This window comes from Neisseria dentiae (assembly GCF_024580525.1).
Lineage (GTDB): Bacteria > Pseudomonadota > Gammaproteobacteria > Burkholderiales > Neisseriaceae > Neisseria > Neisseria dentiae_A.
Genome location: NZ_JANIKQ010000001.1, coordinates 225,823 through 337,157, shown reverse-complemented (window position 1 = coordinate 337,157; position 111,335 = coordinate 225,823). Strand labels below are relative to the sequence as shown.

Below are 111,335 nucleotides of genomic sequence, written 5' to 3'. Positions count from 1 at the left end.
AAAACCAGCAGCGGCCAATGCGCCAGCAACACCCCCGCCATCTGCGGTGTAAAATACAAGCCGAGCGAAGTGCCGATAACGGCCAGCCCCGCTTTGCGGCAGAAAGCGGGCGCTTTCACCGGCACGTTGTTCAGGCTTAACACGGCGGTGGCCAGCAGCGAACCGAGCAGCCACGGAATCGGCAGTTTCAGCGCTTCGGCCGCCAACGCACCCGCCAAGGCGGCGGCGAAGCCGGGCAGGTAGCGCAAAACGGTGTTCATGGTCGGGCATTTCCGGTAGGGTGCAAATTTATTTGGTAATGATACGGAATATAATAAAGGCCGTCTGAAAAGTTTTCAGACGGCCTTTATATCGTCAGGCGGCTTTGCGGCGGCGCAGCCAGCGGTAAACCGGCAACAGCACCATAAAGCCCGACAGTACCCACAACGACAAGGTGATCGGGCCGTGGAACAGAATGCCTATGTCGCCCTGTGAAATTGACAGCGCGCGGCGCAGGCTGGATTCCATCAGCTCGCCCAGCACATAACCCAGAATCAGGGCGGAAAGCGGGAAATTCAGCTTACGCAGCATATAGCCCAAAATACCCAAACCGATCATCAGCACCAAATCGAAGGTCGTGCTGTGAATCGCATACACGCCCACGAAGCTCACCGCTGCAATGGCCGGAATCAGAATATAGTTGGGAATATTCAACAGCTTGGCGAAAAAACCCACCAGCGGGATATTCAGCGCCAGCAGAATGATGTTGCCGATAAACAGCGAGGCAATCAAACCCCACACGATATCGGGCTGTTCACTGAAAAGCTGCGGGCCGGGGGTGATGTTGTAGAGCGTTAACGCGCCCATCATCACCGCCGTGGTGCCCGATCCAGGTACGCCCAGCGTGAGCATGGGAATAAACGAACCACAGGCCGAAGCATTGTTGGCCGCTTCGGGAGCAGCGATACCGCGCAGGTCGCCCTCGCCGAACGTGCCGTTTTTGCCGGCGATTTTTTTCTCGTTGGTGTACGACATCGCGCTGGCAATCGTTGCACCCGCACCGGGCAACACGCCGATAAAGAAACCGGCCACGCCGCTGCGGATAATCGCACCCATGCTGAACATCAGCTCTTTCAGATTAAAGAGCGCACGTTTGCCCTGCGTCAGCGCTTTTTGGCCGCTTTCGGTATGCTCCAGCATAATCAGGATTTCGCTGATGCTGAAAAAGCCGATTACGATGGTGGTGAACTGAATGCCGTCTGAAAGGTTGACCGAATCGAAGGTGAAACGGTAAACGCCGGTAACCGCGTCCATGCCCACCATCGCCAATCCCAAGCCGATTAAGGCCGAAACGGCGGTTTTAACCGGCTGGTCGCCCACCAGGCCGCTCAAACAGGTGATGGCGAACACCATCAGCACGAAGTATTCGGCGGGGCCGAATGCAATCGCCCAATGCGCCAGCAGCGGTGCGAACAAAACCACACCCACGGTGGCGATGGTGCTGCCGATAAACGAGCTGGCGGCAGAGAGCGAAAGCGCAATGCCCGCCTTGCCCTGTTTGGCCAGCGGATAGCCGTCAAGCGTGGACATAATCGCCGCCGCATCGCCCGGCACGTTGATCAGAATCGCCGAAATGCGCCCGCCGTATTCGCAGCCCAAATACACCGCAGCCAAAAGAATCAGCGCCGACTCGGGCGGCAAACCCAGCGCAAAGGCGAACGGCAGCAGCAGCGCTACGCCGTTAATCGGCCCCAGGCCCGGCAGCATGCCGACGATGGTACCGATAAACGCGCCGATCAGCGCCAGCAGCAGGTTTTGCGGCAGCAGCGCCACCTCAAAGCCCGACATCAAATATTGCAAAGTTTCCATTTATATCCGCCTTTCAACCGAAAAAGCCCAAGGGCAGCGGCACATCGAAGGCCAGATCGAACAGCGCGTAAAACAGCGCACCCAAAACGATGCCCGACACCGCGCAGGGCAGCGTGCGCCCGCCGAACAGTTTTCCGACGCCGAACGACATCAGCGCAGTGGCGAGCGGAAAGCCCAGCACTTCGAACAACACGGCATAAGCGCCCAGAAACACGATGCATAGGCCGACTTTTTTCAAAATGGCGGGAGTGTAGCCCAAATTGATGTATTCGCCGCGCGGCCGCACCACCAAAAACAGGCAGCACAAGGCCAAGAGCGAGAGAATGAGCACCGGATAGGGACGTGGCCCCAGCGGGTCGTAAGACACCGGCGCGGTATAGCCGAAGGCCAGATAGAGTAATCCGAGCGTTGCCAAAAGCAGCGCGGCGGAAAACAAACGTTCGATTTTCATGAAGGTAAACTCCGTTTGAAGACAGAAAATTATTTTGTGCGGCAATGGTTTTTCAGACGGCCTTCAGCAAAAAAACAGGCCGTCTGAAAAAAACGGCAACCGGAGAAGCAATAAGTTTCCGATTGCCGTTTTGCGTTACTTGGTCAGCTCGAACTCTTTAGACAACGCGCGCATTTCTTCGGTGGATTTTTCAACATACTGTTTCAGCTCGTCGCCCGTCAGCTCGAACGGCAACAGGTCGCGCTGGCTGCGCAGCTCGGCGAATTTCGGGTCTTTCAGCATAGCGTCGAAATGGGTTTTCCACCAGTTGTAGGATTCGTCGCTCACTTTCGGGCCCATGTAGTAGCCGCGGATAACCGGCCATTGTACGTCGAAGCCCTGTTCTTTGGCGGTGGGGATGTCTTTGAGCTTGCCTTGCAGGCGCTCGGGCGAGAACACCGCCAAAACGCGGATTTTGCCGGCTTCGATGTGCGGACCCATCTCGGCGATACCCGCGCTGACCACGTTGATGTGGTTGCCCAACACGGCGGTTACCGCTTCGCCGCCGCCTTCAAGCGCAACGTAGGTCATGTCTTTGGGGTTGACGCCGGCGGCTTTGGCCACCATCGCCGTTTGCAGCCAGTCTTGGCCGCCCACGCTGCCGCCCGCACCGAAGCTCACCGATTTCGGGTCTTTTTTCAGCGCGTCAACCAAGTCTTGCAGGTTTTTCAGCGGCGAATCGGCGTTTACGGCCACCATGCCGTAATCAGTGCCCACCGCAGCCAGCCAGCGCACGTCTTTTTCGGTGTATTGGCCGAACTTGCCCTGCGCCAGATTCAGCAGCGAACCGGTGGAAAACGCCACGATGGCATCGTTGTTGGCCGGGTCGTTCGCCACGATTTTGTTATAGGCAACCGCACCCACGCCGCCGGGCATATAGGTTACGCGCATCGGTTTGTCGAGCTGGCCGGTGTCTTTCAAACCGCTTTGCGCGAGTTTGCAGGTTAAATCGAAGCCGCCGCCGGGTTTGGCGGGCGCGATACATTCGGGCTTGCCCGGCGCGCCGGCTTCGGCGCCGTCTTTCTTACAGGCACCCAGCGTGAAAGCTGCGGCAACGGCCAAAGCCAATACGGCATATTTTTTGTGGTTCATGGCAAATTTCTCCGGTTGATATGTGTTAAAAGCTGCCGCGGCAGCTTCAGAGAGGTTGTGGCGCAAAAATTAAATGACTCTTTGCGCTTTGTCAACATTGTTCAATAATTGTGAATAAAATTATGCCGAATGGTAATATTTGTTAACAGCTTATCGAATAACGGCTCAAAAAACGGTTGCGGTATGATTTAAAAAGCGATAAATAGTCGGTGAACATCATTATGTTCAGACGGCTTCAAGCCGTCTGAAAAAACATACGACGGAGCCTGAGCGATGACGGTTTTCACCTTGCAGCCCCAACATTTCTTCAACCCCGCCGCCCGCAGCTGGGCGGAGAGCGAACAACGTTTGATTGATGCCGGCGTGAAAGCGGGAGGCGGCATTGCCTGGGTGGGGTGCGGGGCAGACGGCATCGTGGTGCCGCGCAGTTACCGCAGCAAAGCGGGCTTTAACGAAGCCTGCGCAACCCTGCTTTCAGACGGCCTGCCCGTGCATGTGCGGCTTACCGGCGGCGGCGTGGTGCCGCAGTCGGCCGACGTGGTCAACCTGCAACTGGCCTATCCTGCCGTTGCGGCGCAGCCCTTGCAGGTTTCCGAGCGGCATTATCTGATGCTGTGCGCCTTGCTGCAAAAGCTGTTTGCCGTTTTCGGCATCGACACCGGTTACCAAACCGTTTCCGGTTCGTTTTGCGACGGCCGTTTCAATCTGGCGCACAACGGCCGCAAAATCGCCGGCACCGCCCAATGCTGGCAGCGCCTGCCGGGCGTGCCCGATGCCTACACCGTACTTTCTTCGGCCGTGATTCTGGCGGATAATCCACACGGCTTGACCGAACGCGCCAACTTGCTGGAAACCGCACTCGGCAGCGGTGTGCGCTATCTGCCCGAAAAAACCACCGCCGTGGGCGTGTTGAGCGGGGCGGGCGCCGGAGACGTTTGTGCTGAATTGGTGCGGTTGCTGGAAGCGGAAACGTTCGGCGAAGGCTTCTTTTGATTGAAATATAGTGATTGAAATATTACTCAAGGCCGTCTGAAAGGTTTCGGACGGTCTGCGGAAAACACCATGCAAACCCTGATCCAATCTGCCGTGCAAGACCTTAAATTCCAAAAACAGCAGGCCGTTGAGGCCTATTGTGCCAAGCGGCGTGCGCCGGTGTTTTTTGAGCACTACACCAAAGCCATCGAGCGCGCGCTGGCGGTGTTGTGGCTGGAGCTTTTCCCCGCCAGCCCGCTGTGCCTGCTGGCCACCGGCGGGTTCGGGCGCGGCGAAATGTATCCTTATTCCGATGTCGACCTGGCCATCGTGTCGCCCGAACCGCTCACGGAGCAGCAGGAAAAAGCCGAAATCTTCGTGCAGGCGCTGTGGGATATGCAGCTCTCGCCGGCCGTGAAAATCGGCAGCGTAGAAGAGCTGTGCGAGAGCGTGCGCGAAGACATCACCGGCGACACCGCTTTTCTCGAAGCCCGTTTTCTGTTCGGCAGCCATGTTTTGGCCGAACAGCTTTTGCAGCGTATGGGGTTGCAGCGCGACACCGCGGCCTTTATCGAAGCCAAAATGGTGGAAATGCAGCAGCGCCACGCCAAATCGCAAGGTTCGGGCGCGGTGCTCGAACCCAACATCAAAACCTGCCCCGGCGGCCTGCGCGACATCCACACCATGCTGTGGCTGGCGCGGGCGCAAGGGTTGGATGCGCCTTTAAGCACCCTGATTTCGCAAGGCGTGGTTACCCGGCCCGAAGCTGTGATGCTGCTCAACAGCCACAAAAAACTGGCCGCCATCCGCATCGACCTGCACTTGGCGGCAGGACGCAGCGAAGACAGGCTGATTTTCGACCTGCAAACGCAGGTGGCCGAAAACATGGGCTGGCGCGACGATGCCCACCGCATCAAAAGCGAAAAACTGATGCGGGTGTTTTACCGAGCCAGCAAAACCGTGATGCAGCTCAACGGCATTCTGCTGCCCATGTTGCGCGGGCGCGTGTATTCGCAGGCCAACCGCATCGTCCACCGCATCGACGACGACTACTACCAAGTGGGCAACCAGCTGGCGGTGTACGACAAAAAACTGTTTTTCCGCCGCCCCGAGCACTTGTGGAAAGCGGTGGAGATTTTGCAAACGCGCAACGACATCATCACGCTTGCCCCGAAAACCCTGCGCAACTGGTGGGCGGCTTCGCGCAAAATCAACCGCGCGTTTTACGCCGATCCCGAAAACCGCCGCCGTTTCGTCGGTTTTTTCAAGCACGGCGGAGGGTTAACCCATGTGATGCGCTTTCTCAACCTCTACGGCGCGCTCGAACGCTATCTGCCTGCTTGGGATAAAATCGTCGGCCTGCTTCAGCACGACCTGTTCCACATCTACCCCGTGGACGACCATATTTTAACCGTGCTGCACAATATGCGCCGCCTGGCGATGGATTCGCGCAGCCACGAGCTGCCGTTTGCCTCGGCACTGATGCACGCATTCGAGAAACAACATATTCTTTATCTGGCCGCACTGTTTCACGACATTGCAAAAGGACGCGGCGGCGACCATTCGATAGAAGGCATTGCCGACGCCCGCCGTTTTGCCGCCGACCATTTTCTCAGCGAAGAAGAAAGCGACCTCTTGGCCTGGCTGGTGGAAGACCACCTGCTGATGTCGGCGGTGGCGCAGAAAGAAGACATTCAAGACCCAGACGTGATCAACAACTTCTGCGGGCGCGTGAAAACACAGGAGCGGTTAAACGCACTTTACCTGCTCACCGTTGCCGACATCCGCGGCACCAATCCCAAACTGTGGAACAGCTGGCGTGCCGGCTTATTGGAAAACCTCTTTCACGCCGCCGCCCGCCGTTTTGCCGGCGAAAGCGGCAGCCGCCACGTGATTACCAGCCGCCGCCAGCAGGGCGCGGCCGACCAGCTCACCCGTGCCGGTACGCCCGAAAAACAGCAGCAGAAACTCTGGCAGGCACTCGGCTCGGCCTATTTCGTGCGCCACGAATTGCGCGAAATCCTCTGGCATACCGCCAACCTCGTCCACCAAACCGAACAGCCGCAGGTGCGCAGCCGCATTCTGCCCGAGAGCGACACCTTGCAGGTGATGGTGTTCATGCCCAACCAACCGCGCCTGTTCGCCCGCCTGTGCCGCATTTTCAGCCACCACGGCCTTGATATTCTCGCCGCGCGCGCCTTCGTTACCGAACACGGCTATATTCTCGACACCTTTATCGTGCAGATACCGCCCAAGTATGCCGCCGCCGATTATCCTAATGTGCAAAGCGCGCTCGAAGCCGAAATCAACAATTTCATCCACGGCTACGACACCACCGCCGAGCACACCGCCTGCGGTATCCGCAGCCGCCGCAGCCGCCACCTGCCCATCGCCCCGGGCGTGCATCTGGCCGCCGAGCAGGATTACCCGGGCTGGTACACGCTCGAAATCGTGGCCGTCAACCGCCCCTATCTGCTGGCCGACGTTGCCGAAGTGTTGTCCGACCAGGATATCAGCCTGCGTTACGCCAAAATCGCCACCCTCGACGAACGCGTGGAAGACAGCTTCGTGCTGTTTAGCCCGCATCTGGAAAACCCGAAAAACCAGCTTGCCTTGAAACAGGCGCTGCTGGCGCAATTATCGGTTTAACGGCCAATAGACGCAGATGTCTGAAATAAACAGAGGCTGAGACCTTTGCGAAACTCTTTTAGGCACCTTAAAACACTTACGTCATGCTCGGGCTTGACCCGAGCATCTTTTTGTTTTAGAAGAAAAAGAGATACTCGGGTTGAGCACGGGTATGACGAAATATAATACATTCAGGATTAAAACGGCTTTTTTGCAAAGGCTTCAGGCCGTCTGAAAACTTTCAGACGGCCTGAAGTCTGATATAGTGAATGAACACAAAAAGATACAAGGTGCGCTGACACCGTAGGAGACTTTTGCAAAACCCCCATCTGCGGCGCATTTCTTCATTGTGCGTTTATGCCCTTTAGGGTACTGCTCGCTCGCTTAGCCTATCTGTTTGATATGTCTGCACTCGCTGCGCTGCTACGCCTTGAACTGCATCCACATCTGGGGGCAAAGGTCTCCGTAGATTTTTGTGTTCATTCACTCACTATAAAAAAAGGAACCCTGCCATGAACCTGCCTTATCAAGCCATGCTCGAACAAGCCACCGATTCGGTTATCTACGCCGACCAAACGGGTATTATCCGTTTCTGGAACCGCGCCTCTGAAATGCTGTTCGGTTTCAGCGCCGAAGAAGCCGTCGGCCAAAGCCTCGATATTATTATTCCCGAATATCTGCGCGAACCGCATTGGCGGGGATTTTACGCCGCCATCGAAACGGGCAGAACCAAACACGGCGGCAAGCCCGCGCGCACCAAGGCGTTAAACAAAGCCGGCGGATATATTTATGCCGAAGTGGGCTTTTGTGTGGTGGTTGATGAAGAAACAGGGCGGAAAGGAGCATTGTCAATCGCCCGTGCGGCAGCACCGAAAGGATAAACTGAGATTAAAGATGCCATGCCCGAAGCAAACAGAGGCCGTCTGAAAACTTTCAGACGGCCTCTGTTTGTCTGTTAACAGCAACCCCAAAACCAAACTAGCCCACGCGGTAAAACGCCAGGCTGCCGAGCAGGTTGGGCAGGATGTTGATGCGCCTGCCCGCGGTCATCACCGTGCGCTCGAGCACGCGGATATGGTTTTTGGCGCACAGGCGGTCGAAATCCTGCAAGGTGCACCAGTGGATATTGGGCGTGTTATACCATTGGTAAGGCATACGCTCGCTCACCGGCATATGGCCCAACAGGCCGATTTGCAGGCGGTTTTTCCAGTAGCCGAAATTGGGGAACGATACGATGGCCTGTTTGGCCACACGGGTGAGGTCTTGCAGGATGGTTTCGGTGTTCTGCATGGCCTGTATGGTTTGGCTTAACACGATGATGTCGAAGCTGTCGGCATCGAAATCCTGCAAGCCTTGTTCCAAATCGGCCTGTATCACGTTGATGCCGCGTTCAATCGAGGCGAGCACGCCTTCGGTGTCGATTTCCACGCCGTAGCCGCTGCAATTTTTTTCCCGAATCAGGGCGGAAAGCAGCTCGCCTTTGCCGCAGCCTAAATCCAACACGCGGCTGCCGGCGGGAATCCAATCGTAAATCAGTTGTAAGTCGTCGCGCAGTTCAGTCACGGCGGCACTCCTCGGCTACGTTGTTCATATAGGCGCGCACGGCGCGGATATAGGGTTCGTCAGTCATCAGAAAGGCATCGTGGCCGTGGTGGGATTCCACTTCGATATACTGCACGCTTTTTCCGGCTTTCACCAAATGCTTTACCAATGCGCGCGAGCGGGCGGGGGCGAAACGCCAGTCGGTGCTGAAGCTTGCTACGAAAAATTTGGCCTGCACGGTTTTGAGGGTGGCCACCAAATCGTTGCCGAACTCGGAGGCAGGGGCGAAATAATCCAACGCTTTGGTCATGCGCAGGTAGGTGTTGGCATCGAAGCGCTCGGCGAATTTGTCACCCTGATAGCGTAGATAGGATTCGACTTCAAATTCAACGTCGTAGCTGTATTGGTAGCCGTCGGCGTGCATATTGCGGCCGAATTTTCTGCCCAAGCCCTGTTCGGCAAGATAGGTGATGTGCCCCATCATGCGGGCGATACGCAGGCCGCGGCGGGGCACGGTTTGATGGCGGCGGTAGTGGCCGTCGTGGAAATCGGGGTCTGTGATGATGGCTTGGCGGGCCACATCGTTAAAGGCGATGTTTTGCGCGGAAAGGCGGGTGGCCGAGGCAATCACGAGGGCGTGGCGCACGCGGTCGGGGAAGTCTATCGTCCATTGCAGGGCCTGCATTCCGCCCAAGCTGCCGCCGACAACGGCCGCCCACTGCCTGATGCCGAAATGGTCGGCCAAAAGGGCTTGGCTCTGTACCCAGTCTTTCACCGTTACCACGGGAAAATCGGCGCCGTATTCTCCGCCGGTTTCGGGATTAATGCTCAAAGGGCCGGTGCTGCCGTGGCAGCCGCCGAGGTTGTTCAGCCCCACCACGAAAAAACGGTCGGTGTCGATGGGTTTGCCGGGGCCGACCATGTTGTCCCACCAGCCGGGGTGTTTGTCGTCGGGCGAGTGGCGGCCGGCAACGTGGTGGTTGCCCGAAAGGGCATGGCAGACCAATACGGCGTTGGATTTGCTTGCGTTGAGCGTGCCGTAGGTTTCGACCATCAGATCGAAGCGCGGCAGGGTTTGGCCGTTTTGCAGGGCGAGCGGCGTTTCAAACGCGATTTTCTGCGGGGTTACAATCCAAACGTCGGCTTTGTCGGTCATGGTGGGCAGGCGCAAATTCGGGAAAACGGCTATTATATAGCGGAAAAACTTATTTCTGCCACAAGGCAGCAAGCCGCAGACAGTACAAATAGTACGGAACCGATTCTGTTGCCGCTTTAGCGGCTTACAAAATCGTTCTCTTTGAGCTAAGGCGCAGCAACGCCGTGGCAGAAATAAAGTTTTTTCCGCTATAGCGGTTTGGTTTTGATTTGTGTGCGCATACGGCTGCGGCGGATATGCCGCTGTTTTTGTGTGTACGCTTTGCAAAGGCCGTCTGAAATCCGAATCTTTCAGACGGCCTCTTCGGTGAGCTTGGAAAACGGAATATTATGATAGGCCGCATTTTACGCATTGCGTTTCTGATTGCGCTGATTGCTTTGGTGGTGCACCGTCTGTTTAACCGCAGGCAGAAACGCGCCCTGCACGAAATCGTGCAAATCAGCGCGTGGGTGTTTTTGGCGGTGGCGCTGGCGGTGCTGGGGTGGTATGTGCTGGGTGCATGGTGAGGCTGTTTTGAATTTTACAATTGGGCAGGCCGTCTGAAATGTTTCAGACGGCCTGTTTGCTTTTGTCCGAATCCGCCGTGCCGGATTTTAGGATTGTTTGTGTTCGGCCTTTCCGCCTTTGGCTGCATCCGCAACGATTTGCACGGGGAAAAACAAGTGCAGGGGGTTGGCTTTAATCTGCAACCAAGTGCTTTTTAAAAGCGCAGGCACGCTGTCGATATGGGTGCCGCGGGCGCGCAGGGCAACGGTGAGGGCGAGGGCGAAGCTCACCAGCAGGTTGACCAGGCCGATGAGCAGCACGCCGGCGAGGGTAATCATAAAGGCGGTGAAGCCGAGATTGCCGCTTACGGCGGCATAGCCGATGTTGGCCGACGAAAACGCCACATGGCGGATATCGAGCGGCAGGTCGAGCAGGTGGCCGACGTAGCCGGTCATGCCCAGCAGCATACCGAAAATGAAATTACCCATCATCGAGCCGTAGTTGCGGTGGATATAGTCGCCGAAACGCTGGCGCGCACGCAGCGGCACGGTTTTTCTGAGCAGCGGGTTAACGGTGAGGCGGCGGCGCAGGTCGAGATAGTCGGCGCGGTTGTCGAAAAAGCCCGCGATAATGCCCGAGCAAAACAGCCACACGCCGGCAATGGCGGCATACCACAGGGTCGGCTCGGTGAACGGGCGCACCGATTTGAGTTGGTAGGCAACGTTGTCGGCGCTCAAAATCGGCGTGCCGGTGTTGGCGGCGAACGCCACCGAAATCAGTGCGGCCAGCAGCACGGCCACGCTGACGTTGCCGAACACGGCCACGCTTTGCGAGCGCACCACGTCTATCAGCAGCGAAGCGAGTTTCACATCGACGGCGCGGCCCTTTTCGTTGTGTTCCACCTGTTCGGCAAAGCTGGCGGCGGTCATGGCGGGCTGTTTGGTGGCAACGGTCAGACCCAACAGTTGGATCATCATAAACCCTAAGCCATAGTTCAGGCCGCTGAGCAGCGATGTGGTGAATTCGCTGAAGCCCATGCCGCCGATGTGGATTTTGTTCAGCGCCATCAATGCGATCAGCACGCCGCCGCCTGCCGCCGAACGCAGCATGGCGAAATATTCGCTGCGGTTGCGGGTGATGTAGTGCCCGCCGCGGTTGCTTTTGTTTTCGGTGATGCTTTTGGCCAGCATTTTCACGCTGCTGTGCCACAGTTGGTCGGTGCTGCGCTGTTCGACGGCGGCGGTGGTCATCGAGTCGAGCAGAACGGCGGTGTGGTATTCGGGGCGGCGGCCGGTTTGGATATTGAGCAGCAGCTCGAGCCGTTCTACGGTTTGCGCCAGCCGTTCGATCAGGTGGGCCACTTTCACCGAAGAGCCGGAACCTGCGCCCGTACCGCGGCGGCGCAGGCGTTCTATCTGGCTGCGGCATTGGTCGAGCATCACTTCGATATGGGCGGTGTCGTAGGGTGCGGTTTCGGTTTGGTAGTGTTCGGCCAGCTTGGCGGTTTCGCGCTGGAGGGCGATAAAGGCGGAGTTGATGTCGAGCAGGCGCGGTTCGATGCGGATCAAATCCTGATCGAGCGCCTCGGCGGCCACCCACACGGAAAGCATTTCCAAAGCGTGCAGGCGCGCTTGCGTGAGCTGGCGCGAGGCCGTCTGAACGGCGGCGGTGTCGGCGTGGTTTCTGATCAGGCAGTAGAGTTTCAGCCATTGTTTGGCCGACACGGCCGCGAGCCATCTGCCGTCGTTTTTCGAGTGGAAGAGATAAAGAAAAATATCGCGCAGGTTGTTCAAATCTTTATAAGAAGGGCTGAAGCGCTCGTAAAGGCGCATACCCATCTCGCGCGCGAAACCGCTGCGCGAAAAAATACCCAAGCCCACCAGTGCGGGATAGATGCGCACTTGCGCGAGCCAGGTGTAAAAGCGTTTGGCAAACTGGCGGCACAGGGTTTCGTTTTCGCTGAAAATCTCAATCAGCGCGTCAACGCGTTCCGAAGCGTGTTTGGCGCCGCCCTTGCGCAGAAAACCGGTTAGGGCGTTGAGTACGGCTACAAAATCGGGGGTGTCGGCGTGTTTGCCCAATAGCGCGTAAAGCGTGGGTTTGATGCTGTTTTTCTTCATCTCGTTGAGGCTGGTATTTTATTTCTAGGGAGTGTAGTCAGAAGGCTTGTGAAGCGGATTTTAACCAAAAATACCGCCGCAAAGCCTTATGGCTACACTTCCTAGCATTAAAGCTTGGGCTATTTTAATAAAATTACAACCGTTGCGGGGAAAAGATTGTTAACAAGTTATGCCGTGCCGCCGAAATGTTGCCGGGCTTCGGCTAAGGCCGTCTGAAGCATATTGCCGCCGCTGCCGTAGGGATCGATCACTTTGTTTATCGGAGTTTTGCGCAGCCAGGTAAGCTGGCGTTTGGCAAGCTGGCGGGTGGCGGCGGTGCCTTTTTCAATAAACTCCTGATAGCCGCAGGCGCCCGCCAGATAATCCCACGCCTGGCGGTAGCCTACGCAGCGCATGGAAGGCATATCGGCGGTGAGCGCGGGGTATTCGGTTTGCAGCCTTTCGACTTCTTTTAAAAAGCCTTGTTCGAGCATGGTTGCGAAACGCTTGCCGATTTGCGCATGAAGCAGGGCACGGTTTTCGGGAATCAGCGCCACGGTGTGCAAATCGAGCGGCGGGGTGTGCGCTTGCTGCTCGGCGAAATGGCGGCTCAAGGGTTTGCCGGTGAGGATAAACACTTCGAGCGCGCGCTCGATGCGCTGGCTGTCGGCGGGTTCCAAACGCGCGGCGGTGGCAGGGTCGGCTGCTTGCAGGCGGCGGTAGAGGTGTGCCAAACCGTGTGCGGCTTTTTCGGCCTGCAAGGCGGCGCGCACGGCGGGATCGGCTTCGGGCAGCGCGTTCAAGCCTTCGGTGAGGGCGTGGAAATACATCATGGTGCCGCCCACAATCAGCGGCAGTTTGCCGCGTGCGCCGATTTCGTGCGCCAGCCGCACGCAGTCGCGCACGAAGTCGGCGGCGCTGTAGGCTTCGAGCGGCGAAATGATGTCGATTAAGTGATGCGGCACGGCGGCGCGTTCGGCGGCGGTGGGCTTGGCGGTGCCGATGTCCATGCCGCGGTAAACCAGCGCAGAATCGAGGCTGATGATTTCCACGGGCAGGTGTTCGGCGATTTGCAGGGCGAGGCCGGTTTTGCCGCCGGCGGTGGGGCCGAGCAGGGCGAAGGCTTTGGGGGCGGTCATCGGTGCGGGACGGCGTGCGGAAAAGGGAACGATTATAACAAAAGGCCGTCTGAAAAATTGAAAGTTTTCAGACGGCCTTTTGTTATACTTCACAACCATCAGAAACCCATTGAAACGAACGGAGCTTAAAAATGCAAAGACTGGACTACCCCACCAAAGGCGCAAAGGTGTTTAACGAAATGTTGAAAGTGGAAGCCGCGCTGGGCGATTTGTCGATTGATGTCCTGATGAAGGAAATCATCAAAATTCGCGCGTCGCAGCTGAACGGCTGCTCGTTTTGTTTGGATATGCACGTGAAAACCGCCCGCAAACACGGCGAGCGAGAAATGCGCCTGCACCATGTTGCCGTTTGGCGCGAAAGCAATCTATTTTCCGACAAAGAACGGATGGCGCTGGAGCTAACCGAGGCGTTAACCAAACTCAGCCCCGAAGGTTTGAGCGACGAACTCTACCGCCGCGCGCTGACCGTGTTGAGCGAGCAGGAGCTGTGCGACATTGTGTTTTCCATCGCCCAAATCAACGCCTGGAACCGCTTGGGCGTGGCTTTCCACACCGAAATCGGCTCGATGGACAAAGTCATGGGCTTGGATAAGCTGGAACTGTAAACCCCGGAAGCAAGCGGTTCTCGAAAAACTTAGGCCGTACCTCTGCAAATAGGGTTTGCAGAGATACGGCCTTATTGCTACGGCTGTTGCTGTATGTTACACGCCTAGCTTAGCGGCGGATTTCTACATAAGAGGTTTCGTGCAGCTCTTTGAGCAGGTTAACGGTAGCCTGCTCGGCTTTTTGGCGGGCGATATACTGGCGCATGGCTTCGCGCTGGCGCTCTTCAGGCGTGCCTGCTTCGCGCACGTCGTTCAGTTTGATGATGTGCCAGCCGAATTGGCTTCGCACGGGGCGGCTTACTTGGCCGGGTTTCAGGTTGTGCACGGCGTTTTCAAATTCGGGCACCATTTGGCCGTCTGAAAACCAACCCAAATCGCCGCCGTTGGCTGCGCTGCCGTCTTGCGAATATTGGCGGGCGAGTGCGGAAAAGTCGGTGCCGCTGCGCGCTTGGTTGTAGATTTTGCGGATGCCGCTCTCAGCGGCTTTGGTGGCATTGGCGTTTTCGGCTTTCAGCAGAATGTGCTGGGCGCGGTATTGGCGCAGCGGTTCGCCTTGCGGCAAGGGTGTGCCTTGCTGTTTGGCGTGGGCGATCATGCTGTCCACTTCGGCGTCGCTCACGCGGCTTTGCTGCATCACGGCCTGCTGGCGTACTTTTTGGGTGATGATGCTGTCGGCAATGCTGCGGCGCATGGCGGCTTTGCTCACGCCGCTTTTGGCGGCTTGGGCGTAGAGGCCGTCGACGGTGGTTTTGCGGGATTGGGCGATGTCGCTTAAGGCGGCATCGATTTCGGCATCGCCGGCGGTGATGTTGCGGCGTTTGCCGGCCTGCACGATCAGCGATTGGTTGATCAGCTGCTGCAACACTTGGGTGCGCAGTTCGTCTTCGTTAACGTTTTTGCCCAAGCGGCTGCGGGCTTCGGCCATGCCTTGGCGCACGTCGCGCTGGGTAATCACTTCGTTGCCGGCAATGGCGGCGATGCCGTCCACCTGTTTGACTTCGGCGGCTTGTGCGGTTTGCAGCGCCAAACCGAGGGCGGCAGCTAGCATCAGGGGTTTGAAATTCATTGGTTTACCTCGTTGGTTTTGCTGTAGCCGGGAACGGCCAAGCGCAGTTTTTCAAAGGGGTTGTTGCCGATATTGCTCAAGTCTTTCAGTTGCAGGTTGAAGAATACGGCGTTTTTGGTGCTGTTGAGGCCGGTTATGTAGCGTTGGCCGACGATGCTGGCGCCCCAGCAGCCGCAACCGCTTTTGTATTCGATGCCGGCGAGCATTTCAATCGGTTTTCTGCCTTGCAGCTCGTAGTTGTATCGGGCGATGGCGTAAAGGTTTTTGGCAATCGGCCATTGGGCGGCCAAGTCGATTTGGCGGGTTTTGTCGTAGAAATATACGCCGTCGTCTTGCAGGTAGATTTTTTCGTTGCGGCCGTATTTGTAGCGAGCACTCAACACTTTGCCGGGTTCGGGGTTGTAGAGCAGGGCGGTTGAATAGCTTTCGGCGCGGCTTTCGTTTTGGTTGTAGTGGATATCGACATCCATGCGGATGCTGTCGGTGATTTTGCCGTTGGCAAACGCTACCCAGTCGGAACGGTTGCGCGGGTAGCGGCCGATGCTGCCGTCGAGCTGCACGTTATCGTTTTTCAGGTAAAACTTCTGGCCGATACCGGCGCGGAACAGTTCTGCGCCGTTGCGGGGATTGAGGAAGCGGGTTTGTACGGCGGTGGAAATGCTGTTGGCCGAATTAACGCGGTCGTTGCCCGAATAGAGGTTTTCTCGGAAAAGCTGGTCGTAGCTGAAGCTGTTTCTAGAGGTGTCGAAATTGGGCAGGTCGTTTTGCGATTTGGTGGGAATATAGTTGTAAAACAGGCGCGGTTCCAGCGTTTGGATATAGTCGCTGCCTAAAAACGAGGTTTTGCGCTCGAAGGTCATGCCGCTGTCGACGTTGAAAACCGGCAGGGTAAGGCTGGCGGTGCGGGAGGGGGTGCTGCCGAATTCTTCCAAATCGTAATAGGCCGAGTGCACGCCGATTTTCGGGCGGATATAGCCCCATGAGTTGTGGAAATCCCATTTTATGCTGGGTTTGATAATCACGCGTTTGCCCGATTGTTTGCTGTCGTGGTCGAAGCGCGTGAACTGGCCGGACAAATCTACCTGTGCGTTGCCGATGTTTTTGCTCCAAGTGCCTTGCAGACGCGGCATGATGGCGTAGGGTTCGTCTTTATAGCCGTAGATGTTGGCCAGTGTTTGGTATTTCTGCACGGTGAAGTGGCCGTTGAGCGCGCCGCCCCACAGGGTGTCGTTGTAGTTCAGCCAAACTTGGCGGTTGAGGTTGACGTTGGCGGCGATGTCGTCTTGGCCGTAGAAGTCGCGGTAGTAGTCGTTGTCGGAAACGCGGTTATAGTCGATGCCGCCGCTGAGCTTCGAAGTGAATTGCTGGTTGTGGTTGAACTTGAACTGGTAGCGGTTGTTGTGTTCGCTTTTGCGGTCGTCGGGCATCCAAGTGCCTTCAACCTGGCCGGCGTATTTCGGTTGCAGGTAGCGGAACTGGCCGCCGATGCGCGCGCCGCGGCTGCCGATAACGCCGGGGGTGATGGTAGCGTCGTAATTGGGCGCGAGGTTCATATAATAGGGCAAATCCAGCTCGAGGCCGTCTGAACCGAGGCCGACGGTGGGCACCAAAAGACCGCTTTTGCGGTTGCTGTTAAGCGGAAAATCAGCCCACGGCGTGTAGAGAACCGGTACGCCGCCGAACACCAGCGAAGCGCCTTTGGCCACGCCGATGCCGGTGTTTTGGTTGGCTTCTATGCTTTTGGCTTTGATATACCAGCTTGCGTCGCCCGGTTCGCAGGTGTTGAATTTGGTGTTGATTAATTTGTAGCGGCCGTCGCCCTGCATTTCGGCCGATTCGCTCACGCTTTGCAGACGGCGGCCGTTTTGCTCGCTTTCCAAACGGGTGTTGTGTGCGGTGCCGGTGCGCTCGGTCAGATTATATTGCACGTTTTCGCCGGTAACGGTGGTGCCGTTTTGGTAGAGCACGAAAGTATTGCCGGCGGTAACGGTTTCGGCGGTTTGGTCGTAATCCACCCATTGCGCGTTTAATATCTGGTCGTTGCGCTCGATAATCACATCGCCTTCGGCACGCACTTTTACGTTGGTTTGGCCTTCTACCAAATCGGCGGTTACGCGGGTGTAGTCGGCGGGCAGCGGCTCGCCGCCGCTGCGTTTGATCTCGGGTATGGCGTGTGCCGCCGCTGCGTTTTTCAGTTTTTCGGGGGTGCAGTTCAGGCAGGTGTTGCCCAGCGACAAGCCGTCGGCGGCCTGTGCCGAAGCCGCCGCGCCGAAGCCTACGCTCAGGGCGACCACCACCGGTTTTAATGAAAATAAACGAGCCAAAGTCTCACCTTAAATCGGTTTTGCCAGTTAGAATAGCGGCTATTCTAACCCGAAAAATCAAAAAAACCATCATGCAACGACAAACCGAACTGAAAAACTGGCTTGAAACGGTTTACCCGAACCGGATTTTTGAATTGAGTTTTGCCGCCGCCGATGCGGATTTCCGACGTTATTTCCGTGCCGCTTTTTCAGACGGCGGCACGGTTGTCTGCATGGATGCGCCGCCCGATAAAATGAGCGTGGCACCTTATCTGAAAGTGCAAAAATTATTTGACATGATAAACGTGCCGCAGGTTCTGCATGTCGACGAAAAACTCGGCTTTATGGTGTTAAACGATTTGGGCAACACCACTTTTTTAACCGCCATGCAGCAGGCGCGCAACGAAACGGCCGATAAAGCGCTGCTGCTCGAAGCCATCGACGAATTGGTGGTTTTGCAGAAAAACAGCCGCCCCGGCCTGCTGCCCGAATACGACCGCGAAGTGATGCTGCGCGAAATCAACCTGTTCCCCGAATGGTTTGTGGCCAAAGAGTTGGGCAAAACCCTGAATTTCAAGCAGCGCGAATGGTGGAACCAAACCGTTGAAGCGCTGCTGCCGCCCCTTTTGGCACAGCCGCAGGTGTATGTGCACCGCGACTATATCGTCCGCAACCTGATGCTGGCCGAAGGACGCCCGGGCGTGCTGGATTTTCAAGACGCGCTCTACGGCCCGATTGCCTACGATTTGGTGTCGCTGCTGCGCGATGCCTTTATCGAGTGGGAGGAAGAGTTCGTGTTGGATTTGGTGATCCGCTATTGGGAAAAGGCGCGCGCCGCCGGCCTGCCCGTGCCGGAGCAGTTCGACGAGTTTTACCGTTGGTTCGAATGGATGGGTGTGCAGCGCCATCTGAAAGTGGCAGGCATTTTCGCGCGCCTTTACTACCGCGACGGCAAAGACAAATACCGCCCCGAAATCCCGCGCTTTTTAAATTACCTGCGCCGCGCTTCGCGCCGCTATCACGATTTGGCGCCGCTGTATGCGCTGCTGGTGGATTTGGTGGGCGACGAAGAGTTGGAAACGGGCTTTACCTTCTGATTGCCTGAAAATTGTTTTCAGACGGCCTTTACGAATGTAAACGGGCCGTCTGAAATTTTTGTTTAAAATGAAAGCAGTATCACGAAAACTTATGTAAATCTGCACCAGATTGCAACAGCGCAGCGTAAAAAACACCCCGCCGCTTGCCGCCGCCGCCGTTTGCCCCTATTCTGCATACACCGGCGTATGTATCGCGCCATTATCCAAAGGAAACACTTTCATGAACAAAACCAAATTCTTTGCCTTGTCTGCCGTTGCCGCGCTTGCCCTTAGCGCCAATGCTTATGCGGCCAAAGAAATCAAAGTAGCTTCTAACAACACACCTTACACTCAAGACAACGTGCAGAAACTCGCCGCCACCGCCGTGAGCATGGGGGTGAAAGAGCCGGTTAACCTGAATCTGGCCGGCGGCAGCCTCACCGTTTCCGGCAGCAGCGCCACCAAGTGCGTATTCAAGGTGGGCAACGGCGACAGCCCGAAAATCCAAGGCGTAAACTGCAAATAACGGCTTGCGGCTTTCGCACCGTTTGTTTTCAGAATCCGGCCGCAGCGTGTTTAAGCGCTGCGGTTTTCCGTTTTCAGACGGCCTTAATCTTGATAAGATGCCCGCATTTTCCAAACCGTATTTATAAAGAGACGCGCGATGTGGCGTTATATTTTCCAACGCTTGCTGCTGCTGGTACCCACGCTGTTGGGCATTTTGGCGGTAACGTTTGCCGTTATCCAATTCGTGCCCGGCGGGCCGGTGGAGCAGATGGTGCAGCAGCTCACCCAAACCGGTGCGGGTGGCGAAACGGCTGCGGCGGGCGGCATGCTCAAAAGCGGCGGCCGCCTGAGTGCGGAGGATATGGCCGCACTCAACGCCCTATACGGTTTCGACAAACCGCCGCTCACGCGCTTTATCGAAATGGTCGGCCGCTTCGTGCGCTTTGATTTGGGCGAAAGCTTTTTCCACCATCAAACCGTGTTCGAGCTGGTGAAAGAAAAAATGCCGGTGTCGATGAGCCTGGGTTTGTGGACGTTTTTTCTCACTTATTTCATCTGTATTCCCTTAGGCATTGCCAAAGCCGTGCGCGACGGTTCGCGGTTCGACGTTGTGTCGGGCGCGGTGGTGTTGGTCGGCTATACCGTGCCGCCGTTCGTGCTGGGTTTGGTGCTGCTGGTGTTTTTCGGCGGCGGCAGCTTTTTCGCTTGGTTTCCGCAGGGCGGCTTGGTGGGCGACGATTGGGAAACGCTCGGCACGGCGGCCAAAGTCAAAGACTATCTCTGGCACATGGCGCTGCCGGTTACCGCTTCGGTGGCGGGCAATCTGGCGGTGATGACGGTGCTCACCAAAAACGTGTTTCTCGAAGAAATCCGCCGCCAATATGTTTACACCGCCCGCGCCAAAGGCCTGCCCGAGCGGCAGATTTTGTGGAAACACGTTTTCCGCAACGCCATGATCCCGCTGGTTACCGGTTTTCCCGCCGCCTTTATCGGCGCGTTTTTCACCGGCAGCCTGCTGATAGAAACCCTGTTTTCGCTCGACGGCTTGGGGCTGCTTTCTTACGAAGCGGTGATGAAGCGCGATTATCCGGTGGTGATGGGCACGCTGTATGTGTTTACCCTGATGGGGCTGCTGGCGAAACTGCTGTCGGATATTTCGTATTCCTGGGTTGACCCGCGCATCCATTTCGGCGGGCAGAAATAAACCGCAGGCCGTCTGAAACGCTTTCAGACGGCCTATCGCAACCATACCAACACACCATGCAGAAAATATTCTCTTCCCAAGCCTGGCAGGCATTCAAACAGCACAAGCGCGGCTGGCTGGCGTTGCGCCTGCTCTCGGTGCTGTTTGCCGTGGCGCTGCTGGCGCCCGTGTGGAGCAACGATAAGCCCTTATGGGTGAAATACGACGGCCGCTATTATTTTCCGCTAGCCAACACTTATAACGAAACCGAGTTTGGCGGCGATTTCGACACACCCGCCGATTATTTCGACCCGCTGGTGCGCCGCAACATCACCACCGGCGGCAATTATGCCGTGTATCTGCCCAACCCTTATGCCGCCAATACCTTAAACGAATTCGACACGCAGCCCGATCCGGCCGGGCCGTCTGAAAGGCATTGGCTCGGCACCGACGACCGCGGCCGCGACGTGCTGGCACGGCTGGTGTACGGCTTTCGCGATTCGCTGTTGTTTGCGCTGGCGCTCACCGCCGTAACCACCCTGATCGGCGTGGCGGCGGGCGCGGTGCAGGGCTATTTCGGCGGGCGGGTCGATTTGCTGATGCAGCGCTTTCTCGAAATCTGGGGCGGCCTGCCCGAGCTTTACCTGCTGATTATTTTGTCGTCGTTTTTCAACCCCGGCCTGCTGGTGCTGCTGGTGATTCTGTCGCTGTTCGGCTGGATGGGGCTTTCGGATTACGTGCGCGCCGAGTTTCTGAAAAACCGCCAGGCCGATTATGTGTTGGCTGCCAAAAGCATGGGCGTTTCCAACGGCCGCATTATGTGGCGGCACATTCTGCCCAACAGCCTCACGCCCGTGTTGGCGTTTCTGCCGTTCCGCATTTCCGGCGCGGTGCTGGCGCTCACCAGTTTGGACTTTTTAGGCTTGGGCGTGCCCGCTTCGCAAGCCAGCCTGGGCGAACTCTTGGCGCAGGGCAAAGACAACCTCGACGCCTGGTGGATAGGTTTATCCGCCGTGGGCGCATTAACGGTGATGCTGCTGCTGTTGGTGATGATAGGCGAGGGGCTGCGCCATGCGTTTGATGTGCGGGCGAGAAGTTAAGGCTGTTTGGGATAATTTGCGGATTGATTTGTTATGGATGAAAAACAAGAAAAAACAGGAAGCGATACACCCGAAATCAAATGGTATCAGGGGCTGATAGGCTTAATTGCATTTATTTTTATTTTGCTGATGGTTGCCCCCATTTTAGTTCTTTACTACGATAATTTTGGCAGTAGAGAATTAAGCGAATCCCCCGAGCAATGGGGGCAGTTTGGAGACTATATTGGCGGCGTGCTAAATCCGATATTCGGCTTTGCTACTTTTATTGCATTGCTATATACGATTAAGTTGCAAACAGAAGAGTTGAAGGCAACAAGGGAGGAGTTGGCCAGAAGTGCTAAAGCCCAAGAAAACTCCGAACAGGCATTGGCTGAGCAATCTAAAATATTTCAAATTCAACAATTTGAATCAACTTTTTTTTCAATGTTGGATTTGTTAAATAAGCTATCTACTCATGTAACTAATGCAATACCATTTAAGTTATCTTTTCCCGATAGACAACCTTGCATCGATGGTGATACTGATCGTTTTCAGAGTTATAAAGATTCCATGTATGATGAATTGTTTGGTATTTATGTTTTTTATGGTGATAAAGTTAACCTACATCCAGATTTTTTAGGTGAGCTAGTTAGATCGAAAGAGTATATAAATGAATATTTTTCAGAGTTTAAACAATTTTCTCTTCTTTTATATCAAATCTTAAAATTTATTCGCAGTTTATCGGCGGAAGAAGCGCAGGAATGTTCGGAAACGGAAAAAAGATATAGCAATATTGCCAGGGCTTCGATAGATTTAAGGATATTGCAAATTTTGGCAGTTTATATTATCTGTCAAGATATGGAGTCATACAGGCCGTATCAGGATTTATTTGAAAGGTATGCTTTTTTGGAGCATATGCCGTTTAAACTAGCCGGAAAAAAAGAATATCGCAGCAACCTGTTATTGTGCCGCGTTTTTTATGGAGATAGCGCATTTGGGGACAGTGATTATGTGAAAAAATTACCGGAGTTTGGTTAATCTATTGAAAGATGATGAGTAAGGAGCAACCATGTCGCAAGCATTATTGGAAAGCGTGAAATTCGACGCCAACGGTTTGGTGTGCGCCATCGCGCAAGACGCGCAAACCCTGCGCGTGCTGATGGTGGCGTGGATGAACGCCGAAGCCCTGCAAAAAACCGCCGAAACGGGTTTTGCCCATTATTACAGCCGTTCGCGTAAAAAACAGTGGATGAAAGGCGAAGAATCGGGGCATACACAAAAAGTTCACGAACTTAGGTTAGACTGCGACGGCGATGCGGTGGTGATGCTGATCGAACAGGCGGGCGGCATCGCCTGCCACACCGGCCGCGAAAGCTGCTTCTACCGCGTGTGGCGAAACGGCGCATGGCAAACGGCGGATGCGGTGCTGAAAAGCGAAACGGAAATTTACGGCAAACCGCATGGTTAAGGCCGTCTGAAAAGTTAATATTTTCCTGAAATGGAAGCGAGAAATGACCGAACAAGTGCTGATTGAAATCCAAAACGTGATTGATTCCCGCAAGGGGCAAAACCCCGAAACGTCTTATGTTGCCCAACTTCTGCACAAAGGCGGCGACAAAATCCTGAAAAAAGTGATCGAAGAGGCGGGCGAAGTGCTGATGGCCTCGAAAGACGGCGGGGGTGAGCATTTGGTGTATGAAGTGGCCGATTTGTGGTTTCACACGCAGGTGCTGCTGGCGCACCACGGCCTGCGGGTGGAGGATGTGGTTAACGAGCTGGCGCGCCGGCAGGGTTTGTCGGGGCTGGCGGAGAAAGCCGCGCGGAAGGAAGGTTAACGCCCGGAGCAGTTTGAAAACGGCTTCGGTTTAAAAATAGCTTCGCGTGTTGAAACTGTATTACAATCCGTATTCTTGTGAGATGCAGGCCGTCTGAAAGTCTGTTTTCAGACGGCCTGTAATTCTTTCAAAAATAATTGGAGTATCTCTGATGACAGACTGTATTTTCTGCAAAATCGCCGCCAAAGAAATTCCCTCATCGGTGGTGTATGAAGACGGCGAAATGCTGTGCTTCAAAGACATCAACCCCGCCGCGCCCGTGCATTTGCTGCTGATTCCGAAAGTGCATTTCGATTCGCTGGCGCACGCGCAGCCGGAGCATGAGGCTCTGTTGGGCAGAATGATGATGAAAGTGCCGCAAATCGCCGAAGCGGCGGGCTTGACCAACGGTTTCAAAACCCAAGTCAACACCGGCAAAGGCGGCGGGCAGGAAGTGTTCCACCTGCATATCCATATTTTGGGGCGGCCGGCATAAAGTGCGTCAGGCCGTCTGAAACATTATTGAAGCAATTGAAATTAAAGGATTAACAATGGGCAGCTTTTCTATTTGGCACTGGGTGATTGTGCTGGTGATCGTGGTTTTGGTGTTCGGCACCAAAAAACTGCGCAATGTCGGCAAAGATTTGGGCGGCGCGGTGCACGATTTCAAACAGGGCCTGAACGAGGGCAACGAAGCCGGCCAAGCCAAAAAAGACGATGTGATCGAGCATCAAAAAGACGACAACAAATCGGCCTAAACCATGTTTGATTTCGGCTTTAGCGAGCTTTTGCTGATCGGCGCGGTGGCGTTGGTGGTGCTCGGCCCCGAGCGGCTGCCCAAAGCCGCGCGTATGGCGGGCAACCTGGTCGGCCGCGTGCAGCGCATGGTCGGCAGCGTGAAGCAGGAGTTGAGCGCGCAGGTGGAAATGGAAGAGCTGCGTAAAGCCAAGCAGGAATTCGAATCGGCCGCCGAAAACCTCCGCACCGAAATCGGCAGCGTGGGCGAAAGCGCGCAAAGCAGCCTGAACGAGATTTCGAGCGGCCTCAAACCGTGGGAGCGCGTGCCCGAGCAGCGCACGCCCGCCGATTTCGGCGTGGACGAACACGGCAGGCCGCTGGCCGGTGCGGGTTTGCCCGAAGCGGGGCGGGAAGCGGCTTGGGCATCTTATTTGGCGCCGTCTGAAAACCCTGTATCTGTCGGCGGCGGTTTTCAGACGGCCTCTCTGCATAAACAGGCGATGCGGCGCAAACGCGATATGCGCCCGCGCCACCGCCCCAAACCGCAGTTGCGCGTGCGCAAGAAGTGAGTGAACGGTGTCTGAAATCGAACAACCCTCCCAACCGCTGGTTGAGCATCTGATCGAACTGCGCCGCCGCCTGATGTGGATTGCCGCAGTGATGCTGCTGTGCTTTTTCGGCCTGATGCCGTTTGCGCAGAAGCTCTATACCTTTGTGGCGCAGCCGCTGATGGCCACGCTGCCGGCCAACACCAGCATGATTGCCACCGATGTGATTGCGCCGTTTTTCGTGCCGGTAAAAGTAACGCTGATGGCGGCGTTTCTGCTGACGCTGCCGCATACGCTTTATCAGGTGTGGGCGTTTGTGGCGCCCGCGCTTTACCAAAACGAAAAACGGTTGGTGATGCCGCTGGTGTTTTCCAGCGTGGTGCTGTTTTTCGGCGGCATGGCGTTCGCTTATTTTCTGGTGTTTCCGGTGGTGTTTAAATTTCTGGCGGGCGTAACGCCGTTGGGCGTGAACATGGCCACCGATATCGACAAATACCTTTCTTTTGTGTTGGGGATGTTTGTGGCGTTCGGCACCACGTTTGAAGTGCCAGTGGTGGTGGTTTTGCTCAACCGCATGGGCGTGGTGTCGGTTGCACAATTGAAAGCCGCCCGCCCGTATGTGATTGTGGGGGCGTTTGTGGTGGCCGCCGTGATTACGCCGCCCGACGTGATTTCGCAGGTGCTGCTGGCGGTGCCGCTGATTTTGCTTTATGAGGCGGGGTTGTGGTTCTGCCGCTTTGTGAAACCCGTGCCGTTGCGGCAGGAAGCGGAAAGCGCCGCCGACTGATGTGTTTCAGGCCGTCTGAAAAGTTTTCAGGCGGTTTGGTTTATTGTGTTTTGTTTATGACATAGGGCTAAAAAATATGGGGTTTTTGAGCAGATGGGAATTTTTCTGCCTGAAAACTAACTAACCCGATTAGGCCGCCTGAAAATAAGCTCGAATTTTTCAGACGGCCCGACCGGAACGCCGAATGATGTTGGAAACTAAAATAATGGATGCACAACAACCCGCCGCCGGCAAAAGCCGGCCTCATAAATTGGCCGTTGGCAGCCTGCTGGCGCTGATTTTTATCAGCCTCGCCTGGGAATTGTGGCTGGCGCCGCTGCGGCCAGGCGGCTCTTGGCTGGCGGTGAAGACGCTGCCTTTGTGCCTGCCGCTGGCCGGTATTCTCAAGGGCAGGGTTTATACTTTTCAATACAGCAGCCTGCTGGTTTTGCCGTATTTTGCCGAAGCTGTGGTGCGTCTGTTTGATGCTTCGGCGGCGAGCCGCGCCTGCGCGGGGGCGGCATTGTTGTGTTCGGCGGCGTTTTTCGTTGCCTGTTTGGCTTATGTGAAACAACAGCGTAAGGCGGTTGGGAATGTTTAGAGAGATTTCGTTTTCAGACGGCCGCGAAACGGTGTGGACCATGCGTTTGTGGCCGTTGTGGTTTTGCTTTATTTGGATTTGCGTGGCACCGTTTGTGTCGCTTTACCGTGTGGGGCCGCTGTCGAGCTTTTATCTTGAAGCCGGTTCGCTGGCCGGCGCGGTGATGCTGCTGCTGTTAACGGCGTTGTCGGGCCGTTTAAATGTGAAAGTGCCGGCGGCGGGCGTGTATTTTCTGGCGTTGGCTGCGTTTTGGTGGTTGCAGGCGCGGGTGATGGGGTTGCTTTACCCGGGCATGAACGACATGGTAACGGCATCGTTTGTGATTCTGGCGCTGGCGGCATGGGCCTGCCGGGGCTGGGTGGCCGGCTTCGGCCAGGAACGGGTGGTGTCGGTGTTGGCGTGGGTTTTGTTCGGCGGCGCGCTGGTGCAGGCGGCGGTGGTGCTGTTGCAGTTTACCGGCTGGGCGTCGGCGGAAATGTTCCACGGCATAGTGGCCTACCGGGGCGTGCGCGAAATCAGCGGCCAGCTCGGGCAGCGCAACCATTTGGGGCATTATCTGATGTGGGGCACGTTGGCAGCGTCGTATTTGTGGGCGCAGCGCAGAATGCCCGGCTGGCTGGGTTTTCTGGCGGTATTGGTGCTCACCTCCGCTTTGGGTTTGGTGAACTCGCGCACGATTTTCACTTATGTGCTGGGCGTGGGGCTGCTGCTGCCGTTTTGGCGGATATTGGCGGGGCGCGAAGCCAACCGCATTGTGTCGGTGATGTTGTTCACGCTGGTGATGACGGTGGCGGTGCAGTTCGGCATCAGCCCGCTGCTCGATTTGTTTTCGGGCGTGCAATACGACACGGCGCTGGAACGTGTTGAAGGCAGCAGTTTCGGCGGTTCCGCCCGCGAGGTGGAGTGGCGCAAGGCTTGGGCGGTGTTTTTGTCGGCACCGTTGTGGGGGCGCGGTTGGGGCAGTTATGCGCTGCAAGGTTTTTTGGCACATGCCGAAACGGGGCAGTTTACGCCCAATCATCTGAACGTGCTGTTTACCCATTCGCATAACCTGTTTTTCCAATTGCTGGCCGAAACGGGGCTGGCCGGAACGCTGGCCGTGGCGCTCGGGTTTGCGGCGGTTGTGTGGCGTATGGTAAAGCGGCCTGCAAACGCCGCTTCGCTGCTGTTGCTGGCGATGATGACCGTATCGCTTTGCCACAGTATGCTGGAATACCCGCTCTGGTATATTTATTTCCTCACCCCGTTCGCCTTAATGATGAGCTTGTCGCCCGCGCGCGAAAGCGATGTTTCAGACGGCCTGCAATCGGTTAAAAGACACAATATCGGCGGGGCGGTGCTGGCAGTGTTTTTGTTGGTGGGCATCGTCCGCCTGGGCTTTGTTTACACCGATCTGACGGCCTTTGACCGCCAGCCCAAAGGCGAAACCGTGGAACAGGCGGCAGAAAAAATCAGCGGTCTGAACCGGATTGCCGAAACCGAACCCATGTTGCGTTATTACGCCCAACTGTCGCTGACCCGCCGCGCCAACCCGGCCGACGAAGTATTGCAGCCGTGGGCGGAGGAAGCCGCATCCGAAGCCCTGCTGTTCCGCCCGTATTCCAATGCCTATCAGGCTGGGTTCTACAGCTACCGTATGGGCAAAGAGGCTGAAGCGCGCGAATGGCTGCGCAAAGTTTATCTTTATTATCCGTTTATGATGCCGTATTATGCAGAAAAGATGCGCAGCAACGGCCTCCTGATGCCGCTGGAAGCGCAGATTAAAGCAGTATGTAAAGATTTTAATGAAAAATATCCTAAAGAAAAACAATGTGATATTTAATAATTTACTGCTCTGTAAACAGGCCGTCTGAAATGTAAAGGCCGTCGGCAGCATTGCAAAAAAGCGCAAAAGCATAGAAACACACGCTATCAACAAAGACGATTTGCATGTTAAGATTCGCAGCATATCCAACGGCCGCCCGAGCAGGCGGCTGCCACAGCAATCATATAAAGGACAGACCATGAGTCGCGTATTATTGGTAGATGATGATGCTTTGTTAACCGAGCTGTTAACCGAATACCTAACGGCCGAAGGTTTGAGCGTACACAGCGTGCCCGATGGCGAAGCCGGCGTGCAGGAAATTTTATCCGGCCAATACGATGTTGTCGTGTTGGACTCGATGATGCCGAAAATGAACGGCTTGGACGTATTGAAAAACGTGCGCAACCAAAGCACCGTTCCCGTGATTATGTTAACTGCCAAGGGCGACGATATCGACCGTATCATCGGTTTGGAAATGGGCGCCGACGATTATGTGCCCAAGCCCTGCACCCCGCGCGAACTGTTGGCACGCATCAACGCCATTTTGCGCCGCGCACAGCAATCGGGCGAGCAAACCAGCAGCCCCAACAGCATTTCGGTGAGTGATGTCGTGCTGTATCCGGCCAAGCGGCAGGCAACAATCAAAGACACACCGCTGGAGCTGACCAGCACCGAATTCAACCTGCTCGAAGTGCTGATGCGCCATGCCGGCCAAGTGGTGAGCAAAGAAACCCTGTCGGTTGAAGCGCTCGACCGCAAATTGGCCAAGTTCGACCGCAGTATCGACGTGCATATTTCCAGCATCCGCCACAAATTGGGCGATGCCTCCCTAATTCAAACCGTGCGCGGCTTGGGTTACCTGTTTGTGAAAAACTGATGAAAAGATAAACAGCTAAATGAAACTGTTTCAACGCATATTCGCCACGTTTTGCGCAGTCATAATCTGCGCCATATTCGTGGCGAGTTTCTCTTTCTTACTGGTTCAGAACACCATAGCCGAAAACCATTTCCAACAGCGGCGCACCATCGAAACTACCTTGATGAGCAGCATCGTTTCTGCATTCAAAGCACGCGGAGAGCAAGGGGCGCGTGAAATTTTAGATGAGTGGAAAGGTAATTCTGTTGTACAAAATATATTCATAGTCATCGGTGATGAAAAGAAAGATATTCTGAATCGTCAAGTAGAAGGAAAAATAATTGAAGAGGCACGAGCATTCGCTACTGAGTACCCTAATTCAGGATTGGCGCGCATCGAGTTTGACCGTTGGGGCGAAGAATATCTGTTTTTTATCCGCAACTGGGACAACCAGCAAATCCAGCGCCTGCCCAGCCCGCTGTTCATACCCGGCCTGCATCTGAAACCGATTTGGCACGAATTTATCATTCTTTCGTTTATCATTTTGGTAGGTTTGCTGTTGGCCTATATTCTCACCAACAACATCATCAAGCCCATCCGTGTGTTGGGGTTCGGCATGAACCGCTTGGCTGCGGGCGATTTGGAAACCCGTATTGCCCAGCAGATGGACGACCGCGACGACGAGCTTTCGCAACTTGCCGGCCAGTTCGACAAAATGGCGGCTCAATTGCAGAAACTGGTTGCCAAAGAACGCCATTTGCTGCACCACGTTTCCCATGAAATGCGCTCGCCGCTGGCGCGTATGCAGGCGATTGTCGGCCTGATTCAGTCGCAGCCGCAAAAGCAGGAGCAGTATTTGAAGCGCTTGGAGGGCGAGCTGACCCGTATGGATACGCTGGTGGGCGAGCTGCTGACGCTTTCGCGTTTGGAAACATCGAATATGTCTTTAGAAAAAGACAATCTGGCACTGGTGCCGTTTTTCACGCAATTGGTGGAAGACAGTCAGGCCGTTGCAGAACAAAACGGCCAAAAAGTATTGCTTGAAATCGAAAAAGTGCCGGAAACCGCGCAGTTGCATGCCAACGAGGGGTTTCTCTACCGCGCTTTCGACAACGTTATCCGCAATGCCATGGCCTACAGCCCCGAAGGCAGCACGATTAAGGTGTTTCTACACCAAGATGCCAAAAACTGGTTGGTGGATGTTACCGATAACGGCCCGGGCGTAGATGAAATGCAGCTACCGCATATTTTTACTGCGTTTTACCGTGCCGACAGCAGTGCACACAAACCGGGCACCGGTTTGGGCTTGGCGATTACCCAGCACGTTATCCATCAGCACTGCGGTAAAATCATAGCCGAAAACATACGCCCCAACGGTTTGCGAATGCGTTTTATCTTGCCGAAGCAGGGTAAGTAAACACCGTTGGAATCCACACATAAAAGGCCGTCTGAAAATATTTCAGACGGCCTTTTACGCAATATTATGCCGGAAGTGCTGCATTATGCCGATTGTTGTTCCGTGTAATTTTTATGTAATTTTATTATTTTTTAAAATCAATATGTTGCATTTTAGTATCAAATTTCTTTTTTGGCTTGATAAATTTTGCTTATGCTTTTTTTATTTAATTTTAATAAATTAATGATTTTTATATACATTATTCATTTAAAAATCAATAGATTAATTTTAAAAACAAAAGATTTGTAAAGAAGTGTATTGCAATAGGTTTAATCTATGCTATTCTGCACCTGAAACTACATGGTGCAACAGTTTGTGGTTTGTTTCAAATAGCTGATATTTCCGGAAAATTTAAGTATTTCCCGTCATATCAGCCCTTTATCTAAGAAGAAATCTGAAAAAGCAAGGAGGAAACAATCATGTCTACCGATAAACATGATGCCGTCGGTTACTGGAAAGCGAACGTCCGCATTATTATGACCTGCCTGATTGTGTGGGCTATATGTTCTTACGGGTTTGCCATTATATTGCGTCCCGCATTGGCAGGCATTCAAATAGGTGGTTCGGATTTGGGCTTCTGGTTCGGCCAGCAGGGTTCTATTCTGACCTTCATCGCCATTATTTTCTTTTATTCGTGGAGAATGAATAAGCTTGACGAAGAATACGGCGTACACGAGGAGTGAGACCATGAGCCAATTTGTGATTAACCTGATTTTCGTTGGCGCGTCTTTTGCGTTGTATTTCGGTATTGCGATTTGGGCGCGCGCCGGTTCGACCAAAGAGTTCTACGTTGCCGGCGGCGGCGTGCATCCTGTGTTGAACGGCATGGCAACCGCGGCAGACTGGATGAGTGCCGCTTCGTTTATTTCGATGGCGGGCTTGCTGGCGATGACCGGTTATGGCGCCTCGGCTTATCTGATGGGCTGGACGGGCGGCTATGTGCTGCTCGCCTTGCTGCTGGCTCCGTATCTGCGTAAATTCGGCAAATTTACCGTGCCCGATTTTATCGGTGACCGCTTCTACAGCCGCACCGCCCGTTTGGTGGCAGTTGCATGTCTGCTGATCGCTTCGACCACTTACGTTATCGGTCAGATGACCGGTGCCGGCGTAGCGTTTTCCCGCTTCTTAGAAGTAAGCAACACGACAGGCCTTTTGATTGCCGCCGTGGTGGTGCTGTTTTACGCGGTGTTGGGCGGCATGAAGGGGATTACTTATACGCAGGTTGCGCAATATGTGGTGTTAATCGTTGCCTATACCATTCCTGCGGTATTCATCTCTTTCAATTTAACCGGTAATCCTATTCCGCCGTTGGGTTTGTTCGGCACGGATACTGCTTCAGGTATGCCGTTGCTGCAAAAGCTCGATTTGCTGGTAACCGATTTGGGCTTTGCGGCCTATACCGCAGATGTGCCCAATAAATTGAATATGTTCCTGTTCACTTTGTCGCTGATGATCGGTACCGCCGGTTTGCCGCACGTGATTATCCGTTTCTTTACCGTGCCGAAAGTGTCCGATGCGCGTTCATCTGCTGGCTGGGCGTTGGTGTTTATCGCGTTGCTTTATACCACCGCTCCCGCAGTAGGCTCCATGGCACGCATTAATTTGATCAACACCGTTTATCCGAGCGGCGTGAAAGAGCAGCCCTTGAGCTACGAAGCCCGCCCCGAATGGATGAAAAACTGGGAAGCCACCGGTTTGCTGAAGTTTGAGGATAAAAACAGCGACGGCCATATCCAATACTACAACGACAAATCCGCAACTTTTGAAGCCACAGCTTCAGAGCGCGGCTGGCAAGGTAACGAGCTGACCGTGAACAACGACATTCTGGTATTGGCCAACCCTGAAATCGCCAATCTGCCGGGTTGGGTTGTCGGTCTGATTGCAGCGGGCGGTTTGGCAGCTGCACTTTCCACCGCAGCAGGCTTGCTGTTGGCAATTTCTTCAGCCGTGTCGCACGACTTGATTAAGAAAACCCTGAAACCCGATATTTCGGAAAAAGGCGAACTGATGGCAGCCCGCGTATCCATGACGTTGGCGATTGTGGTGGCAACTTGGTTGGGCATCAACCCGCCCGGATTTGCCGCACAAGTGGTGGCGCTGGCATTCGGTATTGCAGCCGCCTCCATCTTCCCCGCCTTGATGATGGGTATTTTCTCGAAACGCATCAACAGTACGGGTGCAACCGCCGGCATGCTGGTAGGCTTGATTTCCACCTGCGTATATATCTTCTTGTATATGGGCTGGTTCTTTATCCCCGGCACCAATAACTTTGAAAACGTGGAAGCCAATTGGTTGTTCGGTATTTCACCCTTGTCGTTTGGTGCGGTAGGTGCGATTCTCAACTTTGTCGTGGCGTTTGTGGTTTCTTCCGCAGGCAAAGCGCCGCCGCAAGACGTACAGGATTTGGTGGAAAGCGTTCGCTATCCGCGCGGTGCCGGACAGGCCATCGACCACTAAATCTCGCTTTATCGGGCTTCTTTCGGGAAGCCCGAATTTTTCCCTAACACAGTAGTGATTCATTAGTAGATTTGCACATTTGCGATACAAGGCGCAAGCCGCTTTGTTCTGATTGAAATGTAATCGACTATGGCGGAAAAACTTATTTCTGCCGCAAGGCGGCAAGCCGCAGACAGTACAGTCGTACGGAACCGATTCTGTTGCCGCTTTAGCGGCTTACAAAATCGTTCTCTTTGAGCGAAGGCGCAGCAACACCGTGGCAGAAATAAAGTTTTTTCGCTATATAATATCGAAACCTTGCCAAACGGGGCTGCCGCACAGACCCTAAAATTAAAAATATCAGGCGGAATTTCCGCCGAATTAGAGAGCACATCATGATTTGGGAACTAATCGCCACAGTTTTTGCAGGTTTGGGTGCCGCCGGCATCGTATTGGGCCTGCGTGTCTTTTTTAGAAAAATGCCGAAATGGCTGGTGCCAGCAGGCGCAGGCTTGGGTATGCTGCTGTTTCAGATATACAGCGAATACACATGGTACGGCCACACGCGCTCATTGCTGCCGCAAGGCACGGTTGTGGTGGCCGAAATAGGAGAAACCGCTCCCTATAAACCCTGGAGCTACTACAAACCGCAAATATTGCGCTTTGTGGCGGTGGATACCGGTAAACTGCTGGCGGTTAACGGCGATAAAAACATCATACAGGCCAACCTGTATTTTTTCGAACGGCGTATGAGCGCCCACACCTGGCCCGTGCTGGTTGACTGCCAAAAACGCCTACAGGCCAATATTCGCGAAACCCGTAACGGCATACCCGAGCCGGGCGAGTGGGGTAAAACGGAATATACTGAAAAAATTGCCCAAGCCGTATGCGGGCAAGCACTTATAAGCAGCGGCCAAATGTCTTGATGCAGGCCGTCTGAAAGCATTTTGATGGTTATCTGTGAATATGTTATTTACAGATATTTGAAGAAATAAAACAAAAATATCAATGCTGTTGTGGAAATTATTTTTCATACGGCCTCGTTGTGTTAATCAAATATTTTTACTAAGGGGTATTAAAGATGAAACATATCTTGATTGACTTTGAAAACGTTCAACCTGAGCCTATGCAATTGAATGGGTTGGATGATGAAAACTGCCATATCTGGTTGTTTTTGGGCAAGTTGCAACAAAAAGCATTGTCGGTAGAACTGTGTGAAGCCTTGTGCCGTTTCGGTAAAAACGTTCATTTTGTGCGTGTGGCTAAAACGGGAAAAAATGCGTTGGATTTCTACCTTGCTTATTATTTGGGCAAAATTACAGAGCAAGACAAAAATGCGTTGGTGTGTATTTTGTCGCGCGATGGTGGTTTCGATGTGTTGGTTGAACACTTGAAAACCGGATATCTTTGCCGTGGTATTGTGAGGTTGGGCAGTTTGGAGGAAGCACTTAGGCCGGAAGAAATGCTGCTTGCCTCCCCTTTTTTACAAAACGATGGGGTAACTAGTTGTACTATTGCAGCAGAAATCTTACCGCATCAAGATATTAAGCTTATAGGGGAGTGCCAAAAGAAAGTTGCACAGGCATTAATGAAAAAAGATGTTTTCCGTCCCCACAGTAGGGGCAATTTGATTTCGGCAATCCATAAATTTATCTTATGTGAAGAGCTTGGAAGTTTGGATTTGAAAGAAAAGCATAAGATAGCGGAAGAAATTGTTGCCAAGCTGGAACAAAAGGATTCATTAAACCTGAAAGTAACGGCTTGTTAAGCTATCATTTTGTAAATCATGAAGAATTATTGGAAATTCTAACTCAGCAGGTTAAAGCCTCTAAAGCAAAAACCGTAACGGCCCTACAAAATGTAATAAGAGCGAAGGCAGCGGGTTGTTATTATGATTTGGCAGATAATGATATAGACACCTTGATTACTTATTTGAAGAAAAAGCAGATATTGAAGCAGGCGGGCGATAAAATCGAATATGCACCGTTTACTGTCCCTGCTGGGAAGCCGGCACAACCTATTATCGTTAATAATCAGGAAGACGTAAAAATCATACAGGCGGCTAATCAGTTTTTTACAAAATGTGCCCAAAACAAGCCTACAAGTAAAAAAGCATTGGTAAATTCGTTTAAAGCCACATTAAAACTACAAGATCAGCAAATTGAAACACTGATTCAGGTTTTGACTGCACAGAAAAAATTTACCATCGGCGAGACCGGGAAAATCACTTATCAATAAATATTCAACAAGGCCGTCTGAATGCCCAAACTCCATCAAATCATCGAACGCCACTGGCAGCAGCCCAATCCGGTTTTGAGCGTGCTGCTGTGGCCTTTGTCGCGCCTGTTTCAGACGGCCTCGGGCATACGCAGACGGTTGTATCTGGCGGGCCGTCTGAAAAGCGAAAAACTGCCTGTGCCTGTGGCGGTGGTGGGTAACATCCACGCAGGCGGGGCGGGTAAAACGCCGGTGGTGTCGGCGCTGGTAAAAGGTTTGCAGGCACGCGGCATCCAAGCGGGCATTATCAGCCGCGGCTACGGGCGCACGGGCAGCGGCGTTTATGTGTTGCAGCCCGGCAGCACGGCGGCGGAGGCGGGCGACGAACCTTTGCTGCTTTACCGCCAAACCGGCGCACCCGTTGCGGTGGGCAGCAGCCGGGCGGAAGCGGGCAGGGCGTTGCTGGCGGCGCACCCCGACATCAAGCTGATTATTACCGATGACGGCCTGCAACATTATGCTTTGCGGCGCGATTTGGAAATCGTGGTGTTTCCCGCCGCCGATGCGGGCCGGCGCAGTTTGGATTTATTGCCCAACGGCGGCCTGCGCGAGCCTTTGGGCCGCCTGCAAACGGCGGATGCGGTGGTGTTGAGCGGCGGCACGGGCGGGGAAGATACGGCGCACCTGCATGAAAACATATTTTACAGCCGCTTGCAGGCAGGAAAAATCTACCGCTTCAACCGCCCGGGCGAATATTTGGATACAGGCCGTCTGAAACATCTGCGTGTGGCGGCGGTGGCGGGCATTGCCAAGCCCGAACGCTTTTTCAACACCCTGCGCGGCTTGGGTGTCGTATTGGCCGAAATGCGGGCGCTGCCCGACCATGCAGCTTTGTCTGCCGCCGATCTGCCGCAGGCGGATGTGGTGCTGGTTACCGAAAAAGATGCGGTGAAACTTTCAGACGGCCCGTGGGAAAACGTGTGGGTGCTGCCTGTTTGTGCGATAATCGATCCCGATTTGGCGGCTTTTGTTGCAGGCCGTCTGAAGATTTGAACTGGAAAAAAAGGATGATAAATATGAAAACCCGATTGATGTGTGCGGCGGTATTGTGCGTGGCCGCAGGTTTGGCCCAAGCCGCGCCTGCCAGCAAGGCTTCGGTAGAAAAACTGTTCGACGTGCAGAACTTCGACAAAATGATGGACGACACCGCCAAGGCCATGCCGGCCGCCGCCGCTGCGTCGGTGCAGCAGTCTATGCCCGATGTTCCGGCAGATAAACGCCAAAAAGTGCAAAGCATCATCAACCGTTATATGAGCGACTATATGCGCGAAGTAGGCGAGAAAAGCACCCGTGCCGAAATCCGCCGTGTGGCGGTGGAAGGCGTGCAGAAAGTTTACACGCAGGAAGAAGTGGACGCGATGATTGCGTTTTACGGCTCACCCGTAGGCCGCTCGATCACCGCCAAAATGCCGCAATACCTCGAAGCGACCATGAACCCGATGATGAACGTGATGCAGTCGAAAATGCAGGCGTTCCAGCAGAAAAACGGCGTGAAAATGCAGCGCGAAATCAATCAGGCTATTTGCGGCAAAAACACCTGCAACTAACAGGAAAGCCAACCCCGATATGGAAAAGAAATTTCTAGATATCCTCGTATGCCCCGTATGCAAAGGCAGCCTGGAATACAAACAAGACAAGCAGGAATTGTGGTGCCGCCAGAGCAAACTTGCTTATCCGATTAAAGACGGCATCCCCTTTATGCTCGAAAACGAAGCCCGCGAGCTAACCGAAGAAGAGCTGCACGCATGAGCGCGTTTACCGTTTTGATTCCCGCGCGGCTGTCGTCGTCGCGCCTGCCCGAAAAAGCGTTGGCCGACATCCACGGCAAACCTATGGTGGTGCGTGTGGCGGAGCAGGCGGCCAAAAGCGCCGCCGAACGCGTGATTGTGGCCACCGACCACGCCGACATTGCCGCCGCCTGCCAAGCGCACGGCATCGCCAGCGTGATGACCGCGGCCACCCACGAAAGCGGTACCACCCGTTTGGCCGAAGCCGCCGCCAAGCTCGGCCTGCCGCCGGATACCGTGGTGGTCAACGTGCAGGGCGACGAACCGCTGATTAACCCGCAATTAATCGACCGCACCGCCGCGTTGTTGGTGAAAAACCAAGTGCCGATGGCCACCGCCGCGCATCCCATTCGCGATTTGGCCGAATTTCTCAACCCGAACTGTGTGAAAGTGGTGTTGAACGCCGCAGGCAACGCGTTATATTTCAGCCGCGCGCCGATTCCCTATCCGCGCGATGCGATAGCCGCTTCCCCGCAAGCCCTGCCCGCGGGTTTTTCCCCTTTGCGCCATATCGGCATTTATGCCTACCGCGCCGGCTTTTTGCAGCAATACGCCGGCCTGTCCGCGTCGCCGCACGAAACCGACGAATCGCTGGAGCAGTTGCGCGTGTTGTGGCACGGCCATCCGATTGCGGTGGAAATCACCGAAACCGCGCCCGCCGCAGGGGTGGATACCGCCGAAGACTTGGCACGCGTGCGCTCGGTGTTTCAAGAATATGCCTGATAACGCGGGTTCGGTAGGGCAGGTAATGACAAGCAACGGGTAAGGCCGTCTGAAAAGGGTAACCTTTGCAAAATTCACTTAGGCGGAATTTTTGCAAGTTATTTCGACACCTTGAAACACTCAACGTCATGCTCGGGCTTGACCCGGGCATCTTTTGTTTTCCAGTCAATACCGGCGAGGCGGGATACTCGGGTCAAGCCGGGTTTGACGAAGTTCGGCATTTCAGACGGCCTCGACAACTGGCCGGCGGCTAAGGCCGTCTGAAACACCCGGCAGCTGTTATTGCCCGTTTACACAGGATGAGACCTTTGCAAAACCCCCATCTGCGGCGCATTTCTGCGTTGTGCGCTGCTCGCTCGCTTGCCTAACTCCATGTTATGTCTGCGCTCGCTGCGCTGCTACGCCTTGAACTGCATCCACATCTGGGGGTTTTGCAAAGGTCTCAGAATGGTACGGCAGACGTTCAAGATGGATAACGGCAGATAAACTTCGGGTAACTGTTTGGATTTTATTTACAATATGGATTTAAGCCTGTGGCACTATCTGGCTGTTGCTGCGTTGGGTATCGTGGCCAGCATCATCAATATTTTGGCGGGCGGCGGTTCCAACCTGATTCTGCCTTTGCTGATGGCGTTCGGTTTGCCGCCCGACATCGCCAACGGCAGCAACCGCGTCGGCATATTTTTCCAATCGTTGGCCGGTATCCGCGGCTTCAGAAAAGCGGGTGCGCTGCCCACCCATGATTTGCGTGGGATTTTGCTGCCGATGGTTGCGGGCGGGCTGGCCGGCTCGGTGTTGGCTTCGGTGCTGCCCAATGAAATTTTGAAGCCGGCGCTGCTGGCCTGCATTCTCGGCGTGGCAACTTTAACCTTTCTCAAACCGCAATTGTTGCTGCCGCCCCAAAACGCGCAAGAGAAAAAAGTGACCGAAACGCGCGGAGCGTCGGCGTTGCTGTTTGCAGTCGGCATCTACGGCGGCTTCGTGCAGGCCAGCACCGCGTTTTTGCTGCTGCCTGTTTTGGCCGGCTTGCTGCACTACAACCTGTTGCGAGCCAATGCGTTGAAACTGGTGTGTACGCTGGCGTTTACCGTGGTGGCACTGGCCGTGTTCATCGCCAGAGGGCAGATTTGGTGGGACGTCGGCCTGGTGCTGGCGGCAGGCAATGCCGCCGGCTCGATGATAGGCGTGAAAATTGCGCTGAAACTTTCGCCCGACATCTTGCGCAAGATTCTGTTTGCGATGACGGTGGTGGCCGTGGCGGCGGCTTTTTTGAAATAGCCCTTTGGACAGCCCGGCTTCTTTCGGCAAATAACACTTGAAACCTATAGTGAATCCACACATTTTCAGTACAAGGCAGCAAGCCGCAGACAGTACAGATAGTACGGCAAGGCGCAGCAACGCTGTAATGGAAATTCAGTGGATTCACTATATCCGGCACAAACGGCCGTCTGAAAAATAATGCTTATGAACCCAATCCTCGAAATCGACAACCTGAATGCATTTTTCCCCTGCCGCCAAGTGCTGCACGGCATCAATCTGGCGGTTCACGAAGGGCGCAAGCTGGCGCTGGTGGGAGAAAGCGGCAGCGGTAAAACCGTGCTGGCGCAAGGTATCATGCGGCTGAATCCCGCTGTGTCGTTAACAGGCCGTCTGAATTTCAACGGCGAAAACCTGCTCGATAAAACCCCGCGCCAATTGCAGAAATTGCGCGGCAAAGAAATCGGTATGGTATTCCAAGAACCGATGACGGCGCTCAACCCGGTGATGCGCGTGGGCAAACAGATTGCCGAAGTGCTGTCGCTGCATCTGGGCTTGAACGCCAAACAGGCATGGGCGCGGGCGGTGGAGCTGCTGGCCGAAACGGGCATACAGCATCCCGAAGAAAAAGCCTTTGCCTACCCGTTTCAGCTTTCGGGCGGGCAGCGGCAGCGGGCAATGATTGCGATGGCGGTGGCGGCCGAGCCTAAGCTTTTAATTGCCGACGAGCCGACCACCGCGCTCGATGTGGCGGTGCAGGCGCAGATTCTCGATTTGCTCTCGCGTTTGCAGGCCGCCCATAACATGACTTTGGTTTACATCAGCCACGATTTGAACCTGGTGCGTCGCTTTGCCGACGATGTGGCGGTGATGCGCCACGGGCGGATTGTCGAACAGGGGGCGGCGGCGGAAGTGTTTGCCAACCCGCAGCACGAATACACCAAAATGCTGCTTAACGCAGGCGCGGTGCGGCAGGTTCAAACGCTGCCGGCCGGCGCGCCGACGGTGTTGGAAGCCGAAAACATCAGCGTGGCCGTTCCCGAGCGCGCGGGCTGGTTTAAAAATCAGCAGAAAACCTTGCTTTCGCCGGTGTCGTTCGATTTGAAAGCGGGCGAAACGCTGGGCGTGATCGGCGAGAGCGGCAGCGGCAAAACCACGCTGGCCAAAGCAGTGATGCATCTGATGGAAAGAGAGGGCCGTCTGAAAATCAACGGCGAAACGTGGAACAACCAATCGCGCAAAGCCGTGCAGATGGTGTTTCAAGACCCGTTCGGCGCGTTCAACCCGCGCATGAACGTGTTTGAAATCGTTTCGGAAGCCTTAGGTGTGCATGCGCCCGATGTGGACAACGCCGAAATGCGCCGCCGTGTGGTGGAAGTGTTGCAGCAGGTGGGTCTGCCCGACGATATTCTCGAACGCTACCCGCACGCGTTTTCCGGCGGGCAGCGGCAGCGGCTGGCGATTGCGCGCGCCATCATCGTGCGGCCGCAGGTGCTGGTGCTCGACGAGCCGACCAGCGCACTCGATGTGCAGTGGCAGCAGCAGATTCTTGAATTATTGGCCGGTTTGCAGCAGCGGCACGGTTTGAGCCTGATAATCATCAGCCACGATCTGGCTGTGATACGCGCCCTGTCGCACCGCGTGATGGTGCTCAAAGACGGGCAGGTGGTGGAGCAGGGCGTGCTGGAAGAAGTGTTTGCCAAACCCGATGCCGACTATACACAAAAACTATTGGCACACGCAGGCTCTTGAAATTTTGCCGTCCAGGCCATATGCTACACCACGTTAATTAACCGAATGAACCTTCATTCACCGTCAAAAGGAACACACTATGAGCAGCAACTTAATCGTACACGCTACCGATGCGAGCTTCGAGCAAGACGTATTGAAATCCGACGTGCCCGTATTGCTGGATTTTTGGGCACCGTGGTGCGGCCCCTGTAAAATGATTGCACCGATTCTCGACGAAGTGGCCGCCGAATTCGAAGGCCGTCTGAAAGTGGTGAAAATCAACATCGATGAAAACGAGCAAACCCCGTCGCAATTCGGCGTGCGCGGCATCCCCACGCTGATGGTGTTTAAAAACGGCCAAAACGTCGCCACCAAAGTGGGTGCGCTGGCCAAAGGCCAACTGGTTGCGTTTGTGAATGCCTCGATTTAAAGCGGTTTAAACGTTTTAAATTTGTTTTTGATAAAAGGCCGTCTGAAAATTTTCAGACGGCCTTTGTTATATAGCCGATCAACTTAAGAAAAGCATACACGTCATACTCGGGTTAAAACACTTGTGTCATGCTCGGGCTTGACCCGAGCATCTGTTTGTTTTAGAAGAAAAAGAGATACTCGGGTCAAGCCTGAGTATGACGAAATATCATACATTTAGGATTAAAACGGCTTTTTTTGCAAAGGTCTCAGGCCGCCTGAAATGTTTAAATCCCGTCATTCCCGTGTAGGCGGGAATCCAGACGCTTGGCATTCAAATATTTGTTTAATCAATACTTCAATACTTCCATCTGGATTCCCGCCTACACGGGAATGACGGAATCAGGTTTTTCAGGTGGTGTTGAATTTTGCAAAGGTCTCAAATTTTTCAAGAAAGTGAGATGCTCGGGCTAAGTCCGAGTATAACGGCCATTGGTTTTTTCAGACGGCCGATTGCCGGCAGCCTATACGGTTTATATAATACCTTCATTTATTATTTTATATGAAACTACTATGCCGAAACCGTGGCTGCCTTTATGGGTGGCGGGCGTTGCCGCTTCGTTCGCCCTGCCTGCCGTACCGTCGTGGACGGTATTGGCAGCGGTATGGCTGTGCCTGCTGGTACTGGCTTGGCGGTTTCGGGCGGCGGCGTGGCTGCTGCTGTGCTTGAGCGGCGCTTTATACGGCATCTGGCGTACACAGTCGGCGCTTGATAAGCAATGGCCGCTGTTTCAAACAGCCTCGGTGCCTTTAACAATCGAAGTGACGGATTTGCCGCAGCGCGACGACAAGCGTGTGCGCTTTACCGCAAAAGCGGCAGACGGCGGCGGGCGGCATTACCGCTTGCAGTTGTCCGACTACCAGTTGCGCGACTGGCCGGCGGGCAGCCGCTGGCGCGTGCAGGCGCGGGTGCGGCCGCCGGTGGGCGAGGTAAACCGCATCGGCTTCAACCGCGAAGCGTGGGCGTTGGCGGGCGGCATCGGCGGCGTGGGCACGCTCGGCAAAGAGCGGCAGGCGTTGGCCGGCGGCGGGCCGCCGTTGCTGCTGCGGTGGCGGGAACATATCAGCCGCCGCTGGCAGAATACCGATACGCACGGTCGGGATTTTTCAGACGGCCTCGGTCTGATGCGGGCGTTGAGCATAGGCGAGCAGTCGGCTTTGAGCGGACAAGCGTGGCAGTCGTTCCGGCCGCTGGGTTTGCATCATTTGGTGAGCATTTCCGGCCTGCATGTGAGCATGGTGGCGGTGTTGGCGGGCTGGCTGGTGAAACACGGGCTGCGCGTGTTGCCGTTCGTGCCGAAAACACCGCGTCTTTGGATGCTGGCGGCGGGTTTGTCGGCGGCGGTGTTTTATGCGGGTTTGGCGGGGTTTTCGGTGCCGACCCAGCGCAGCGTGCTGATGCTGCTGGCGCTGGCGTGGGCATGGTGGCGGGGCAGCGGCGCGTCGGTTTGGGCGGGGTGGTGGCAGGCGTTGGCGTTGGTGTTGCTGTTCGACCCGGCTGCGGTTTTGGGCGCGGGGTTTTGGCTGTCGTTCGGTTTGGTGGGTGCATTGTTGTGGGTTTCGGCAGGCCGTCTGAACGAGCGCGGCCTGAGGGTGGCGGTGCGCGCGCAATGGGCGGTAACGGTGGTGTCGGTGGTGGCGTTGGGCAGTCTGTTCGCTTCACTGCCGCTGTTGAGTCCGTTGGTAAATGTGGCGGCGATTCCGTGGTTTTCGTGGGTGCTGGTGCCGCTGGCGCTGGCCGCTTCGCTGCTGCCGTTTGCCCCTTTGCAGTGGCTGGCGGCTGCGGCGGGCGAATATACGCTGCGGCTGGTGCAATGGGTGGCGCAAAGCGCTCCCGAATATGCCGTGGCGGCCGCCCCGCCGCTGTTGTTGCCGCTGGCGGCGGTGGCGGCGCTAATCGTGTTGCTGCCGCGCGGTTCGGGCTGGAAGCCGTTGGCATGGCTGGTGTTGGCGGGTTTTGTGTTTTACCGCCCGAATGTGCCGCAACAAGGCCGTCTGAACGTTACCGTGTGGGATACGGGGCAGGGTTTGTCGGTGTGGATGCAAACCCGCAACCATAATCTGCTGTTTGATACCGGCACCGAAACGGCGGCGGCCGCGCAAATTCTGCCCAATTTGAATGCCGCGGGCGTACGCCGTTTGGATACGCTGGTGTTGTCGCACCACGATGCCGACCACGACGGCGGTTTCGCGGCTCTGGCGCAGGCCGGGCGGCCGCGCGAAATTCTGGCGGGGCAGCCGCAGTTTTACCCGCAGGCAGCGTTTTGCGAAGAAAAACAATGGCAGTGGGACGGTGTGTATTTCGAGCTGTTGAGGCCGTCTGAAAACGAAACGGCGCAGGATAACGACCGAAGCTGCGTTCTGCGCGCGGTGGCGGGCGGGCAGGCTTTGCTGATAACGGGTGATTTGGGGCGGCGCGGCGAGCTGGCGCTGGTGGAAAAATACGGTGCGGGTTTATACAGCCAAGTGCTGGTGCTGGGGCATCACGGCAGCGATTCTTCGTCGGCAGGCGCGTTTCTCAACGCCGTGTCGCCGCAATACGCCGTTGCTTCCAGCGGCTTTGCCAATGCCTACCGACACCCCGCCGCGGCCGTGCAAAACCGAGTGAAAGCACACGGCGCGGCATTGCTGAGAACGGATTTGTCGGGCGCGCTGGTGTTTGAATTGGGCGGTGGGGAAGATGTGTTTCGAGGCCGTCTGAAAACAAGCAAGCCTTATTGGCAGAAGAAGCCGTTTGAGTGAACGTGTTACGCTGCAAAACGGCCCGGGGTGCACGGCCGTGCTTTACGGCTGGTCAACTGTTTCGGCTTTTTCCAATTTTGTTGAAAACATGCTGCCTTCGCCCACGCTGCTGCTGATGTTCAGCACGGCATGGTGGTTGGCGAGGGCATGTTTGGCGATGGCGAGGCCGAGGCCGGTGCCGCCGTTTTTGCGGTTGCGGCCGGCATCGGCGCGGTAGAAGCGTTCGGTCAAGTGGGGCAGGTGTTCGGGCGCGATGCCGGGGCCGGTGTCGCGCACGGAAAATTCGGCGTTGCTGCCGTTGTCGTGCAGCGAAACGGTGATGCTGCCGCCTTCGGGGGTGTAGCGTACGGCATTGGCCACCAGGTTGCCCAAGGCGCTGTGCAGTTCGGTTTCGGTGCCGTGAATGAAAATGTTTTCGGCTATATGGCTTTGGAACTGGTGGCGGCCGTCTGAAAGGGCGCGGCCTTCGGCGCAGATTTGTTCGGCCAGCTCCGACAGGCTGAAGGTTTGTTTGTGTGTTTCGCCGCCGCCGCTGTTTTCGAGGCGGGCGAGGGTGAGCAGGTCGGTAATCAGGTTGAGCATACGGCCGCTTTCCTGCTGCATCAGGCCGATAAATTCGGCACGCTCGCCGGGCGGCAGGTCGGGTAGGTCGGCGAGGGTTTCGAGAAAGCCGCTGATAACGGTGAGCGGGGTGCGCAGTTCGTGCGATACGTTGGCGATAAAGGCCGAACGGGTTTCGTTAAGTTGTTCGGCGGCGCTGATGTCTTGCGTAACCAAGAGTTCGAGGCGGGTTTCGAAGGTGGTGCGGGTGAGCATCACGCTGCGGGGTTTGAGGCCGCCTGAAAGGCGGATTTTCAGTGTGGGCGGGGCATTGTCGAGCGGTTGTTGCAGAAAGCTGTGGAATTCGGGTGTGCGTATCAGGTTTTTTAAGATGCCGTTTTGGTCTTTTTCAAAATCCAAATCCAGATGGACGGCGGCTAAGCGGTTCATCCACTCGATGCGGCCTTCCTGATCGAGAATAATCACGCCGTCGGGCATGGCGTCGATAACGCGGTTGAAGCGTTGCAGCGAGCGGCCGAGCTGCTGTTTGCGTTTTTTGCGGCTTTTGGCCTGCAACAGCAGGGTGTTGAAGATGTCGTCCCAAATGCCGTAGCCGCGCGGCACCAGCCGCAGCTTGGGGTTGGCGAGCCAGCGTATCAGGCGCACCAAATGGAACCAGTGCAGCAGCAGGTAGGCAAACAGCAGCAGGCTCCACACGCCGCCGACGGCGGCAAACCCGCCCAAAAAATAGGCGGGTACGGCTGAGGCCAGCAGTAGGGCGGAAAAGCTCAGCAGGTGGCGGCGTATCAGGTTCATGGCGTTTCGCCGCTTTCGGTGTAGAAGCGGTAACCGAGGCCGCGCACGGTTTGTATGCAGTTTCCTGCGCCGCCTTCTTCGAGTGCGCGGCGCAGGCGGCTGATGTGCACATCAACGGTGCGCTCTTCGACAAACACATGGTCGCCCCACACTAAATCGAGCAGTTGGCGGCGGTTGTAGGCGCGGTTGGGGTGGGTGATGAAAAAGTGCAGCAGTTTGAATTCGCTGGGGCCGAGTGCAACGGGCGTGCCGTTGGCGCTGGCGGTTTGTTCGGCGGGGTTGACCGTTAAGCCGCCCGCTTCGATGGTTTGTTCGGTTTTCTGCGGGGCGCGGCGGCGCAGCAGGGCGTTGACGCGGGCAATCAGTTCGCGTGGTGAAAACGGTTTGGTAACGTAGTCGTCGGCGCCGAGATTCAGGCCTTGCTCTTTGTCGGACTCGGTGCCGCGGGCGGTGAGCAGGATAATCGGCAAATCGCGCGTGCGGGTGTTTTGGCGCAGTTGTTTGATCAGTTGCAGGCCGGATGCGCCAGGCAGCATCCAGTCGACCAGCACCACGTCGGGCAGTTCGGCGGCCAAAAGGGGCAGGGCTTTTTCTACGCTGGGCACCACCGTTACTTGAAAGCCTGCCTGCTCCAGCACGAAACCGATCAGCCTGCCGATGGCTTCTTCGTCTTCTACTGCCAGAATATTCACTTGGGGCATGATGCTTCTCCTCGTTTTACTTGGTCGGGCGGCCGTCTGAAAGCCGCAATCAGCCGAATTTGCCGGTGATGTAGTCTTCGGTTTCTTTGCGGGCGGGTTTGGTGAATATCTGTTTGGTGTCGCCCACTTCTATCATTTCGCCCAAATACATATAGGCGGTGAAGTCCGACACCCGTGCCGCCTGCTGCATATTGTGGGTAACGATGGCGATGGTGTAGTCGTTTTTCAGCTCGCCGACCAGCTCTTCGATGTGGGCGGTGGAAATCGGGTCGAGCGCGGAAGTGGGTTCGTCGAGCAGCAGCACTTCGGGTTTGCAGGCCACGGCGCGGGCGATGCACAGGCGCTGCTGCTGCCCGCCCGAAAGCGAGTTGCCGCTTTGTTTGAGTTTGTCTTTCACTTCGTTCCACAGGGCGGCTTTCTTCAGCGCCCATTCTACGCGGTCGTCCAATTCGCTGCGGCTTAATTTTTCATACAGCTTCACGCCGAAGGTTACGTTGTCGTAGATGCTCATGGGAAACGGCGTGGGTTTTTGAAACACCATGCCCACTTTCGCGCGCAGCAGGTTCAAATCGGTTTCTTTGCCCAAGATGCTGCGGCCGTCGAGCAGCAGTTCGCCCTCGGCGTGCATATCGGGGTATAAATCATACATTCGGTTGAAGGTGCGCAACAAGGTGGATTTGCCGCAGCCGGAAGGGCCGATAAAGGCGGTGACCCGGTTGGCGGGGATATCGATATTGATGTTTTTCAGGGCATGGAAGCTGCCGTAGCGGAAGTTGAAATTGCGCACGGTGATTTTGGCCTGCATGGTGGAATCCTTACTTATTAATCTTTAAAAACTTGTGTTTGCTTTTTCAGACGGCCTTGATGCCGGTTGCCGATAGAGGCCGTCTGAAAAGCCGGTTTAATGCTTGCGGGCGCTCAATATTCTGGCGCCGATATTGGCGGCCAGCACGGTTAAGGCGATTAACAGGGCGGCGGCCCAAGCCAGCTCGTGCCAGTCTTGGTAGGGCGACATGGCAAACTGGTAAATCACGTTGGGCAGGTTGGCCATGGGCTGGCTCATGTCGGTGCTGAAAAACTGGTTGTTGAGCGCGGTAAACAGCAGCGGCGCGGTTTCGCCGGCAATCCGCGCGAAAGCCAGCAACACGCCGGTTAATACGCCGGCTTTGGCCGCGCGCAGCGTAACCATGCCCACGAGCTTCCATTTCGGCGTGCCCAGCGCATAAGCGGCTTCGCGCAGGCTGTCTGGCACCAGCCGCAGCATGTTTTCGGTGGTGCGCACCACCACGGGTATCACCAGCAGCGACAAGGCAACCGAACCGGCCCAGCCCGAAAAACGGCCCTGCGGCACCACAATCAGGCCGTACACAAACAAACCGATTACGATAGAAGGCGCAGAGAGCAGAATATCGTTCATAAAACGGGTGGCTGCCGCCAGTTTGCTGCGCCGGCCGAATTCGGCCAGAAAAATGCCGCACAAAATCCCCACCGGCGTGCCGATGAACAGGCCGCTTAAGGTAATCAGCAGGCTGCCCCAGATGGCGTTGCGCAGGCCGCCTGCCATGCCCGGCGGCGGCGTATCGAGTTGGAAAATGCCGGTGCCCAAGCCGTTGAAGCCTTCGTAGAACAGCGTGTAGAAAATCCAACCCAGCCAAAACAGGCCGAACGCCATAGTGAGCCAGGCCATGGTTAGATTGAAGCGGTTGAGCAGCCTGCGGCGGCGGTAAACGGGGTTGTTGGCGGATTTTTCCATAACCATGCTCCTAGTGTTTGCTGCCTTCGTTGCGCTGCATATGCAGCAGCATCAGTTTGGAAATACACAGCACCACAAAGGTGATCACAAACAGAATCAAACCCAGATAGAGCAGTGAAGAGAGATGCAGCGGATCAACCGCCTCGGCAAATTCGTTGGCCAGCGCGGAAGTAATCGACACGCCCGAGTTATACAGGCTGCTGCTGATATTGAAGGTGTTGCCGATAACGAAAGTTACCGCCATCGTTTCGCCCAGCGCGCGCCCCAAACCCAAGATAATGCCGCCGACCACACCGGTTTTGGTGTAGGGCAGCACCACGTGGCGCACCACTTCCCATTTGGTGCTGCCCAGGCCGTAAGCCGATTCTTTCAGCATGGTGGGCGTGATTTCAAACACGTCGCGCATCACCGAAGCGATAAACGGGATAATCATAATCGCCAGAATCAGCCCGGCCGCAAACAGGCCGATGCCCATGGGCGCTCCCTGAAACAGCGCGCCCACCACCGGCAGCCTGCCGACGGTTTCGATAAAAAACGGTTGGATATGTTCGGAAAACACGGGGGCGAACACAAACAAGCCCCACATGCCGTAGATAATCGAAGGAATGCCCGCCAGCAGTTCCACGCAGATGCCCAGCGGGCGGCGCAGCCAGGCGGGGCAGAGTTCGGTGAGGAAAACGGCGATGCCGAAGCTGACCGGAACCGCAATCAAGAGCGCAATCGCCGAAGTAACCAGCGTGCCGTACACCGGCGCCAACGCACCGTAGCGCCCCTGAACCGCATCCCATTCCGACGAGGTGAAAAAACCGAAGCCGAATTCGCGCATACTCGGCAGCGCACCGACAACCAGCGAAATCAGAATGCCGCCCAAACTCGCCAGAACCAGCAGGGCGAAAAAGCGGGTGGTGCCCACAAACAGCGTGTCGAGCAGGTGTTGGCGTTTCAGTTTTTGGTGAAGCCCGTCCATAACGCGTTTTCATAGGAAGTTAACGAATGAAAGGCAGTATAGCGGTGTAATGTTTCAGCAATATTACAATACAGGCCGTCTGAAAGTTTCAGACGGCCTGCGGCTTGTGCAAAACTGTTTCAACGTCCGGTAACACTTTTCCCGTTACTCCCGCCTGCTCGGCGGTAGTGCAGCGGACTTGCGAAGCTAATGACGGGATTTAAGCATTTCAGACGGCCTTAACCGCAGGCCGCTTCGCCCACAAACATACGGCGGTTGTGAAAGGCGGCCAGCGTGCCGCGGTGGCCGATGCTCACGATAATGCTCTCGGGCAGGCGTTCGCGGATTAAGGTATAGAGCGCGGCTTCGGTCGGTTCGTCGAGCGCGGCGGTGGCTTCGTCGAGCAGCACCATTTTCGGCTTCGTGAGCAGAATGCGCACAAACGCCACACGCTGCAATTCGCCCGGCGAGAGCCGGTTTTGCCAATCGTCGGGCTTGTCGAGCTTGTCGGCGAGGTGGCCGAGACAGCAGGCCTGCATGGCGGCCACCAGTTCGGGGTGGTGCGGATCGATATCGGGGTAGCACACGGCTTGGCGCAGGCTGCCTTGCGGTGTGTAGGGGCGTTGCGGCACAAACAGAATATCGCGGTGTGCGGGGCGGCCGATGGTGCCGCTGCTGCCGAACGGCCACAAGCCCGCCAGCGTGCGCAGCAGCGAGGTTTTGCCGCAGCCGCTGGGGCCTTGTATCAAGAGTGCGTCGCCGCTTTTAACATTCACGTTCAAGTTGTTCAGCAGCACGCCGCCGTTGTGGCGGTAGAGCGTTACGTTTTCGAGCGAGAGGCCGTCTGAAACCTCGTTAACCTGCGGCGTGCCGGTTTGTTTGATTTGGTTGGCGCTGGTGAGAAAACCGCTCAAACGCTCCAAACGGGCGCGGTAGGCGGTAAATTCTTCGTAGAAATTGCGGAAAAACGATAAAGCGCGTTGCAGGCGGTTGAATGCCTGCACGGTTTGGTGCATATCGCCGATTTTGATTTGCCCGGCAAAAAAGCGCGGGGCTTGCAGCATCAGCGGCAAAAGCTGCACGCCCTGCGTGAGCAGGTCGTTGAAACCGTTCAAGGTAACGCTTTGGCGGGCGATTTTCCAGCGGTTGCGGATAATGGCGGCAAAACGTTCGCCAAGCTGCTGCCGTTCGCGCCATTCGCCGTTGTAAAACGCCACGCTCTCGGCGTGGTCGCGCACGCGGATCAGCGAATAGCGGTAGTCGCCGTTGAGTTTTTCGTTGTCGTAGTTATAGCGGATCAGCGGTTTGCCTATCCACATTGCCGCCACGGTGGAAAGCAGCACGAACACAAACACGAAAAACACCATGCCGCGCGGAATTTCAAAGCCGAGCAGGCTCAAAATGCCCGACAGCCCCCATAAAACGATGGTGAATTCAATCGCCGAAATCACCGAATTGAGCATGCCGCGGATAAATTCGATGGTGGAAGCGATAAATTCCTGCGCATCCTGCTGGATACGCTGGTCGATATTGTCGGGCGCGTGGCGGCGCATTTGCAGGCGGTAATAGTTTTTATCGGCCAGCCAGCGTTCGGTGAGCACGGCGTTTAATTTTTCCGACCACTTAATCGCCAGCGCCTGATCGAGAAAATCGTTCACGATGCCGTTGAACGTGCGCATCAGCACCACGCCCGCGTTAATCAGGGCGAAAAACCAAAACGCCTGCGCTTTCGCATCTTGCAGGGCGCTGTATAAGCCGTTGTAGAAAAAGGTGTTTAAAACGTTCAGGCGGATTTCGGTGAGCAGCAGCAGCACCATCAGCGTAACCGTCAGCGCGGTTTTGGCACCGCTTTTTTTATCGATACAGGGGCGCAGGATATACCAAAACTGTTTGCCGAAGCGGGTTTTGCCCGCCAGAAAAACAATCAGCACCAAAGCGGCCATCACGCCGCCGAGGGTTTGCAGCAGCCACATCGGGCTGTCGTTGAGTTCGATTTGCCATTTTTCCATATTGATTGAAGCGCACCGTGAAAGGCCGTCTGAAACGTTTTCAGACGGCCTTTATATAGCCGGCAAACATTTTCCGCCGCAAGGTAATGCCGTGGCGGGAAAGTGGGCGGCCATAAGGTTTGAAAAGATAAACAATGTAAATATAAATGAGAATATTTGTGAAGCAAAAACAACGGATTGAAAAATTTTACAAAGCCGTTTTTTTAATATTCCGATAACTTCGAATTATAATACGCCGAAATGATGCAAGTGAAGATAATTCTCAAAATTGATTTATCTGTTGTTTAATTTTATTTAACCCGACAGAGTATGCGTATGAAAAAACAAACACATAAAATCGCCTTGCTGCCTTTACTGGTTTTGCAGGCATGGGCTTATGCCGATACAACCGCCGCGACCGCTGCGCCGGCGGCAGCCGAAAATGCCGAAATCGAAACCGTGGTGGTAAAGGGCAGGGCGGCGAAATCCTATTCCATCGCCAGCGACGGCGACCTGCGCGACCGCGTGAACTTGGGCCTGCTCGGCAAAGCCAACGCTTTTACCGCGCCGATTACCGTGGTGAACTACGATGAAAAAGCCCTCAACAACACCGAAGCGCGCACTTTGGTGGATGCCGTCGCCAAAAACGATGCTTCCACATGGCAGTTCGGCGGCGAGAGCAACACGCTTACCGGCCTGTATTTCCGCGGTTATCAATTGGATGCCCGCCAATTCAGCGTAAACGGCCTGGCCGGTATGTACGGCACGCAGGGCACGTCCAGCGTGCAGGTGGCTTCGGCGCAGTTGATTAAAGGCGCGTCCACCGCCGTAAACGGCATGGACCCCGAAGGTGCGGTATCCGGCGCGGTAAATATCGAAACCAAAAAAGCCGCCGACGAAGGCAACCGCAAAATCGGTTTGGGCTGGTTCAGCGACAGCCGTGCACAAGGCACATTCGATTTGGGCCAACGTTTCGGCAGCGACAAGCAGTTCGGCGTGCGCGCGAACGGCAAGCTGCGCCACGGCGACACCCCGCGCGACGGCTTTAGCGAAGACAACAAAGAATTCGCGCTCAATGCCGATTACCGTGGCGAAAAACTGCGCGTGGCGTTCGATTCCATTTATTCCAAACGCAAAGTTAACGGTGGCCGCGCCCGTATTCAAGATATCCAAAACGCCAACGGCCGCCTGTTTGACGCGCCCGACGGCAAAACCAATCTGTTACCAAGCTGGAACTGGCAGAATACCGTCGGCCAAACCAATATGCTGACGTTTGAATATGACCTTGACGCACCGGTGCAAATCACCGGCGGCATCGGTTACAACAAAGCGCGTTATTACGGCACACTGATTTCGCCGACCGCCTGCGCAAGCGCGACGGCAACAAGTGCGCAGAGCGGAAACAATTGCGACGGTACGCAATACACCACCGGCCGCGCCCGTATGACCGACCAATATTTCCGCACCCTGAGCATGAATCTGGCAGCGCGCGGCGAATTTGAAACCGGGCCGGTGAGCCACAACTGGAGTGCGGCATTCGACCGCATCATCCGCAACCGCACCACGCTGCAAAGCGCGCAAAGTGCAGCCAACAGCAGCCGCGTGATTACGCCTTACGGCGCAACCAGTATTGAAGAGCAGTTGGCGGCATACAGCCCCACTATCCCGACAGCGATGAGCACCAGCTTGGATACCGGCACCAAGGTTAACAGCTTTGCTTTATCCGACACCTTGGGCTTTGCCGGCAACAAATACCGCCTGACTTTGGGCGGCCGCTATCAAATGGTTGACCAAGAAGACAAAATAGAAGGGCGAAGTGTTGATGCCGCACGCTTCAGCCCCATGGCCATGGCCGCTTGGGTGCCTTCGCCTGATTTAGTGGTTTACGGCAACTATATGGAAGATTTGGAGCCTTCCGAACTACGCATAGATGATGACGGCAACGCAACCATGGCCGACCCGCGCGTCAGCCGCCAGTTTGAAATCGGCGTGCGCAAAAACTGGGGTGATTTCGTTACCACGCTGAATGCTTTCCAAATCACCCGCCCGGGTTATTGGCGCGGCACCACCACCACCGGCACGGATTTTGCCGCCTTGAGCGCCGCAGGCTTGGCTTACAGCGGCAAAGAGCAGGGTAAAGAGCGCAACCGCGGTATCGAATTCAACACTTATGCCAACCTGTTAAACCAAACCCTGCGCCCGAGCTTCGGCATTATGTATCTGCAATCGCGCGTGAAAGATTACCCGAATGCTGCCGATAATCTGGTGAGCGGCGTGCAGGTGGCTAATCCGCGCGTAATCGCCAAAGCAGGCATCGAATGGGATACGCCGTTTGTTAAGGGCTTGACTTTGAGCAGCAATGTCCAATATTTCGGCAAATCCTATCAGCGTACCGATAAGGCTTACGCGTTCCCGTCGTACACCCTGGTGGATGTGGGCGCACGCTACAAAACCAAACTGGGCGGCAAAAACGCTTTAACGGTTAGTGGTGCGGTGGAAAACCTGTTCAACAAAAACTACTGGCAGGTTCAGCGCGGCCAATACGACCGCAGCTTCGCCGGTAGGCATGCCGCGAACTTATTGGCTGAAAGCCGAGCTGGAGTTTTAATTTAACCGGCATTAACCGACAGGCCGTCTGAAATCTTTTCAGACGGCCTGTAACTTTTGCAAAGCTATCTTAAGGCCGTCTGAAACGCGTATAGTGAATTAACTTAATAATCAGGACACATGTCATGCTCGGGTCAAGCCCGAGCATGACGGCAGTTTGGATATTTCAGACGGCCTGAGGTTTTGCAAAAGCTTCGGCCGATTCGTGCCAAAGTCGGGTAAAATGCGGCTTTTTTATTCCAACAATCTCAACAATCTCTTTATTTTCCGGAGTCTTTTATGGCAGCAGAAGGTGCGGGCGAACTGATTAAAATGGTTGCCCTGCTCGGCTCGGCGGTGGTGGCCGTGCCTTTGTTCAAACGCTTGGGGCTGGCTCGGTGCTCGGTTATCTGGCGGCGGGTTTGGTTATCGGCCCGTTCGGCCTGAAACTGTTCGACGACCCGCAGGCGATTATCCATATTGCCGAATTGGGCGTGGTGATGTTCCTGTTCATCATCGGCCTCGAAATGAACCCCTTGCATCTGTGGGCCTTGCGCCGCCAGATTTTCGGTTTGGGCAGTTTGCAGGTGGTGCTGGCGGCCTTCATGCTCACGCTGGTGGGCATTTTCGGTTTCGACGCGCCCTGGCAGGTGGCGTTCGTTTGCGCTTCGGGTTTCGTGCTCACTTCTACGGCGATTGTGATGCAGGTATTGGGCGAGCGTAACGAGCTGGCCAGCCGAGGCGGGCAACGCATGGTGTCAATTCTGCTGTTTGAAGATTTGCTGATTGTGCCGCTGCTGGCGATTGTGTCTTTCCTTGCGCCGCATGATCCGGCGTATGCCGCCGAAACCGGCTCGGTGTGGCTGAAGCTGGGCACGGCGGCATTATCGGTGGTGGTGCTGGTGGCGGCCGGTTTGTGGCTGCTGAACCCGCTGTTCCGCGTGTTGGCCAAATCCAAGGCGCGCGAAGTGATGACGGCGGCGGCGCTGCTGGTGGTGCTGGGCGCGGCCTTACTGATGGAAGAGGGCGGCCTGTCGATGGCGATGGGGGCGTTTGTGGCCGGTGTGCTGCTGTCGGAATCCAGCTTCCGCCATCAGCTCGAAGCGGACATCGAGCCTTTCCGCGGCCTGCTGCTCGGCCTGTTTTTCCTCGGCGTGGGCATGGCGTTGGATTTAAATGTGGTGGCGCAAAACTGGCAGATTATCGTGTCGGGTGTGCTGGCCCTGATGGCGGCCAAGGCGGCGGTGATTTACTTTGTGGCGCGGGCAGCGAAAAGCAGCCGCGCCGAAGCGGCGGAGCGTGCGGTGATGATGGCGCAGGGCGGTGAATTTGCCTTTGTGCTGTTTTCGGCCGCGTTTTCGCAGAAAGTGATTGATGCCACCGTGAATGCCAATATGACGGCGATTGTGGTGCTGTCGATGGCGCTGACGCCGCTGTTTCTGATTCTGCACGGCAAATACCTCGCCCCGCGCCTGAAGCAGAAAGGTGCGGAACGCGAAGACGACGAAATCCACGAGCAAAAAGCGGTGATTGTGATCGGCATGGGGCGTTTCGGCCAGATTACCACCGATATCCTGCGCATGTGCGGCTACCCGCTGACCATTATCGACAAAGACCCGGTGATGGTGGACGGCATGAACAAATACGGCATCAAAACCTATTTCGGCGACGCCTCGCGGCCGGAATTGCTGTTCACCGCCGGCATCGAAAAGGCGCAGTTGCTGGTGGTGGCGATAGACGATAAAGAACAGGCGCTGCACATCGTCGCATTCGCCCGCAAGGTCAACCCCGATCTCAAAATCATCGCCCGCGCCTACGACCGCATCCACACCTTCAAACTCCACCGGACGGGTGCGGATGCCGCCGTGCGCGAAACCTTTGATTCCGCCGTGCGCACCGGCCGCACCGCGCTCGAAGTGTTGGGCATGGAAAAAGGCAAGGCCGACGAAATCAGCCGTTTCTATTTCCACCGCGACCGCGCCCGCGTAGCCAGAATGGCGCCGCTCTACAATCCCGAAGACGCAATCTTCCAAAACGAGGAAATGCTCAACGTGGCCAAGCAGGAAGACGCCGAAACCGCCGCCATGATGCAGGCGCTGATGCGCGGCGAAGTGGTGGAATGGCCTGATGAAAGCGAAGCGGCATGGCCGTCTGAAAACGCGGCCGGCGAAAAAGCCGCTTTATTGAAATAACAACGGCTTGAGGCTTTTGCAAAGCATTGGGGCCGTCTGAAAGCTATTTCCCGTTATTCCCGCCTGTGCGGCGGAGCGTATCGGACTTGCAAAGCCAATGGCGAAAGCCGGGCATTTCAGACGGCCTAAACGACTTACAAAGATTATAAGGAATATCGATGAACACCGAAAAACTCACCGCAAAAACCAAAGACGTCGGCGGCATCCCCGTCGCCCGCCTGTTGCCGCAAGGCAGCCGCCGCACCATTGGCGCGTGGTGTTTTCTCGACCACGCAGGCCCCGCCGCATTTGCGGCGGATGCAGACGGCCTTCAGGTTGGCGCCCACCCGCACACCAATCTGCAAACCTTCACTTGGATGTTGGCAGGCGAAGTGTGGCACCAGGACAGTTTGGGTTTCCGCCAACTGATCCGCCCCAAGCAGGTCAACCTGATGACCGCCGGCACCGGCAGCGCGCGCGGCATCGCCCACACCGAGCAAACACCCGCCGGCATCAAGGAGCTGCACGCGGTGCAACTGTGGATTGCGCTGCCGATGAACCAAGAAATCGAACCCGGCTTCCAACACTATCCCGAGCTGCCCGAATGGCAGGAAAACGGCATGCGCCATGTGTTGACCACCGGCAGCTTCGGCGGCCATACCGCGCCCACCGCCCAACACAGCCCACTCGTCGGCGTGGACATGCAGTTCGACCAATCCGCACGCATCAGCATTCCCGCACAAGCCGGCTGGGAATACGGCGTATTGGTGATTGCCGGCAGCATCAGCGTGGGCGGGCAGACCTTTGCGGCCGACGAGCTGGCCTTTATCGAAGCCGGCGGTGCCGAATCGTTTACGCTCGAGGGCGAAGCCGGCAGCCACATCATGCTCTTGGGCGGCGAGCCGCTGCCGCACCCCACCGTGATTTGGTGGAACTTCGTTGCCGACAGCCGCGAAGCCCTGCAACAGGCCGTGGCCGACTGGAACGGCGGCAGCAGCCGTTTCGGCGCGGAAATCGACTTGGGCGGCACCAAGCTGAAACGTTTGGTCGCACCGGAAGTGCCGCAAGGTTTGCGTTAAACAAAGCGGACGAAATTTTTGCAAGCCGTTCAGGCAGTCTGAAACATCCGATTATCGTCATTAGCTTCGCAAGTCCGCTGTGCTACCCCGTCTGCGCGGGGATGGCGAGACACAAACTTTTTCAGCACATGGTGAAACCAAGTGAGATAAATATATAGGGGGGTGTGAGATAAATGGGATTTTTGGGGATGAAGTTGGATTTGGTGGGATGGGAGATTTGAAACGATGTTGCACAGGGTGTAACAAAATGAACGGGCTGATTTGGCCCGTTTTTTATATGCCTTTGCTCAGGGATTTTAAGGCGATGTCGAGGAGTGCGCGCTCGGCGCCGGGTTGAAGTTGGCCTGCGCCGCTGATGGGAAGGTATGGGCGGGCGGGGATGGTTACTTTTTTGCCTCTGCCCGCTTGACCGCCGAGGTGGTGGACGGCGGCGTATTTTTTGTTGCTGCCGATGCGGGCAAAGTCGTTGCCGGTTTGGGTGCTGATGCTGGCGGCAAGTTGGCCGGAGAGTTGCAGGGTTTTGCCGCTGTCTGCGTCGGCGCGCCGGCTGCGCAGCCATTTTTTGCCGCCCCAGCTCTCGCTTTCGAAGTTGTCTTCTGTGAGGGAAACCATTTCGGTGGCGATGGCGCGCATCATGGGGCGGGTGTTGGTGGCGTTTTTCAGCAGTTGGCTGAGGCCATGCTGTAATTGTTTATCGTCTAGGCTGATTTCCAGCATTTTTTTCTACCGTAATTATCCAATTTCCTAAGGCTTTTCCTTTATGGGCAACCTTTGTAAGACTAAATACCGCCCTGTTTGAGCCACTTTCGGCCACAAAACCTGCCAATAAAATCGCGAGACTTGAAGCCTGTATGCTTTCCCGTTCGGTTTTTAAGTTGACGGCAATGCTGCGTACTAGTTTCCCTAAGTCCTCATCTGACCAATCAAGATAAGAGGCTGCTTGTTTTTCATCTTCTGTCAAAATCAATTCTGCCATATTTATCCTTTCAGCAAATCCAATACCCATGACAAGGCTGTTTTGCTGGCCGCCAGCCCTTTTTTAAAGCGGTTGTCGGCCATCATGTCTTTTAATGCGGTGCGGGCGATATCGGGGTGTACGGCTTGGGCTTTATCGGCGGCAACCCGTGCCATGCGGTTAAGCATGGCTTGCCCTTGGTTGGCGTTGAAGCCGACATTGGGGGCGACGAAGGTGCCGTTGATGCGGATACCTGTGCGTTGGCCGTAGCGTGCCTCGCCGGTGTACTCATTGGTGCCGATATCGACGGTAACGGTTTCAAGCGGCGGGCTGGGCTGCACTTTGGCCGCGCCGCGCGATTCGGAAAGCGGCTTGACGCGGCAGCGGCAGCGGTAGTCGAGCGGCGGATAGAGGGTGTTCCACACGGGATCGGTGGCGGCGTACACCTTGCCATGAAGCAAGCGGTGGCTTGCGCGGGTTCGGCTGTCGTTGATGGCGACGTACTCCCAATATGGGTGGGTGTCGATGCTCTCCATCATCTCGGCGTAGCGGCCGGCCATGTAGGCCGACTGCATATTGGTAAGATAGATGGTTTTGAGGCGGTGCGGGCTGCCGAGCTGTACGTTTTGGGCGTCGCCGGTATCGGGGTTGGCTACGTCTTTGCGCCCCCACCAGCCTTTTGCTTGAAGTATGGGGGTCAGTTCTCGGCTGAATTCCTCCAGCGTTTGGCCGTTTTCAAGCGCTTTGAGTGCCGCACTATATATATCGTCCAACACATCCATTTTGGCGGTTTTGGTGAAGCCGCGCGCGATAAATCGGCGCGGCTTCAACATGGGTAGATTGGGTCGAAGACCCGACAAAACCTTCAAGAAAGTAATAATGTTGGGTTTCCAACCCAACCTTGTATCTTCCCGCCCATGTGGATAAAGCGCATTATCCACACACCCGGCAGGGCAGGATATTGTACCCAACCTGAGTGCCCCGACACTGCAACGCAGATAAACCTGCCCTGCCATTCATCATCACAATCTGAACAGTAACCGAGTGCGCGGCTAAACCGCTGACACTGCATAAACAAGGAAAGATATATGATGGAGCTTAAATATTTTATCGGCATCGATGTTTCCAAAGCCAAACTCGATGCAGCTTGGCTCAAAGATGTCCAAGCATACCGCTACCGCAGTAAAGTGCTGGGCAATAACCCCAAAGGCTGCTTACAACTGTTCGACTGGATCCGTAAAAACATCACCACCGATTTGGCCGAAATCGGCAGTGCGCCGGACGAAGTGGTTTTGTCCATCCGCCAAATCCAAACCGCCATCAGCGACAGCATGGCCGAATTGCAGCGGGATATTGATGAGCACATCGACCGCCATCCTGATTTAAAACACGATATCGAGCTGCTGAAAACCATTCCCGGCGTGGGTGATGCGGTTGCGCCGCGTATGGCTCTGCTCTACCGCAGCCGCCCGTTTCGAAGCGCTGCGCAAATGGCCGCCTTTCCGGGGCTGGTTCCGAAGGAGCGCACATCAGGCCAATACAGAGGCAAGGTACGGCTGAGCAAACAGGGTAACAGCAAATTCCGGGCATTGCTGTATATGCCGGCGGTAGTAGCAAAAGGTTGCAATCCCGACATTAGAGCCTGCTGCGAGCGCCTGCCGGCAAGAGGCAAGAGCAAAATGCAGGCCATTGGTGCCGTAATGCGCCGTTTGGTTCATATTTGTTTTGGTGTACTGAAGCATCAAACGGTTTATCAAGCCCGAACGGTCAATTTTTAATGGCTTGTGCTTGACTGGGAAGACAGTATCTACCCATACTGATTGAGCACCGCCAAACAAACGGCATACTTTCGGGTATGCCGTTTTTCTTTCGGGTTTGTTTTCAGACGGCCTGCGACCTTTGCAAAGGTCTCAAACTATAAATCAGATCAACCGTTTTCCAGCCAGTCGGCCAGCAGGCCGGTATCGATATCCCAGGCCCAGATGCCGTTGCCGCTGCCGTCGAGGCCGCGCAAAAAGAGGTAGCGCACGGCGATTTTCGGCACGGGTTGTTGCCGCGAACGGAAATAGCGGGCGGTGGCGACGGCGTAAATCAGGGCTTGCAGGTAATAGTGGTGGTGCGCCACCGCTTCGTTCATGGCCGCTTGGTGGTAATCGGCGGCGGTTTGCCCGAGATGGTTGGATTTGTAGTCAATTAAGGTAACGAGGCCGTCTGAATGCAGGCACACCATGTCGATAAAGCCGTTTAAAAAACCTTTTACATCGTTGAAATCCAACAGTTGCGCGGCGGTGGCGCATTCGGCGGGCAGGCCGTTATCGGGGCGGGCGAACCATTGCTGCAAATGCTTGAGCGAGAAATCGTGCATATACAGCGTGAATGCCATTTCGGCGCGGCGGCGTTTGGTGGGGGTGTCGGCGAGCGTGCCGCCGCCCAAGGGCGCGAGGCGGGTGTGCTCGAGCATGGTTTCGACGGCCTGCTGCCAGTGCGGCTCGAAGCCGTAGCGTTCGAGGGTGGTGCGCACGAGTTCGCTTTGGCCGGAGGCGGGCGCGGAAAAGTCGAACTGTTCCAAAATTTCGTGCAGACACACGCCGGCATCGGCACCGCGCGGGAAGGTGTGAATATCGTGCAGAACGGGGCTTTCAGACGGCCTGATTGCAGGTGTGTTGTCGGTTTCGGCGGCGTCGATTGCAGGTTGCAGCTCTTCGCGGGAGTGTTCTTCCGCGTTGCTGTGGCGGGTTTGGCGGCTCAAGCCGGTGAAGCTGGTGTGGCTCACGGTTTCAAAGCGGCGCTCGGGCAGAGTTTGGGCCTGATAGCGGCCGTCTGAAACCGTTGGCATCCGGTAACTTGCTGCCGGCGGTGCGCTTTCTATGAAAACAAAGTCGGTGTTTGGCGGGGCGTTTTCGATAAAACGCTGCCAGTTGTGTTGCAGCAGGGCGGCTTTTTCGGTTTTGTAGGCGGCTTCGGCTTCGATACGGCTGGTGTCGGCACCGCCTTCGAGCAGGTAGGCCAGCGGGTTGCGGGGTGTGTCGCCGCAATGGGCGGCATATACGGTTAGGCGTTCTTCGGCGCGGGTGAGGGCCACATAGAGCAGGCGCAGGTTTTCGCTGAGTGTTTCGTCGGCCAGGCGGTTTTCGTCGGCTTCGTCCGGCTGGTGCGGCGCGAGCAGCTCGGCCTGACCGTTGCGGTGGAGAATCTGCCAGTGGTTGTTTCCAGGTTTTTTGGCGTCCCACGCAAACGGGCAGAACACCACGGGATACTGCAAGCCTTTGGCGGCGTGCATGGTAACGATTTTCACCAGGTTTTCGTCGCTTTCCAGCCGCAGCAGGTTGCTGTCGGGGTGGCTGCGGCCATCTTCCGAGGCCGTCTGAATCTGTGCCAGCAGCCATTGGTGCAGCGCGGCGGGGCTGAGGCTTTGTTCGCTTTCTTCGGCCAGCCGCTCGATAATCTGGTGGTAGTTGGTGAGGCTGCGCTCGTTGCCTTGCGCCAGCAGCCGCGCTTCGATGCCGTGGCGTGCGGCAAACTGCTGCATAGCGGTGTAGATGCCGTATTGCTGCCAGGTTTCGGCGGCGGTTTGCGCCGATGCAATCCATTCGAGCAGGCTGCTTTCGTTGCGGTTGAGGGCGTAGAGTTCGGCGGCGGTTTGGCGGAACAGCACGCCGCCGAGCACGAAGCGCAGCGGCCCGGTGTCGTGCGGTTGCAGCCAGAAGCCGAGCAGGGCGGCGAGGGCGGCGGCTTCTTCGGTGGCGAACACCGATTCGCGGCTTAACAGCACGCTTTGGATGCCGCGCTTTTTCAATTCGGCGGCCACCATCTGCCCTTCGCGGTGGGTGCGCACCAACACGGCAATCTGCCCCGCTTGCAGCGGTTTTCCGGCTTCATCGGGGTGTTTTTGGTAGTTCAGACGGCCTGAAGCGGCTTGGTTGAGCAGGTCGGCGGTTTCGTCGGCGCAGTATGCGGCGGCGCGGTGGCGCAGCATGTCTTTGTTATCGCCCTCGTCGGGGCGGTTGAGCCAGCGCACCTGTATGGCGCTGCCGCCGCCGTTCAGACGGCAGGTTTCGCGTGCGGCATCAACATCGGCATAGCCGATATGTTCGAGCACGAACGGGCGGTTTTTTTGCTTGAAAAGGGCGTTGATGCCGCGTATCAGGCTGCCGTGGCTGCGGTGGTTGACCGCGAGCGTGTAGTGTTTGCCGGCATCGCGCGCGGCTTGCAGGTAGGCGTGGATGTCGGCGCCGCGGAAGCTGTAGATGGCCTGTTTGGGGTCGCCCACCAGAAACAGCGGGCGGTTTTGTTCGGCAAACAGGCGGTTGAAAACGGCGTATTGCAGCGGGTCGGTGTCTTGGAATTCGTCTATCAGCGCGGCCTGCCAGTTGGCTGCGGCGGTTTGCGCCAGCGTGGCGGCGTGCGCGCCGGTGGTGAGGGCGTTGTAAACGTCGAGCAGCAAATCGTCGAACACGCGTTCGCGGCGGTTTTTTTTGCGCTCGGCCAGCGCGGCGGCGAGATGGTCGAGCAGGTCGAAATAGAGGGCGGCAAGGGCGTCTTGTTCGGCTTGGGCGACGCTTGCCAGTTTGCGGCCGAACTCGGCCAGTTTGTTGAATTCGACTTGGGTTTCGGCATCCACCGTTTTGCCTTTTTTGAGTTTGCCGGGCAGTACATCGGCGGAAAGGTTTTCCAGACGTTTGAAAAAATCTTTGCCGTCTTTCGGCACGTCGGGCAGGCGGTTGTTTTCTGCGGCCTGTTGCAGGGTGGCGAAGAGTTCTTGATAGGAATTTTTTCTGAAATAGGTGCCGTTTAAAACGGTTGCGGACAGCGCCCAAAACTTTTCTTCCAAAGCGGGCAGGGCGGTGCGGATTTCTTGCCAGATTTGTTCCAATTCGGCATAGCTTGCGGCCAAATCGCCCGCAGGCCGTCTGAAAACCAAATAGGGGCGGGCGGTAAAGTTTTTAACGGCTGCCAAGGCGGTTTGCGGGGTTTGGCGGTGTTTGAACACCAGTTGCGCCAATAAAGGGTCGGGCGCTACTTTGGTGCGCCAGAAATCTTGCGCGGGCACAAGCAGGCGCTCGCGGGTGTCGTCGGTGAGTTCCACGTCGAACGGTACTTGGCACAGAAAGGCATAATCGCGCAGCAGCCGCTGGCAGAAGCCGTGTATGGTGTAAATCGCGGCGTTGTCGAACCGGCCGACGGCGGCCTTCAGGCGCACAATCAGCCGCTCGCGGCTTTCTTGCCGCAGGGCTTGTTGCAGCAGCGGCAGGATAAAGTTGTCGCCGGAGTGGCGGCTGCGGCAGTGGTTTTGCAGGCCGTCTGAAGTGCCGCCGTGTTCCAATGCCGATAAGGCGTCGTCCAAACGCGCGCGCAGGCGGGTTTTCAACTCGGCGGTGGCGGCTTTGGTGAAGGTAACCACCAGCACGCTTTCCACCGGCATTTTTTCGAGCACGATCAGGCGGGTGAAGAGGGCGGCGATGTTGTAGGTTTTGCCCGTGCCGGCCGAGGCTTCAATCAGGTTGGTGCCTTCGATGGTGATGGCGAGGGGGTCGAACGGCTGTGCGTGCATGGCGGCTTGGAAAATAGGTTGGAAGTAGGGCGGTTTTGATTATTCAGACGGCCTGAAGCATTTGCAAATTCCTGCCGGTGTTTGCAGAGCCGGTGCCGTATGCGGGCATGGGCGCACACAGACGGTTTTGGGTTGCGCCCTCTGTTTATTCTTTGGTTTTATTCTTTGATGATGCCGCGCGCTTTGAGCAGGGCGGTTTTGAAGTCTTCTTCGTAATCTTTCTGCACGCCCGGAATCGGGTCGTGTTTGCCGCGGCCGCTCATTTTCAGGTGGTAGATAATCACTTCGTCGGTCAGCTCGGCAAGCGGTTTGTCGAAGCCCGCTTCGTCGGCGATTTTCTGCAAAACCTGCGGCAGGTTCAGCTCGGGGTCTTTCGACCAATAAGGTTGCAGCAGCTCGAGCAGTTCGCGTAAACGGTGGCTTCTCATGGCGGTTCCTTTTTGTGGCGGTATGTAAATTAAGCGGATAGTGTAAGGGTTTTTGCGGCGCGGCACAAAGGTATCAGGCCGTCTGAACAATTGTTTTCAGACGGCCTGAAGTTTGCAGGGTGCAGGCTTTTATAGTAACCGGCTTAAGAAAAAGTACAACCGTCATACTCGGGCTTGACCCGAGTATCTTTATTTTCTTTGAACTCGGAGATACTCGGGTCAAGCCCGAGTATGACGGAGCGGTTGCTAAACAAGTGGTTTAACTCTGGCGGCGGGCGTGCAAAAACGCCTGCAATTTGGGTTCGTCTAAAAACCAATGGCAGATTTCGGTGCCGCCGTGCAGCAAAACGGGCACCAGCTCGTTGTATTTTTCTTCCAACTGCGGGTCGCTGTCCACGTCGATGATTTCCAAATCAAATCCGTATTCGGCTTGGTAGGGCAGCAGGGCGTCGCGCATTTTGTGGCACAGGCTGCAATATTCGCGGAACATCAGCGTTAACGCCAAACGGTTTTCAGACGGCATGGCCGCCACCTTCTTTCTTTTTGCGCGGCTTGCGGCGGCGTTTGCGTTTTTCTCCGCTTTCGCTGCCGCTTTCTTGCTCCTGCTTGGCGCTCATCAGCAGGCGGGTTTCGTCGTCGGCGTGTTGGAAGGCCGTCCACCATTGCGCCAGCTCGGAATCGGCGCTGCCCGTTTCGGCGCGCAGCAGCAGAAAATCGTAGGCGGCGCGGAAGCGCGGCTGGGCAATCAGGCGGTGCGGCCGTGCGCCGCGGCGGTTGGCAAACTGCGGTTGGAGCTGCCAGATTTCGCGCATGGTGGCGGAAAACCGCTGCGGCACGCCCCAGCCTTTTTCGATGTCGCGCAGCTCGTTAACGGCCTGCGTGAGTGCGGGTGTCGGTTTGAGACCTGCGGCGAGGTTGCGCTGCCAATAATTTTCGAGTTGCGGCCACATCACGGCGGCCAGCACGAAACCCACCGACACCGATTTATCGGCGCGCAAACGCTCGTCGGTGTTGCGCAGGGCCAGCGTAACGATGTTCTGCCCGCCTTTGCCCGCCTGTTGCAGGGCGGTGAGAATCGGGTGGATGTCGGCGGCAACGCCCAAGCGTTCCAACTGCGCCAGGCATTGCAGGGCGTGGCCGGAAAACAGCAGCTTCATGATTTCGTCGAACAGGCGCGCCACCGGCTCCTGTTTCAGACGGCCTGCATACTCCGCCACCGGCGCGGCGGTTTCCTGCTCCACTTCAAAACCGAGTTTGGCCGACAGGCGCACGGCACGCAACACGCGCACGGGATCTTCCTGATAGCGTGCGGCCGGGTCGCCGATCATCACCAGCTTGCGGGCGCGGATGTCGGCCACGCCGTGGTGGAAATCGGTAATCTGCTGGCGTATCGGGTCGTAATACAGCGCGTTGCAGGTGAAGTCGCGGCGCATGGCGTCTTCTTCCATGCTGCCGTAGGTGTTGTCTTTCATGATGCGGCCGTGCTCGTTGTGCTGCACCTTGCCGCCGCCGCGGAATGTGGTTACTTCGATGGTTTCCGGCCCCACCATCACATGCACGATCTGAAAGCGCCGGCCGATGATGCGGCTGCGGCGGAATATTTTGCGCACCTGTTCGGGCGTGGCATCGGTGGCCACGTCGAAATCTTTCGGCTCGATGCCCAGCAACAGGTCGCGCACCGCCCCGCCCACCACATAGGCTTCAAACCCTTCGTTGTGCAGACGGCGCACCACCTTTTCGGCGGCAAAGCTGAGCATATCGGCGCTGATGCGGTGTTCGGCGAACGGAACCACTTCTTTGTGCGCACGCGCTCCGCCCGATTTGCCGGGCAGCACCTTGTGCAGCCATTTTTTCAACATATTGTTCCAACCATAAAACAAGGCCGTCTGAAACGCCTGAAACCTTTGCAGAAAACCCTGCGTACAAACCTTTCTGCAAAGGTTTCAGACGGCCTGCGTTACTCAATCAGCGGGGTTGTTTGCCAAACCCGCCGCGCTTTGTAAAACGGCGCATTATACCCCATCGCCACACGCCGCGCACAAAGCGCCCCGCATCACACCGCACGCGCCGTTTTTTCGGCTATAATCCCGCGTATTCCGCAACATAACGTGAGACCTTTGCAAAATCCCCAGATGTGGATGCAGTTCAAGGCGTAGCAGCGCAGCGAGCGCAGACATAACATGGAGTTAGGCAAGCGAGCGAGCAGCGCACAACGCAGAAATGCGCCGCAGATGGGGGTTTTGCAAAGGTCTCAACGTGTAAAACCAAAGAGAACACACCATGTATCACTACAAATCCGAAGCCACCCGTTTTCTTGACGACTACATCGAAAAACACCCCGAAGAAGCCGAGCAGCGCCTGAAAAACCGCGCCCTTCTGTGGGATGTCGAACTCAACCCCGAAGAGCAGGCAGGCTACGAAGCGGCCAAACTGCCGAAAAAGCCCTACGCCTACCAGCCCGACTGATATTTTTCAGACGGCCTTTGCAGCCATGGCAACCCACAAACACAATATCGCCCCGCAGCTTGCCGGCTATCTGAACAGCATCGGCGAACCCGAACCGCCCGTTTTGGCCGCCCTGCGCCGGCGCACCGCAGAACACCGCTTGGGCAGAATGGCCATCGCCCCCGAGCAGGCAGCCTTGCTCACTTGGCTGGCGCGGCTGATCCGTGCCGAACACTATCTCGAAGTGGGCGTGTTTACCGGTTACAGCAGCACCGCCATGGCTTTGGCCCTGCCGCCCGAAGGCACCGTTACCGCCTGCGACATCAACGTTACCTTTACCGACATCGCCCGCGAAACCTGGCAGGCCGCAGGCGTGGCGCACAAAATCACCCTGCACTTGCAACCCGCGCTGCTCACGCTCGACGATCTGATTGCAGAAGGGCGCAGCGGCACTTACGACATCGCCCTGATTGATGCCGACAAACCGCCCACCCCGCAATATTTCGAGCGCTGCCTGCAACTGGTGCGCAGCGGCGGCATCATCGCCATCGACAACGTATTGCTCGGTGGGCGCGTGCTGCAACCCGTTACCGCCGACAGCCCGCCCGCCCACGCCGTTTTGCAGGCATTCAACCGAAACCTGCCGCACGATAACCGCATCATTCCCATCACTCTGCCCGTGGGCGACGGCCTCACCCTGCTGTTGAAAAAATAACCGCGAGGACATCATGAACCCCAAATTCCCCGCCCTGCTGCTTTCTTCCGTTTTACTGCTGAACGCCTGCGCCAATACGGGCGCTTCGCCGTCTTCCGCAACGCAAGGCAATCCGGCCGATACGCGCATTCCCTATCCCGAACCCGACACACAGGCGCAAATCGATAATTTGGGCATTCAGATGGCCCGTTTGGAAAAACAGATAGAAAGCCTGCAAACCCGCGTGCGCCAATTGGAGCGCCGCGCACCGGCCGTCCGCACGCCGGCCCGCACCGGCAGCGGCACGGCCGTGCCCGCCGAACCTGCCCGCACCGTTGCCAGCGACTACGATAACGCCCTCAAACACTACCACAGCGGCAATTACGCCGCCGCCATCGCCCTGCTGCGCGGCGCCGACAGCGGCGGCAACGGCAGCGACGATGCCCGCCAGCGTATGTATCTGCTGTTGCAAAGTCATCAGCGTATGGGCAACTGCGAGTCGGTTATCAATATCGGCAACCGCTTCGCCAACCGCTTCCGCAACAGCGCCCAGGCATCAGAGGCCCTGTTCAGCGTGGGTTCGTGCCAATACCGTATGCAGCAGCAGGACATCGCCCGCGACACCTGGCGCAAACTGATTCAAATCTATCCCGACAGCCCGGCCGCCAAACGTGCGTACGGCGAATTGAAAAAACGCTGATTAACCAAATAGTAAAATTTAAAGGAACCAACATGGCTCAAGTAGGCATCATTATGGGCAGCAACAGCGACTGGCCGGTTATGGAGCATGCCGCACAGTTTTTAAAAGAGTTCGGCGTTGAATACGAAGCGCGCGTCGTTTCCGCACACCGTACCCCCGATTTAATGTTCGAATACGCCGAAACCGCGCGCGCGCGCGGCATCAAAGCCATCATTGCGGGTGCGGGCGGAGCCGCCCATCTGCCCGGCATGGTGGCCGCCAAAACCACCGTGCCGGTGTTGGGCGTGCCCGTGCCGAGCAAATACCTGCGCGGAGAGGATTCGCTGCTGTCTATCGTACAGATGCCCAAGGGCATTCCCGTGGCCACGTTCGCCATCGGCGAAGCCGGTGCGGCCAACGCCGCGTTGTTTGCCGTTGCCCTGCTGGCCAACGAAAGCCCCGAATTGGCCGAAAAACTCGAAGCCTTCCGCCGCAAACAAGAGGCCGCCGTGTTGGCGATGGAGCTGCCCGCAGCGCAATAAATGCCGTAGCTTTTGCAAAACTGCCTTCAGGCCATCTGAAAACTTAATGCGGATACACGGTTTCCGGTAGCACCGGCCCGTCATTGCCGGGCTTGACCCGTCAATCCGGCACCGGATACTTCTGAAATATTCACCTTTCGCCTGAATGCAAATGCCGGACTATCGGGTCAAGCCCGATAATGACGAAATCAAACATTTCAGACGGCTTTAATGAGTTTTGCAAAGATCTCAGGCCGTCTGAAAACCTTTTCCGGCACAGGCCGCCCATTGGGTTTAACAGGATACCGCCATGTTCGCCAATTTTTCCGCCATCGTTGCAGGCGCCGCATTCGGTGCGTTGCTGCGCTACGCGTTCGGCCTGTGGTTTGCCGGCACGGCTTCGTGGTTTGCGTTCGGTACACTGGCGGCAAACTGGGTGGGCGCTTATTTAATCGGCCTGATTGCCGCTTTGCTGGACTGTTTCCCTGCGCTCAGCCCCAATTGGCGTTTGCTGCTGATCACCGGTTTTCTCGGCAGCCTCACCACTTTTTCGGGGTTTTCTCTGGAAATCATCGGTATGCTGCAAACGCAGCGGTGGGGTGCGGCGCTGTCGGTGGTTTCGCTGCATTTGTTCGGCTCGCTGCTGCTGACCGCTTTGGGTTTGGCAACGGTGCAGCTGTTCCGCTGAAAACGGAACGCAGCCATGCTGTGATAAATAAACTTCAGGCCGTCTGAAACATTTCAGACGGCCTGAAACATTTATGGCGGATAAGCTAGCTTCGATGCGAGGCAGCCGCAGACAGTACGGTATATAGTGAATTTACTTAAGAAAAAGTACATACGTCATATTCTGGCTTGACCCGAGTATCTCATTTTCCTAAAAATTTCTGAAACCCGAAAAGATACTCGGGCCAAGCCCGAGTATGACAAAACTGTTACTAAAATTTAGTGGATTCACTCTAGTTAAGTCACTATGGTAACCGGCCGGTTATTATCCGTAGCGTTCAACCGGCCCGCAGGCCGAGCCGCCCAGTGTTTGCAGCTCGATTTCCGCCTGCCCGTGCCACACGCAAGAGAGCATCCAGCTACCGTTTACGGCGGTGCTGATGCCTTGCCAGCCGCGCCGTCCGTTAACGTGCAGGCAGGTTAGGCCGTCTGAAAAGGTTTGCAGCCCCACGCGCATCATGTCGGCAGGAAAATCCAAACCGGCGGCTTTCAGCAGCGCTTCTTTGAGTGTCCACAAACGGTAGAAGCCGTCGGCCTGCCAGCCGTTTGCCGACAGTATCCGCCGTTCGTTTTCCGTGGCCACCCATCCGGCCAGCGCGGCAAAGTCGCGCGGGCGTATGGCTTCGATGTCCGTTCCTGCTTTGATGGCGTCGCAGCCGCACAATAGTGCAGCCGCCCCTTTGCTGTGCGAAAGGGAACAAACCGGCAAGGGAGCCTGCTGTTTCAGGTAACGGCTAACCTGCCAGTCGGTGCGCGTTGCCAGCGCGGGGTTGCGTTGAACGCGCAGTCGGTCTGCTTCGTTCAGCGCATCGGGGCGGTATAAAGCTGCGGTGCGGTTGTCGGCAATCAGGCAAATCAGGTGCGGGGTGTCCATATCATATCGGGAAGGTTTTCAGACGGCCTATCTTTGCAAATTCCAAGTAACAGTTTTCAAAATACTTACGTCATACTCGGGCTTGACCCGAGTATCTACCGGTTCTTTCGTAACGATAAGATACTCGGGTCAAGCCCGAGTATGACGCAGAGTAGATATTTTCAAATTTCGATGGGCTTTTTGAAAAATTTTCAGACGGCCTAAACGAATTTTGCAAAGGTCTCGGCCTGTGCGCTTAGTCGGCCCAATGCTTTTTCTTGGAGGTTTTGCCGATGCCCGGGTTGAAACTGTTGGTGGGGTCGAGTTTGCGGTAAAACTGCTTCAGCGCGGGTTTGGCTTCGTATAGGTGGCCGACGTTGTGCTCGGCGGGGTATTGCGCGCCGCGTTGGTCGAGCAGGTGCAGCATTTCGTGTTCCAGCGCCTGGCAGTCGTGGCCTTTTTTCACGATGTAGTCTTGGTGGAACACGTGGCACATAAAGTGGCCGTAATAGAGTTTGTGGCTGATTTTGTTGTCGATTTCTGGCGGTAGTTGTTCGAACCAGTCGTTATCGTTGCGGCGCAGGGCGATGTCGAGGGCAACGATGTCTTCCACTTCTTTGTCGTGCACGGCGCGGTAACGCACGGCGGCGGAGGCGACGGCGAAGCGGTGCAGCATGGCGGCTTGGGTTTCTTCGGGGCTGCACTCGAAATAAGCGCCCGATTTGCCGCTGAAGTAGTCTTTCAAAAAGGCGCGCGCTTCTTCCACGCCTTCGCCGCCCATTTTTAAAATCAAGTGGTGCTCGAAGCGGTTGCGGTAGTCGCGCAGCGATTGCGGCAGGTGTTCGGGCAGGTATTTGCTGGCAAATTGCAGGGCTTTGTCGCTGAAGTGTGCGGGCAGGATGCCGAGTTTTTTGCCGAGGCGGTCGGCTTTGGCTTTGAGGTCGAACAGTTGCGGCAGGCGGTGGGTGCCGAATTTTTTAATCACCCAGAAAGTGTCTTTGCCGTACACCGCCGCCATGTCGAAAGCGTCGCGGTGGATGTATTCGCCGGAAACGGGCAGGTTTTTGAAATCGGCCAGCACGGCGCGGCGGATGGCGGTGAGTTCGTCGGTGCTGTTGGTGCCGATATAGAACACGGCGGTGTGTTTTTCGAGCGGAAAGGTGTCGAGGCGAACGGCAAACACCATCAGTTTGCCCGCGCAGCCCGAGGCTTCGTAGTGGCGCGCGGGGTCGGCGTTGAAGCGGGCGGCGCTGGGTTCGTCAACCTGCCGCACATGGTTGCAATAGTCGTGGTCGTGGCCTTTGCCGGCATCGGGCGTGATGTCTTTCTGCCGGTAATGGTGGCCTTGCAGGTTGGTGAGGATTTCTTCGGGCGTGTCGCCCAAATCGATGCCCAAGTGGTTGATAAGATGCAGTTCGCCGTTTTCGTCTAATTGTGCGAACAGCGCCATTTCGGTGTAGGCCGGCCCGCGCTGCACCAGCGCGCCGCCTGAATTGTTGCACACGCCGCCGAGCACCGATGCGCCGATGCACGACGAGCCGATAACTGAGTGCGGCTCGCGGCCCAAAGGCTTGAGCAGCAGCTCGAGCTGGTTGAGCGTGGCGCCGGGCAGGCAGACGACTTGTTCGTTGTTGCTGATGGGGCGGATGATGTTCATACGCATGGTGTTCACAATCACGATGTCGCGGTCGTAATCGTTGCCGTCGGGCGTGGAGCCGCCGGTGAGGCCGGTATTGGCGGCCTGCGTGAGCACAATCACATCGGCCGCTACGCAGGCTTGCAGGATTTTCCATTGTTCCAGCAGCGTGCCCGGCCGCACCACGGCCAGCGCGCGGCCTTCGCCGAAGCGGTAGCCTTGGCGGTAGGGTTCGGTTTTGGCGGGGTCGGTGATGATGTAGGGTGCGCCGACGATGTCGGTTAAGGTTTGCAGCAGTTGGGAGGCAGTCATGGCGGTGGATTTTTTGGGGGTTTAAAAATGTGAGTTTGCGGGGTTTTTCGGGTGTGGTCAAATGCGGTTGGCAAAGTGTCCGCATGATTAAACGTTAATCATCTTTGTAAGCGGTTCAGGCCGTCTGAAAGCCTTGTTGTCCGGTTTTCAGACGGCCTGAATGAATTCTGCAAAGCTTCCGGCCTGTTTTGAAGCAAACGTTAAACCGTCAGCGTTTGTTGTCCTGCCGCCAAACCTGCCACAGCAGCAAGCCGGCGGCGGTGAAGATACGGTGCTTCCAGCTTAAAGGCAGCAGCAGGCTTTTCCAGATCAGGTTTTGCGAAGGCAGGCCGTCGGCCAGGCCGAGAATGGTGTTGAAGCCGGTGTCGATCATGCTTTGCCGTTCGCGCGCCCGTTGCATTTTCAAACGCTCGGCGGTGATTTTCAAACGCGCCAGCTCGGCCTGCATTTCTAACAGTTGGCGTTCTTCATGCTTGGCGTTCATCGGTTTTTTCCTCCTTATCCTGCACCGCCATGCCGCGCAGACAGGCGATATCCTGCTGCATTTCGCGCAGGGTGGCGGCCACTTGGGCGTTTTTGTTTTTCCATGAAGAAACCGACCATGAGGCCAACGCGGCAATCGCCAGCAGGCTGCAAACGGCCAGGCCGAAAAACACCCAGATTTTGGCTTCGCCGCTTAAAACATGGTTCAAACCCAACAGCAGGCTGATCATGCCGAACACAAACAATGCGCCCATCAGCACCACGGCGGCGAAAATCCGCACCACCGCGGCGGCTTGGTCGCTGACGTCCAGTTGCAGCATACGCAGCCGCAGCAGGAATAAATCTACGCCTTGGTTCAGCAGCACTTGGAAATGGTTGATGTGTTGTTTCAGGCTCATGGATATCCTTTTGATTAATTTAGACATTGCTGCTTTCTAAGCTGCCGGTGCAACAAAGCATAACATAAAAAAGCCGTCTGAAAATGTTTCAGACGGCCTCGGATACTGCCTTAGCGGCGGTTGAGCAATACGCCCACCACCAAGCCTGCCAAAGCGGCGAAGCCCATGGCGTAGTAGGGCTTTTCCTGCACCAGTTCGTCGGCCTGTTTGGCGGTATGCTTCACTTTGCGGGCGGCCTGCTCTTCAAAATCATACAGTTTGGTTTTGGCCGCGCTCAGCTTGTCTTGCAGTTTGGCTTTCAGGGCTTTGGCTTCTTCGCTGCCGCTTTCCACGCCGTTGTTGTACAACTCTTCCACATCGTTGAGAACAGAACGGATTTCTTTCATCAATGCTTCTTTTTGCTGGTCGAAATCGTGTTTCATAAAAGCCTCCTTGCAGGTTTTCGGTTAAAAAAGGGTTACAGCATAATCTCATATAAGGCTGAAGTATATATATTCAACAGTATATAGCGAAATTACCGGCCGATTTAAAAAATATGGGCTTTGCGCCCATTCCGCCCGCGCGGTTTATCCCGCTGTTTAAAAGGCGTATAGTGGTAGCCGACAGGCCGTCTGAAAACCTTTCTAAAACAAAATATTTTCCAACCTCAACAGGAGATAAGCCATGACTCAAACCGTACAAGGCTATGCCGCCCATTCGCACGACACCCCGCTGGTGCCTTTCAGCTTCGAGCGCCGCGACCCGCGGCCGGACGATGTGGTTATCGATATTCTTTACACCGGTGTGTGCCACAGCGATTTGCACGCCGCCCGCAACGACTGGGGCTTTACCACTTATCCCGTGGTTCCCGGCCACGAAATCGTCGGCCGCGTAACCGCCGTGGGCAGCGGAGTGGATAAATTCAAAGTGGGCGATTTGGTGGGCGTAGGCTGTTTGGTCGACAGCTGCCGCGAATGCGAACCGTGCCGCAACCATCTGGAGCAATATTGCGACAACGGCTTTGTCGCCACTTACGACTCCACCGACAAACACGACGGCCTGCGCACCTACGGCGGTTACTCGAAAAGCATCACCGTGAGCGACGCTTTCGTGCTTAAAGTGCCCGAAAACCTCGACACCAAAGCCGTGCCGCCGATTTTATGCGCCGGCATTACCACTTGGTCGCCGCTACGCCGTTGGAAGGTGGGCAAAGGCAGCAAAGTGGCGGTGGTCGGCCTCGGCGGTTTGGGGCATATGGCCATCAAACTCGCGCATGCTTTGGGTGCGGAAGTGAGCCTGTTTTCCCGCAGCCCCGGCAAGGCCGACGATGCCTACCGTTTGGGCGCCGACAAGGTGATTTTGTCCACCGACAACGCACAAATGCAGGCCGCCGCCAACCAGTTTGATTTGATTATCGACACCGTGCCTTACGAACACGACGTCAACCCTTATATGCCGACGCTGAAACTCGACGGCACATTGGTGTTTGTTGGACTGGTGGGCGATATCACCCCCGCGCTTTCCACCATTCCGATGATTTTCAAACGCCGCAACGTGGCCGGTTCGCTGATTGGCGGCCTGAAAGAAACGCAGGAGCTGCTCGACTTCTGCGGCGAGCACAATATCGTTTCCGATATCGAAGTGATTGATATGAAAGATATTAACGAAGCCTACGAGCGTATGCTGAAAAGCGATGTGAAATACCGTTTTGTAATCGATATGGCCACGTTGTAAGTTTGGGTTTGGTTTGATCGAAAGGCCGTCTGAATGTTTTTCAGACGGCCTGAGGCCTTTGCAAAAAAGCCGTTTTAATCCTGAATGTATTATATTTCGTCATACTCGGGCTTGACCCGAGTATCTGTTATTTCTTTTGAAACAAAAAGATGCTCGGGTCAAGCCCGAGCATGACGCAAGCGTTTTAAGGTGCCTAAACAAATTTTGCAAAGGTCTCGGCCTGAATCTTTGTACAAACATTTTAAGGCCGTCTTGGAAGTGCTTTTCTCAAACTGATTGACTATCAAGCTCCGGTTCAGTCAGGCAAAGTCAAGCCGAATAAAAACCCCTTGCAAAAGCTGCAAGGGGTTGGCGGATACCAATACGGTTATTTGATGCGCATATCGCCGGTTTCGACGAAACGTTGGTGCCAGGAAAGGGCTTCCAGCAGCAGGTGCGGCGTGTGCAGGCCGCCTGCTTTTTCGGCGCGGTCGAAATAATCGTTCAACTGGTCGCGGTATTCGGGGTGGGCGCAGTTGTTGATAATCAGCTTCGCACGCTGGCGCGGTGATTTGCCGCGCAAATCGGCCATGCCCTGTTCGGTTACGATGAACATCACATCGTGTTCGGTGTGGTCGTGGTGGGAAACCATCGGCACGATGCAGGAAATCGCACCGTCTTTGGCCACCGAGGGCGACACGAAGAACGAGAAGAAGGCGTTGCGGGTGAAGTCGCCGGAGCCGCCGATACCGTTCATCATTTTGGTGCCCATTACGTGGGTGGAGTTTACGTTGCCGTAGATATCGGCTTCGATCATGGCGTTCATGCCGATAACGCCCAAACGGCGGATAACTTCGGGGTTGTTGGTGTATTCCATCGGGCGCAAGATGATTTTGTCGCGCAAAAACTCGATGTTGTCATTAAAGCGTTGCAGCGCATCGGGGCTGAACGAAAGGGCGGTAGCGGAAGCCGATTTCATTTTGCCGGCGATAATCAGGTCGAGCATGCCGTCTTGCAGCACTTCGGTGTAACCGGTGAGATCGTCAAACGGCGCGTCCAACAGGCCGGCCAATACGGCGTTGGCCACGTTGCCCACGCCCGATTGCAGCGGCAGCAGGTTTTTCGGCAGGCGGCCGGCTTTCACTTCATGCGAGAAGAAGTCGATGATTTGCGCGGCGATGCGTTTGGAGTTGTCGTCGGGGTCGGCGAATTTGCTGTTGCGGTCGCCGCTGTTGGTGAGTACTACAGCAACGATTTTGTCCAAATCGCATTCCAAATAGGGCGAGCCGATGCGGTCGAACGGGCCGGTAATCGGGATGGGTTTGCGGTGCGGCGGCACACCGATGTCGTACACCACGTCGTGCATGCCTTCCAGTTTTTCATTTTGGGCGGAGTTTACTTCGATTATCACTTTTTTCGCTGCTTTCAGCGCTTCGTTACCATGGCCGATGCCCATGGCGGGGATGATTTTGCCGTCGGCGGTGATACCGGCGGCTTCGATGATGGCGATATCGAAATTGCCGTAGAAGCCTTGGCGCATCTGCTGTTCAACGTGCGACAAGTGCATGTCTTGGTAGGCGATATTGCCGGCGTTGATGCTGTTGCGGATGCCGGGGTCGGATTGGAAGGGGTTGCGGAAGCTTACACAATTGGCGGCGGCCAATACGCCGTCGCATTCTGGGGCAGTGGAAGCGCCGGTGATCATGCCGATGGCAAACGCTTCACCGCGCGCATGGGCGGCTTTGGCGCGCTCGGCGATGGCGGTGGGCAGCTCTTTGGGATAGCCAGCGCCGGTAAAGCCGCTGATGGCAACGGTCATGCCGTTTTGCACAAATTCGGCCGCTTGTTCGGCCGACATGATTTTGGCGCGCAGGCCTTCGTGTTTGATGCGTTCTGCTGCGTTGGCAGTCATGAGTGTCTCCTCTTGGGAATGGGAAACCGCTTTCCCCAATTATTCGGGCGGTTCCGTTAAACGTTCAATATGGTGTTCGGGAAAACGGCGGCCGTGTAGTGCGGCGTAGCCGGTTCATTCGGCAATATATAGTAAAGGTTTTGCGGTGTAAAGAAGGCGGCTGCCATTCGGCGGCAGGTGTTTGAAAAAATCAATTGAAATTGAATGATAAGGTTCGGAAAAGTGGTCGATGGCATCGGTTTTATGCAACAGGCCGTCTGAAACGTTCAGACGGCCTGTAAACGATGTTGGGTTTTCAGAGCGGCTTAGTAACACAGTTGCTAAAACCAATGGCCGAGTTTTTCGGCTTTGGTGTGGAGGTAACGTTCATTTTCTAGATTCTCGCCCACTTGCAGCGGTACGCGTTCGGCCACCTTGATGCCCGCGTCGGCCAGCACCTGCACTTTTTCAGGGTTGTTGGTTAAGAGCTTCACTTCTTTCACGCCCAAATGCTCGAAAATATGCTTGGCCAGCGTAAAATCGCGGGCATCTACCGGCAGGCCCAGCGCCACATTGGCCTCCACCGTGTCCAAACCCTGATCTTGCAGCTGATAAGCGCGGATTTTGTTGATCAGGCCGATGCCGCGTCCTTCTTGGCGCAGATACACAATCACGCCACGGCCTGCTTGCTGAACCACCTGCATGGCTGCCTGAAGCTGCGGGCCACAATCGCACTTTTGCGAAAACAGCGCATCGCCGGTTAAGCATTCGGAATGTATGCGCGCCAACACCGGTGCTCCGTCGGTGATGTCGCCCATGGTTAACGCCACATGCTCCTGCCCGTTTGCTTCTTCAAACCCGTGCAGGGTAAACACACCCCACTCGGTGGGCAGGCGGCAGGCGGCGATAAATTTCAACGGTTCAGTCATTTTGTTCCTCTTGGTGTTCGGGTTTCAGCAAAGCGGCCATCGGCTCGGCCAGCGCCAGAGCCAGCGCCACCCAATCGGCTTGAACGGCTTCGGTGAGCGCCGCCTTGCTTTCGTATTCCACATGCACGACACCGAGCACGCTGCCGTTTTCGGTGCTGACCGGCAGCGACATCTGGCTTTGGCTGCGGCCGTTGTGGCTGCCTTCGAGTGCTTCCGAAGAGAGCCAGTGCGCCACATCTTCCGCCAGGTTCAGCCAGCCGGTTTGCGCCGAACGCACGGGCAGGTGGAAGCGGGAATTTTCTTCGCTAACCGGCAGCCGTTGCGCCAACACCTGCCCCTGCTGCGCCAAGCGCAGCAAAAACGGGCCTGGTTCGGACGGCAGCAGCGCATACACCACCGCGCTTTGTGCGGCGGCGGTGCGGCTGTAGGCCGAATCCAAAGCCATGAAAATCTGCTTAAGCAGGGTTTCGTTTTCGGGCGTGGGGGCGATATGCTCCGACAGCACGGCATCGTCTGCGGCATACCACAAAACCCCGCGGTCGATTTCGGCGCGGCCGTTGTGCATCACCGTTTGCGCCGCCAGCACGCCCACGCGGATATCGTCTTCGGGCAGCCGCAAGCCTTGCGTTTGCAAATAATCGCGGATCAGCGAAACAGGCATATCGATGCTTCCTTTTTCTTGCGTTAATTCGGTATTGAGGCCGTCTGAACGTTTCAGACGGCCTGTTCGGGTGTTTCGGATAGGTGAGTGCATTATACCTTTTTTCAAGCGCGGCGGATTTGCATCTCCGTTAACTTTCGGTATAATCCTGCCTTTCATATTCTATGCGGAAGTGGCGAAATTGGTAGACGCACTGGATTTAGGTTCCAGCGCCGCAAGGTGTGAGAGTTCGAGTCTCTCCTTCCGCACCAAACTCAAAAAACAACAGCCTTTCGGGGCTGTTTTTTTACGTCTATACCCATCTACCCAAATACACAAAAAACCAAGCCCAGCAAGGCTTTTAGTCTGATAAAGAGCTGTTTCAGACGGCCTTTATTATCTACACCAATCTACACCCGTCTTATTGAATCAACAAAAAATTTACGGTATTTTTAGCGGTATCCGAAAATACCACAAAAAAAGTACCGTAAAAATGCCGTTGAACGACCGCCAAATAAAGAACACCAAACCCGCCGACAAGCCCTATAAGCTGACAGACGGGCGCGGCTTGTATCTGTTGGTAAAACCAAACGGTGGGAAGTATTGGCGGCTTGATTATTCAATAGACCGAAAAAGAAAAACGTTTGCAATCGGCGTTTACCCCATTATCGGCTTGGCGGAAGCACGGGGAGCCGCTGAAAATGCCCGCCGCCTGATTGCCATAGGGCAAGACCCCAGTACAGCCAAGCAACAGGCCAAACAGGAACGGCAGGCCGCCTTGCTGAATACCTTTGAAGCAATAACGAAGCAATGGCACACAAAGAACCTGCCCCGCTGGAAAGAGAAACACGCGGCGCGGATTATGCAGTATTTTGAAGCAGACGTTTTCCCGCATATCGGCAACCGCCCGATTAAAGAATTACGGGTAAGCGATATAAAAAACGTAATCGAACATATCGCCGAGCGGGGCGCATTGGAAACGGCAGAAAAAATCAGGCAATGGATAGGCAGCGTTTTCAACCATGCCGCTTTGCTGGAGCTTACCGACGGCAACCCCGCCGCCCCGCTTGTCGGTTATCTGCCTAAACGGCAGGCCGTTCATATGCCCGCCTTGCCGCGCGAAGAGCTAACCGAGTTTTTCAGACGGCTGATGCTGGCCGATACACATCAGCAAAACCGCCTATGTGTGATGCTGATTATGCTTTGCTTTGCCCGTAACACCGAAATACGCGGCGGCAGATGGCAAGAAATCGACTTTGACAAGAAAACATGGACGATACCCGCCGAGCGTATGAAACGCCCCCGAGCGCATATTATCCCGTTGGCAGACTGGCCGCTTGAGTTATTGCAAGAGCTACACGCCATAACGGGGCACAGCCCGTTTCTGTTCCCCAGCCGCACCGCCATAGACGGCCATATCAGCGAAAACACGGCAGGCAAAATCATTAACGGCATGGGATACAAAGGCATAGCCACGCCGCACGGCTTCCGCAGCCTTGCAAGCAGCGTATTAAACGAACAGGGCTTTAACCCCGATGCCATCGAACGGCAGCTTGCCCATATCGACGACAACAAAATCAGAGCAGCCTATAACCGTACGGACTACATGGCCGAACGGGTAGAGATGATGCAATGGTATTCAGATTATTTGCGCGCCCGCTATGATAAAGCGCGGGCGTTGATTCAGGGCGGTTAAAGGCCGTCTGAAACGTTACAACCACACCTAGCCTGCGATTAGCTACCAAGGGCGAAAACAAGGTCATTCTCCCTGCCTGCCTTGCTGGTGTGGTTTCCTGATTTATTGGCGGGGGGGGTAGAAGGTAGGGATTATGAAGAATGACCGCACACCACAAAAGGAAGGGCTGCAACAATTTTTTGAACGAAATTGCGTATTAAGTTCAATTAATAAATATCGGGAACAGCTTGAAGAAAATTCTTTAGAAAGTATAGTTAAAAAGCATTATGAATATGTTAAAAAACAAGAAGATGAACTGCGGCAGCGAATGCAGTTTTTAGCTGGTGCTGTAGATATATCTGCTGATAAAACTATTAATAAATATCGGGAACAGCTTGAAGAAAATTCTTTAGAAAGTATAGTTAAAAAGCATTATGAATATGTTAAAAAACAAGAAAATGAACTGCGGCAGCGAGTGCAGTTTTTAGCTGGTGATGTAGATATATCTGCTGATAAAACTATTGTTTCTGAAGCTGTTAGGGGTGTAGGCGTTACGGTAAGCAACAGAGAGCCGCCTATTCGATTGATTAGGGAAGATGACTATGATGGGTTGTTATCAGCTTTAGCGCGGCTTAATGGCTTAAAATCTGCTAAATCAGATAAGGTACAAGCTAAAAAAGAAAAGCGGGCAGAAATGATAAAGAAATACGAAGCAAGCGGTATGAGTAGAAATAACTTTGCGGCGGCTTATGCTTCAAGCTTTGGGTATGTCTGTTCTACTGCAAGAGATTATTTGAAGAGTGGTAACTTATTGAAGTTTAAAGAAAATAATCCTGATTTATTTAATTAAATTAAAGTGGAAAAAGCTAGCCGTTTCCCATGTATAGCTACTAGTCTTTTCCATTGGAAGTAGTCGGTTAATTCCATTATGCAGCTTATTATAAGCGGCTATATTTATTCCCGTGTATTCCCCCTGCTATCAAGCAATAACGGAATACACGGGAATTTTTATTTGGAGCTTAAACTATGGAAAACATTTCTATCCGTATGCTTCGCCTGCCCGATGTGATGGCAGTTACAGGGCTATCACGGGCGGCGATTTATGCCAAAAACAATCCGAAAGACAAAGCGCGGTTTGATGCCGATTTTCCCCAGCGTGTGCAGTTGTCGGCCAATGCCGTTGCGTGGCCGTCTGACGGCTTACAGGCGTGGCTTGATAAGCGCATTGCAGCGAGCCGTAAACAACACCAGCAAGGAGCGAAGGCATGAAAAACGATATTCTTTTAAATGATTTAGATGATTTTTTGACGGTTTATGTAGCGCGTGTGTCAGCGGGCTGCGCAAAAGAGCCTAATGACTTGACGTATATCGTGCGCTGTGGTGCGCCTGATGATAACCGTGAAGGGTTTGAACGGCGAAATGGCGGCCAAACGCGCTTTCTTTCGTTTTTTGCCGACCCATACGGGCATTTGCCTACCGCAGTACGGGTTGACCGTGAGACCGATTCGGAATCATTGGGTGCGGCGCGTGAATGGCTGTATATCGAAGCGGCGGGCAACAAACAAAGTAAAAGCGGTATCGGTTTTATCGCTGACGGAGCGTTTGCGCCTGAAAAAGTGCAGTTGGAATTAATCAGCCGCATTGCTTCGCTACTTTTCCGAGACCGTGAATATTTGGCGGCGATGCCGTGGGCGCAATTTGAAGTGCTGGCGGTAGAAATGACGCAAAAAGGCGTATCGCTGGTGCATGACGGCTGGTGTGAACAAACCGTGTTTGATAAACGGCTTGTGCGTTTGTTTAAGCAAACTGCCGAGTGCCTGAAACACAAGCGGCCTATGCTTTCCCGTCAAGGGATTGTGCAATGAGTGCCGTGGCAGCCCCAAAAACCAAAACCGCCAAACCTGAAACAGGTAAGGCGGCTTGGTTAGGGGGGGCCAAAACGGCTTATAAAAACTTTGATTGTGATTCAAAGGAAACATTATGTTAATGCAGTTTTTATCAACATATCAAGCATTTTCGGGCGATATGGGCGTAAACCGCCGTATCCTGCTTGACGTTTTAATCAGACGGTTGCACAATGAATCCGCTGCTTTCAATCAAGCGGCAGGGTTTAGCAGCCCTAATACAACACGGCAGACAAGCCGCCGTTATCCCATATCGGGCGGCATTGTTACGTCTGCATTCCCTTGTTGTACCTTTTCCTACGGGGAACAGGGGAACGGGAGGCTTTACGCCTGCTGGAAACGTGTTGTCCAGTCTGCTAACCCGTTCCTTTTGTTCCCCGCCCTCACGTTTAGCAGCGTGAAACGGGGCATTAAAAACCAACACGAAAAGGTACATATCATTATGCGTAAAATCCGTAAGGGCTATTCACGCCCGCTTATTTCCCGTTCTATCCGTTCTTTTGATTCTTTGGCCGATGCAGGCCGCTTTATTGACCGCCTGACGGCTTCCAACACCAACGACTACCGCTTCAATATCGTGCAAAACGGCACGCGCTGGACGGTGTGCAATGTGATTAGCGGGGAGGTGTAATCATGGAATCTTTGAATCCTAAAAACCCTAAATTTTCCTTCAACACTAACTTTCAGACGGCCTTACCTGCATTGTTGGCAAACGGCGCGGCCATTGATAACGCCAAAGTGTTAAGTTCTGAATATTCGGATTATCTGCAATCATGCGCGGAAACGGCCAACCGTTCCTTATTGGCTGCACTGTTTATGATGAACCGTTTGGCCGAAGTAAACCGACAAGCAGCCGCGCATTGTCGGGTAGATTTGCAAGAAGTGGAAGATACCTTGCGGGATTTGACCGCCGTTGTGAGTGAAACTTCCCCTGTTTTAATGGCTATGGCGGTGGATTTGGCTTTAGCCGGTGTTCAGAATGAACAAAAGGGGGATTCATGATGCAAACCGCAGCCAATCCCCTGTATATCACGTCCCATCATACCCATGCTGCTTTTGCGGCGGCTTTCCAAGCCCTAAACGGCCTTGCCGCCTGCTATCCGGCGGTGTGGTTCGGTATGTTGCTGGACGGCGGCAAGTGGCTGGTGTTCCGTATTCGTGAGCAATACCGGCGGGGCATAACGTTTGATGCGCCTGCAAGCGTTTCAGACGGCCTTTTTTCAGACAACCCGAACGGAAAGGCGGAATCATGAATATCTGTGTTTTGGCGCGCCTGTTTGAAGCAGATACGGCAGCCGAAGCCGTCGGGTATAGCGAAACCATACCCAATAATCCCGCTTATGGGCGTTTGTGCTTGATGCAGCTTGCAAGTGGTAAATGGGCGGTGTGTCTGTGTCGTGGCGGCGGATAAGGCCGTCTGAAAATGCGGGAATGCGTAAAACCGTCTATTTTTCGTTTAAAGCATATTTCCGCCTTCGGGTATATAAACCCCATTATCCAATCGTTAAATCCCCTAATTTTGCATATTTAAGCCCTTAGCGCGTGTTTTACGCACTAGGCAGGGGGCTTTCAGCCTTAAGAAAGGCAAAATCATGACTAAATCAACAGAAAACCATCAAAACAGGCCGCCTTACCGCCTTGCCGATGTGAAAGAAACGGCGCGGGGGCGTTGGCCTGAAATCCTGCGGGCTTTGGGTGTGCCGGAAAGCTACACCGATACCCGCAAACACCAGCCCTGCCCATCATGCGGGGGAAAAGACCGTTTCCGCTTTACCGACCATAAACAGGGCGGCGGCTTTATTTGTAACCATTGCACGCCCGACGGGGGCAGCGGCTTTGATTTGCTGATGCTGGTGTACGGCTATACGTTTGCGGAGGCGGTTAAAGCCGTGGCCGTGATATTGGGCTTAGATGGTGGGCATATCGCCCCTTCTGTGGCGAAAATCCCGCCAAAGCCCGCCGACACGGAGCAAGACGGCAAACGAAGAATCGAACGCCTGCTTACTTTGTGGGCGGAATGCCTGCCGTGGAATACAGACGGCATGATTGGGGATTATCTGTATGGGCGCGGTATTCCCCTGCCTGAAAAATTGCCCGTTTCAGACGGCTTGCGCCTACATAAACGGCTGCCTTATTGGCATGAAGGACGGGTATTGGGGCATTTCCCCGTGATGGTGGGGCTGTTTCAGGATATAGCGGGCAAACCGTGCGGCCTGCATATCATTTATTTGCAGACGGCCTCATACAACGATTTGCCTGTAAAAGCGGCGTTGTTCGACCCGAAAAACCGCGAGCGTCTGCCAGCTAAGAAAATGCGGAGTGCGGGCGCGGGAAGCCTTACCGGCGCGGCCATACGGTTGTTTGAGCCTGAAAACGGCGTTTTGGGCGTTTGCGAAGGCATAGAAACGGCTTTTGCGGCGCGTTATGTATCGGGTGTGCCTATGTGGGCGTGCGGTTCGGCGCATGGCATTCAATCGCTGGTATTGCCTGACGGTATCCGCGAGCTTGTGATTATTGCTGATAACGATGCCAACGGCACGGGCATAAACGCGGCGCGGGCTTTGCAGCGCAAATATCAGAAAGGCTTAGACAGTATCAAGATTTGGCAGCCTGACACGATGGGTGCGGACGCGCTGGACGTGTTGGCGGCGCAAGTGCAGAAAGGGGCGGCAGCATGACAGATGAAACCAAAAACAACGGCAAGGGCGTTTCAGACGGCCAAAACGGCGAAAATCAAGGCAAGCTGCGCATGGTTAAGGGTAAGGCGGGCAAAAGCCGTAAAAACGCGCCTGAAAGCGATTTTGACGCATTGGCTGCGATTCAGTCGGCAGGCGGTACGCCGATAGAGCCGTTTTACGAAAACCGCCGCGAGGGATTGTTTTATACCGGCGTGGGCATAACGCGCGAGAGTGGCGAACCCTACCATCTGCCGCCTTTACATATTGCCGACAATATCGAACTGGTGGGGCGCGGTGTCGGCGATGATGAAAAAGAATACCGCATTATCGAATACCGGCGGCGCGGCGAAAACACGCGCAAACAGGCGGCCTTGCCGTTGGAAACGGTAGGTACGCCCGCTTGCTGGTGTTTTCTGCGCGGTTTAGGTATCGGGATTAAATCCAGCGGTAAGGCAATGGCGGCATTAGCCGATTATCTGCAATGGCAAGGCGATTTTACCGACTGGCAGATAGCCAACCGCGGCGGCTGGCTGAATGACGGTTATACCGGTTATGTACTGCCCAGCGGCGAAATTATCGGCCATGCAGGCGGTAAGGTTATCTATAACGGCGACACCAGCAAAAAAGCTGCTTATGCGGTATCCGGCAGCCTTGAATCATGGCGGGCGGAAATTGCCCGTTATGCGGTAGGAAACAGCCGCTTGATGCTGGCATTGGGAACTGCCTTTGCTTCGCCGCTGCTTGCGCCTATGAAGCTGGAAAACGGCGGCTTCCATCTGTTTCAGGCTTCCAGCGGCGGTAAAACCACTACGGCCATGCTTGCACTTTCCGTTTTCGGCAACCCCGACAAACTGAAAAACACTTGGAAAGCAACCGCGCTGGCTATTGACAATATCGCCGCTGCAACGTCTGACGGCTTTATGGTGCTTGATGAAATATCGCAAGCACGGGGCAATGACGTTAGCAGCGTGGCCTATTCGCTGTTTAATGGCGTGGGTAAGCTGCAAGGGGCAAAGCAAGGCGGTAACCGCGAGCGGCTGGAGTGGCGCGTTTTATTGCTTTCTACGGGGGAATTTGACGCGCTGCATTACATGAAACAGGCGGGCTTTGAATGGAATGCGGGGCAGAATGTGCGTTTGCCGTCTATTCCCGCCGATGCCGGTAAAGGTTTCCGCGTATTTGACACCCTGCACGGCTTTTCAGACGGCGCGGTTTTTGCTGAAACATTGGAGCAGTCGGCCAAACATCATTACGGCCATGCGGGGCGCGAATTTGTGCAGTATATCGCCGAAGCCATGCAGCAGGATAAGGCGGGGTTTATCGCCAAAGTAAACGGCCTTTGCGCTGCTTTCCGAAATGCCCTGCCGCCCGATTTGAGCGGGCAGCCCGCGCGTGTGGCTAAACGCTTTGCATTGGTTGCAGCCGCATTGGAACTGGCAACCGAATGGGGCATTACGGGCTTTAATTCGGGCGACGGTGCGGCCGGTGTGCTTGCCTGCTTCGATGCTTGGTATGAGCGCGAAGGCAAAGGGAACTATGAAGAGCGGCAGATACTGCAACGGGCAGCCGATTTTATCCAGTCTAAAGGTAATTCCGAGATGTTCGGGCGGCTGGAATCAATAGGCATTGACGGCGGCCATCAAACCAGCCGTTACCATGCAGGCTATGTAGAGCAGAGAAACGGCTATCCGCCCGTGTACTATCTGACCCGTGAAGCCTTCGAAATCGAAATCTGCGGCGGTTACGATAAAGATTTTGTGTGCAAAGTGCTTTATGACGCGGGCTGGCTGCAAAAGAGCAGCAACCGATGGACGAAACAGCTTAAACGGGCAGGGATAAGCACGGCATGGTTTTATGTGCTGGCAGGCGACCAGCCGCCGCAAAAAGAACCGGCAGAGGATTAGCATAAACGGGGGTTAAACATGCTGATTTTGCTTAACTCTCGTTACGCGCGTAAAAAATATTGGTTACTTTGGTTACTCGATATATATCTTATTGTTTTATATTGATAATCAGGTATTTTGAGCTTGGTTACTCGTTGGTTACCGCTTGGTTACCGTTGGTTACTTTCAGACGGCCTAGCCCCGCTTGATAGCCGTTTTGTTTTATTTAACAACATCTTAATATGATAACCAAGATTTTACACTTTAAAATCATAAGGTTACATAAAGGTAACCAAGCGGTAACCAGCAAGTAACCAAAAATTTCATCACTTTTTTATTTAAAATCAACGAGGTAACTAAAGTAACCAAGTTTTCGAGGGTGTGTTATATATTTTTTTGCGGAAATGGTGTTTTAAATGATAGACGGTATCATTAGTGGTAAGCTGACAAGGCCGCCCAAAAGGCTGTTCACAGTACGCGGCAGCGTCTATGTGATAGCGAAAATGAATGTGCATACATACAGGGTAGGCAGCCCGCCGATATACGCTAACATAATTGCGTTTGACAGCCGCGTATGCGCCTATTTACTGGAAAGGAAGCAAGGGGAAACCCTATCATTGGGTGGCATCATTACGCTTAAATTAACGGCAGAATACGGGCAGACGGAAATAGAATTGGACTTAACCGTGAAAACCATCATGACGGGCTACCATATCGGGCAGGCGGCAGGCAAAGGCCGATTGTTTGAACATTGGCTGGCGTGAAAGTGCTAAGGTACTTTCCGGTGTTTGATTCATGCGGGTAATTCGCACCGAGTTTTTTGTGAAGTGTAGCGGGTGTATAGCTTCCTTACTGGCTTTTGTTGAATGGGTAGGGGGTGTTAAAAGTTCGGGCGGCTTATATTCCTAGACCGCCCGCCCTCCCATTCGCAGAATTTTTTTCCGTGGAGAGTTGTTAAAGCTGTTTTTTAACAGTCTGATTAACATTAACTTTTTGATATTTTATTGCGTGGTTTTCAATGGTTTCAGACGGCCTTAAAATACGGCGGTTGCTTACCCCGTGATAGTGGTTAAGGTTGCCATGCCGCCCGCCTTGTTTTAGAATGGTACTAAATATTAGTGCCATTTTGTTTTTATGAAAAAGAAACACCAAAGAACGCTTGCTTTAATATTCAGCCGCCCCGTATCCGGCAGCATCAAATGGGCGGATATTGAAGTTCTGTTTGTCGAATTGGGCGCGGAAATACAAGAAAGAGAAGGTAGCCGTGTGGCTGTAATCCTTTTCGGGCAAGTGAAAGTGTTTCATAGGCCGCATCCAAGCCCTGATACAGATAAAGGCGCAGTTGCGAGCGTGCGTAAATGGTTGGAAGAAAACGGAGTAAAGCCATGAACAATGTAATGGAAATCAACGGTCATAAAGCTATTATTCAATACGACCCTGAAACCGAGTTACTGCGCGGCGAGTTTGTCGGCCTTAACGGTGGGGCGGATTTTTACGCCGATAACGTGGCAGACTTGCACAAAGAGGGTGAGGCCAGTTTGGCGGTTTTTCTCGATGTGTGCAAAGAAAAAGGTATTGAGCCGTATAAACAGTATTCAGGCCGCTTTAATGTGCGGGTAAGCCCTGAAACCCATGCAGCGGCGGCGGCGGCGGCAGCAGCGCAAAATATCAGCCTGAATGAATGGGTAAACCGTGCAATCAGCCAATCCGCCCATGCCTGAAAAATGATTTTTTACCAGCTTGCCCCTCAGCCGAAAAGGTAAAAAATACCCTAAAACCGCTTTGACTTTTGCAAAGATACGGTACTTTTTACGGTATTTTTTGATTTTATATTTATAAATATTAAAAATATCATAATGTTATTTTAAGAGTTTGCGTCTCTCCTTCCGCACCAAACTCAAAAAACAACAGCCTTTCGGGGCTGTTTTTTCATTTCGTATGAAAGTGTCTGGGCAGCTTTCTGTTTGAAAAAGCGTTGATTGGCTATACAATGCATGCTTTTGCCGAAACGTATCTGTTTATGCTGTATCACTTTCTACGCGACATGTGGGACATCTTGCGCCTGCGTTATAAAAATCCCGCCGACTACCGTTATTCGCTGGCCGTTTCCGCCGCCGTGCTGCTGCTGATCGGTTTGGTGAACGCGGCCGCTACGGCGCCTTTGTTCGGCAAAAGCCCGGCGGTAGTTACGCTGGCCGTGTTGCTGACGGTGTTGAAATGCGGCGTGTTGAGCCTGGTGATGGGGCGGATGTTGTCGCGCGGCGCGGCCAAGTTGCCGTTATGGGGGTTTGTGTTGGCTTCCGAAGCGTTGTCGGTGCCGCTGCTGGCTTTGTTTTACGCGCCTGCTTTGGCGGCTGCGGGGATGTTTTGGCAGATTTGGATATTTGTCGCGCAGGCCGTGGGATTGATTAGAATGAGCGGCCAGCCGGGCTGGCGGGTGATGTTGGGCTACTTGGTTTATGCGGTGCTGACCGTGGTGGCAGGCAGTGTGCTGATGATGGTGTTGGCTCAAATCGGTCTGATTGATTTGGGTGCGCTCACCGAACAGGCGAGGGTGATTTTGGAATCCCAGCCTCAGGCCCGTTAGGTTGGTTATGCGGTAACCGATTGTGGCAAAAGGCCGTCTGAATAATGTTTCAGACGGCCTTTCGTTTTTTCGGGCAAATACGGCGGTTGTTTCGGAAAGATGTTTCGGCGTGCCGGCAGGATTGTTTGTGTTTGGTGAGGGTTTTTATGCCGAAGTGAAGGCCGTAACGCTTATTTTGCAGTTTTTAATGCAAGGTAACGCCGCTTTGTTGTTAAATACGGCCGTTTCATAAGGAAGCGGGGTTTCCGATGCCTTGTGAAGCAACGGCACACTTTTTTATTTTCGAGAGAGAAAAATATGAACAAACTGATGGCTGTTTTGCTTGCCGCGCCTGTTGCGCTGGTGTCGCCTTATGCCGCCGCGCAAGTCCAGCAGCATCCGGCACAAGTGCAGGCGCAGCAGAATATTGATACGGTGTTGAAGGTGGCGCGCAACGGCGGTTTGAGTGAGCAGCAGAAAATCCGCCAAATCGAGGGCTATGCCGACGGTTTTCTAGATTACCAACGCATTTCGGCGCTGGCCGTAGGTTTGCCGTGGCGAGAGTTTTCGGCCAAGCAGAAAACCGATTTTATCGCGGCGTTTAAAGAAATGATGATTTCGATGTATGCGCGCTCCGCCTTGATGGGCGCTGCCGATGCGCAGGTGAAGCTGCTGCCTAAAATCACCGATAACGGCAACAATAAGGTGGACGTGTTTTCTGAAATCCGCACCAAAAACGGCAAAAAATACGAGGTGGCCTACCAGCTCTATAAAGTGGGGCCGGTATATAAGGTGTATAACATCCGTGTCGACGGGGTGAGCTTGGTTACAGTTTATCGAAACCAATTCAATGAGTTAATCAAACAGAAAGGTATCGACGGCGCGATAGCCACCGTGCGTGCCAAAGGCTTGAAAAAAGCAGAATCGTTGTGATGCGGAAACGATACGGTATCAAAACAAGAGCCGTCTGAAACATTTCAGACGGCCTTTTGCGTTGTAATAAATTTGAAATAAAATTGCTTAAATCAGCAGGCGGTTTTGGTGCGGGCAGTTTTGCCGTCCGCAGGCTTAACCGGGGCTTGGAAAGCACGTTTGGCCGCCTGGAAGATAGCTTGACGTCTGCGGTGTTGCATCATCGTCTCCTTTCGTTGTTGTTGTCGTGACGTGAGATTCAAGCAATATAATGGCTTTAGCTGTTTATTACAAGCCTTGTTTTGATAAACATTGTTTATTCCTGCTAAGAGTGCATGCTTTGCAACGGTTTCAGACGGCATATAGTGTACAAACTTATTACGCTGCTGCCTTGTTAATGTTATCCACCCGGTCAGTCGCGGTAATGCCGCCAGAAATGGGCCAGCGGGCCGCGGCCTTTGCCGATGCGCCAGCCCAAGCCCGCTTCGATGGCGCCGTGCAGGTAGGTTTTGGCGGCCGAAACGGCCGTGCTCAGGTTGCCGCGCTGGGGGCGCAGGGCGGCGATGGCGGCGGCAAGGGTGCAGCCTGTGCCGTGGGTATTGCGGGTGTCGATGCGGCCGTTGCGGAAGCATTGCGGTTGGTGGTCGGCCACCAGCAGCCAATCACGCGCTTCTTTGCTGTGTTCCCAATGGCCGCCTTTGAGCAGTACGGCTACTGCGCCTTTTTCCATGAGTTGCCGGCCCTGTGCCAGCATTTCGTCTTCGTTTCCGGCCGGGCTGTTGCCGGTGAGGGCGGCCAGTTCGTTGATGTTGGGGGTAACGAGGTCGGCCAGCGGCAGCAGTTCGTTGCAGAGGGCTTCTACGGTGTCTTCCTGCGCCAGTTTTTCGCCGGAGGAGGCGGCTAGCACGGGATCGAGCACAACGAAGGCGTTGTTGTATTTGCGCAGGGCGGCGGCTACGGCGTTGATGGTGGCGGTGTCGGGCAGCATGCCGATTTTCACGGCGTCGATGCGGATGTCGGAAAACACCGATTGGCATTGGGCGGCCACAATGTCGGCCGGCACGGGGTGTACGGCCTGCACGCCTTGGGTGTTTTGTGCGGTAACGGCGGTGATCACGCTGGTGCCGTAGGCACCGAGCGCGGCAAAGGTTTTTAAATCGGCCTGAATACCTGCGCCGCCGCCGGAATCGGAGCCGGCTATGGTGAGGGCACGGGTAAAAGGTTTGCTGGGCATGGAATATCCTTGCAGTGGTGTGTATGCGGAATGCGGTTGCGGCAAAGCAAACGGCTGCCTGGGTTTAGAGGTGCCGTTTTTATTTTGGTTTCATTATAGGGTAAACGGTTTTTAATCAAACAGGATATTGCTCGAACGGTTGAAAAGGCCGTCTGAAAGTGTTTCAGACGGCCTCGGTGTTAAATAGCAGTTGAATGTTGGAAGGGCAGCTTCTGACGACACGCCCTAAATTTCGAAGGTGCTCTCTTGGGCGCTGCTGCGTATCATGCCGGCGGCCACGGTGTGGTTGGTGGCTTCGTCTATCAGGATAAACGCGCCGGTGGCGGGGTTTTCGGCATAGGTGGTGGCGGCCAGCGGCTGCTGGGTTTTGAGGCTGACGCTGCCGATGTCGTTTAGCTTCAATTCGCCTGCCGACTGCACGCGGCTTAAGGTGTGCACGTCCCACACGTAGGCGATTTCGCTGATGCGGGCGGCGGTAGTTTGGGTGCCTTGTTTGAGCAGGTATTTGCGGCGCAGGTTGAGCGGGGTTTCGTCGAACCAGCACAGTGCGGCTTGGAAGTTTTGCTGCGGCTCGACGGGGCTGTTTGCCGCAACGATGCTGTTGCCGCGCGAGATGTCGAGGTCGGTGTCGAGCGTGAGGGTGATGACTTCTCCTGCTTCGGCTTCGCCGGTGCGGCCTTTGGGGCCGAAGATGTCGGCGATTTTGGCGGTTTTGCCGCCGGGCAGCACTTTGATTTCGTCGCCGCTTTTCAGACGGCCCGCTTCCAAACGGCCTTGATAGCCGCGGAAGTCGTCGCTGCTGCTGCCGTCTTGGCGTGCGACACGCTGCACGGGAAAGTGGGCGGGCAGGGCGGCGGCGTTTTTACGCGTTACGGGCAGGCTTTCCAGCAGAGGCAGCAGGGGCAGGCCGTTATACCACGGCGTGCGGGTGCTGGGGTTGACGATGTTGTCGCCGTTGAGGGCGCTGATGGGCAAAAAGTACACTTGCGCTTCCAGCCCGATTTGTCCGGCCAGTTTCTGATAGGCGCGGGTGATGGCTTGGTATTTGTTTTCGTCGAAATCGAGCAGGTCGAGTTTGTTGACGGCCACGATAATGCTGGGGCAGCCCAGCAGTTTCAGGATGGCGCTGTGGCGTTTGGTTTGCGGCAGCAGCACGGGTTCGGCACCGCCGAAATCGACGCGGGTGGCATCCACCAGCACGATGGCGGCGTCGGCGGTGGAGGCGCCGGTAACCATGTTGCGGGTGTATTGTTCGTGGCCGGGGGTGTCGGCGATGATGAATTTGCGCGCGGGGGTGGCGAAATAACGGTAGGCCACGTCGATGGTGATGCCTTGTTCGCGTTCGGCGGCCAGGCCGTCGGTGAGGCTGGCGAAGTCGGGCGTTTGGCCGTTTTGCGCGGCTTGGTCGAGTTTGGCGAGCTGGTCGGTTAACAAGGTTTTGCTGTCGTAGAGCAGGCGGCCGATCAGGGTGGATTTGCCGTCGTCAACGCTGCCTGCGGTGATGAAGCGGAGGAGTGGGGCGGTGGTGGCGGTCATGATGGGTTCCTGATTTAAATGTGCGCTACTTTAATCAGGCCGTCTGAAAAAGGGAAAGAATGGTTGGTTTTAATATAAGATGTTTTTGTTATAACAGGCCGTCTGAAAAAATTTGGGCAGGTTTCAAACGGCCTTTATGTTGTCCGGCAGCGGCATTGTTGAATTCCCCTGCAAAATAACAGGTTGTTTTCTAAAAAAACATCATCTATACTCGACCGCACAGGCTCGAAGAAGTTTTTTGGGGCCTGAACAAACAGCATGTGGATTGGATAGTTTATTGATATTTATGGGTTTTATCATGTTTAAAAAAATGATTTTTACATAAAATTTAGTAAAGCAATCTGTATCTGCACGCTGCCATACCTATAAAAGAATTTGTTTACTTAGGAGATATCAAATGAAATATGCAGCACCGAACACAGAAGGCAGCATCGTTCAATTCAAAGCGCAATACGAAAACTATATCGGCGGCAAATGGGTTCCCCCCGTCGGCGGCGAATATTTCGACGACATCAGCCCCGTTAACGGCAAACCTTTTGCCCGCGTGCCCCGCTCGCAGGCGGCCGACGTGGAAAAAGCGCTGGATGCCGCCCATGCCGCAAAAGAAGCCTGGGGCAAAACCAGCGTAACCGAGCGCAGCAACCTGCTGTTGAAAATCGCCGACCGCATCGAAGCCAACCTCGAAAAAATCGCCGTCGCCGAAACTTGGGAAAACGGCAAGCCCGTGCGTGAAACGCTGGCCGCCGATATTCCGCTGGCCGTGGATCATTTCCGCTATTTCGCCGGCGTGATCCGCGCTCAGGAAGGCGGTATTTCCGAAATCGACCACGACACCATCGCCTACCACTTCCACGAACCCCTGGGCGTGGTCGGCCAGATTATTCCGTGGAACTTCCCCATCCTGATGGCCGCTTGGAAAATCGCCCCCGCGCTGGCCGCCGGCAACTGCATCGTGCTCAAACCCGCCGAACAAACCCCCGTTTCCATTCTCTATCTGTTGGAAATCATTGAAGATTTGCTGCCCGCGGGCGTGCTGAATATCGTTAACGGCTTCGGCGTGGAGTGCGGCAAACCGCTGGCGCAAAACCCGCGTATCGCCAAAGTGGCCTTCACCGGCGAAACCGGCACCGGCCGCCTGATTATGGGTTACGCTGCCGAAAACATTATTCCCGTTACCCTCGAATTGGGCGGTAAAAGCCCGAGCATCTTCTTTGAAGACGTGATGGATAAAGACGACGATTTCTTCGATAAATGCCTCGAAGGCTTCGCCATGTTTGCCTTGAACCAAGGAGAAGTCTGCACCTGTCCTTCGCGCGTGTTGGTGCAGGAATCCATTTTCGAAAAATTCATGGAACGCGCCATCGCCCGCGTGAAAGCCATTAAAGTGGGCGACCCGCTCGACACCGAAACCATGGTGGGCGCGCAAGCCAGCCAAGAGCAGTTCGATAAAATCACCAAATATCTGGATATCGGCAAGCAGGAGGGTGCCAAAGTGCTGACCGGCGGCGGCATCCGCCATGAAGACGGCGACCGTGCCAACGGTTTCTATATCGAACCCACTGTGTTCCAAGGCAATAACGGCATGCAGATTTTCCGCGAAGAAATCTTCGGCCCGGTGTTGGCGGTAACCACCTTCAAAGACGCCGAAGAAGCGCTCGCCATCGCCAACGACACCATGTTCGGCCTCGGTGCCGGTGTGTGGAGCCGCAATGCCAATACCTGTTACCGCATGGGACGCGGTATTCAGGCAGGCCGCGTGTGGACCAACTGCTATCACCTCTATCCCGCACACGCCGCTTTCGGCGGCTACAAACGCTCGGGCATCGGCCGTGAAAACCACAAAATGATGCTTGAGCACTACCAGCAAACCAAGTGCCTGTTGGTGAGCTACTCACCCAAAGCATTGGGCTTCTTCTGATAAACCCGTTTGGATAAAGGCCGTCTGAAAAGCGAAGCGTCAATTTCCGCCCCACTTTTTCAGACGGCCTGAAATAAAGAAACCCGAGCTTCAACAGCTCGGGTTTGGTATCTGGCAGAGAGGAAGGGATTCGAACCCTCGATACGCTATTCACGTATACACGCTTTCCAGGCGTGCGACTTCAACCACTCATCCACCTCTCTAAGGGAAACGGGATTATACGGGGTTTGTGCTGCGCTGGCAATATTCTGAATAATACTTTGCACTTGCGGGCAATAATGTCTTTCAGACGGCCGTCTGAAACTGCGGCCGGTTTAACCGGCGCCGTTTTTCTTGTTTTCCAATATTTCCCAGCGTTCCAGTTTTTCCAACAGCAGCATTTCGATTTCCTCTGCGCGCGTTTGCAGGACGCCGGCTTTTTCGTAGTCTTTGAAGATTTCGGGGTCGGAAAGCTGCGTGTTGAGTTCGGCCTGTTCGTTTTCCAGGGCGGTAATTTCTTCGGGCAGGGCGTCGAGTTCGCGCTGTTCTTTGTAGGAAAGTTTGACCGTGCGGTTGGCTTTGCGCTCGGTTTTTTCGCTTTCGGAAGGTTTGTCGGTTTTGGGCGCTGAGGCCGTCTGAAAAGCCTGTTCGCGTTTTTTGGCATCGAGATAGTCTTCATAGCCGCCGATGTATTCTTTCAGACGGCCTTCGCCTTCAAACACAATGCTTTGCGTAATCACGTTATCCAAAAACATCCGGTCGTGGCTGACCAGAAACACCGTTCCCTGATAATCGCGCAACAGTTCTTCGAGCAGCTCTTGCGTGTCGATGTCCAAATCGTTGGTCGGTTCGTCGAGCACCAGAATATTGGCGGGCTTGGTGAACAGCTTGGCCAGCAGCAGGCGGTTGCGTTCGCCGCCGGAGAGCGAGGAAACGGGGCTTTGCGCGCGGGCGGGGTGGAATAAAAAGTCTTCCAGATAGCTCATCACGTGCTTTTTCTTGCCGCCGATTTCCACATAATCGTTGCCTTGCCCGAGCGTGTAGAACACGGTGTCGTTTTCGTTGAGCGCGCTGCGGAACTGGTCGAAATAGGCCACTTCCTGTTTGCTGCCGATGCGGATGCGGCCGTAGGTGGGCTGCAATTCGCCCAAAATCAGCTTTAAAAATGTGGTTTTGCCGATGCCGTTGGGGCCGATTAAGCCGATTTTGTCGCCGCGCTGGATAACGGCGGAGAATTTATCGATGATGACTTTGTCGCCGTATTGGAACGAAGCGTGTTCCAGCTCGGCGATGATTTTGCCGCTTTTCTCGCCGCTGTCGAGCTTGAAATTCACCTGCCCCTGCACGTTGCGGCGCTCGGCGCGTTGGCGGCGCAATTCTTCCAAACGGCGCACGCGGCCTTCGTTGCGGGTGCGGCGCGCTTCGATGCCTTTGCGTATCCAGGCTTCTTCTTGGGCGTGGAATTTGTCGAACAGGCGGTTGTGTTCGGCTTCAACGGCCAACTCCTGCGCTTTTTTCTCGCTGTATTTGGAAAAACTGCCGGGGTAGGAGCGCAGCGTGCCGCGGTCGAGTTCGACGATGCTGCCGGCGATGTTGTCGAGAAAGCGGCGGTCGTGGGTGATGACCACGATGCTGCCTTCAAAGGCTTTGAGCAGGTTTTCCAGCCAGATGATGGCGTCGATGTCGAGGTGGTTGGTGGGTTCGTCGAGCAGCAGGATATCGGGCTTCTGCACCCACGCCTGCGCCAGCGCCACGCGTTTTTTCTGGCCGCCGGAAAGGTTGCCGATCAATTCGTTTTCAGGCAGGCCCAGTTCGCTGACGGCCTGCTTGATGGCGGCGTCGAACTGCCAGCCGTTTTGCGCTTCCAATTCGGTTTGCACGTCGTGCAGCGCTTTCAACAAAGCATCGTCGGTGCCGTTTTCCAGCTCGCGGCTGATGCGGTGGTAGCGGCGCAGGATGTCGCGCAGGCCGCCCAAACCTTCGGCCACCACATCGAACACGCTCTCTTCGGGATTGAAAAACGATTCTTGCGGCACATACACGGTTTTCAGGCCGTTTTGCAGAATCAGCTGGCCGTCGTCGGCTTTTTGCACGCCCGCCAGAATTTTCAGCAGTGATGATTTGCCCGCGCCGTTGCGGCCGATCAGGCCGACTTTTTCGCCGCTGTTAAGCTGGAACGAGGCTTTGTCGAGCAGGGCGACATGGCCGACGGCGAACGAGAGGTTTTCTGCTTGCAGGATATTCATGGTTTCGGGCGCGTAAAAAGCGTGTATTTTAATGGATGAGGCCGTCCGAACAAAATGTTTCAGACGGCCTGCCGCCGCGCCGCTATACGCTGTGCCGTTATCCGCTATAATAGCCGCCTTGATTATCGTGCCGCTTTTTATTTTATGACCCTGCCTGCCGTTTCCCTAAAACGCCGCCTGATTGCGCTGCTGTATGAAGCGCTGCTTGCGGGTGCCGTCGGCGCGGTGGCCGCGCTGCTTGCCGGTGTGGCCGCCACGCTGCTCAACACCGTTTCCCATATTTTGTCCAGCCTGGCGGCCACGCTGATTCCGCTGGCGGTGTGGTGGTTTTATTTCAAGGCCAATTGGTATAAAAAAGGGCAAACGCTGCCGATGCGGGTGTGGGGCATAGGGTTGGCCGACGCGTCGGGTGCGCGCCCGCCGCTGCGGCAGTTGCGCCTGCGCTTTATGTGGGCGTGTGTGTTGGTTATTTTTGTGCCTATGCTGGCTTATTCGGCTTTGCGCCACTTCGGCCAAATCCCCCCGCGGCCGGCTTTCGGCGCGGCGCTGGTTTGGTGGATACTGCCGTGGGGCTTTGCTTTGTTGAATCCGGACCGCCAGTTTTTATACGATTATCTGGCGGGAACCCGTTTGGTGGATGTGCGGGAGAAGCGCAAGGGTGGGGATTGAGCGGCGGCACCTTGAAATTTCTGCGTTATGCCCGGGTTTGACCCGGGCATTTTTCAACGGTTTTCACAAATTTAAGATACTCGGACAAGGCCCGGGTATGGCCGGGTTGAGACCTTTGCAAGTTGTTTAGGCCGTCTGAAACATCCAGCTGTCGTTATTAACTTCGCAAGTCCGCTGCGCGGAAATGACGGGATACAAACATTTTCAGGTTTGAATTTGTTTTTTTGCAGAGGCTCCGGCGGCCAAAAATTACCGCCATGCGGTGCAGAATTCGGCCCAATGGGCTTTTTCTTCGGCCAGCGTTTTCAAGTAGCCTTTCATGCGTTTGATTTCCAGCTCGTATTCGTCGGCATCGAGTGCGCCGCTCATCATGCGGAAGCGCAGATACATTAAATAAGTGTTGGCAGCATCGGTTTCGCAATAGTCGCGGATGTCTTTCAGACGGCCTGCATGGTAGGCTTCCCACACTTTGCTGCCGTCCATGCCGAGTTTGCCGGGAAAGCCGCACAGTTTGGCCATGTCGTCGAGCGGCACACTGGCGCGCGGTTGGTAGAGGGCGAGCAGATCCATCAGGTCGCAATGGCGGCTGTGGTAGCGGCTGATGTAGTTGTTCCATTTGAAGTCGCGGCTGTCGCCGAAATCGCCTTCGCCCATGTCCCAATAGCGGGCGGCGGGGATGCCGTGTATCAGGGCGCGGTAGTGCAAAACGGGCAGGTCGAAGCCGCCGCCGTTCCAGCTCACCAGCTGCGGCGTGTGGGTTTCGACCAGATCGAAAAACTTGGCGATCATGGTTTCTTCGTCGTCGCTGGTTTCGCCTATGGTGCCGACATGGATTTTATCCTGCCCCCAACGCATACAGCAGGAAATCGCCACCACCCGGTGCAGGTGGTGCTGCATGAAGTCGCTGCCGGTTTGGGCGCGGCGTTTTTGTTGGGCGAAAACGACCGCATCGGCATCGCTTACGCTGTCGGGCAGTTCATAAAGGGTGCGTATGCCCTTCACATCGGGCACGGTTTCGATATCGAAGGCTAGAATCGGGGTCATGGCCGAGGCTCCGTATAAGGTTGCAGCATTGTGGCATGAAGCGGCGTGTGCGCCAAGTGTGGTGTGAAAATATCATTTTCGGGGCGGAAATTCATGTTTTAACGGAAAGAAACGCAGAGTTTGGTAAAATGCGTGTGTTTAAAAGGCCGTCTGAACGTTTCAGACGGCCTTGAGAGCTTTTCAGGCGGGTCGACAACCCCGCACATAAATGATACGAGGAAATACATGAAATTCATCAAACAACCGCTGCTGCACGCTTTGCTGTTGGTTTCGCTGGCCGCTTGCGGTCAAACGCCGGTGAAAAACGGCCAGGCAGGCACGGAGCCGCAAAAGGCGCAGGCCGAAGCCAAAACAGGCGCCGAAGCAGCCATTAAGGCCAAGCTGGAAAAAACCTATGCCGAGCAGAAATTGAGCGTGCAAAGCGTGCGCCCCACGCCTATCGGCGGTATTTACGAAGTGGTGGTGTCGGGCAACCAAATTATCTACACCGATGCCAAAGCCGACTATATTTTGCAGGGCAACCTGCTCGACATCAACAAGCGCGTCGATCTGACCGAAGAGCGCATGGCCGAGTTGAGCACCGTCGAATTCGATTCGCTGCCGCTCGATAAAGCCATTAAAGAAGTGCGCGGCAACGGCAAACTCAAGGTGGCGGTGTTTTCCGACCCCGACTGCCCGTTCTGCAAACGTTTGGAACACGAGTTCGCCAAGATGACCGACATCACCATTTATAACTTTATGATGCCGATTGCCAGCCTGCACCCCGATGCCGCCCGCAAGGCCGAACAGATTTGGTGTCAGAAAGACCGCACCGCCGCATGGACGGCTTGGATGCGCGAAGGCAAAATGCCGCCGCAGGTTGTGGACTGCGAAAATCCGGTGGCAGAAACCACTTCGCTGGGCGAGCAGTTGGGCTTCCACGGCACGCCGGCGCTGGTGTTCCCCAACGGGCGCACGCAAAGTGGCTACAGCCCGCTGCCGCAGTTGCAGAAAACGATTGAATCCAATCAATAAAATACGGGGCCGTCTGAAAAACATGCTGTGTTAAGCACGGCAGAAAATATTTCAGACGGCCTGCTGCGGCCGCAAACATGATTTTGACCATAAAAACGGCAGGCTGCCGGGCCGACAGCTTGGCAAGACGGTTTTATCCCCCGCACCCAATCGGGTAAACTGATGCCTTTCAACCCGCACCCGACGGCAATATTCACGGTTATGACTGCACATTCCGCCCCCAAAAACATCACCCTTATCGGCGTCGGCCTGATAGGCGGCTCGTTTGTGCTCGATTTGAAACACAAAGGGTTGGCGGGCACAGTAACGGGCATCGACCTTAACCGCAGCAATCTCGACCGCGCGTTGGAGCGCAAAGTAATCGACCGCGCGTTTGATCATATTTGCGCCGAAGCCGTCGGCGGGGCGGATTTGGTGGTGGTGGCCACGCCCGTCGCCACTTTGCCGGCCGTGTGCGCGGAACTGGCGCCGTTGCTTGACGGCCATACCGTGATAACCGACGTGGGCAGCACCAAACAGTCGGCAATCGACGCGTTCAGGCAATATCTGCCGCAACAGCTGCCGCGCTGCATCGCCGCCCACCCGATTGCCGGTTCCGACCGCAGCGGCGCATTGGCGGCGCAGTTCGGGCTGTTTCAAAACAAAAAACTGATTATCTGCCCGCACGGTGCAGAAGATTCAGACGGCCTCCGCCTGGTGGAATCGCTATGGCAGGCGGTGGGGGCGCAAACCTTCCGCATGAGCGCGCGCGAGCACGATGCCGTTTTCGCCGCCGTGTCGCACCTGCCGCACCTCTTGGCCTATGCTTATGTGCACCAAATCGCCACCCATCCCGACGGCGGCGTTTATTTCGATTTCGCCGCTTCGGGCTTTAGGGACTTCACCCGCATCGCATCTAGCCATCCCGCCATCTGGGCCGACATCTGTATGGCCAACAAACACAGTCTGCTCGCATTGCTCGACGGTCAGCAGCAGCAGCTTACCGCCTTGAAAACCATGCTCGAAGCGGGCGACGCCGCCGCACTTTACCGTTATTTCGAAGAGGCCAAGCAGGCGCGCGACGATTGGGCGGCGGTGCAATAAAACGGCGGCAGCCGCGCGGGCGGTATCGGGCAGGCCGTCTGAAAGCGTACCGCGCCCGCCGGCAGGCGGTGCTTTCTCTTGAAACCTATCGCAATCGGGCCTGCCCGATACGGAGCCATTTATGAATCTTTTCCGCAAAACCTTATGGGCGGTGGTGCTGCTTTCGGTCTGCACAGCCATAGGTTCGTTTTATTCGCAATACGTTATGGGGCTGAACCCCTGTGTGTTGTGTATTTTGCAGCGTTTATCGGTGTTGGCCGTCGGCATAACGGCGCTGCCGGCTGCGTTGTGCAGGCAGAAGAGCAGGGCGGGGCGTATGTTCGGCGCGCTGTTGGTGAGCGTGCCGGCCGTGTATGGCGCGGGCGTGGCGGTGTATCAAATGTATATCCAAAGCCTGCCGCCGGGTACTGCCCCGGCCTGCGGCGCACCGTGGACGTTCCGCCTGCGCGATTGGCCGCTGTTCGATTTATACGAGCCGGTTATCCGAGGTTTCGGCGACTGCGCCGTGCCCGATTATTTCTTCGGCGTGCCGCTGCCGGTGTGGAGCGTATTGTATTTCGGTTTTGTGTTGCTGCTGGTGTGGGGAAGCTGGCTGAAAAGCCGCTCGCTTTAATGCAAGTTAACTGCGGTAAAAAAGTTACACTTATTGTTAAACGGTATTTTTTACACCCGAGCGGGAACTAAAATTGCTGTTTTGTATCTAAAATACAAAATTTAACTATGTTATACATACCATTACAATAAATCCAGTACCATGCGCGGTCTTGTTTTTTGAAACACGATTTTTTTAACACTTCACACATTTTTTGAGTTTTTAGAAAGGAAGTATTATGTCTTTGGCAAAAGAATTTAAAGAGTTTATTATGCGCGGTAACGTTATCGACCTCGCGGTCGGTATGGTTATCGGTACGGCGTTCAGCGGCATCGTAAAATCTTTGGTTGACGATGTGATTATGCCCCCCATCGGTATTCTGATCGGCGGCGTGGATTTCTCGAATCTGTTCATCACCCTGAAAGACGGCGCCAACGCCCCCGAAGCCGGCTACTCTACTTTGGCTGCCGCGCAAGCCGCCGGTGCGGTTACTCTGAACATCGGTCTGTTTATCAACACCATTATCAGCTTCCTGATTATCGCTGCTGCCATTTTCGTGGTAATCAAAATGATCAACAAACTGAAACGCGAAGCCCCGGCTGCCGAAGAAGCACCGGCCGAGCCTTCTGAAGAAGTGTTGCTGTTGCGCGAAATCCGCGACTCTCTGAGCAAAAAATAATATTTGCTTAAACGATATTCAGGCCGTCTGAACATTTTCAGACGGCCTGGTTTTTTTATCAAGCCTTTAACCCGATTTAATCATAGCCGGCTGCACGCTTGGCGCAGAATGCAGTAAACTGGCAGATCTTTCAAATAAGAATTATTACGATGTACGCAGGCGAAAGATTTAACGCATACAGCCATCTGGCCGGCGCGGTGCTGGCCGTGGCCGGGCTGGTGCTGCTTTTGGTTAAGGCAGCAGGCACGCTTGACGTGTATAAAATCGTCAGCGCGGCTGCTTACGGCACCTGCCTGATTGTGCTGTATGCCGGTTCCACCATTTACCACAGCGTGCCGCAGCCCAAAGTGAAAGCGGTGCTGCAAAAAGTGGACCATTGCGCCATTTATCTTTTGATTGCAGGCAGTTATACGCCGTTTACGCTGGTGTCGCTGCACGGCGCATGGGGCTGGTCGCTGTTCGGCGTATCGTGGGGGTTGGCCGTGTTCGGCATCGCCCAAGAGCTGACCATAGGCCGCAAAAGCGAAAAGCGGCTGCTTTCGATGATACTGTATGTGCTGATGGGCTGGCTGGTGCTGGTGGCGATTTACCCGCTGGCCAAAAGCCTGCCGCCGGAAGGGCTGTTTTGGCTGGTGTTGGGCGGCCTGCTTTACAGTGCGGGGATTTATTGGTTTGTGAACGACGAAAAAATCAAACACGGCCACGGTATCTGGCATTTGTTTGTGCTCGGCGGCAGTTTGGCGCAGTTTGTTTGCGTGTATTTTTATGTGATTTAACATCCGTTATATCGGCGCGTAATGAAAACACCCGGGCCGTCTGAAACCGCAGCAAGGTTTCAGACGGCCCGGGTGTTTGAATATGACTTGGTTATAAGTGGCTGAATTGTTTAAAAATAAATAGTTAAAGAGCGGCGCGGAATTATGTAAAGCAGGGCTGAAAAATTTGAGATTTGACCCAACAGTAGGTACAATCCGCATCTGTTTTGCTTACATAAGTTAAGAGATTGATATGAGCCTGATCAGCGAAATCTTGCCTTTATCCCATATTGAGCTGGATTTGGAAGTCAGCAGTAAAAAGCGCGTGTTCGAGCAGGCGGGGCTGTTGTTGGAAAACGAAGCCGGATTGGCGCGGGCCGATGTGTTCGACTGCCTGTTTGCGCGCGAAAAGCTCGGCACCACCGGCTTGGGGCAGGGCGTAGCGATTCCGCACGGCCGTCATGCTTCGGTAAAAAAAGCGGTGGGCGCGTTTATCCGCACTAAAGAGCCGGTGCCTTTCGATGCGCCCGACGGCAAGCCGGTTTCGTTGATTTTCGTTTTGCTGGTGCCTGAAAACGCCACCGGCGAGCATTTGGAAGTGTTGTCGAAACTCGCCGGCCGGTTTTCGCAGAAATCCGTGCGCGAGGCTTTATCGGTTGCCGCATCGCCCGAAGAAGTGCAGCGGCTTTTGAGCGAAGAGTAAGTTATGCCCAGTATTTCCGTCCGCCGCCTGTATCAGGACAACCAGCACAAGCTGCAACTGGCTTGGGCGGCCGGTACGGCGGGAGCCGACAACCGCATCGGCATCAAGGCCGACAAGCCCGTTTTGGCGCTGGTCGGCCATTTGAATTTTATCCACCCCAACCAAGTGCAGGTAATCGGCGTGGCCGAAGCCGAATTTCTGAAGCGCATGGAAGAGGGGGTCGACAACCTCAGCGACCTGAGCACGATGGTGGACAAAACCCGCCCCATGCGCCAGGTGCAGGCAAATGGCAACCCCGAAGAGAGCTTCGGCGCGCTGTTTGATATTCCCATGTCGGTGGTGATTGTGGCCAACGGCCTGCCCGTGTCGCCCATGCTGCGCGACTACTGCCATACCAACAATATCCCGCTGCTCACGTCCAAACTGGAAAGCCCGCATTTGATGGACGTGCTGCGGATTTACCTGCAACGCACGCTGGCGGTTTCCACCGTGAAGCACGGCGTGTTTCTCGATGTGTTTGAAATCGGCGTGCTGATTACCGGCCAATCCGGCCTGGGTAAAAGTGAGCTGGCGTTGGAACTCATTTCGCGCGGGCACAGTCTGATTGCCGACGATGCGGTCGAACTTTACCGCACAGGCCCCGAAACGCTCGACGGCCGCTGCCCGCCCATGCTGAAAGACTTTCTCGAAGTGCGCGGGCTGGGGGTGTTGAACATCCGCCATATTTTCGGCGAAACGTCTATCCGCCCCAAAAAAATCCTTCAATTAATCATTAATTTGGTTGCCGCCGACGATGACTACATGAAACGGCTCGACCGTTTGAGCATCCGTTCGGAAACCGAATCCATTTTAGATGTCAGCGTGCGCTCGGTTACCCTGCCCGTGGCGGTGGGCCGCAACCTGGCCGTATTGGTCGAAGCCGCCGTGCGCAACTATATTTTGCAGTTGCGCGGCAAAGACAGCACCAAAGAATTTTTGGAACGCCACCAAAGCATGCTGAAAGAAAACGAAACCAGCCATGAAAATAGTATTGATTAGCGGGCTTTCCGGCTCGGGAAAGTCTGTTGCGCTCAAACTTCTGGAAGATTTGGGCTACTACTGCGTCGATAACCTGCCCATCAAACTCCTGCCCGATCTGGTGGCCTACCATGCCGAGAGCAGCGAAGTCACCCAATTGGGCATCAGCATAGATATCCGCTCGCGCATCGACATCAAAGAAGCGCAAACCCAAATCCAAGCCCTGCGGGAGCAGGGGCACGAAGTGGAAATTTTATTTCTCGAAGCCGAAGAAGGCGTTTTGGTGCGCCGTTTTTCGGAAACCCGCCGCAGCCACCCCCTTTCCGGCCAAACCCTGACCCTGCTGGAGAGCCTGCAACAGGAAAAAATCTGGCTGTTTCCCCTGCGCGAAGCCGCCTACTGCATCGACACTTCAAAAATGAACGCCCAGCAGCTGCGCCACACCGTGCAGCAATGGCTTAAGCATGAGCGGCAGGGCCTGCTGGTGATTTTGGAATCGTTCGGCTTCAAATACGGCGTGCCCACCAACGTTGATTTTCTGTTCGATATGCGCAGCCTGCCCAACCCTTATTACGACACCGAACTGCGCCCATTCAACGGCATGGACAAACCGATTCAGGATTATTTGGGCAACCAGCCCGCCGTGCAGGAAATGATTAACGACATCGGTAACTTCATGAGCCGCTGGCTGCCGCAGATGCAGGTGGAAAGCCGCAGCTACGTTACCATCGGCATAGGCTGCACCGGCGGCCAGCACCGCTCGGTGTATGTGGTGGAAAAACTGGCCGAGCGCCTGCAAGGGCACTACGAACTGCTGGTGCGCCACCGTCAGCTTAACCGTTTGGCGGAACGCTGAGTTTTCAGACGGCCTTTTCCGATTTCAGGCCGTCTGAAAGCAAATCCCGCTCCGTGTTATAATGCCGCAAACATTCAGGCAGCCTGCTTTCGGGCTGCCTGATTACTATCCGACAAACGTTCCCCTAACAACTTTTCAGACGGCCTTTTATAGTGGATTAACAAGAATTGAGACCAGGCGAGGCAACGCCGTATCAGTTTTTGTTAATCCGCCGTAAGCCGCGCAACCCCGAAAGAGCAGCACACTATGGCAATCCAATGGTTTCCCGGCCACATGAACAAAGCCAAAAAGGCCATCGCCGAGCGCATCAAAAGCGTGGATATGGTAATCGAAATGCTCGACGCCCGCCTGCCCGCATCCAGCGAAAACCCCCTGCTGGCGCAGCTTTCCAAAGGCAAGCCCAAGCTTAAAATCCTCAACAAACAGGATTTGGCCGACCCCGAACGCACCGCAATTTGGCTCGAACACTACAACAGCCGCCCCGATACCCAAGCCATCGCGCTCGATTCCTCAGAAACCGCCGCCACCGCCAAAATCACCCGCGCCTGCCGCGCCATGATGCCCAACCGCGGCGGCATCGACAAACCCCTGCGCGTATTGATTTGCGGCATTCCCAACGTCGGCAAATCCACCCTGATTAACGGCATGATCGGCAAAAAATCCGCCAAAACCGGCAACGAACCCGGCATCACCAAAGCCGAACAGCGCCTGTTTCTCGCCGACGACTTTTGGCTCTACGACACCCCCGGCATGTTGTGGCCGAAAATCATCGTCGAAGAGGGTGGCTACAACCTCGCCGCCAGCGGCGCCGTCGGCCGCAACGCGCTCGACGAAGAAGAAGTCGCCCTCGAACTTTTAGACTACCTGCGCCGCCACTACCTGCCGCTGCTGCAAACGCGTTATCAGGCCGACAAAGACCCCAGCAGCCATTGGCAAGACACCGACTGGCTCGAATGGATTGCCAAAAAACGCGGCGCAGTTTTAAGCGGCGGCCGCATCAACTACCAAAAAGCCGCCGAAAACACCCTCACCGATTTCCGAGACGGCCAAATCGGGCGCATCACCTTAGAAACACCGCACCAATGGGAAAGCTGGCTGAAAGCGGCCAAACAGAAAGAAGCCGAGCTTAAAGCCGCAAGGGAAGCCAGAAAGGCAGAGAGAAAAGGAAAATCATCATGAAACCGATATTTTCCGCCGCATTATGGGCAGGCATCTTATCTTTAACCGCCTGCGCCCATTCAGACGGCCTGAACAAGCCGGCAACCGAACCATCAGAAAAGCGCGTCCGAATCTACAAATCCGACGGCTCGCGCCAATGCGAAGGCGGCGGCATCAGCCCCGAAGCCATGAAAAAAGAATTACAGGGCATACGCGTGTATGCCGCCGAAAAACAAACTCTGCACGGTATGATGTTCCCCTCCGTGTGCGGCGGCCAAACCGGCAGCATTAATGTATATACTATTGCCGAACAAGATTTATCCGAAGCCGGAAAGCGCGGGTTTAATCTATTGAAGTAGAAAGATTAGCTTATGTTTCAGCCGGGTAGGTTGGGTCATGACCCAACCTACGACTTGCTACCAAAAAGCCGCCGAAAACATCTTCACCGATTTCCGCGACGGCCAAATCAGGCGCATCACCCTGGAAACACCGAACCAATGGGAAAGCTGGCTGAAAACCGCTTGTCAAAAAGAAACCGAGCTTAAAGCCGCAAGGGAAGCTAGAAAACTGGAACGAAAAGAGCAGAAATTGCAATAGGGTGGTAAATAAGATTTCAGATGGCAGTAGAAAATAGGCCGTCTGAAAATAATCAGACTGCTTGGGTTGTTAAACATAACGAAAATTTAAAATGATAGGTTGAGTCTCTACTCAACTTGTGTGTTACTAAATATGTTTAACCAGATTTTTGAAGAATAGTTCGTTTGATAAGGTGGTTATTTTTATTAGAAAACTGATTAGATGAATACTTTACTTGGAAATAGAAGTTTTAATTCAGCTTTTAAAAGCTTTGTACGGACGAGAAAACTGGCATGTAAAATATCTAAGCTAGGTGCAGGTAGAATGTCCGAAGAAGATAGGGTATTTTGGGCTTCTGTATTATTTACAAGAATGTGCGTAATTGCTTTAAGTTTGGAGCGTTTGAATACTCATAATATTCCTGAAAAATTTATTCCTGATAATTGGGATTATGCTTCAACATTCAGTTTAACGAGAAATTTAATGGAATGTTTCCATACACTTTTTTATTTGTGTTTTGATGACATTTCTGATGAAGAGCGAAGTATGAGAAAGCAAGTTTTTAATCTACACGATATTTTTTCTCGTGAAGATATGTTTTCTTTCATTGGTCAAGATAGTTCTAATAATTTTGAAGTAAAACAGGAAATGATAGAACAAATCCGGAATAAACTTACCATGAACAGTCATTTTCAATCCTTTCCTGAAAATCTTAAAAAAGAATGCTTGAAAGGTAAAAAAGCACTTTTGCTGAGTAGAGAGCAAATTGAAGAAAAAAGTGGTAGAGATAAGCAGTTATTTAAGTTTCTTTATAAATGGTTCTCTAGTAATACACATACTTATCCTCTAGGCTTTTATCGTATGATTGACTTTGATAGAGGGATTGGGGTTAAAACGGAAGTAGAAGAACTTTATGCTGCATCTGCTATAGATGTTGCAGAAAATTATTTGGTTGCAGCAATACAGAGAATGTTCGAAATTTATTCTGACATACCTGATAAATTAAGTCCTCAAGAGCTTCAGCTTGTAGGTTGTACAGCTAAAAAGTAAATTTACAGATACATTTTTAGACTGCCTATTTTACAAAAAGGCCGCCTGAAAACCTTAACCACAAATCCCATCTAAACCATGACCGAAAAACTCCCCCCCGATGCGCTGATCGAAGCCGCGCTTTTAACCCAAACCGAGCCTTTAAGCGAAAAAACCATGCGCGAGCTGTGTGTGCCGCCGCTGTCGCAGGATAAACTGATCGATGTGCTGGCCAACCTGAAAGCACGCTGGCATAACCGCGCCCTGCAATTAACCCACACCCACGAGGGCTGGCGTTTCCAAATCGCGCAGGCGGCGTTTGAGCGGCTGGGCAGTTTGCAGGAGCAGCGTGCGCCGCGCTATTCGCGTGCGGTGATGGAAACGCTGGCGATTATCGCCTACCAGCAGCCGGTTACGCGCGGCGACATAGAGGGCATACGTGGCGTGGCGGTGTCGCAAAACGTGATGCAGACGCTGCAAGACAGGGGCTGGATTGAAATCATCGGCCACCGCGATTCGGTCGGCCGCCCCGCGCTGTGGGCCACCACTCATGTGTTTTTAAGCGATTTGCAGCTCGAAAGTTTGGAAGAGCTGCCGCCGCTGACCGAATTGGGCGAACTGGTGCTGCCCGATTTGATCGAACCGGCCGACAGTGGCGAAGAGCCGGAAACATTTGAAGAGCAGGAAACCCCTGAAAGCGGAAACGCCGATATCCGTTTGAATTAAGTTTCAGACGGCCAGGTTTCTAATAATACAGGCCGTCTGAAAAAACCTTTTTACCAACCCGACCTGCCCGCCGCAAGGCCGCAGAAGAACCGTTTTGTTCAGGCAGCAAAACGCGTTAGGAGAACCCGAAATGTCTAAAAAAACCGTAAGCAAACGCGAATTCCGCGATGGTGTGGCGGATAAGAAAAAGCCCGCCCGCAGGCCGTCTGAAAAAGTTTCAGACGGCCTCAAAGCCAAGCCGAAACGCGATCAGGGCGCCGCACCGAAAACGCAGGCGGCGCGCGCCAAAAAACTGGTGGTGCGCAACCCCAACCAAAAAATTATGGAGCGTGCCCGCGATTTGAAAGAAAAACGCGCCGATTTGGAAAGCTTCGAGCCGGTGCGCCTGCAAAAAGCGCTGGCCGCATCGGGTGTGGGTTCGCGCCGCGAAATGGAAGAATGGATTACCCAAGGCTTGGTAACGGTGAACGGCAAAACCGCGCAATTGGGCGACAAAGTGTCGCCCGACGACCAAGTGCAGGTGAAAGGCAGTGTGATCAAGCTTAAATGGCCCGACCGTCTGCCGCGCATCATTCTTTATTACAAACAGGAGGGCGAAATCGTATCGCGCGATGATCCGCAAGGGCGCGTGAGCATTTTCGACCGCCTGCCGCAGGCCGCCAGCAGCCGCTGGGTGGCCATCGGCCGCTTGGACATCAACACCAGCGGCCTGTTGATTCTTACCACCTCAGGCGAACTGGTAAACCGTTTCGCCCACCCCAGCTTTGAAGTGGAGCGCGAATACGCCGTGCGTGTGCTCGGCGAATTAACGGCCGAACAAATGAAAACGCTTACCGAAGAAGGCGTGATGCTGGAAGACGGCTTGGCGAGGGCCGAGCGTATTTACGAGCAGGGCGGCGAAGGGGCGAACAAATGGTATAACATCGTGATTAAAGAAGGCCGCAACCGCGAAGTGCGCCGCATTTTCGAGCACTTCGGCCTAACCGTCAGCCGCCTGGTGCGCGTGGGCTTCGGCCCCATCGGCCTGCCCAACCGCCTCAAGCGCGGCCAGTTTTACGAGCTGAACCCCGCCGAAGTGGCCAATATCATGAAATGGGCGGATATGCCGCTGCCCGGCAGCCGCAGGAGAAGATAAGGGTTTAAAACACGGTTAAAGGCCGTCTGAAAAGGTTTTCAGACGGCCTTTAGGTATTTTGCGAAGGTCTCGGCTTATGGATATTTGCCGAACCGGCAACACCGGCTTTGAACCGTGGTTTCCAACTGAAAGGCAACTGAAAGGCGGGGCAGGGCGTTATAGTGAAACCGCTCAAGTTTTTCATAACCGTTGCGTCATACTCGGGGCAAGCCGGATTATGGCGCATGTGTTTTTTCTTGGGTTGACACACTATGCACCGCTTGCCATGCTAAACATGGAAGCTTTCGCCGCAGCCGCATTCGTCTTTCACGTTGGGGTTTTGGAACTTAAAGCCTTCCTGCAAGCCTTCTTTGGTGTAGTCGAGTTCGGTGCCGTCGAGGTAAACGTGGCTTTTCGGGTCGACGAATACTTTCACGCCAAAGCCTTCGAATACCAAATCTTCGGGTTGCACGTCGTCGACAAATTCCAAAGTATAGGCCATGCCGGAGCAGCCGCTGGTTTTCACGCCCAAGCGGATGCCTTCGCCTTTGCCGCGTTTGGTGAGAAAGGTTTGGATATGGTTGGCGGCTTTTTCGGTTAGGGTGATCATTGTCTTTATCCTTGTGATGCCAAAATATTGCAGGTTGTGCGTCGGCCGCAACGGTTTAAACGGGCGGGTATATAGCAAGCCCTAGGGTCTGTCGACGTGACCGGCGAAGCGGTTTTTTGAGGCAAAAAACGCGTATGCAGGCAAAAAGCGCAGCAAGGTTGAACACCTTGCAAGCATTTTAGCTTCGCAAGTCCGCTTCGCTACCTAACGCGCAGACGGGGGATTTTGACCAAAAATACCGCCGTTGCGTTAATTGTCGGCAGCCCCTAGGCTTTGGTTTGCCGTTTCGCCCAAGCTACTGCGGCGGTGACGGAGGCTTTGGCCTGCGGGCTGTTTTTCCAGCAACTCGAGCCGGTTAGGGCCGCGCCTTGTTGCAGAATATCGTTAACGTCGGCGCGGGCGAGCTTGGCGGCATCGTCCAAACCCATTTGCTGCAAACGCTGCAACACGGTTTTGCCTATGCCTTTTTCGGTCAATAGGGATTGGGTTTCCGCTTCGGTAAAGGGCATGGCGATTCCTTTTTGAAACGTGTTTTCAGACGGCCTTGCGTGTTTTTAACCGTTGCAGGCCGTCTGAACGGTTAAACGCCTTTTTTCTTTTTGTAGTCGGAAACGGCGGCTTTAATCGCGTCTTCGGCCAGAATCGAGCAGTGCACTTTCACGGGCGGCAGCTCCAGCTCTTCGGCGATTTCGCTGTTTTTGATGGCCAGTGCTTCGTCGAGGCTTTTGCCTTTCACCCATTCGGTGATCAGCGAAGAAGAGGCGATGGCTGAGCCGCAGCCGTAGGTTTTGAATTTTGCGTCTTCGATAACGCCTTCGCCGTTTACTTTGATCTGCAGCTTCATCACGTCGCCGCAGGCGGGCGCGCCGACCATGCCGGTGCCGACCGATTCGTCGTTTTTGTCGAACGAGCCGACGTTGCGGGGGTTTTCGTAGTGATCGATCACTTTGTTGCTGTATGCCATGATGTGGGTTCCTTGTGTGGATTATCGGTTAGTCGGTTTCTTTTACTTCATTTAAGGCCGTCTGAAAGGAATTCAAGACGGGGTTGGGGTGTTAAGCATTTGCTAGGTTGGATTGTTAAACCCAAATTTGCAAAAAGCTTTTTATGGATTTGTTGGGTTTGCAACCCAACCTACGCTTGCTAGGGTCTGTCGACAATTGACCGGCGAAGCAGTTTTTTGAGGCAAAAACCGCGTATGCAAGGCAAAAAGCGCAGCAAGGTTGAACACCTTGCGAGCATTTTTAACGCCGCAGACGGGGGATTTTGACCAAAAATACCGCCGTTGCGTTAATTGTCGACAGACCCTAGGGCTTCGTCCAGTCTTCTACATTTAAACCGGCGATTTGCCGAAAGGCGGCATCATTGCTGACCAATACCGCGCCGACAGCCGATGCGTGTGCGGCAATCATCATATCCAGCGGGGCGAGGCTTTTGCCTGCCTGCTCGGCCTGTGCTTTAAATTTTCCGTAACGGCTGCTCGCCTGCTCATCGAACGGCAGCACGGCTACGCGCAGCAAAAATTCATGCACGGCGCGGTGCAGTTTGGCTGCATCGGGTTTTTTGGCCAAGCCATACATCAATTCGGCATGGGTAACCGCCGAGATATGCAGATCAGCCATCGGTACGCTTTGCAGCTTTGCCATCACATTGGGCTGCTGGCGCAGAATATGGCTTACCATATTGGTATCCAAAAGGTAAATCACGGTTATTCCTGCCAGTCTGCAAACGGATCGCGCTGCTGTGCGGCGGTATCGCGCTCGATGACGTCGTGTTCGGACAGTTCTGCGGCGGCGGCGATAAAGCTCTGCCAATCGCTCGGGCGTTGCGACAAAATCACGTCGCCCGTGGCTTCGTCGCGGCGGATATACACTTCGTCGCCCGAAAAGCGGAACGCCGCAGGCAGCCGCACGGCTTGGCTGCGGCCGTTTTGAAACAGTTTGGCGGTTTGCATGATGCGCTCCTTTTTAAGGTTTTTGCGGATTTAAAGTCTAACAAGCTAAGCGGTAGTTATCAAGATATATATCATTTAGAGGGCGTTTTTCAGACGGCCTTTTAAAGGGTTGTTGGGTTTTCAACTCAACCTACGCTTACTTGCTATGCTATACTGATAGCAGACTCTTTAAGGAGCAATCATGGCACTATTAATAAAAATAGTGTTATTCATGATGCTTGCTAGGGAACCTCAGATGGTTGAAAAATTACCAAATGCGCTACCTTGCATTGTCATTGTGAAATGACCAACCAGAGACCGACTTTGGTTGGTCTTTTTTTATGTCAATGTTCCGCCCATTCTACGGTATTCAAATCAATCCCTTCTTTAAACATCTCCCATAAGGGCGAGAGTTCGCGCAGTTTGCCGATTTTCGATTTGATCAGTTCGGCGGCGAATTTCACTTCTTCTTCGGTGGTCATGCGGCCGAAGGTGATGCGCAGGGAAGAGTGGGCGAGTTCGTCGTTGCGGCCGAGAGCGCGTAAAACGTAGCTGGGT

Annotated in this window: 114 protein-coding genes, 2 tRNA genes and 5 pseudogenes (2 of these 121 only partly in view); 78 read left to right on the top strand and 43 right to left on the bottom strand. The window is 54.9% G+C overall.

From position 1 onward, the window contains the following. From NQ012_RS01740 to NQ012_RS01725, 4 genes are all read right to left on the bottom strand, one after another. On the bottom strand, positions 1-260 hold the start of the coding sequence (locus tag NQ012_RS01740) for an AbrB family transcriptional regulator (RefSeq protein WP_257065765.1). It extends 808 nt beyond the left edge of the window; 260 of the gene's 1,068 nt are visible here — the first part of the coding sequence; it begins with the start codon at positions 258-260; its stop codon lies beyond the left edge, outside the window. 94 nt (positions 261-354) lie between these two features. Then, a complete protein-coding gene (locus NQ012_RS01735; RefSeq protein WP_257065763.1) occupies positions 355-1,848 on the bottom strand; it encodes a tripartite tricarboxylate transporter permease in 1,494 nt (497 codons plus the stop codon). 13 nt (positions 1,849-1,861) lie between these two features. Next, positions 1,862-2,299 carry a tripartite tricarboxylate transporter TctB family protein gene (locus tag NQ012_RS01730; protein WP_257065762.1) on the bottom strand — a complete coding sequence of 146 codons (438 nt, stop codon included), beginning with the start codon at positions 2,297-2,299 and terminating at the stop codon, positions 1,862-1,864. A gap of 135 nt (positions 2,300-2,434) precedes the next feature. Beyond that, positions 2,435-3,430, bottom strand: coding sequence for a tripartite tricarboxylate transporter substrate binding protein (locus NQ012_RS01725; protein ID WP_257065761.1), 996 nt, complete (start codon positions 3,428-3,430; stop codon positions 2,435-2,437). A 273-nt stretch (positions 3,431-3,703) separates the two neighbouring features. On the opposite strand from NQ012_RS01725, the gene NQ012_RS01720 reads away from it, so the two are divergent. The 4 genes and pseudogenes from NQ012_RS01720 (at position 3,704) to NQ012_RS01710 (ending at position 7,911) form a co-directional block, all read left to right on the top strand. After that, positions 3,704-4,423: a lipoyl protein ligase domain-containing protein gene (locus tag NQ012_RS01720; RefSeq protein ID WP_257065760.1), complete on the top strand. Its 720-nt coding sequence runs from the start codon at positions 3,704-3,706 to the stop codon at positions 4,421-4,423. A gap of 69 nt (positions 4,424-4,492) precedes the next feature. Continuing rightward, on the top strand, positions 4,493-7,051 hold the full coding sequence (glnD, locus tag NQ012_RS01715) for a [protein-PII] uridylyltransferase (RefSeq protein ID WP_257065759.1): 2,559 nt from the start codon (positions 4,493-4,495) through the stop codon (positions 7,049-7,051). Positions 7,052-7,344: 293 nt separating this feature from the next. Beyond that, positions 7,345-7,546 (top strand): annotated as a pseudogene (locus NQ012_RS13030) (hypothetical protein). Next, positions 7,543-7,911: a PAS domain S-box protein gene (locus tag NQ012_RS01710; RefSeq protein ID WP_257065757.1), complete on the top strand. Its 369-nt coding sequence runs from the start codon at positions 7,543-7,545 to the stop codon at positions 7,909-7,911. The pseudogene NQ012_RS13030 and the gene NQ012_RS01710 overlap by 4 nt, the downstream one beginning before the upstream one ends. Before the next feature lie 97 nt (positions 7,912-8,008). Here NQ012_RS01710 and metW read toward each other — a convergent pair whose 3' ends face one another. Next, positions 8,009-8,593 carry a methionine biosynthesis protein MetW gene (gene metW / locus NQ012_RS01705; protein WP_257065755.1) on the bottom strand — a complete coding sequence of 195 codons (585 nt, stop codon included), beginning with the start codon at positions 8,591-8,593 and terminating at the stop codon, positions 8,009-8,011. Beyond that, complete coding sequence (metX, locus tag NQ012_RS01700) at positions 8,586-9,728, bottom strand: homoserine O-succinyltransferase MetX (RefSeq protein ID WP_257065753.1); 1,143 nt, start codon at positions 9,726-9,728, stop codon at positions 8,586-8,588. Before metX ends, metW begins: the two co-directional genes overlap by 8 nt. A gap of 329 nt (positions 9,729-10,057) precedes the next feature. On the opposite strand from metX, the gene NQ012_RS01695 reads away from it, so the two are divergent. Then, positions 10,058-10,234 carry a protein MIGRI gene (locus NQ012_RS01695; protein WP_257065752.1) on the top strand — a complete coding sequence of 59 codons (177 nt, stop codon included), beginning with the start codon at positions 10,058-10,060 and terminating at the stop codon, positions 10,232-10,234. An 87-nt stretch (positions 10,235-10,321) separates the two neighbouring features. Here NQ012_RS01695 and NQ012_RS01690 read toward each other — a convergent pair whose 3' ends face one another. Together NQ012_RS01690 and miaA are read right to left on the bottom strand one after the other, a co-directional pair. Continuing rightward, complete coding sequence (locus NQ012_RS01690) at positions 10,322-12,334, bottom strand: site-specific recombinase (RefSeq protein WP_257065751.1); 2,013 nt, start codon at positions 12,332-12,334, stop codon at positions 10,322-10,324. Between the two features lie 167 nt (positions 12,335-12,501). Beyond that, positions 12,502-13,452: a tRNA (adenosine(37)-N6)-dimethylallyltransferase MiaA gene (miaA, locus tag NQ012_RS01685; RefSeq protein ID WP_257065750.1), complete on the bottom strand. Its 951-nt coding sequence runs from the start codon at positions 13,450-13,452 to the stop codon at positions 12,502-12,504. 131 nt (positions 13,453-13,583) lie between these two features. On the opposite strand from miaA, the gene NQ012_RS01680 reads away from it, so the two are divergent. Then, positions 13,584-14,057, top strand: coding sequence for a carboxymuconolactone decarboxylase family protein (locus NQ012_RS01680; RefSeq protein ID WP_257065749.1), 474 nt, complete (start codon positions 13,584-13,586; stop codon positions 14,055-14,057). Positions 14,058-14,166: 109 nt separating this feature from the next. Here NQ012_RS01680 and NQ012_RS01675 read toward each other — a convergent pair whose 3' ends face one another. Together NQ012_RS01675 and NQ012_RS01670 are read right to left on the bottom strand one after the other, a co-directional pair. Then, positions 14,167-15,123 (bottom strand): peptidylprolyl isomerase, encoded by a 957-nt coding sequence (locus NQ012_RS01675; RefSeq protein WP_257065748.1) that lies wholly within the window; start codon positions 15,121-15,123, stop codon positions 14,167-14,169. After that, positions 15,120-17,447, bottom strand: a complete 2,328-nt coding sequence (locus NQ012_RS01670; RefSeq protein ID WP_257065746.1) for an LPS-assembly protein LptD — start codon at positions 17,445-17,447, stop codon at positions 15,120-15,122. The genes NQ012_RS01675 and NQ012_RS01670 overlap by 4 nt, the downstream gene beginning before the upstream one ends. A gap of 71 nt (positions 17,448-17,518) precedes the next feature. On the opposite strand from NQ012_RS01670, the gene amgK reads away from it, so the two are divergent. The 29 genes and pseudogenes from amgK to NQ012_RS01525 all read left to right on the top strand — a co-directional run bounded on the left by amgK (position 17,519) and on the right by NQ012_RS01525 (position 43,275). Further along, the gene (gene amgK / locus NQ012_RS01665; protein ID WP_257065744.1) at positions 17,519-18,523 is read left to right on the top strand and encodes an N-acetylmuramate/N-acetylglucosamine kinase AmgK; all 1,005 of its coding nucleotides are present in this window, start codon (positions 17,519-17,521) and stop codon (positions 18,521-18,523) included. 220 nt (positions 18,524-18,743) lie between these two features. Further along, complete coding sequence (locus tag NQ012_RS01660; protein ID WP_085366715.1) at positions 18,744-19,028, top strand: hypothetical protein; 285 nt, start codon at positions 18,744-18,746, stop codon at positions 19,026-19,028. Positions 19,029-19,166: 138 nt separating this feature from the next. After that, positions 19,167-20,213, top strand: coding sequence for an ABC transporter permease subunit (locus NQ012_RS01655; RefSeq protein ID WP_257065740.1), 1,047 nt, complete (start codon positions 19,167-19,169; stop codon positions 20,211-20,213). Positions 20,214-20,269: 56 nt separating this feature from the next. Then, entirely contained in the window at positions 20,270-21,292 is a 1,023-nt protein-coding gene (locus tag NQ012_RS01650) for an ABC transporter permease (RefSeq protein ID WP_257065738.1), read from the top strand. Positions 21,293-21,325: 33 nt separating this feature from the next. Next, complete coding sequence (locus tag NQ012_RS01645; RefSeq protein ID WP_257065736.1) at positions 21,326-22,309, top strand: putative phage abortive infection protein; 984 nt, start codon at positions 21,326-21,328, stop codon at positions 22,307-22,309. Between the two features lie 31 nt (positions 22,310-22,340). Next, complete coding sequence (hisI, locus tag NQ012_RS01640) at positions 22,341-22,739, top strand: phosphoribosyl-AMP cyclohydrolase (protein WP_257065735.1); 399 nt, start codon at positions 22,341-22,343, stop codon at positions 22,737-22,739. 43 nt (positions 22,740-22,782) lie between these two features. Beyond that, positions 22,783-23,106, top strand: a complete 324-nt coding sequence (locus NQ012_RS01635; RefSeq protein ID WP_257065734.1) for a phosphoribosyl-ATP diphosphatase — start codon at positions 22,783-22,785, stop codon at positions 23,104-23,106. A gap of 151 nt (positions 23,107-23,257) precedes the next feature. After that, entirely contained in the window at positions 23,258-23,581 is a 324-nt protein-coding gene (locus NQ012_RS01630; RefSeq protein WP_257065733.1) for a histidine triad nucleotide-binding protein, read from the top strand. A gap of 55 nt (positions 23,582-23,636) precedes the next feature. After that, the gene (tatA, locus tag NQ012_RS01625) at positions 23,637-23,843 is read left to right on the top strand and encodes a Sec-independent protein translocase subunit TatA (RefSeq protein ID WP_085366704.1); all 207 of its coding nucleotides are present in this window, start codon (positions 23,637-23,639) and stop codon (positions 23,841-23,843) included. Positions 23,844-23,846: 3 nt separating this feature from the next. Further along, a complete protein-coding gene (gene tatB, locus NQ012_RS01620) occupies positions 23,847-24,392 on the top strand; it encodes a Sec-independent protein translocase protein TatB (RefSeq protein WP_257065729.1) in 546 nt (181 codons plus the stop codon). Between the two features lie 7 nt (positions 24,393-24,399). Beyond that, on the top strand, positions 24,400-25,158 hold the full coding sequence (gene tatC, locus NQ012_RS01615; protein ID WP_257065727.1) for a twin-arginine translocase subunit TatC: 759 nt from the start codon (positions 24,400-24,402) through the stop codon (positions 25,156-25,158). A gap of 205 nt (positions 25,159-25,363) precedes the next feature. Further along, entirely contained in the window at positions 25,364-25,738 is a 375-nt protein-coding gene (locus NQ012_RS01610; RefSeq protein WP_257065725.1) for a DUF2069 domain-containing protein, read from the top strand. Continuing rightward, positions 25,731-27,560, top strand: a complete 1,830-nt coding sequence (locus NQ012_RS01605; RefSeq protein ID WP_257065724.1) for a PglL family O-oligosaccharyltransferase — start codon at positions 25,731-25,733, stop codon at positions 27,558-27,560. Before NQ012_RS01610 ends, NQ012_RS01605 begins: the two co-directional genes overlap by 8 nt. Positions 27,561-27,741: 181 nt before the next feature. After that, the gene (misR, locus tag NQ012_RS01600; RefSeq protein ID WP_085366700.1) at positions 27,742-28,419 is read left to right on the top strand and encodes a two-component system response regulator MisR; all 678 of its coding nucleotides are present in this window, start codon (positions 27,742-27,744) and stop codon (positions 28,417-28,419) included. 19 nt (positions 28,420-28,438) lie between these two features. Next, on the top strand, positions 28,439-29,815 hold the full coding sequence (locus NQ012_RS01595) for a HAMP domain-containing sensor histidine kinase (protein WP_257065723.1): 1,377 nt from the start codon (positions 28,439-28,441) through the stop codon (positions 29,813-29,815). A gap of 458 nt (positions 29,816-30,273) precedes the next feature. After that, a complete protein-coding gene (locus NQ012_RS01590; RefSeq protein WP_257065722.1) occupies positions 30,274-30,537 on the top strand; it encodes a DUF4212 domain-containing protein in 264 nt (87 codons plus the stop codon). Between the two features lie 4 nt (positions 30,538-30,541). Beyond that, positions 30,542-32,311, top strand: coding sequence for a sodium:solute symporter family protein (locus tag NQ012_RS01585; protein WP_257065721.1), 1,770 nt, complete (start codon positions 30,542-30,544; stop codon positions 32,309-32,311). A gap of 374 nt (positions 32,312-32,685) precedes the next feature. Then, positions 32,686-33,216, top strand: coding sequence for a hypothetical protein (locus NQ012_RS01580; protein ID WP_257065720.1), 531 nt, complete (start codon positions 32,686-32,688; stop codon positions 33,214-33,216). Positions 33,217-33,371: 155 nt separating this feature from the next. Continuing rightward, positions 33,372-34,058: a PIN domain-containing protein gene (locus NQ012_RS01575; protein ID WP_257065719.1), complete on the top strand. Its 687-nt coding sequence runs from the start codon at positions 33,372-33,374 to the stop codon at positions 34,056-34,058. Next, complete coding sequence (locus NQ012_RS01570; RefSeq protein ID WP_257065718.1) at positions 34,052-34,528, top strand: hypothetical protein; 477 nt, start codon at positions 34,052-34,054, stop codon at positions 34,526-34,528. The genes NQ012_RS01575 and NQ012_RS01570 overlap by 7 nt, the downstream gene beginning before the upstream one ends. Before the next feature lie 21 nt (positions 34,529-34,549). Beyond that, positions 34,550-35,560 carry a tetraacyldisaccharide 4'-kinase gene (gene lpxK / locus NQ012_RS01565; protein WP_257065717.1) on the top strand — a complete coding sequence of 337 codons (1,011 nt, stop codon included), beginning with the start codon at positions 34,550-34,552 and terminating at the stop codon, positions 35,558-35,560. Positions 35,561-35,583: 23 nt separating this feature from the next. Beyond that, positions 35,584-36,114, top strand: coding sequence for a DUF2059 domain-containing protein (locus NQ012_RS01560; protein ID WP_257065715.1), 531 nt, complete (start codon positions 35,584-35,586; stop codon positions 36,112-36,114). Between the two features lie 19 nt (positions 36,115-36,133). Continuing rightward, a complete protein-coding gene (locus NQ012_RS01555) occupies positions 36,134-36,316 on the top strand; it encodes a Trm112 family protein (RefSeq protein WP_085366693.1) in 183 nt (60 codons plus the stop codon). Then, entirely contained in the window at positions 36,313-37,077 is a 765-nt protein-coding gene (kdsB, locus tag NQ012_RS01550; protein WP_257065713.1) for a 3-deoxy-manno-octulosonate cytidylyltransferase, read from the top strand. The genes NQ012_RS01555 and kdsB overlap by 4 nt, the downstream gene beginning before the upstream one ends. A 308-nt stretch (positions 37,078-37,385) precedes the next feature. After that, positions 37,386-37,553, top strand: a pseudogene (locus NQ012_RS01545) (lipoprotein signal peptidase). Between the two features lie 25 nt (positions 37,554-37,578). After that, on the top strand, positions 37,579-38,355 hold the full coding sequence (locus NQ012_RS01540; RefSeq protein WP_257065712.1) for a sulfite exporter TauE/SafE family protein: 777 nt from the start codon (positions 37,579-37,581) through the stop codon (positions 38,353-38,355). Positions 38,356-38,535: 180 nt separating this feature from the next. Next, positions 38,536-40,086 (top strand): ABC transporter ATP-binding protein, encoded by a 1,551-nt coding sequence (locus tag NQ012_RS01535; RefSeq protein WP_373566622.1) that lies wholly within the window; start codon positions 38,536-38,538, stop codon positions 40,084-40,086. 79 nt (positions 40,087-40,165) lie between these two features. Then, on the top strand, positions 40,166-40,495 hold the full coding sequence (gene trxA, locus NQ012_RS01530) for a thioredoxin TrxA (RefSeq protein ID WP_085366690.1): 330 nt from the start codon (positions 40,166-40,168) through the stop codon (positions 40,493-40,495). Positions 40,496-41,046: 551 nt separating this feature from the next. Next, complete coding sequence (locus NQ012_RS01525) at positions 41,047-43,275, top strand: DNA internalization-related competence protein ComEC/Rec2 (protein WP_257065710.1); 2,229 nt, start codon at positions 41,047-41,049, stop codon at positions 43,273-43,275. 42 nt (positions 43,276-43,317) lie between these two features. On the opposite strand, the gene phoR is transcribed toward NQ012_RS01525, so the two are convergent. From phoR to NQ012_RS01495, 6 genes are all read right to left on the bottom strand, one after another. Next, complete coding sequence (gene phoR / locus NQ012_RS01520) at positions 43,318-44,631, bottom strand: phosphate regulon sensor histidine kinase PhoR (protein ID WP_257065709.1); 1,314 nt, start codon at positions 44,629-44,631, stop codon at positions 43,318-43,320. Next, entirely contained in the window at positions 44,628-45,332 is a 705-nt protein-coding gene (phoB, locus tag NQ012_RS01515; protein ID WP_257065708.1) for a phosphate regulon transcriptional regulator PhoB, read from the bottom strand. The genes phoR and phoB overlap by 4 nt, the downstream gene beginning before the upstream one ends. A 49-nt stretch (positions 45,333-45,381) precedes the next feature. Beyond that, positions 45,382-46,137 (bottom strand): phosphate ABC transporter ATP-binding protein PstB, encoded by a 756-nt coding sequence (pstB, locus tag NQ012_RS01510; RefSeq protein ID WP_085365536.1) that lies wholly within the window; start codon positions 46,135-46,137, stop codon positions 45,382-45,384. 96 nt (positions 46,138-46,233) lie between these two features. Continuing rightward, positions 46,234-47,085, bottom strand: a complete 852-nt coding sequence (gene pstA / locus NQ012_RS01505; protein WP_085365560.1) for a phosphate ABC transporter permease PstA — start codon at positions 47,083-47,085, stop codon at positions 46,234-46,236. A gap of 10 nt (positions 47,086-47,095) precedes the next feature. Then, positions 47,096-48,052: a phosphate ABC transporter permease subunit PstC gene (pstC, locus tag NQ012_RS01500; protein ID WP_257065706.1), complete on the bottom strand. Its 957-nt coding sequence runs from the start codon at positions 48,050-48,052 to the stop codon at positions 47,096-47,098. A gap of 218 nt (positions 48,053-48,270) precedes the next feature. Beyond that, entirely contained in the window at positions 48,271-50,040 is a 1,770-nt protein-coding gene (locus tag NQ012_RS01495) for an ABC transporter ATP-binding protein/permease (protein ID WP_257065705.1), read from the bottom strand. Between the two features lie 315 nt (positions 50,041-50,355). Between NQ012_RS01495 and NQ012_RS01490 the strand changes: the two are divergent. The 4 genes and pseudogenes from NQ012_RS01490 (at position 50,356) to NQ012_RS01475 (ending at position 55,855) form a co-directional block, all read left to right on the top strand. After that, positions 50,356-52,627, top strand: a pseudogene (locus tag NQ012_RS01490) (TonB-dependent receptor). 278 nt (positions 52,628-52,905) lie between these two features. Next, entirely contained in the window at positions 52,906-53,052 is a 147-nt protein-coding gene (locus NQ012_RS01485) for a hypothetical protein (protein WP_257065704.1), read from the top strand. Further along, positions 53,004-54,797: a monovalent cation:proton antiporter-2 (CPA2) family protein gene (locus tag NQ012_RS01480; RefSeq protein WP_257065703.1), complete on the top strand. Its 1,794-nt coding sequence runs from the start codon at positions 53,004-53,006 to the stop codon at positions 54,795-54,797. The genes NQ012_RS01485 and NQ012_RS01480 overlap by 49 nt, the downstream gene beginning before the upstream one ends. Positions 54,798-54,955: 158 nt before the next feature. Further along, entirely contained in the window at positions 54,956-55,855 is a 900-nt protein-coding gene (locus NQ012_RS01475) for a pirin family protein (RefSeq protein ID WP_257065702.1), read from the top strand. A 273-nt stretch (positions 55,856-56,128) separates the two neighbouring features. On the opposite strand, the gene NQ012_RS01470 is transcribed toward NQ012_RS01475, so the two are convergent. The 3 genes from NQ012_RS01470 to NQ012_RS01460 are packed head-to-tail and all read right to left on the bottom strand — an operon-like array spanning position 56,129 to position 57,643. Further along, positions 56,129-56,572 (bottom strand): phage virion morphogenesis protein, encoded by a 444-nt coding sequence (locus NQ012_RS01470; protein WP_257065700.1) that lies wholly within the window; start codon positions 56,570-56,572, stop codon positions 56,129-56,131. Next, positions 56,547-56,831, bottom strand: coding sequence for a hypothetical protein (locus NQ012_RS01465; protein ID WP_257065698.1), 285 nt, complete (start codon positions 56,829-56,831; stop codon positions 56,547-56,549). Before NQ012_RS01465 ends, NQ012_RS01470 begins: the two co-directional genes overlap by 26 nt. Positions 56,832-56,833: 2 nt before the next feature. Then, positions 56,834-57,643 carry a phage head morphogenesis protein gene (locus NQ012_RS01460; protein WP_257065697.1) on the bottom strand — a complete coding sequence of 270 codons (810 nt, stop codon included), beginning with the start codon at positions 57,641-57,643 and terminating at the stop codon, positions 56,834-56,836. A gap of 255 nt (positions 57,644-57,898) precedes the next feature. Between NQ012_RS01460 and NQ012_RS01455 the strand changes: the two genes are divergently transcribed. After that, the gene (locus tag NQ012_RS01455; protein ID WP_257065695.1) at positions 57,899-58,588 is read left to right on the top strand and encodes a transposase; all 690 of its coding nucleotides are present in this window, start codon (positions 57,899-57,901) and stop codon (positions 58,586-58,588) included. A 149-nt stretch (positions 58,589-58,737) separates the two neighbouring features. On the opposite strand, the gene recB is transcribed toward NQ012_RS01455, so the two are convergent. From recB to NQ012_RS01430, 5 genes and pseudogenes are all read right to left on the bottom strand, one after another. Further along, entirely contained in the window at positions 58,738-62,361 is a 3,624-nt protein-coding gene (gene recB / locus NQ012_RS01450; protein WP_257065693.1) for an exodeoxyribonuclease V subunit beta, read from the bottom strand. A 158-nt stretch (positions 62,362-62,519) separates the two neighbouring features. Beyond that, positions 62,520-62,789, bottom strand: coding sequence for a YihD family protein (locus NQ012_RS01445; RefSeq protein ID WP_257065691.1), 270 nt, complete (start codon positions 62,787-62,789; stop codon positions 62,520-62,522). A gap of 259 nt (positions 62,790-63,048) precedes the next feature. After that, positions 63,049-63,312, bottom strand: a complete 264-nt coding sequence (locus tag NQ012_RS01440; RefSeq protein WP_257065690.1) for a glutaredoxin family protein — start codon at positions 63,310-63,312, stop codon at positions 63,049-63,051. Further along, positions 63,302-64,648, bottom strand: a complete 1,347-nt coding sequence (locus NQ012_RS01435) for a polynucleotide adenylyltransferase PcnB (RefSeq protein WP_257065689.1) — start codon at positions 64,646-64,648, stop codon at positions 63,302-63,304. Before NQ012_RS01435 ends, NQ012_RS01440 begins: the two co-directional genes overlap by 11 nt. A 252-nt stretch (positions 64,649-64,900) precedes the next feature. Then, a pseudogene (locus NQ012_RS01430) lies at positions 64,901-65,071 on the bottom strand (signal peptidase); the annotation flags it as partial. Here NQ012_RS01430 and NQ012_RS01425 point away from each other — a divergent pair. The 5 genes from NQ012_RS01425 to crcB all read left to right on the top strand — a co-directional run bounded on the left by NQ012_RS01425 (position 65,070) and on the right by crcB (position 67,816). Next, complete coding sequence (locus NQ012_RS01425) at positions 65,070-65,255, top strand: DUF3460 family protein (protein ID WP_085365914.1); 186 nt, start codon at positions 65,070-65,072, stop codon at positions 65,253-65,255. The pseudogene NQ012_RS01430 and the gene NQ012_RS01425 sit on opposite strands and share 2 nt — an antisense overlap. Positions 65,256-65,280: 25 nt before the next feature. Continuing rightward, complete coding sequence (locus tag NQ012_RS01420) at positions 65,281-65,949, top strand: class I SAM-dependent methyltransferase (RefSeq protein WP_257065686.1); 669 nt, start codon at positions 65,281-65,283, stop codon at positions 65,947-65,949. 13 nt (positions 65,950-65,962) lie between these two features. Further along, positions 65,963-66,628, top strand: coding sequence for a tetratricopeptide repeat protein (locus NQ012_RS01415; protein WP_257065685.1), 666 nt, complete (start codon positions 65,963-65,965; stop codon positions 66,626-66,628). A 32-nt stretch (positions 66,629-66,660) separates the two neighbouring features. After that, the gene (gene purE, locus NQ012_RS01410) at positions 66,661-67,149 is read left to right on the top strand and encodes a 5-(carboxyamino)imidazole ribonucleotide mutase (protein WP_257065684.1); all 489 of its coding nucleotides are present in this window, start codon (positions 66,661-66,663) and stop codon (positions 67,147-67,149) included. 289 nt (positions 67,150-67,438) lie between these two features. Then, complete coding sequence (crcB, locus tag NQ012_RS01405) at positions 67,439-67,816, top strand: fluoride efflux transporter CrcB (RefSeq protein WP_257065682.1); 378 nt, start codon at positions 67,439-67,441, stop codon at positions 67,814-67,816. A gap of 303 nt (positions 67,817-68,119) precedes the next feature. Here crcB and NQ012_RS01400 read toward each other — a convergent pair whose 3' ends face one another. The 5 genes from NQ012_RS01400 to NQ012_RS01380 form a co-directional block, all read right to left on the bottom strand. Continuing rightward, positions 68,120-68,728, bottom strand: coding sequence for a 4'-phosphopantetheinyl transferase family protein (locus tag NQ012_RS01400; RefSeq protein WP_257065681.1), 609 nt, complete (start codon positions 68,726-68,728; stop codon positions 68,120-68,122). A 235-nt stretch (positions 68,729-68,963) separates the two neighbouring features. Beyond that, the gene (gene dld, locus NQ012_RS01395) at positions 68,964-70,655 is read right to left on the bottom strand and encodes a D-lactate dehydrogenase (protein WP_257065680.1); all 1,692 of its coding nucleotides are present in this window, start codon (positions 70,653-70,655) and stop codon (positions 68,964-68,966) included. Positions 70,656-70,863: 208 nt separating this feature from the next. Further along, the gene (locus tag NQ012_RS01390) at positions 70,864-71,139 is read right to left on the bottom strand and encodes a hypothetical protein (RefSeq protein WP_257065679.1); all 276 of its coding nucleotides are present in this window, start codon (positions 71,137-71,139) and stop codon (positions 70,864-70,866) included. After that, complete coding sequence (locus tag NQ012_RS01385; protein WP_257065678.1) at positions 71,123-71,536, bottom strand: phage holin family protein; 414 nt, start codon at positions 71,534-71,536, stop codon at positions 71,123-71,125. Before NQ012_RS01385 ends, NQ012_RS01390 begins: the two co-directional genes overlap by 17 nt. Positions 71,537-71,646: 110 nt before the next feature. Beyond that, positions 71,647-71,958, bottom strand: a complete 312-nt coding sequence (locus NQ012_RS01380) for a DUF883 family protein (RefSeq protein WP_257065677.1) — start codon at positions 71,956-71,958, stop codon at positions 71,647-71,649. A gap of 241 nt (positions 71,959-72,199) precedes the next feature. On the opposite strand from NQ012_RS01380, the gene NQ012_RS01375 reads away from it, so the two are divergent. Beyond that, entirely contained in the window at positions 72,200-73,249 is a 1,050-nt protein-coding gene (locus NQ012_RS01375; protein ID WP_257065676.1) for an NAD(P)-dependent alcohol dehydrogenase, read from the top strand. A 367-nt stretch (positions 73,250-73,616) separates the two neighbouring features. On the opposite strand, the gene NQ012_RS01370 is transcribed toward NQ012_RS01375, so the two are convergent. From NQ012_RS01370 to NQ012_RS01360, 3 genes are all read right to left on the bottom strand, one after another. Beyond that, positions 73,617-75,140: an acetyl-CoA hydrolase/transferase family protein gene (locus tag NQ012_RS01370; RefSeq protein ID WP_257065674.1), complete on the bottom strand. Its 1,524-nt coding sequence runs from the start codon at positions 75,138-75,140 to the stop codon at positions 73,617-73,619. 320 nt (positions 75,141-75,460) lie between these two features. Beyond that, the gene (ribA, locus tag NQ012_RS01365) at positions 75,461-76,048 is read right to left on the bottom strand and encodes a GTP cyclohydrolase II (RefSeq protein ID WP_257065673.1); all 588 of its coding nucleotides are present in this window, start codon (positions 76,046-76,048) and stop codon (positions 75,461-75,463) included. After that, positions 76,041-76,709 carry a hypothetical protein gene (locus tag NQ012_RS01360; protein WP_257065808.1) on the bottom strand — a complete coding sequence of 223 codons (669 nt, stop codon included), beginning with the start codon at positions 76,707-76,709 and terminating at the stop codon, positions 76,041-76,043. Before NQ012_RS01360 ends, ribA begins: the two co-directional genes overlap by 8 nt. Positions 76,710-76,875: 166 nt before the next feature. Between NQ012_RS01360 and NQ012_RS01355 the strand changes: the two genes are divergently transcribed. The 16 genes from NQ012_RS01355 (at position 76,876) to NQ012_RS01280 (ending at position 88,327) form a co-directional block, all read left to right on the top strand. Then, a tRNA-Leu gene (locus tag NQ012_RS01355) sits at positions 76,876-76,960 on the top strand. 221 nt (positions 76,961-77,181) lie between these two features. Next, positions 77,182-78,384, top strand: coding sequence for a tyrosine-type recombinase/integrase (locus tag NQ012_RS01350; protein ID WP_257065672.1), 1,203 nt, complete (start codon positions 77,182-77,184; stop codon positions 78,382-78,384). A gap of 133 nt (positions 78,385-78,517) precedes the next feature. Beyond that, complete coding sequence (locus tag NQ012_RS01345; protein ID WP_257065671.1) at positions 78,518-79,213, top strand: hypothetical protein; 696 nt, start codon at positions 78,518-78,520, stop codon at positions 79,211-79,213. 176 nt (positions 79,214-79,389) lie between these two features. Beyond that, positions 79,390-79,632, top strand: coding sequence for a helix-turn-helix transcriptional regulator (locus NQ012_RS01340; RefSeq protein ID WP_257065670.1), 243 nt, complete (start codon positions 79,390-79,392; stop codon positions 79,630-79,632). After that, positions 79,629-80,228, top strand: coding sequence for a hypothetical protein (locus NQ012_RS01335; RefSeq protein WP_257065669.1), 600 nt, complete (start codon positions 79,629-79,631; stop codon positions 80,226-80,228). The genes NQ012_RS01340 and NQ012_RS01335 overlap by 4 nt, the downstream gene beginning before the upstream one ends. Beyond that, positions 80,225-80,350: a hypothetical protein gene (locus tag NQ012_RS01330; RefSeq protein WP_257065668.1), complete on the top strand. Its 126-nt coding sequence runs from the start codon at positions 80,225-80,227 to the stop codon at positions 80,348-80,350. Before NQ012_RS01335 ends, NQ012_RS01330 begins: the two co-directional genes overlap by 4 nt. Before the next feature lie 359 nt (positions 80,351-80,709). Next, the gene (locus tag NQ012_RS01325; protein ID WP_085365897.1) at positions 80,710-80,898 is read left to right on the top strand and encodes a hypothetical protein; all 189 of its coding nucleotides are present in this window, start codon (positions 80,710-80,712) and stop codon (positions 80,896-80,898) included. Positions 80,899-80,900: 2 nt separating this feature from the next. Beyond that, positions 80,901-81,269 (top strand): hypothetical protein, encoded by a 369-nt coding sequence (locus tag NQ012_RS01320; RefSeq protein ID WP_257065667.1) that lies wholly within the window; start codon positions 80,901-80,903, stop codon positions 81,267-81,269. After that, entirely contained in the window at positions 81,266-81,520 is a 255-nt protein-coding gene (locus NQ012_RS01315) for a hypothetical protein (RefSeq protein ID WP_257065665.1), read from the top strand. The genes NQ012_RS01320 and NQ012_RS01315 overlap by 4 nt, the downstream gene beginning before the upstream one ends. Then, positions 81,517-81,678, top strand: a complete 162-nt coding sequence (locus NQ012_RS01310; RefSeq protein WP_257065663.1) for a hypothetical protein — start codon at positions 81,517-81,519, stop codon at positions 81,676-81,678. Before NQ012_RS01315 ends, NQ012_RS01310 begins: the two co-directional genes overlap by 4 nt. 181 nt (positions 81,679-81,859) lie before the next feature. Beyond that, complete coding sequence (locus NQ012_RS01305) at positions 81,860-82,945, top strand: DUF7146 domain-containing protein (RefSeq protein ID WP_257065661.1); 1,086 nt, start codon at positions 81,860-81,862, stop codon at positions 82,943-82,945. Next, positions 82,942-84,849 (top strand): DUF927 domain-containing protein, encoded by a 1,908-nt coding sequence (locus NQ012_RS01300; RefSeq protein ID WP_257065660.1) that lies wholly within the window; start codon positions 82,942-82,944, stop codon positions 84,847-84,849. The genes NQ012_RS01305 and NQ012_RS01300 overlap by 4 nt, the downstream gene beginning before the upstream one ends. Positions 84,850-85,962: 1,113 nt before the next feature. Continuing rightward, positions 85,963-86,217 (top strand): type II toxin-antitoxin system HicA family toxin, encoded by a 255-nt coding sequence (locus NQ012_RS01295; protein ID WP_257065659.1) that lies wholly within the window; start codon positions 85,963-85,965, stop codon positions 86,215-86,217. Continuing rightward, positions 86,214-86,549 (top strand): type II toxin-antitoxin system HicB family antitoxin, encoded by a 336-nt coding sequence (locus NQ012_RS01290; protein ID WP_085365890.1) that lies wholly within the window; start codon positions 86,214-86,216, stop codon positions 86,547-86,549. Before NQ012_RS01295 ends, NQ012_RS01290 begins: the two co-directional genes overlap by 4 nt. A 269-nt stretch (positions 86,550-86,818) precedes the next feature. Continuing rightward, positions 86,819-87,415, top strand: coding sequence for a hypothetical protein (locus NQ012_RS01285; protein WP_257065657.1), 597 nt, complete (start codon positions 86,819-86,821; stop codon positions 87,413-87,415). A gap of 297 nt (positions 87,416-87,712) precedes the next feature. After that, positions 87,713-88,327 carry an MlaC/ttg2D family ABC transporter substrate-binding protein gene (locus tag NQ012_RS01280; RefSeq protein WP_257065655.1) on the top strand — a complete coding sequence of 205 codons (615 nt, stop codon included), beginning with the start codon at positions 87,713-87,715 and terminating at the stop codon, positions 88,325-88,327. A 391-nt stretch (positions 88,328-88,718) separates the two neighbouring features. Here the strand turns inward: NQ012_RS01280 and thiD are convergent, their stop codons facing one another. Then, a complete protein-coding gene (gene thiD, locus NQ012_RS01275) occupies positions 88,719-89,540 on the bottom strand; it encodes a bifunctional hydroxymethylpyrimidine kinase/phosphomethylpyrimidine kinase (RefSeq protein WP_257065654.1) in 822 nt (273 codons plus the stop codon). A gap of 225 nt (positions 89,541-89,765) precedes the next feature. Beyond that, on the bottom strand, positions 89,766-91,076 hold the full coding sequence (locus NQ012_RS01270) for a sulfate adenylyltransferase subunit 1 (RefSeq protein WP_257065653.1): 1,311 nt from the start codon (positions 91,074-91,076) through the stop codon (positions 89,766-89,768). Positions 91,077-91,473: 397 nt separating this feature from the next. Here NQ012_RS01270 and exaC point away from each other — a divergent pair, with 397 nt between their 5' ends. Further along, a complete protein-coding gene (gene exaC, locus NQ012_RS01265) occupies positions 91,474-92,994 on the top strand; it encodes an acetaldehyde dehydrogenase ExaC (protein WP_257065652.1) in 1,521 nt (506 codons plus the stop codon). A 112-nt stretch (positions 92,995-93,106) separates the two neighbouring features. Here the strand turns inward: exaC and NQ012_RS01260 are convergent. Together NQ012_RS01260 and NQ012_RS01255 are read right to left on the bottom strand one after the other, a co-directional pair. Continuing rightward, positions 93,107-93,197, bottom strand: a tRNA-Ser gene (locus NQ012_RS01260). A gap of 111 nt (positions 93,198-93,308) precedes the next feature. Beyond that, positions 93,309-95,219, bottom strand: a complete 1,911-nt coding sequence (locus NQ012_RS01255; protein WP_257065651.1) for an ATP-binding cassette domain-containing protein — start codon at positions 95,217-95,219, stop codon at positions 93,309-93,311. Between the two features lie 144 nt (positions 95,220-95,363). Between NQ012_RS01255 and NQ012_RS01250 the strand changes: the two genes are divergently transcribed. Continuing rightward, complete coding sequence (locus NQ012_RS01250; protein ID WP_257065650.1) at positions 95,364-95,888, top strand: RDD family protein; 525 nt, start codon at positions 95,364-95,366, stop codon at positions 95,886-95,888. A gap of 249 nt (positions 95,889-96,137) precedes the next feature. Here NQ012_RS01250 and NQ012_RS01245 read toward each other — a convergent pair whose 3' ends face one another. After that, positions 96,138-96,932 (bottom strand): 3'-5' exonuclease, encoded by a 795-nt coding sequence (locus NQ012_RS01245; RefSeq protein ID WP_257065649.1) that lies wholly within the window; start codon positions 96,930-96,932, stop codon positions 96,138-96,140. A gap of 225 nt (positions 96,933-97,157) precedes the next feature. On the opposite strand from NQ012_RS01245, the gene NQ012_RS01240 reads away from it, so the two are divergent. The 14 genes and pseudogenes from NQ012_RS01240 (at position 97,158) to NQ012_RS01175 (ending at position 108,255) form a co-directional block, all read left to right on the top strand. Beyond that, on the top strand, positions 97,158-97,946 hold the full coding sequence (locus NQ012_RS01240) for a DsbC family protein (protein WP_257065648.1): 789 nt from the start codon (positions 97,158-97,160) through the stop codon (positions 97,944-97,946). Between the two features lie 201 nt (positions 97,947-98,147). Continuing rightward, positions 98,148-99,029: a prephenate dehydrogenase gene (locus tag NQ012_RS01235; protein ID WP_257065647.1), complete on the top strand. Its 882-nt coding sequence runs from the start codon at positions 98,148-98,150 to the stop codon at positions 99,027-99,029. 121 nt (positions 99,030-99,150) lie between these two features. Next, positions 99,151-99,642, top strand: coding sequence for a disulfide bond formation protein B (locus NQ012_RS01230; RefSeq protein ID WP_257065645.1), 492 nt, complete (start codon positions 99,151-99,153; stop codon positions 99,640-99,642). A 217-nt stretch (positions 99,643-99,859) separates the two neighbouring features. Beyond that, positions 99,860-100,300 (top strand): large conductance mechanosensitive channel protein MscL, encoded by a 441-nt coding sequence (mscL, locus tag NQ012_RS01225; RefSeq protein ID WP_257065643.1) that lies wholly within the window; start codon positions 99,860-99,862, stop codon positions 100,298-100,300. 149 nt (positions 100,301-100,449) lie between these two features. Continuing rightward, positions 100,450-101,076 (top strand): PAQR family membrane homeostasis protein TrhA, encoded by a 627-nt coding sequence (trhA, locus tag NQ012_RS01220; protein ID WP_257065641.1) that lies wholly within the window; start codon positions 100,450-100,452, stop codon positions 101,074-101,076. Between the two features lie 232 nt (positions 101,077-101,308). Further along, on the top strand, positions 101,309-101,758 hold the full coding sequence (ptsN, locus tag NQ012_RS01215) for a PTS IIA-like nitrogen regulatory protein PtsN (protein WP_257065639.1): 450 nt from the start codon (positions 101,309-101,311) through the stop codon (positions 101,756-101,758). 3 nt (positions 101,759-101,761) lie between these two features. Continuing rightward, positions 101,762-102,796, top strand: a complete 1,035-nt coding sequence (gene hprK / locus NQ012_RS01210) for an HPr(Ser) kinase/phosphatase (protein WP_257065638.1) — start codon at positions 101,762-101,764, stop codon at positions 102,794-102,796. Then, the gene (gene rapZ, locus NQ012_RS01205) at positions 102,777-103,631 is read left to right on the top strand and encodes an RNase adapter RapZ (RefSeq protein WP_085366252.1); all 855 of its coding nucleotides are present in this window, start codon (positions 102,777-102,779) and stop codon (positions 103,629-103,631) included. Before hprK ends, rapZ begins: the two co-directional genes overlap by 20 nt. A gap of 246 nt (positions 103,632-103,877) precedes the next feature. Then, positions 103,878-104,810 carry a ribosome biogenesis GTPase YlqF gene (gene ylqF / locus NQ012_RS01200; RefSeq protein ID WP_257065637.1) on the top strand — a complete coding sequence of 311 codons (933 nt, stop codon included), beginning with the start codon at positions 103,878-103,880 and terminating at the stop codon, positions 104,808-104,810. After that, the gene (locus NQ012_RS01195) at positions 104,807-105,148 is read left to right on the top strand and encodes a hypothetical protein (protein WP_257065636.1); all 342 of its coding nucleotides are present in this window, start codon (positions 104,807-104,809) and stop codon (positions 105,146-105,148) included. The genes ylqF and NQ012_RS01195 overlap by 4 nt, the downstream gene beginning before the upstream one ends. A gap of 55 nt (positions 105,149-105,203) precedes the next feature. Next, positions 105,204-105,386: pseudogene (locus NQ012_RS01190) on the top strand (ribosome biogenesis GTPase YlqF); the annotation flags it as partial. 201 nt (positions 105,387-105,587) lie between these two features. Next, a complete protein-coding gene (locus tag NQ012_RS01185) occupies positions 105,588-106,415 on the top strand; it encodes a DUF5677 domain-containing protein (RefSeq protein WP_257065635.1) in 828 nt (275 codons plus the stop codon). 78 nt (positions 106,416-106,493) lie between these two features. After that, positions 106,494-107,120 carry an SMC-Scp complex subunit ScpB gene (scpB, locus tag NQ012_RS01180; RefSeq protein WP_257065634.1) on the top strand — a complete coding sequence of 209 codons (627 nt, stop codon included), beginning with the start codon at positions 106,494-106,496 and terminating at the stop codon, positions 107,118-107,120. Between the two features lie 130 nt (positions 107,121-107,250). After that, positions 107,251-108,255, top strand: a complete 1,005-nt coding sequence (locus tag NQ012_RS01175) for a pseudouridine synthase (protein WP_257065633.1) — start codon at positions 107,251-107,253, stop codon at positions 108,253-108,255. A 268-nt stretch (positions 108,256-108,523) separates the two neighbouring features. On the opposite strand, the gene iscA is transcribed toward NQ012_RS01175, so the two are convergent. The 6 genes from iscA to NQ012_RS01145 form a co-directional block, all read right to left on the bottom strand. Continuing rightward, entirely contained in the window at positions 108,524-108,844 is a 321-nt protein-coding gene (gene iscA, locus NQ012_RS01170; protein ID WP_085366285.1) for an iron-sulfur cluster assembly protein IscA, read from the bottom strand. Positions 108,845-109,110: 266 nt separating this feature from the next. Then, positions 109,111-109,353, bottom strand: a complete 243-nt coding sequence (locus NQ012_RS01165) for a recombinase RecA (RefSeq protein ID WP_257065632.1) — start codon at positions 109,351-109,353, stop codon at positions 109,111-109,113. A gap of 71 nt (positions 109,354-109,424) precedes the next feature. Further along, a complete protein-coding gene (gene iscU, locus NQ012_RS01160) occupies positions 109,425-109,808 on the bottom strand; it encodes a Fe-S cluster assembly scaffold IscU (RefSeq protein ID WP_257065631.1) in 384 nt (127 codons plus the stop codon). 343 nt (positions 109,809-110,151) lie between these two features. Beyond that, a complete protein-coding gene (locus NQ012_RS01155) occupies positions 110,152-110,550 on the bottom strand; it encodes a type II toxin-antitoxin system VapC family toxin (protein WP_257065630.1) in 399 nt (132 codons plus the stop codon). 2 nt (positions 110,551-110,552) lie between these two features. Further along, the gene (locus NQ012_RS01150) at positions 110,553-110,798 is read right to left on the bottom strand and encodes an antitoxin (RefSeq protein WP_257065629.1); all 246 of its coding nucleotides are present in this window, start codon (positions 110,796-110,798) and stop codon (positions 110,553-110,555) included. A gap of 323 nt (positions 110,799-111,121) precedes the next feature. Next, positions 111,122-111,335, bottom strand: the 3' portion of a protein-coding gene (locus NQ012_RS01145; RefSeq protein ID WP_257065628.1) for an IscS subfamily cysteine desulfurase. It continues 1,001 nt past the right edge of the window; 214 of the gene's 1,215 nt are visible here — the last part of the coding sequence; its start codon lies off the right edge, out of view — the gene reads right to left on this strand; its stop codon occupies positions 111,122-111,124.

What these genes read in the sequence shown, in the direction of transcription:
- NQ012_RS01735 (WP_257065763.1), bottom strand. Translation starts at nt 1,848, where the DNA reads ATGGAAACTTTGCAATATTTGATGTCGGGCTTTGAGGTGGCGCTGCTG.
- NQ012_RS01730 (WP_257065762.1), bottom strand. Translation starts at nt 2,299, where the DNA reads ATGAAAATCGAACGTTTGTTTTCCGCCGCGCTGCTTTTGGCAACGCTC.
- NQ012_RS01725 (WP_257065761.1), bottom strand. Translation starts at nt 3,430, where the DNA reads ATGAACCACAAAAAATATGCCGTATTGGCTTTGGCCGTTGCCGCAGCT.
- NQ012_RS01720 (WP_257065760.1), top strand. Translation starts at nt 3,704, where the DNA reads ATGACGGTTTTCACCTTGCAGCCCCAACATTTCTTCAACCCCGCCGCC.
- glnD (WP_257065759.1), top strand. Translation starts at nt 4,493, where the DNA reads ATGCAAACCCTGATCCAATCTGCCGTGCAAGACCTTAAATTCCAAAAA.
- NQ012_RS01710 (WP_257065757.1), top strand. Translation starts at nt 7,543, where the DNA reads ATGAACCTGCCTTATCAAGCCATGCTCGAACAAGCCACCGATTCGGTT.
- metX (WP_257065753.1), bottom strand. Translation starts at nt 9,728, where the DNA reads ATGACCGACAAAGCCGACGTTTGGATTGTAACCCCGCAGAAAATCGCG.
- NQ012_RS01695 (WP_257065752.1), top strand. Translation starts at nt 10,058, where the DNA reads ATGATAGGCCGCATTTTACGCATTGCGTTTCTGATTGCGCTGATTGCT.
- NQ012_RS01690 (WP_257065751.1), bottom strand. Translation starts at nt 12,334, where the DNA reads ATGAAGAAAAACAGCATCAAACCCACGCTTTACGCGCTATTGGGCAAA.
- miaA (WP_257065750.1), bottom strand. Translation starts at nt 13,452, where the DNA reads ATGACCGCCCCCAAAGCCTTCGCCCTGCTCGGCCCCACCGCCGGCGGC.
- NQ012_RS01680 (WP_257065749.1), top strand. Translation starts at nt 13,584, where the DNA reads ATGCAAAGACTGGACTACCCCACCAAAGGCGCAAAGGTGTTTAACGAA.
- NQ012_RS01675 (WP_257065748.1), bottom strand. Translation starts at nt 15,123, where the DNA reads ATGAATTTCAAACCCCTGATGCTAGCTGCCGCCCTCGGTTTGGCGCTG.
- amgK (WP_257065744.1), top strand. Translation starts at nt 17,519, where the DNA reads ATGCAACGACAAACCGAACTGAAAAACTGGCTTGAAACGGTTTACCCG.
- NQ012_RS01660 (WP_085366715.1), top strand. Translation starts at nt 18,744, where the DNA reads ATGAACAAAACCAAATTCTTTGCCTTGTCTGCCGTTGCCGCGCTTGCC.
- NQ012_RS01655 (WP_257065740.1), top strand. Translation starts at nt 19,167, where the DNA reads ATGTGGCGTTATATTTTCCAACGCTTGCTGCTGCTGGTACCCACGCTG.
- NQ012_RS01650 (WP_257065738.1), top strand. Translation starts at nt 20,270, where the DNA reads ATGCAGAAAATATTCTCTTCCCAAGCCTGGCAGGCATTCAAACAGCAC.
- NQ012_RS01645 (WP_257065736.1), top strand. Translation starts at nt 21,326, where the DNA reads ATGGATGAAAAACAAGAAAAAACAGGAAGCGATACACCCGAAATCAAA.
- hisI (WP_257065735.1), top strand. Translation starts at nt 22,341, where the DNA reads ATGTCGCAAGCATTATTGGAAAGCGTGAAATTCGACGCCAACGGTTTG.
- NQ012_RS01635 (WP_257065734.1), top strand. Translation starts at nt 22,783, where the DNA reads ATGACCGAACAAGTGCTGATTGAAATCCAAAACGTGATTGATTCCCGC.
- NQ012_RS01630 (WP_257065733.1), top strand. Translation starts at nt 23,258, where the DNA reads ATGACAGACTGTATTTTCTGCAAAATCGCCGCCAAAGAAATTCCCTCA.
- tatA (WP_085366704.1), top strand. Translation starts at nt 23,637, where the DNA reads ATGGGCAGCTTTTCTATTTGGCACTGGGTGATTGTGCTGGTGATCGTG.
- tatB (WP_257065729.1), top strand. Translation starts at nt 23,847, where the DNA reads ATGTTTGATTTCGGCTTTAGCGAGCTTTTGCTGATCGGCGCGGTGGCG.
- NQ012_RS01610 (WP_257065725.1), top strand. Translation starts at nt 25,364, where the DNA reads ATGGATGCACAACAACCCGCCGCCGGCAAAAGCCGGCCTCATAAATTG.
- NQ012_RS01605 (WP_257065724.1), top strand. Translation starts at nt 25,731, where the DNA reads ATGTTTAGAGAGATTTCGTTTTCAGACGGCCGCGAAACGGTGTGGACC.
- misR (WP_085366700.1), top strand. Translation starts at nt 27,742, where the DNA reads ATGAGTCGCGTATTATTGGTAGATGATGATGCTTTGTTAACCGAGCTG.
- NQ012_RS01595 (WP_257065723.1), top strand. Translation starts at nt 28,439, where the DNA reads ATGAAACTGTTTCAACGCATATTCGCCACGTTTTGCGCAGTCATAATC.
- NQ012_RS01590 (WP_257065722.1), top strand. Translation starts at nt 30,274, where the DNA reads ATGTCTACCGATAAACATGATGCCGTCGGTTACTGGAAAGCGAACGTC.
- NQ012_RS01585 (WP_257065721.1), top strand. Translation starts at nt 30,542, where the DNA reads ATGAGCCAATTTGTGATTAACCTGATTTTCGTTGGCGCGTCTTTTGCG.
- NQ012_RS01580 (WP_257065720.1), top strand. Translation starts at nt 32,686, where the DNA reads ATGATTTGGGAACTAATCGCCACAGTTTTTGCAGGTTTGGGTGCCGCC.
- NQ012_RS01575 (WP_257065719.1), top strand. Translation starts at nt 33,372, where the DNA reads ATGAAACATATCTTGATTGACTTTGAAAACGTTCAACCTGAGCCTATG.
- lpxK (WP_257065717.1), top strand. Translation starts at nt 34,550, where the DNA reads ATGCCCAAACTCCATCAAATCATCGAACGCCACTGGCAGCAGCCCAAT.
- NQ012_RS01560 (WP_257065715.1), top strand. Translation starts at nt 35,584, where the DNA reads ATGAAAACCCGATTGATGTGTGCGGCGGTATTGTGCGTGGCCGCAGGT.
- NQ012_RS01555 (WP_085366693.1), top strand. Translation starts at nt 36,134, where the DNA reads ATGGAAAAGAAATTTCTAGATATCCTCGTATGCCCCGTATGCAAAGGC.
- kdsB (WP_257065713.1), top strand. Translation starts at nt 36,313, where the DNA reads ATGAGCGCGTTTACCGTTTTGATTCCCGCGCGGCTGTCGTCGTCGCGC.
- NQ012_RS01535 (WP_373566622.1), top strand. Translation starts at nt 38,536, where the DNA reads ATGCTTATGAACCCAATCCTCGAAATCGACAACCTGAATGCATTTTTC.
- trxA (WP_085366690.1), top strand. Translation starts at nt 40,166, where the DNA reads ATGAGCAGCAACTTAATCGTACACGCTACCGATGCGAGCTTCGAGCAA.
- NQ012_RS01525 (WP_257065710.1), top strand. Translation starts at nt 41,047, where the DNA reads ATGCCGAAACCGTGGCTGCCTTTATGGGTGGCGGGCGTTGCCGCTTCG.
- phoR (WP_257065709.1), bottom strand. Translation starts at nt 44,631, where the DNA reads ATGAACCTGATACGCCGCCACCTGCTGAGCTTTTCCGCCCTACTGCTG.
- phoB (WP_257065708.1), bottom strand. Translation starts at nt 45,332, where the DNA reads ATGCCCCAAGTGAATATTCTGGCAGTAGAAGACGAAGAAGCCATCGGC.
- pstB (WP_085365536.1), bottom strand. Translation starts at nt 46,137, where the DNA reads ATGCAGGCCAAAATCACCGTGCGCAATTTCAACTTCCGCTACGGCAGC.
- pstA (WP_085365560.1), bottom strand. Translation starts at nt 47,085, where the DNA reads ATGGAAAAATCCGCCAACAACCCCGTTTACCGCCGCCGCAGGCTGCTC.
- pstC (WP_257065706.1), bottom strand. Translation starts at nt 48,052, where the DNA reads ATGGACGGGCTTCACCAAAAACTGAAACGCCAACACCTGCTCGACACG.
- NQ012_RS01495 (WP_257065705.1), bottom strand. Translation starts at nt 50,040, where the DNA reads ATGGAAAAATGGCAAATCGAACTCAACGACAGCCCGATGTGGCTGCTG.
- NQ012_RS01485 (WP_257065704.1), top strand. Translation starts at nt 52,906, where the DNA reads ATGGCAGCAGAAGGTGCGGGCGAACTGATTAAAATGGTTGCCCTGCTC.
- NQ012_RS01475 (WP_257065702.1), top strand. Translation starts at nt 54,956, where the DNA reads ATGAACACCGAAAAACTCACCGCAAAAACCAAAGACGTCGGCGGCATC.
- NQ012_RS01470 (WP_257065700.1), bottom strand. Translation starts at nt 56,572, where the DNA reads ATGCTGGAAATCAGCCTAGACGATAAACAATTACAGCATGGCCTCAGC.
- NQ012_RS01465 (WP_257065698.1), bottom strand. Translation starts at nt 56,831, where the DNA reads ATGGCAGAATTGATTTTGACAGAAGATGAAAAACAAGCAGCCTCTTAT.
- NQ012_RS01460 (WP_257065697.1), bottom strand. Translation starts at nt 57,643, where the DNA reads ATGTTGAAGCCGCGCCGATTTATCGCGCGCGGCTTCACCAAAACCGCC.
- NQ012_RS01455 (WP_257065695.1), top strand. Translation starts at nt 57,899, where the DNA reads ATGATGGAGCTTAAATATTTTATCGGCATCGATGTTTCCAAAGCCAAA.
- recB (WP_257065693.1), bottom strand. Translation starts at nt 62,361, where the DNA reads ATGCACGCACAGCCGTTCGACCCCCTCGCCATCACCATCGAAGGCACC.
- NQ012_RS01445 (WP_257065691.1), bottom strand. Translation starts at nt 62,789, where the DNA reads ATGAGAAGCCACCGTTTACGCGAACTGCTCGAGCTGCTGCAACCTTAT.
- NQ012_RS01440 (WP_257065690.1), bottom strand. Translation starts at nt 63,312, where the DNA reads ATGCCGTCTGAAAACCGTTTGGCGTTAACGCTGATGTTCCGCGAATAT.
- NQ012_RS01435 (WP_257065689.1), bottom strand. Translation starts at nt 64,648, where the DNA reads ATGTTGAAAAAATGGCTGCACAAGGTGCTGCCCGGCAAATCGGGCGGA.
- NQ012_RS01425 (WP_085365914.1), top strand. Translation starts at nt 65,070, where the DNA reads ATGTATCACTACAAATCCGAAGCCACCCGTTTTCTTGACGACTACATC.
- NQ012_RS01420 (WP_257065686.1), top strand. Translation starts at nt 65,281, where the DNA reads ATGGCAACCCACAAACACAATATCGCCCCGCAGCTTGCCGGCTATCTG.
- NQ012_RS01415 (WP_257065685.1), top strand. Translation starts at nt 65,963, where the DNA reads ATGAACCCCAAATTCCCCGCCCTGCTGCTTTCTTCCGTTTTACTGCTG.
- purE (WP_257065684.1), top strand. Translation starts at nt 66,661, where the DNA reads ATGGCTCAAGTAGGCATCATTATGGGCAGCAACAGCGACTGGCCGGTT.
- crcB (WP_257065682.1), top strand. Translation starts at nt 67,439, where the DNA reads ATGTTCGCCAATTTTTCCGCCATCGTTGCAGGCGCCGCATTCGGTGCG.
- NQ012_RS01400 (WP_257065681.1), bottom strand. Translation starts at nt 68,728, where the DNA reads ATGGACACCCCGCACCTGATTTGCCTGATTGCCGACAACCGCACCGCA.
- dld (WP_257065680.1), bottom strand. Translation starts at nt 70,655, where the DNA reads ATGACTGCCTCCCAACTGCTGCAAACCTTAACCGACATCGTCGGCGCA.
- NQ012_RS01390 (WP_257065679.1), bottom strand. Translation starts at nt 71,139, where the DNA reads ATGAACGCCAAGCATGAAGAACGCCAACTGTTAGAAATGCAGGCCGAG.
- NQ012_RS01385 (WP_257065678.1), bottom strand. Translation starts at nt 71,536, where the DNA reads ATGAGCCTGAAACAACACATCAACCATTTCCAAGTGCTGCTGAACCAA.
- NQ012_RS01380 (WP_257065677.1), bottom strand. Translation starts at nt 71,958, where the DNA reads ATGAAACACGATTTCGACCAGCAAAAAGAAGCATTGATGAAAGAAATC.
- NQ012_RS01375 (WP_257065676.1), top strand. Translation starts at nt 72,200, where the DNA reads ATGACTCAAACCGTACAAGGCTATGCCGCCCATTCGCACGACACCCCG.
- NQ012_RS01370 (WP_257065674.1), bottom strand. Translation starts at nt 75,140, where the DNA reads ATGACTGCCAACGCAGCAGAACGCATCAAACACGAAGGCCTGCGCGCC.
- ribA (WP_257065673.1), bottom strand. Translation starts at nt 76,048, where the DNA reads ATGACTGAACCGTTGAAATTTATCGCCGCCTGCCGCCTGCCCACCGAG.
- NQ012_RS01360 (WP_257065808.1), bottom strand. Translation starts at nt 76,709, where the DNA reads ATGCCTGTTTCGCTGATCCGCGATTATTTGCAAACGCAAGGCTTGCGG.
- NQ012_RS01350 (WP_257065672.1), top strand. Translation starts at nt 77,182, where the DNA reads ATGCCGTTGAACGACCGCCAAATAAAGAACACCAAACCCGCCGACAAG.
- NQ012_RS01345 (WP_257065671.1), top strand. Translation starts at nt 78,518, where the DNA reads ATGAAGAATGACCGCACACCACAAAAGGAAGGGCTGCAACAATTTTTT.
- NQ012_RS01340 (WP_257065670.1), top strand. Translation starts at nt 79,390, where the DNA reads ATGGAAAACATTTCTATCCGTATGCTTCGCCTGCCCGATGTGATGGCA.
- NQ012_RS01335 (WP_257065669.1), top strand. Translation starts at nt 79,629, where the DNA reads ATGAAAAACGATATTCTTTTAAATGATTTAGATGATTTTTTGACGGTT.
- NQ012_RS01330 (WP_257065668.1), top strand. Translation starts at nt 80,225, where the DNA reads ATGAGTGCCGTGGCAGCCCCAAAAACCAAAACCGCCAAACCTGAAACA.
- NQ012_RS01325 (WP_085365897.1), top strand. Translation starts at nt 80,710, where the DNA reads ATGCGTAAAATCCGTAAGGGCTATTCACGCCCGCTTATTTCCCGTTCT.
- NQ012_RS01320 (WP_257065667.1), top strand. Translation starts at nt 80,901, where the DNA reads ATGGAATCTTTGAATCCTAAAAACCCTAAATTTTCCTTCAACACTAAC.
- NQ012_RS01315 (WP_257065665.1), top strand. Translation starts at nt 81,266, where the DNA reads ATGATGCAAACCGCAGCCAATCCCCTGTATATCACGTCCCATCATACC.
- NQ012_RS01310 (WP_257065663.1), top strand. Translation starts at nt 81,517, where the DNA reads ATGAATATCTGTGTTTTGGCGCGCCTGTTTGAAGCAGATACGGCAGCC.
- NQ012_RS01305 (WP_257065661.1), top strand. Translation starts at nt 81,860, where the DNA reads ATGACTAAATCAACAGAAAACCATCAAAACAGGCCGCCTTACCGCCTT.
- NQ012_RS01300 (WP_257065660.1), top strand. Translation starts at nt 82,942, where the DNA reads ATGACAGATGAAACCAAAAACAACGGCAAGGGCGTTTCAGACGGCCAA.
- NQ012_RS01295 (WP_257065659.1), top strand. Translation starts at nt 85,963, where the DNA reads ATGAAAAAGAAACACCAAAGAACGCTTGCTTTAATATTCAGCCGCCCC.
- NQ012_RS01290 (WP_085365890.1), top strand. Translation starts at nt 86,214, where the DNA reads ATGAACAATGTAATGGAAATCAACGGTCATAAAGCTATTATTCAATAC.
- NQ012_RS01285 (WP_257065657.1), top strand. Translation starts at nt 86,819, where the DNA reads ATGCATGCTTTTGCCGAAACGTATCTGTTTATGCTGTATCACTTTCTA.
- NQ012_RS01280 (WP_257065655.1), top strand. Translation starts at nt 87,713, where the DNA reads ATGAACAAACTGATGGCTGTTTTGCTTGCCGCGCCTGTTGCGCTGGTG.
- thiD (WP_257065654.1), bottom strand. Translation starts at nt 89,540, where the DNA reads ATGCCCAGCAAACCTTTTACCCGTGCCCTCACCATAGCCGGCTCCGAT.
- NQ012_RS01270 (WP_257065653.1), bottom strand. Translation starts at nt 91,076, where the DNA reads ATGACCGCCACCACCGCCCCACTCCTCCGCTTCATCACCGCAGGCAGC.
- exaC (WP_257065652.1), top strand. Translation starts at nt 91,474, where the DNA reads ATGAAATATGCAGCACCGAACACAGAAGGCAGCATCGTTCAATTCAAA.
- NQ012_RS01255 (WP_257065651.1), bottom strand. Translation starts at nt 95,219, where the DNA reads ATGAATATCCTGCAAGCAGAAAACCTCTCGTTCGCCGTCGGCCATGTC.
- NQ012_RS01250 (WP_257065650.1), top strand. Translation starts at nt 95,364, where the DNA reads ATGACCCTGCCTGCCGTTTCCCTAAAACGCCGCCTGATTGCGCTGCTG.
- NQ012_RS01245 (WP_257065649.1), bottom strand. Translation starts at nt 96,932, where the DNA reads ATGACCCCGATTCTAGCCTTCGATATCGAAACCGTGCCCGATGTGAAG.
- NQ012_RS01240 (WP_257065648.1), top strand. Translation starts at nt 97,158, where the DNA reads ATGAAATTCATCAAACAACCGCTGCTGCACGCTTTGCTGTTGGTTTCG.
- NQ012_RS01235 (WP_257065647.1), top strand. Translation starts at nt 98,148, where the DNA reads ATGACTGCACATTCCGCCCCCAAAAACATCACCCTTATCGGCGTCGGC.
- NQ012_RS01230 (WP_257065645.1), top strand. Translation starts at nt 99,151, where the DNA reads ATGAATCTTTTCCGCAAAACCTTATGGGCGGTGGTGCTGCTTTCGGTC.
- mscL (WP_257065643.1), top strand. Translation starts at nt 99,860, where the DNA reads ATGTCTTTGGCAAAAGAATTTAAAGAGTTTATTATGCGCGGTAACGTT.
- trhA (WP_257065641.1), top strand. Translation starts at nt 100,450, where the DNA reads ATGTACGCAGGCGAAAGATTTAACGCATACAGCCATCTGGCCGGCGCG.
- ptsN (WP_257065639.1), top strand. Translation starts at nt 101,309, where the DNA reads ATGAGCCTGATCAGCGAAATCTTGCCTTTATCCCATATTGAGCTGGAT.
- hprK (WP_257065638.1), top strand. Translation starts at nt 101,762, where the DNA reads ATGCCCAGTATTTCCGTCCGCCGCCTGTATCAGGACAACCAGCACAAG.
- rapZ (WP_085366252.1), top strand. Translation starts at nt 102,777, where the DNA reads ATGAAAATAGTATTGATTAGCGGGCTTTCCGGCTCGGGAAAGTCTGTT.
- ylqF (WP_257065637.1), top strand. Translation starts at nt 103,878, where the DNA reads ATGGCAATCCAATGGTTTCCCGGCCACATGAACAAAGCCAAAAAGGCC.
- NQ012_RS01195 (WP_257065636.1), top strand. Translation starts at nt 104,807, where the DNA reads ATGAAACCGATATTTTCCGCCGCATTATGGGCAGGCATCTTATCTTTA.
- NQ012_RS01185 (WP_257065635.1), top strand. Translation starts at nt 105,588, where the DNA reads ATGAATACTTTACTTGGAAATAGAAGTTTTAATTCAGCTTTTAAAAGC.
- scpB (WP_257065634.1), top strand. Translation starts at nt 106,494, where the DNA reads ATGACCGAAAAACTCCCCCCCGATGCGCTGATCGAAGCCGCGCTTTTA.
- NQ012_RS01175 (WP_257065633.1), top strand. Translation starts at nt 107,251, where the DNA reads ATGTCTAAAAAAACCGTAAGCAAACGCGAATTCCGCGATGGTGTGGCG.
- iscA (WP_085366285.1), bottom strand. Translation starts at nt 108,844, where the DNA reads ATGATCACCCTAACCGAAAAAGCCGCCAACCATATCCAAACCTTTCTC.
- NQ012_RS01165 (WP_257065632.1), bottom strand. Translation starts at nt 109,353, where the DNA reads ATGCCCTTTACCGAAGCGGAAACCCAATCCCTATTGACCGAAAAAGGC.
- iscU (WP_257065631.1), bottom strand. Translation starts at nt 109,808, where the DNA reads ATGGCATACAGCAACAAAGTGATCGATCACTACGAAAACCCCCGCAAC.
- NQ012_RS01150 (WP_257065629.1), bottom strand. Translation starts at nt 110,798, where the DNA reads ATGCAAACCGCCAAACTGTTTCAAAACGGCCGCAGCCAAGCCGTGCGG.